The organism is Falsiphaeobacter marinintestinus (genome assembly GCF_007923355.1).
Classification (GTDB): Bacteria; Pseudomonadota; Alphaproteobacteria; order Rhodobacterales; family Rhodobacteraceae; genus Phaeobacter_A; species Phaeobacter_A marinintestinus.
The window spans coordinates 1-115343 of sequence record NZ_VOGO01000009.1 but is presented as its reverse complement, the minus strand read 5'-3'; the positions used below and the strand labels follow the sequence as shown (position 1 = coordinate 115343).

Here is a 115343-nt window from a genome sequence, read left to right as displayed (position 1 = left end):
CACCGCTACCGGGACCGGCACGAGCATCTGATTCAGCTGACTGGTCAAGCCGTACTCGTAACCAACATCCAACTGGATCGTCACGTCGCCTTCGTACCGGTTTTTGAACAAGGTCGTGAAAAGCGCAGTCAGATGCGCGTCCAGCGATCTTGTGTCTGGCGAACCCAGCAACCCGATATCAACGGGTTCCGATGAGGTGATCGTCGGATGCAGCGGGTTGCCGAAAGAGACCCGGGGCGTGGTGAAAACAAAGGGCTCGTTGATCGCCCCCCCGATATCTTCATTCCGCGTCAGATAGACCGAGGAAATTGCATCCTGACGCTCAAGTATCTGCATCTTGGGCAAGTCAACGGCGCGCGCACTGATGCTTTGCGCCTTGGCCCCCTGCAGGGGCTCGTCGTCGTCATTGGTGAAGTAATAGGCGTATATTCCTTCGTCATTTTTGGTCAGCTCAGCGATCTGGTTCGACGTGTAACCGTCAATCTTGAGTACCGGATCGGCAGCCATGCCGGTCGGCGGCCCCTCGGTCGATGTTATCGTTGCGACCCATGCGGTGATGCTGTCGCCACCGGCATGGAACGTCTGAGTTCCCTCTTCCACATAGAAAGAATAGCTTTCGCTACCGGTGGTTGACTGTTGGTCCTGCACCATACGCAGGCTGCTCGCTCCGGCCGCTTTCGCGATGGCCGCGGCCATGCTCAGGAACGCCCCAAGCGCCAGCGAAGCATTGTCGATTGCCGTCTGATCGGTGGTTTCGGCATTAACGGCCGGAACATATTTCGTCACCAGATTAATGATGGACGATTGCGACCGAATGAACTGTGCCAACTGGCCGAACGCGTCCACAAAACTGTCCAACGCCATGGTCACGTCTTCGCTGATGTTGTAGGTGACGGTGCCGTAAACGCGGTCCTGTTCGAAATGGAAATCCGTGCCATAGGTAAAGGCATAGGTCCAAAGCGTGATGTCGTTCAGATCGGTCGAACCGGGATCACTCTGGGTGCCGGTCTGCGTGCTCATCCGCGGTGTCATCGGGAAGCTGCGCAGCAACAGCGGGACATTGAATGACCCCAGGCTTTCCTGCAGCAATTCGGCATCTGACACGCGCACCGGCGACAGCCAGCTTGACGCCTTGTAACCGATGATTCCCGGCACCGAAGACACCTGATGTTCGATGGCTGTTCCGGTATAAGACAGATCAAGCGTGACTTGATCCACAACCTCTCCGTCGACCTTTAGTTTTTCGGGCGCCTCCAGCAGGAAGGTAATCGGCTGATCGGGACCCGTGGCCAGTGGCATCTTGGGCGACGTCAACGTGACCAGGCTTTGCACCTGGCTGGCGCCAAGGGGCGAAGTATCACCGCTGTTCTTCGTCCAGGTGAGGTTGCCATAAAGCTGCGGCGTGTCCTCGTCGTCCAACATCGGAATGTCGGCGGCCACAGTTGCACCGAAGGCAATGGCCGCGCGCGTGGTGTAAAGGTTGGACAACCGCACCAGCAGGTTCTGGCGGAAGGTTTCCTTGGCGCTTGCCAGATGTGTTGACGACTGACCCTGATAGATCGGTGCCAACAAGTCCGATGCAAGATGCGCCAGCGTTTCCTTCTGCTGGGCGAATGCGGTCAGATAGCTGTCGACATCCTCATATTTGACTTCGCCCTGGGCGTCATTCACCGGAATGCCCTTTGGCTTGTTGGTCGCCTTCTGGTCGATGACCAAAATTGACGAGGTGTATTCCGGCGACAGAAGCGAATCGTAGAATTCAAAGAACGCCCGCAGCCAGTCATCAGCCTCGACCCCCGAAAACAGCCTTTGTTCCGCCGGGGTGGTGAACTTGTTGGTCGCCGGGTCGTAATCTGTCAGCTGGGTGTAGGGATAGATGTCCGCCGGATTGCTCAGAAGCGTGTTCGACACCGGTTCGGGCGCAAAAAGCTCTGGCTTTTCAGGCGCATTGTCCCCGTCCGTATTGATCTTATAGGAAATCGCCTCTCCCGATCCCTGATCGCCCAGGCGCACCGCCCAGATCGCCGCCTGGGTGGACCCTGCAGCCGGCGCATAGCGGTTGGTGCCGGTGGCCACGGACAGAGTGTATTTGCCGGAAACCGACAGCGTGTCGGCGATATCGTTAGCAAAATCATCCAGCACGTTCTTTTTCGTTTTGGGATCTTGTAGGATGGTTTCCGGATTGGTCTTGGCAGCGATCTCGGTCGAGGATTTGCGCACCGAATCCACGGCCACAAACTCGCCTGCGGCGACGCCATGGGTCCGGGTGATAACCAGCGACAGTTTCAAAAGGTAAGTCTGGCTGTCGGTCACATCCGCTTTTGCCGCCTGCACCGACAGGGTAAAGCCCAGGGTGGTCGGGACCGGCCAATCGAGATCGCGATTGGTGCGGTGCTGAAGGAAGGTCTGAAGCGTGGTCAACCAACTGGTCAACGACGGATCCTGAGTGTGCTCGGGCGTCCAGATCTGGGCACTGGGGATGACTTTCGGCTTCGCCAGAAGGGTTGTGTCGATGCTCATCTCGATCCCGTTGGGGTCGTTCAACTGGTTCAGAACCGCCGTGATCGCCTGCAGCGACGCCTTCGCACGAGACTGCCAGCCGTCCTCGTCCTGTGGATTGTCCTGCGACGGGCTGAACGGTGTGGGATCGAAGGAAATCGTAATCTGCGCAAGGAAATCGCTGCCTGCGGGCGAAGTGTCCAAAACCGTCCAGCTTGACCCCATCGAGGGCCACTGCGCGATGTTCAAAAGCGCATCTGTGTAGCCGGTCAGGCTTGGCTCGCCATTCATTTTGCCCACCGTGGTGGTGCTTTCTTCGAGGTCGCTAACGATCTTGTTGCCGTAAAGGTCATTCCAACCATAGTTCAACTGCAACACCCGTCCGTTGGCGACGTAGGGGTTGCCGGGCAAAGCCGGACTATTGGCAAACTGAACGTAAGGAACCGAGGTCGAGTATGATAGTGGATCGCCTTCTTCGTTTTCCTTGACGAACAGAATCTTGCTGGGGGCGGTGTGTTCGACGGACTCCGCGCCGGTGTCGCCCTTGGTCTCCGGCCCCATGGGCAATCCCAGATTCGAACCGCCGAAATCGGCATTGGGCAGAACTTGGAACGCCAGAAGTGTACAGTCGTTCAAAAGGAAGTTCTTCGCATAGTCTGAATCAAAGGGGTCATCGGGTACTTCCGGCAATCCGTCACGACTGATATCCACCGGCTGAACCCCTGCGGCCTGGGTGCCATGCTGGTCGAGCGGTCCGCACATCATGCTGAGTGTCTGATCCGCCTCAACCAGCGGTGTGACCGTCGCGTTGGCGCCTGCAAGAATCGTCGCCGAAGTGCCATAGAACGCGGCATAGGATTGCAGGGTGGTTCCGCCCGGCGATGTGCCGACAACTCGGTCGACCGATGGTAGCCGGATCGCGGCGCCAGGTGCCAGTGGGGTGCTCCAATCCGTGATCCCCGGATTTACGTCCTCGATATCCTTGGCGTCCATCGCAAAATAGGTCGCGATGTCGTTCAGGACTCCGCCAGGTGAGGACCCATCCAGCGGCACACGATAAAGCGGGTTTGACAGGGTCAACGCCGCGTCGGGCGCCAGCGCAATATCCGTTGTCGTTTCACGCAGAATCGATACGACGTTGCTGTAATACCTGCTGGCAATACCACGCAGCGTGTCGCCCTCAACAACCTTGTGCGTAACCAGCTCAGACACCGCAGTGGCCGCAACCGCCGAATTCGACATATCCACCGCGTCACCGGTCGCAATCGCGTTCATGTAGGGCTGCAACCGTGGTTGTTTCTGGTACATGATCACCAGCGTGACCTGTGCCTCGCCCTTGTCGTTAAACGCGGAATCCGGCAGTCCGCCGTTGGCGTCGGCGTCAAAGTAATACAGGAAAAATCCGCCCGATCGGGTAATTGCCGCCTCCCAAAGCAGGCGCACGAAATCGGTCGGCGAGTTCAGCAGATTGGTCTTATCCGAGTCGTCCTCTTTCGATACCGCCATGGCACCAAAGCCGCCGGTGGGCGGACGGGTCACGGTAGACAAATTGACCTGCGAGATACCAAAAGACACCTTGCTGCCGACCTGCGCGTTCAGCACCAGACCGCCGCCTCCGGTTTCGGTTTCATAGCCAACAGCAAACGAGGCAAAATCGGCATCGTTGCGCGCGTATTGCACGATGCGCTCCAAAATCACCGTGTCATCGGCATCTGCGCCGGTAATTTCATAGGTGGTTTTGTACGTCTCTGATGCGTTGGGGTCTTCAGGCAGCTTCTTGATCGTGAAATTGATGGTCGAACCCCAACCGAACTTCGTCATGTTCTGATGCGTCGGACGACCGGTTGCCTCGTCCGTCTGAAGGATCTGTGGAGCGAAATTCGGGCTTGTCTGTGTCAGCAGGCCGGACTGATCCAGCCCACCGCGCGCCGACAGGGCAACCATGGATGCCGGCAGCGGGAAAACCCGTGGCTGATCGCCTGCGGCCGCCCCGCCCGTGGGGAAGCTGACCGGAGAGGCGCATTGCCAGGTTATGGCCTGAGACAGCGGGAACTGCGCGGGGCGATCGACCAAGACCGGCGCTGCTACGATTTTGCTGGGTCCTGCGGGCAGGATGGTGTTCTGGCCATAGGTGAACAACGCTTTGAGCCGCTGCCAGTCAGGGCTGGCGGGCTGTTCATCGACTGGCGGACCCACGGTGAAGGGTTCGGTTGCGCTTGCGTCGAAAGCCATCCACGCGGAAGCACCAGGTGTCATGGTGATGGTGTAATCTTCGGTCGGCAGCGCGGTCACCGGCAGTTGCTGTCCGGTCAGCGCGAATAGACCTGCATCGCCAGGAAGCCCGTATGGGCTTTCGCTTCCGGTCACCCACATACCTTTTTCCTTGGGTGTGATCTTTGGGGTGGGAATGCGCAGCCCGTGGAAATAGTAGCGCGATGCCATTCCCGACAAGTGATTGATCGCCTTGGACCGTTGCGCTTCGGCAATCAAAGAGCCGACCTGGTACTGCGCAAGATAGACAACATCGACATTTTCGTCGCTGGCTGGATCGAACAGATTGACCACGTCGCCATTGGCGGTGCCAATGGGGTTGGTGTGGCCGGTATCGGGGTTTACACCGCTCAGATCCTGCACAGTGATGCCGTGGTCGGCGGCCACCTTGAACAGGGTTTCATCGGTCACAGTGGTGTAGGTATAGGGCGGCAACGTCAGAACCGACCCGGACTTCAGCGAGTTTTCAAGGGTCAGAATATCCGAGTTCTGCAGCAGCTCCGCCAACGTGACACCAGCGTTGTTGTTGATGCGTCCGGCAAGCGTGATCAGCGATTCCGCCCCCGAAACCACATAACCAACACTGGCATAGGTAACGGTGATACCGGGGGTCAGAATACCCGACGTGCCAGCATTGTTCGTGGCCAGGTCCGTTGCATCGAATGCCTCGCCCCAAGCTGCTTTTCCCGCCACCGAAGCAAAGGTGTCACCACCCTGCACGGTGTACGGCACATAAGGCAGCTTGATCGGTTTGCCACTGCTCAGCACATGCTTTTCATTCGCCTTGAACAGATCATACAGGGTGACAGGCTTGCCAATTTCGGTGAGCTTGCCGGTGGTGTTGATCGTGTTGACGATATGGTTGCTGTCCTGGGTGGCGTCCAGCGGGTATTTGAAATCGCGCAGGCCATCACGCATCGCCTGAACCATCTGCCGCATGATCAGCACGAAGTAATCACTGAAGATGAAGGAGCCAACGGAGAGCGGCTCGTTTTCATAAATCAAGACCGCGTCTTCGATACCGTCGTCGTTGCCGGCTTCCTGCTCCACCTGTACGGCAAGCTGGTTGAAGTACTCCCGCATCCAGGTGACAAAGTCGCTGGCGACCTCGTTGTAGGCACCATAAGTGTATGCAAGCGCGGGATATTCTCCCAATGCCGAGGCAGACACATGCATGTCCGGCGCAACGGGGAAATACGCGCCGACAATGGCGCCTTCGGTTGTCGGCTTGCTGACTGTCATCTTGAACTGACCGGTCAGGAACGTGTTGACCTGATCCGCGTCCAAGGGCATCGGCACGTCTTCGGCAGCGCTCAGATAATCGATAAGGCCCGTCAGCGTATCTTCGTTCACCACCAGGGTGTCGACGGTTTCAGGGCTGATCGGGTCTGGCTGAACTGCAGCGATGGCCCAACGGGCCACCATCTTGGCCAATAGATCGAATGAGGTGTCGGGTACCATCCCTGCGGCACGGTCTTGCGGGGCATTGTCGTCCTGCTGGGAAATGCCGGGGGCATCGATGAACAGGTTTGCGACATAGCAGGGAAATTGTTTGGCCAGATCCGGCGGGGCCGTGGCAACCGCGTCATCGCCAGCAACGGTCAGGCCGTAACCCAGATAGCCGGTCAGCGGCACTTTGGTGTCCGATGCGCTCAGATAATCCCACTTCGGTGTTGGGATTAAATCGCGGGCGCGGAATGCCATCATCTCGGCCATTGCCATCGGGCGCAGGTTCAGCCGGTCATGCGGATGCGCCAGCAACCGCCCGCAATCCTTGTTGCCTGTTACTTTCCAGGGGGCGTCGTTGGGGTTTTGCAGGGACCCGAGGGTGAAGGTTTCGGTCACATGCAGCTTGAAGCTGAAATGCAGGGTGATCTTGAAAAAGCCAAGATTGATTTTCAGGCTGGCCGTTGCCGTCACCTGAACCGACACGGTGATCGGGATCGGTTCATAAGAGGCCAGAGTGATCTGAGCGAACGCCTTGATCTCGACATCGATTGAGGCCTTGATCACGACAAAGTCGACCGAGCCATAAAGCTTGCCGATGATGCCGAACGTCCCCTGCAGCCAGAAGAAATACTGGCCTTGCAGATCGCTGCTGCCACCCGGTCCGACCTCTGATGCGCAGTAGGGATTCCACTTCGACAGAACCCCCTCGATGATACCAAAGACTGTCAGGCTGAACCCAGCCTTCAGAATGCCGGCGTCGAAGGATTTTCCAAGACCCAGCTGAGCCCCGAATCCGAAAACGATATTGGGGTTGAAAAAGCCGTTGTCGGCATTGGGCAATTGTTTCACGGCCACCGGAGGCAGCTTGCCGAAATAAAATCCACCCGAGCCCAGAACAGGAATGCCCGGCGGGATAATCGCCTCGACCGAAAACGAGCGCGAGAAATCCTGTTCCCACGGAAAGCCGATATCGAACTTGAAATCGCCGTTGGTCCAGATATCGACCCCAAAGGTCGGTAATGTCAGGGTATATGCGCCCACCGTGAACCGGCGCATGATCGTGGGCAGAGTGATTATTGCCGAAAACAGGCCCAGATCGCCCTGCTTCTGGTACATGACCTGAAAATCCAGACCGGCAAAGATCTTGGCGGCGCCGCCTTCGAGCGCGATGCGCAGAGCATAAAGAGTCGGGTCGGTAAAGACGATCTGGAGCGTGAAGGTGTATGTTGCACCGCCATCCTCGTCGGTCATAAGCGCGCGGGATGTATCGCCGCCGTCGCCCTTGCCGTCACCCTTTTCGTCGGTGACCTTCAGCACGCCAAAATCAGTCGCAAAAAGCCAGTTGTTTCCCGCGTCGAACCCGATCGCGGGAACTGTGGGCGACTTCGGATCTGGAACCGGTAAATCGCGAAGAACCTCTATGGCCTCCTGGACCGACTTCAGATCTTGCAGCCCCTCAACCCGCACATGTTGCCCCGCCGCCAGCAGGCGCAGATCAAGGTACTTGTTGCCACCGCCATCGGGCGCGGGCGTCTCCGAGGGCTCTGCCGCGTTCCACTTGAGAGGTTTGCTGACATCGCCCACCTGCCAGAAAAAGCTGCCCTCCAGTTCGACATGAACACCCTTCTTTTCGTCATCCTTGTCTTCGGGCTGATAGACGACAGAAATCTTTTCTATCTTCGCAAAAATCAGGTCGATCGGACCCAGATTGATATTGAACTTGACCGTGTTGTCTTCGAAATTCCATTCCAGCGAAAAATCGGACAGTTTTATCGAGTCGAGCGCGTTCCACGGCGCACCAAGGCCAAACTTGGTTCCCGTCAGCCATGAGATGAAGGTTTCGATCATCGCGCCAAGCGATGTATCTTCGGTGAACTCCAGCTTCGCGGTATTGGTCGAGTTGTTGATGGTCGCCTGCAGCGGCCCCCAAAAGAAACCATAAGTGCTTTTGCTGGGGTCTTCCTCGTAATTGTAGAAAACCGTCAGGTCGATGTTGTTCCAGATTATCTCTGCAGTCACATGGCCATAGCTGACGATCTCGGTGCCATCGCCATCGAACAGCGCCAAGGGCGCTGCCATGGGCACAATGTTACCGCGATGATCAAGCACCGGAACCTCGGCCTTGCCGGCCATCTGCGCCATGGCGGCTGCATGATCCGACTTGGGTCGCCGACCGAACTCTCCTGTGATGATCGTCTGGAAATCGTCGCCCAACGGCGTGTCCCAGACTGTGATCGTGCCGCCCACCATGTATTGCCGGGCAATTTTATCATCGTCCCCTTTGGGCGGGCTTTCGATGGAAAAGGCCAGATCCGAAATGTCGAGGTTCGGCAACCCGTCGATCCACCAGCCCTCACCCAAATACGTCTGGATGATCTGCTTGACATGGATGTCATTGTCACCTTGCACACCAGCAAAGGACCATGCGCCAGAGGTGACATTGTACATCGCTGTCAGATTCATTGTGACGGCGATATAAGGATGGTCGGAAAACAGAACCGTCGTGGCTTTCAGCGTGCCGGTCACTTCGGTCTTGCCGTCGCTATCGTCGTCTCCGGCCGCTACAATTGCGGTGGGGTCGCCACCGCCGTCACCCTTTTCTTTCTTTGTGTGCCGGACGCCTTCGACGTTGACCGAAATCTGGGTCAGGCTGAACTGAACGCCCAAAAGCTCCAGATTCCAGTCGATCAGGTCAATACCCGCACTGACTGAGAAGGTCGTTTCGGCGTCCTTGCCGCCCGGCGTGACATTCATACTGAAATTGGCAAGATTGGCGCTCAGGTTGATGGTATAATCGTCCGGCAAGAAGAACGTGACCAGATCGCCGACGGGGATCGGCGGCCCATCCTCGTCCAGGCTCGCGCTGACGGTCAGGTTGGGATACGTCACCGATACGTTGATCGACCCGGGATCATCGTTGTCTTCGCTCTTGATCTGCACCTGGCTCTTGGCGGTCCAGACGATCTTACGGTCTGCCGTCTCGGTACCCGCCGGATTGGTCATCGAAAGATTGAACTTCAGATTCTTCAGCACCAGCTTGCCGAACAGCGGCCAAGGCGAATTATTCGCCAGCTGCAACTCAAACGTCTCGACCTGCTTTTCCTTGTAAGCATAGCCGAATTTCAGCTTGTCCAGCTGGATCTTCTTGGCGCTTGAAAACGGGGCTGGCAGAGCGCTGAACGTATTGACGAAATTCATCCCGCCCAGCAGTTGGAACAGGTCAGACAGCTGGGGCGGGTTTTCATTCAGATCGGCGTCGATCACGATCTTGCCGTCGCCGGATGTGGGAAAATCCATCTCGAACGAAATCGGCTTGTCGCCCACCTGGATCACGGTCGATACCTTGCCGGTCAGGCGGTCATCGTTTCCCGGTATCGTCGCATCAATGCTCAACTTGGTCAGTTCAAACCAATCGACGCCGGAAAACGCGACCGTGCCCAAACAAAGCGTGACGGCCGTGTCGATATCCGTACCGTTCTTATTCATCGAAAAGACAAGCGTGACCGTCAGCGTGGTTCTCAGGAAGTTGTTGGTCTGGCCAACAACCTTCATGCCGTCCGGCCCGGGCGGGGTGATGGTGACGCTGGACGTTTTGTTCCCGATGGTAAAGTCGTTGCCCTTGGTGATGAACAAGATGAACTTGCCAATAATGCTGTCCGCCGGAAACACAGCCGGGACCAGTCGCAGGATGCCATCGATAGTTGCAGCTTCGATCTTGGCATACAGCTGGTCCAGCGGGTTTTCCCCGTCCGCGACGGCGGCCATGCACATGGCCTGGATTTCGTCGCGAGGGTCCGGTGATTTCAGCTGGTAGGTGTTGACCAGAAAGCCGAGCCCCTGCATCAGTTTGTCGTTGGCATCCGCAGCATAAAAGCTTTGCAGCGCGGCAAAATAATCCGAATAGGGATTTGAGCCGTCATTGCCGTACATCTGGTCGCTCAGGAATTCAGCCAGCGTCAAGGGCGGCATCTGCTTTTGGAAGCCGTTCTTGAATTCATAGGTGCCAAGTTGGACAAGATTCAGCGACGCGCCAAAAAGCTCTGTCGTGACAACCGTCGTTGTGGCTGCATTCAGGTAATTGTCATTATCCGCATCTGGCAGAGATGGGTTGCCCAAATCCGACGGATAGGGGTTCATGCCTGGGCTTGAGAGTTTGAAGAATGGCTTACCCAGATTAAGCGCCAGATTGGCCGTAGACAGGCCCTGATAGACGGCTGGCAGGGATGCGAGACTGGTCAGATAAGACGCTCCGTCCGGTGCCAGATGGGGAAGGCCAATGACAACCACATCCTTCGCGGTGAGTTCGCCCAGAAGCGCGTCCAGCGTCGCAGGCTTGTAGTCTGTCTTGGTGACATCGACGAAATGGATGTTGCCGGTCACGTTTTTGGGATTAGCAAACAGTTGCTGCGAGGCAGACCAGCGCTTGGCAAAATAGGCGATCTTGGCTGCGTCCTGCATCAGAGAGATGTCTTGGTTCTCCAGGTTCTCACCAACGGACGGAAAGTATCCCTTCAGCTGATCCCACGCGGCGGCGGTCAGCCCGTCCATCAGGCAAACGACAATCGGAGCCTTGGACACCGGGTTGTTTCTTTGCGCAAGAGCGGCAGCAGCGATCATTTCGAACGCAATTCCGATGGCGGTGCCGACGACCGGGTTTTCCTCCATCGGATCGTCGAACAGACCCTGCACCGGCATAAGTGATGCCTTGTTCCCGCTGGCGGCATCGGCCAGAATTTCAGCTGAATCAACGACTTTCGGGTCGGTGCTCGGCACGCTTTTCAGGGTCGTCCAATCAGGCTCTGCCGGGGCGGGCTGCACATAGGCACGATACGCAAAAGTATCGTTCTGAAGGCTGGGTTGCGCCGCAAGATCGACCGCGCTCGTCGCATCCTTCTGCCAGATCAGGCTAACGAGTTTCAATTCCGGGCTGTCGACCCCCAGCATATACGGCTGCAGTTGGACGTAAAAATCCGCCTTCAATTCGTCGGCCAGGTTCTTCCCAGCCAGATCGTCAGGCAGCAAACCGCCATTCAGACACAGCGGTACATCTGACAGGCCTTCTCCACCTGCCTTGTACTCCTGAAAAGTGATCGTGACGGGACCAAGCTTATAGGGTTCGGTGGGGTCCATCCCTGGCAGAAGAACGGCAAGCTGACCAAGGACTGCGGGGGAGTAGACAAGCTCGACGTCGTTTGGAAACCCAAGCGACACCAATCTCTTGATCATGCCCACGACGTTCTGTTGGGCCAGTTCCACCGCACCGCTATAGGCGAAGTAACGCAAATTGTGACCGTCAGTCAGCGCCTTAAGGCGCGTGATGGTCTGCTGTGTCAGATCGGTGTTTGTGTTCTGTGCCGAGGTGGAAAACGAGTCGAGCAACGTCGAAAGATCAGGTTCCTCGCCCTGTTTCGCTTGGAAATCAGCCGCGGTGAAGAAAGGGAACTGGTCATTCATGGCGTATATCTCCCATCCGGCAAGCGGATTGTTGGGCGTCCTAGGACTTCTTCTTGTTGTATGCGGCATACCAGGCAAGGCCGGTGTTCTTTGACGCATCGGCACCATCGGCATCGCCGAACAGGTAAAAGGCCGTGCTGCCGTTTGGCGGTATTTTCAGCATCCCCAGGAACTTGATCGCGATCTCGTTCATGACCAGCATGAACTGTTTGCCCGGGTCGCCGTCCTTCGTCGCAGCAATGGCGGCACCGTGCAGCGGTCGCAGGGTGGTCGGGTGCAGAACCTCCGCGCCCGGTTTGTCGGAATAAAGCAACTGGATCGTTCCATAGGACAGCGACAAAACGTTCTGCAGGCTGATCAGCGGCGCCCCGTTCGACGTGCCTGGCATGTGCAGCCCGGTGACAGACCGGTATCGCCTTATACTGTCGGGCGACCAGGCCAGCAGCAGATAGGCATTCAGCCCCACCTTGCCGCCCAGATCCCCCACTGTCCCCAGGTTGAGCTTGAATTTAAGTCCATTCCATGTGTCAGACACACCGTTTTGGCGAACGTTTGTCACGATATCCAGATAGCCAAGGCTTTTTGGGGTGACGGTGCTGCTGTCAGACGAAATCAGCGCCTGAAGATCCAGTGACAGGGCATCGAACAGGCTGCCGGGGCGTATGGTGCTGGCCGGGATGTTGAAGCTGATCGCGCTTGAATCGAACAGGATCTTACGCGTTTTTGCCGGGTTCTGGGTCGCAAACGTCATATTGAGCCCAAGATTGCCGTAGTTCAATCCTATGCGGTTCTGACTTTCCTGGCCGGCGACACGACCAAAAGAATAAAGGTCTATGGGCGGGCCGTCGACGTCGCCCGCGCTTTCCAGGACATGGAAATCCATGAAACCGGTCAACCCGAACCGCACGACCGTATCGCCTTGCATCTCGGTGCTGACGGTATTCATTTCTGCCGAGACGACCTCCACCTCACTCAGCACATTGTTTCCAAACTTGAAACGGTAGTCCTGAACGGTCTTCATGCCATAGGTGGGCTTGTTGTTGTTGTCCTGGAACGTGCCCGCCATGACGATGGAATTGTACTGGTTCCCACCTTCGGCCATGCCGGTCACGGGGCTTCCGAAAATCGTATTCAGGGCCAGTTGGGTATAGGACGAGAAACTCTTGACCGAGGTGTTTTCAAAAAGAACCTTCAGCGTAAGCGTAATAAAATCGTAATCCGCCCCGTATTGCGGCACCACCGGACTGCCGGGTTCGAACGTGTCATATTGGTCGTCGACATAATAGATCAGGCCATAGACCGAGCTTTGGTCGCCGATCGAAATGCCGGACCCGTCCGGATCGCTTTTGATCTGGCTGATTTCGACGGCCAGGTGGTGGGCATAGAATTTTTCCGGGTCGCGTACGCCCGCCGTGATGCCCGCCAGATCTGCGGGCGGTGCTGCGATCTTGGCCCGCAGAATGATGATCCCGGTCCAGTCATGCGATCTGGCAATCGTGTTGAACGCGGAAAAGAACTCTGGATCCTGGTTCAGCGCGTCCTCGAAATATTCCTGCAACCATTTCGAAAGATTGACCATCTGGTTGGGATCGGGTGCCGCATCGCTGTCCTGAAACGTTGGCGATGCAAATTTATCGGCCTGGGTCCACTTGTCCGGATTGGCGACCAGGTTTTCCTTTGGATCGCCATCGGGGTCGAAAAGAGGCCCGGGCACTCCCTTGACGATCATGATATTTGTGTAATCGCCGTAGGCCAGCGACTGTCCGACATCGGCCTGAATCGACCAGCCGCCGATATTCATGATGTTGTCAAATACGCCATCCGTGCGCACGAAGTTTTCGGCATTCGCGGCAACCATGAAAAGCTGGTTGGTATTGAACGCCTGTTGCAGCAACGCGCTGGGCTTCGCGAATTGAAGCTTTGTCTCCACCGGCTGTTTGATCTGACCCAGCAGGATATTCGACCACGCGGCAGGGCCGTCCGTCGTATCGACTGACGCGATCAAGCCCGCGGGTGTGGCAAAATTCGACTTGTTCGTTTCGTCACTCGAAAGCGAAAGCCGTTGCAGGTGGTCGCTGTCGCCCGACACCTCGGCACGCACCGACAGAACCGAAAACTCTGACCGATCGCCGATTTTCGCGCGCCTGGTCGGCCCGATGATGCGCTCCTCGAAACGGCGGCTTTGGTCCTGACTGAAGCTGTTTGCCCCGGCATCAAGCTGAAATCCGGAATAGGGCACCATCGGAAACGCATCCGTGCCACCCTGTGGCAGCGTCGCACCTGGGTCCACATGCCCCAGCATGCTGTGGTGCTTTTCCCAGACATAGGGATCATAGCCATAAAGTGCTGCCCCGTTGGGCTGAGCGGCATAGGTATTTGTCTTAGTGCCCGGCGCCAGAAAGACCGCCCAGGACGTCAGGTAAGTGTCGGTCAGCAGCGCCGCGCTATTCGACGGGGGACCCGTCGGAGACGATACCGGTGGCGGAAAAATCGGCGCAAAGGCGGGGTGTTGCGTCAAAAACCGGACCCGCGAGCCGCTGTCGAGATCGGTTCCAGGTGTAATCGTCACAAATTCCGCCCCCGCCAACCCGCACAGCATATCCGCGGTCTTGCCGGTCGGGCCGGGGTCCACATCGATCAGGAAATCGCCAAACGGGCTGGCATGAAAATCCCACTTGCCGGCCTGCATGGTCTTGCCCAATGCAAAGGCAAACCCGGCGGGCTGTACATCATCGCCAGTGGTCCCTTCGGGCACCGGCCACAAGGTCGCTTGCTGGCCCATCACGGTTCGGAATTGAGAGAGGACGCTCGTTTTCTGGTTGTCGATGTTCTTGCCGGTAAAAACCAGTCCAGAGCGATTGGTGCCCGGCGTCACGTTGAGAGTTTCCAGCGTGTTGAGCGGATTGGCGGGATCAATGGCCGCGACAAATCCGATCATATCATTGGCGCCTTCGGTGACTGACCCGAATGGCAACCATTCCGATTGCTTGGTATTCGGATCGTCTTGCTCTGCGAACAGAAACTGAAATCCCCAGTTCCAATCCGACTGCAATGACAGGCGTTGAATAAACGGTTTGAACACCACGCAGCCACGGCTGGGACCGTAAAAAGGCAAGGTTCCAAACACCGGCGGCTGCATCTCCGGAGCAGAACTTCCGGTGAACGAGACCGGCTGTCCGATCAGGTTCAGGGTAGTGCCGTCCAGTTCGATCTGCGTACCCGCAAGCACGCTTAATTGCATCGATGGCAGCACATTGGCATCGTTCATGCCTGCGCTAACCGTTGACCCATCGTCCGAAAGACCCAGAAACGGCACCGTGCTGCTGCCGGTAAAAGAGGCGGGAAGCGGTATCCAATAGACACCCCGACGGCCGGGATTATTGCCGGCCTGCACCCAGATCGCATCGACAAAATCTTGCTGCAGCTTTTCGGGACTCTCAGAACTGTCAAAACCAAGCGCTGTCGGCGCAAAAACAAACTGCCCCAGAAGACTGTCGTCGTTCAGAGCCTGGGACAGACTGATGTCGTCAGAGGGTGGCGCGATGTCCTTGTTCCCAAGAACGAAAGCCACGGCGCCGCCATTCGGAGGCGCGGTACTGGCAAGATACAGCGACTTGACCAAGGTGCCTTTGTTGCTGAAGAACGCTTCGGCCATCAGAGCCATCCCCCCAAGGAAATCGCGCGTCGGGCCGTTACGCCCTAGCTGGTCCAAGGGGCAATTACCCCTTGGAGTTTTGTTTTGGATAGCGCGGCCAAATGGCCAGACTTAAATCACGAAGCTATGTGTGGCAGCCATCGCGGTCCGGGTCAGCTTTGACGGATCCGCCGAATAGCCGGTGGCAAACAGCGCAATTGTATAAAGCGTTCCGCGTGTCGGCAGAATGTTGTTGAACGCAATTGTTGTGCCGTTCGCCGACGCGCTGCTGCTGGGCGCAACCCATTTTGGTGGCATTGCCGGTCCATAAAAGGCGCTTCCGCCCTCCCATATGGCAGCATAGGTGCCTGATCCCACAGGATTGTACCCCGTCGGCAAATTAATCGCTGCAATCAGCGAGGTCGCCCCGATTGATGTGACCGCGATGCTCGGATTGGTGACATAAGAGCCCGCTTTGGCCTCTTCGACATTGCCCGCCGCAGGAATTGTCGCTGTCGCCACAACATTTGCATAATTTGACCACCCGGCAGAGGGAGTCGTTGGCCCAACCGAATACCCTACCAGATATTCGCTGACACCAATTGAAAGCCCGTCGAAAGCGACCGACCCGCTTGGAGTATTTGTTGGAATCGCCTGTTGTTTCAGGGCATCCATCTGCCACTGCCCACCCGGAGTGGACTGCCAAAGAAACACCATGTTCCCATTGTCATTCGGATTGTTTCCGCCCGGCGTATGAAAGTCCAGATTGATGGCGTTTGCCGAAATGTCCATGATCTGAAAAACGACAGACTGGTCTGGCGGTGCTGACAAAAGCATTTCTCTTGCTTTTTCGGTTGAAGTCATTTCGCATTCTCCCCTTATTATTTTGATTTTGAGTCAATATTCGGCCGCAAGGCAGCCCACTTTTGAAACCCACTAAAACTAGTAAAAAGAATACCCTTCATTCGCGTGGCAATCAAAACCGATTCCCGTGTAAGGCGAGTATGCGGGAAGCCTGAAAAAAATCAATAAGAAAACCCGAAAACGCATTTCAGGGGGTAAAGACAACTTGTTCTGATGCGCGTAAGTTCAACCGCTGAATACGGAAAACGCCGCCAGCCGCTTCAGATCCAGCGAAGCCGGATCATCTGAATACCCGGTCGGATAAAGCCCGATGGTATATTTTTGTCCCCGCTCAAAGTTCAGCCCGTTCAACCCGGACACGCCCTGGCTGCTCTCGATCTGGATTTTGGCGTGCCATTTCGGAGGCACGGCATAAGACACCGCAGACCCCTCCCAGACACCGGCCCATGCACCTGAACGTGCTGCGAAAAAGCCGGTCAGAAACTCAAACTGGTAGGACAGTGAATTGGTCCCGACAAACAGTGGTTTGACCAAGCAACGTGCGGTCTCCTGAAGTGTCAGAGATTTGGACGTCCCGGCAATATAGGCCGACGCGACAACATTGCCGAATTCGGTCCAGTAGGTACCGGTATTGTCTGCGGTCTTGGGGGTGTCAGGCCCCACGGCATACCCCAGGATATAGGCGTCCGTACCCAGCGCGATATTCGTTAGGTTCTGATCACCGCGCGGCTGGTTAAGTAAAATGCCATCCTGTGCAACCGACGGGCTGGTCCACGGGATCTGATTGGCGCTGACGGGCCACAGATAGACCCCGTTCTGGAACTCCGAGGGCTGGTTGCCCGCCGGGGTCCGATAGCCAAAATTGATTAGCGTGCCGGTAACCAAATTGTGCTGCACGCTGACCGCGCCCGCCGTGTGCAGGTCAGGAGATCGCAGCGCCTGGCCTGCGGCGATCGCATTGTCGTCGGCAAACTCGCGACCAAATGTGCTCTGGGGCGCAAGCAAGGCAAGCCCGGCCACCGACGCCGTCTGGCATAGAACCAGGCGTCGGGTCGGACAGATCAGGCTGTTTTCAGGCGGTGCTCCCAATTCGCGCGCTCCCGAAATCCAACTTCCCCCTCTAAGCTATGATCAGCGCTGCACAAATGACAAATCTCCAAACGTCCATGATTTCTCCAAGGGTCTTGCATTCCCGCATCACCGATGACTGACCCGAATTTCTTGGGGGCGGATTTCTTGAGTCGGAGTGATCCAAAGACAGGCACTCACACCGACGATGGCGCGCCCGTTCTTTTTTTCGCTCACTGTGGTCAAGGATTTCTTCGGGCAAGAAGTTGCATCGCAAGGCTTTTGTCGCGTTGCCCGTCGTTCGGTTTCTCGTATTTGGCATTGACACGCGGTCGATCAAAATGGCGTCGTTCTGGACTTCTCCCGCCCAGGAAAGCCAACAGAATGAACCATGTCACGCACTGGTTCATGAGCCTTGACGACGCTAGGTCAAAGATGCCTCTCGGTGATTGCTGGCAATGACCTGCCGGTGACAGAGGAGTGACGGAGAGACTACAACGAATTCGCCCACACAGCGCCATCGGTAACAACCCACCGATCACGCTGATGAATGGCTCAGAGGCGCGGAAAACCTCCTGAGCCCATCCCCCGGAAAATCTCCAGCCGGGTGGTCCGAACAAGGGTAAAAGGTCAAATCCTCCGTTTCCTAACTATAGGGACGGACCACTTCAGTGGGGAGGATCAACGCTACGAGACTCAGGATCTATGCATCACGTATGATACGGCCAAGTTTTTGGGAATATGGTGGAAACAAAAAAACAGATACATCACTAAAGCTTTGATTTTGTGACCTGTTTATTTACATTTGGTGCGGGCGGTGGGACTCGAACCCACACGGGCACAAGGCCCAACAGATTTTAAGTCTGGTATGTCTACCATTCCATCACGCCCGCACAGGACCTCGAAGTTCGATCCGACTGTAGGTTTATAACTGTGACGCCATAAGAACAACGTCGTTTCCAAACCTGCCACACAGAAAGTTGCACGGCCCTCGGGGCCCTGAAACGCGCGCGTGCCCAGTGGTGCCGATGTTGGGACCGGATACAGTCAACCTGAGTGGCGGTGAAAACAACGACCACGTGCACGGCGGCAGCGACAATGGTTGGCTTTTGGACGCTGGCGGCAGCAAGCATCTGATCGGGGGATACGGTGACGACACATTGATCGGTGGGGCTGGGATCGGTGGGGCTGGAGACAACGCTCGGAATGGCGGCTTCTACAACCTGGACTTCGAAGCCGGAGAAGCAATCGAGTTCAAACACTCGAGAGTTTCAGGCGATGTCTGTCTGGGCTTTCTCGATATCCAGCAAACCGATGACGACGTCACGATCGACACCGGGCGCCAGACGATTCCGGTTTTGGATACGACACTTTCAGACGTGACCGACGCGCTGGTCATCGCCTAAGTCAGATGTCTTTCCCAACAGGGGCCAGTGGGCCACCCGGCCCGGCCAGGCCGCGCTCGGGCAGCCAGGGGTTCAACTCCAATGCGCGCGCCATCGCAAGACGGGCTTCATCGGTGCGCTGCAGCGCCAGCAGGGACAAGGCTTTGCCGCTGATGGCCGCGACATGGTTGGGCGACAAGGCAATGGCGCGGTCCAGATCGACCAGCGCGGTTGCAAAATCCTGCCTCAGATAATTCACGAACGCGCGCTGATTATAGCCTTCGGCATAATCCGGGCAGTAGTCGATCAGCCGGTCAAAATCAGTCAGCGCCCCGGCAAAATCATATCCCGACCGCCGCGACATGCCACGATCCAGAATCGCTTGCGCGACTTCGTCCGGGGCATCTGCCCAAAGCTCCCACATCTGGTTCGAGATTTCGCGGGCAGTCGCCTCATCGCGGGTGTCCTGAACCTGCGAGATCAAACCGCTCAGGCGATCAGAATGATCCGGAGCGTCCGGGCAGACCTCGGCAGAGGCACCTCCGGTGAGCGCTGAGAAAAGGACAGTGAATACAATATATCGCATGGCCTATTATGCTGGTGCACCGCGCTTTGCGGTCAAATCACGATTTCGCGCGTGACACAGCACCGTAATCCCACAGTGGCCCTCAAACACCGCATTGACGCCGGATCGGTTTCGGACCAGCCTGCCGTCATGTTTCCTATTCGCGACCACAACCCGTCAGGGCGCACGCCCTATGTCGTCTACAGCCTGATGGCCGCCAACATATTGGTCTATCTCGGGTATTTCATGCTGGACAATGCGGCTGTGAACCAGCTGTTTTATGACTGGGCGATCTTTCCAGTGCGCATTACGAACGGCCAGGGGTTCGAGACCCTTGTGTCGTCAATGTTTCTGCATGCCGGGTTTATGCATCTGGGCGGCAACATGCTGTTCCTCTGGATCTTCGGCGACAATCTGGAAGATGAGATGGGGCATATCCCGTTCCTGCTGTTCTACCTGCTGACGGGTATTGCCGCGGGTCTGATCCATGTGGCGTCGGCCCCCTATTCACAGGTCCCCACGGTGGGTGCCTCGGGCGCAATTGCCGGGGTGATGGGCGGATACCTGTTGCTGTTCCCCAAGGCAAAGGTCGATATCCTGTTGATCCTGATCATCTTTTTCCGCGTCTTTGCGATTCCGGCATGGGTCATGCTGGGCGTCTGGCTGGGCCTGCAGTTCATCGGCGGAATCGGCGCGAACCCCGAAACCGGCGGCGTTGCCTATTGGGCCCATTCGGGCGGCTTCTTTGCCGGGCTGATCCTGGCGGTGCCATTGTGGTTGCGACGCGGCGGTCCTGCGTTCTGGAGCCGCACCCATGGCCATCCGCCACATCCTGACGCCGAATATGATTACACCTCAAGCCGCATTCCAAAGGTCCGCCGCCGATGACCAACACGCCGGACATCCGCCGGGCCAGTTGCCACTGCGGCACCGTGGTGATCGAGGCTTATCTGCCCGATGGCATGGCAAGTGCGTCGCGCTGTGATTGTTCCATCTGTCGGCGGCGCGGCCCCGGGGCCGTGACGGCCGTTGCCGCGCAGGTCAAAGTGCTTCAGGGGCAGGACAATCTGGGTCTTTACACATGGAACACCCACGTGGCGAAACACTATTTCTGCAAGACCTGTGGGATCTACACGCATCACCAACGCCGATCAAACCCCGCAGAATGCGGCATCAACATTGGCTGTATCGAAGGGATTGATCCGCGCGACTACGCGGACCTGCCATGGGTGGATGGCATCCATCACCCATGTGATCAGAGTTAAGTCTTAGCCCCGGATGATCTTGGAAAACTGGTCAAAAATCGGCTCGTTCGAGCAGATGACTTCGCCATCTTCCAGCACGTTGCCACCGCGCGTGATGGGTTCGACAAACCCGCCAGCTTCCTTGACGATAACGATTCCAGCCGCCAGATCCCACTGGTTCAAACGGCGCTCCCAAAAACCATCGTACCGGCCTGCGGCCACATAGGCCATGTCCAGCGACGCCGCGCCCCACCGCCGAACACCGGCACAGGCGGGCATCAGCCGCGCCAGATCCTGCAGAGTCAGCGGCAGGTCCGAGCGACCGGCAAACGGCAGGCCCGTGGCAAAAATCGATTCGATCATCCGGTTGCGGCCAGACACACGCAGACGCGTGTCATTCATCCATGATCCCGCACCTTTTTCGGCGAAAAACATCTCGTCCTTCGCGGCGTCAAACACGACGCCCGCAACAACCTGGCCCTTATGCTCCAGTGCAACCGACACGGCCCAATGCGGCAAGCCATGCAAGAAGTTCGTGGTGCCATCCAGCGGATCGACAATCCAGCGCCGGGTCGGATCTTTGCCGTCCTCGCCACCGGTTTCCTCGCCCAGCCAGCCATAGGTCGGCCGCGCGCCCATCAACTCGTCTTTCAGGATCTTCTCAGCCGCCAGATCGGCCCGGCTGACAAAGTCGCCCGCGCCCTTCACAGACACCTGAAGGTTCTCGACCTCGCGGAAATCCTTGACAAGCGACCGCCCCGCTTTGCGCGCGGCTTTGATCATGATGTTAAGATTTGCGCTGCCTATCATGGCTCTGGCTCCTGTCCGGTCAAGCCGCGCGTATACGCCGCCCGACCGCCCTTGCCAAGGGCGCAAACAAGCCGGTTTAATCGTGACGTCATGTGCATCGGCTCTTGCCAACACCGACACCCCCCGGCACCGTTGCCCCGAACCGCGATCGAGGAGACGCCAGATGACTGAACAGATGTACCGGGTGGCCCTGGCCAGCCGCCCGACCGGAGCCCCCGGACCCGAGAATTTCAGCTATGAAGCTGCCGAGATGCCACCCCCCGGTGACGACGAAGTGCTGGTGCGCGTGCACTACATGTCGCTCGACCCCTACATGCGCGGCCGCATGGATGATGGCGCGTCTTACGCCGCCCCGGTCCCGGTCGGCGGCACCATGGAAGGCGGCGCCGTAGGCCAGGTCATCGCGTCAAACAGCCCGCATTTCAAACCCGGTGATTTCGCCTTTGGCATGTTCGGCTGGGCCACACACGCCGTGCAACCGGCAAACATGATGCGCAAACTCGACCCGGCGCAGGCCCCGATCACAACCGCCCTGGGCGTGCTCGGCATGCCCGGCTTCACCGGCTGGTACGGGCTGACCGCGCTTGGCAAACCCAAAGCCGGCGAAACCCTCGTGGTCGCCGCCGCAACCGGCCCGGTTGGCTCAATGGTGGGACAGGTCGCAAAACAAGCCGGTCTGCGCGTCGTCGGCATCGCGGGTGGTCCCGACAAATGCAAACTCGCGGTCGAAAAATTCGGCTTTGACGCCTGCCTTGACCACCGCGCCTATGACACCGCCAAAGCCCTGCGTCAGGATCTGTCAACAGCTTGCCCCGATGGCATCGACATCTATTTCGAAAATGTCGGCGGCAAAGTTCTCGAAGCCGTCATGCCGCTGATGAACAATTTCGGACGTATCCCGATCTGCGGCATGATCAGCTGGTACAACGCCGGAGGTCTGGGTGCCGGTGCCAGCGGCGAAGGCCTGACCGCCCCTGCGATCTGGCGGACCATTCTGGTGAAATTCCTGTCGGTCAACGGGTTCATCATCTCGAACCATTTTGACCAATACCCGGCCTTCCTGAACCAGGTCGCGCCCAAGCTGGCCAGCGGTGACATTGCCTATCTCGAAGACATCGCCGAAGGCTTGGAAAACGCGCCAGCTGCCTTCATGTCGATGCTCACAGGTGGCAATACCGGCAAGCAGATCGTCAAGGTAATCTGAGGGCACACCGCGAGGAAGGGGCGCACCCTGCCCCTTCTTCTCTTTGAAAATACTCAAAACTCCGACACAAGCCGCAGGTTATTGCGCCTGCAGTTTCTGCGCCTCTTTCCCGGCCAGCTGGATCAGTTCCTGCATGAACGGCTTTTCCAGATCACCGTCCCGCACCGCCGCATACAGCCGCCGGGTGATCCCGTGCTCGGTCAAAGGACGCGTCACATAATCCGAGCTGTATTTGACCTCGCGCACCACCCAGTCGGGCAATACCGAAACCCCCCGGTTCGATGCGACCAACAGCAGAATCACCGCTGTAAGCTCAACCTGCCGGATTGCAGCGGGTTCCACTTTGGCCGGGATCAGCAACTGGCTGAACACATCCAGCCGGGACCGCTCAACCGGATAGGTGATCAACGTCTGGCCCCGAAAATCCTTGGCCTCGATAAACGGTTTTGCCGCCAGCGGATGCTGCGCCGAGGCCACAAAGACCGGCGCATAGTCAAACAACTCAACGAAGGTAATCCCGGGCATGTCTTCGGGGTCCGATGACACAACCAGATCCACCTCTTCCTTTTGCAGCGCAGGCAGCGCGTCAAAGGCCAGACCCGGTTTGATGTCGACATCCACATCGGGCCAGTTTTTCCGGAACGCTTCCAGCACCGGAAACAACCACTCAAAACAGGCGTGGCATTCTATCGCGATGTGCAATCGCCCCGTCCGTCCCTCGCGCAATGACGAAAACTCGGCCTGCGCCGCCTCAAGTTGGGGCAGCACCTGTTCGGCCAATCTCAGCAACCGCATCCCCGCCGCCGACAGCTTCATCGGTTTTGAGCGACGCACAAACAGCTCGACCCCGGTCTGATCTTCCAACCCCTTGATTTGATGACTCAAAGCGCTTTGCGTGATGTTCAACTGGTCCGCCGCACGGGCCAGTCCGCCGCAATCGTGAATGGCCTTGATCGTCCGAAGATGTCGGAATTCGATATGCAAACCACAGCTCCACTCATGTTGTTCTTGAGGATAATGAGTTTGTTTCACATTCGCGAACGTGCAACAAGGGACGAAATCACGAGGATGCCAGCCGATGACCGCCCCAATTGTTTCGTTCGAATTCTTTCCGCCCCAGTCGTTGGAGGCGTCGTTTCGACTGTGGGACACCGTGCAGTCGCTGGCCCCGCTCGACCCGCGTTTTGTCTCGGTCACCTATGGTGCCGGTGGAACCACCCGCGATCTGACGCGCGACGCGGTGGCAACGCTGCACAAATCCTCTGGCCTGAACGTGGCCGCGCACCTGACCTGCGTCGATGCAACCCGCGATGAAACCCTGTCGATTGCCAAAAGCTTTGCCGAGGCCGGCGTGAACGAAATTGTCGCCCTGCGCGGCGACCCGCCAAAAGGCGCAGGCCAGTTCACCCAGCACCCCGACGGGTTTGCCAACTCGGTCGAACTGATCGAAGCCCTGTCCACGGCCGGCGATTTCACCATCCGGGTCGGCGCCTATCCCGACATTCATCCCGAAGCCAAAACCGCTCAGGCCGATATCGACTGGCTCAAGCGCAAGCTGGATGCCGGGGCCGACGAAGCGCTGACCCAGTTCTTCTTCGAGGCCGAAACCTTCTTCCGGTTCCGCGATGCCTGTGAAAAGGCCGGAATTGACGGCTCCAAGATCACACCCGGCATTCTACCGATTGAAAACTGGAAAGGTGCCCGCAACTTTGCACGGCGTTGTGGCACCACGATCCCGAAGTGGATCGAAGACGCCTTCGACAAGGCCATCCGCGACGGTCGCGAAGATCTGCTGGCCACCGCGATCTGCACTGAACTGTGCAGCGATCTGATCGACGGTGGCGTCGACAAGCTGCATTTCTATACGCTGAACCGGCCCGAACTGACCCGCGACGTCTGCCACGCACTTGGCGTGACACCCCGGGTTGAACTGGAAAACGTGGCGTAAGGCTTGCTCACACGCGGACGGGTTCCTAGCCTGATGTGAAATCAGGGGGGGAACCCGCACCATGTTCTATGCAACCGATCACAACGAACTGCTGAAAACCGACCAGATTCTGGAATTGTCCGGGCTGGAATTCATGCAAGGCATCCTTGACGGCCGCCTGCCCGCACCCCCCATTGCCCGCACCACAGGCTACCGCCTGCACAGCGTGGATGAGGGCCGCGTGGTGTTTCGCGGCGCGCCGGCGTTCGATGTGACCAACCCGATGGGCACCGTGCATGGCGGGTGGTACGGCACGCTTCTGGACAGCGCCATGGCCTGCGCCATCATGACCCGCGTGCCGAAAGGGTCGATTTACACGACACTGGAATACAAGATTAACATCCTGCGCAGCATTCCGCTGGGCATGGACATCGATAGCATAGGCGAGATTGATCATGTCGGTCGATCCACCGGCGTGGCCCATGGTGAAATCCGCGGCGTCGCAGATGGCAAGCTGTATGCCACCGGGACGACCACCTGCATCGTGATGCAGATGCCGGGCACCTAAAGTTCGGGCAATTCCTCCAACTGCATCAGCCCACCCTGCCCTTTGAAAACATGCGGATAGTCTTCGACCCGAACACTGGGATGCAACCGCTCTGACCGGTCCGCCCCCACCATCCGTGCCCGACGCAGCCAGAATATCTTGCCCCAGCCCCGCCAGGTGCTGACCGAAGGCGCGGCTGGGTCCGTGAAAAACCGCAACCGCCAGTTATCGGGCAATGGCAGCCCGCAGATCTCGGCATGATCCAGCATCCAGACCAGCGGAATGTTGGCCAGCGGTCGCGCGGCTTCAAACCCGCTCAACTGGCCGCCAATGTCGCCGTGGGTCCCGCGAAACCAGACCTGTTCGACACGCCCCTCCCACCCCGGCGGGCAATCCCACATCACCGGGGCATAGACCTGACGCCGTTCATCAAGCGCCAGCGCGTGAAAGCCGTTTCTGACGCTGTCACCCAACTTATGCGTATGAAACGAATGCTGCGGCTCACTGATCTTCCAAAGATACGGCAGCCGCAATCCCAGTGCCTTCACCGTGTCCCAGACGCCGACCATGTCGATAGGAACCTCTGCGTGGCACGTCCGTTTCGCAAAGGCTCGGGCCAGCGGGCTGGTCGGTTCGGCCTGATAATGGCGATACGCGGTGCGGATGTTACGCACCGTGGCGCACTCGGCCCGCAAAAGCCCGACCATGTCAATCACACCCGCCAACGACCGGACCGCAAAGGCCCCCCGCGAATACCCCATCAGAAAGATCCGGTCCCCCGGACGATACCGCGACGCGAGGTACCCATAAGCACGGCGGATCTGCCGGTTGATGCCACGCCCCATCAGAACATCGGGGGTCGTGCGCCAGTTGTCCCACTGCACACCAGCCTCGTAATAGACCGACACCTGCGCGCCCATTTCGCAGCACAACCGATAGGTTACGCCTGCATGGGTCTCAAACCCCGGCTCCAGCGACGACATGGTACCGTCCAGAATGATGACATGAGTCCGTGGGCCGCGGTGCGGCGCTTCGGCAGAATGGCTCGACGTCCAGGAACGTCCGAACCATTCTAAGATCCGTTTACTCAGCCGCGACAGGGACATCCCTTAACATTTCCCAGACACGCAACGGTGTAAATGGCATATCGGCCTGACGCACACCCTGATCCCACAGCGCATCCTGCACCGCATTGGCGACAGCCGCCATCGAACCCACCGTTCCGGCCTCGCCGCAGCCCTTCATGCCCATCAGGTTCGCGGTTGAGGGCACCGGTTCAGATGTGAACGAGAACATCGGCATGTCATCGGCGCGCGGCATGGCGTAATCCATGAACGTCGCGGTCAAAAGCTGACCTTCGTCGTCATGAACGACATGCTCGACCAAGGCCTGCCCCGCCCCTTGTGCAATGCCCCCATGCACCTGCCCTTCGGCCAGCACCGGGCTGATCAGGTTGCCGAAATCGTCAACCACGGTATAGCGGTCAAGCTTCACGACACCGGTTTCCGGGTCGATGACAATCTCGGCCACATGCGCGCCGTTGGGAAAACTGCGGCCCGGAAGGGTCGTGCGCGCCTCGTGTACCAGCAGATCACTGCGACCGTCGGCGCGCGCCATCTCAGCGGCTTCGATCATCGTCGGCGTCAGATTCGATCCCGGCGCGCGGAAGGTTTCATCGTCAAACGTCACATCCTCGGGCGCGACGCCCATCTTGTCGGCCAGATAGGGCGTGAACGCCTCGACCACCTTGTCGACCGTCGCAAGCGTGGCTGTGCTTTGCGTCGTCACCGACCGCGATCCCCCCGTGCCGCCGCCCTGCTTGATCAGATCGCTGTCGCCCTGGATGACATGAATGCAATCTGCCGGAATGCCGGTCTGATCCGACAGGAACTGAGCATAAACGGTTTCATGCCCCTGCCCGTTCGATTGCGTTCCGACATACAGGTTCACGCTGCCATCGTCGTTAAACTCAACCTTGGCGCTTTCAGACGGATCCCCCAGAATGCTTTCAATGTAGTAACACAATCCCTGCCCGCGCAGCAGGCCCCTGTCAGCATCCGCCGCCTTGCGGGCCTGATACCCGGCCATATCGGCCTCGACCTGAACCCGGCTCAGAACTTTGTCGAAATCCCCCACATCATAGGTTTCACCCGTCGCGGACTTGTAGGGAAACTGATGTGGCTTGATGAAATTAAGCCGCCGTAACTCCAGCGGATCAACACCCAACTCGCGCGCGGCGCGGTCCATCAGACGTTCCAGCACATAAATCGCCTCGGGCCGACCGGCACCGCGATAGGCGTCGACCTGGGTGGTGTTGGTGTAAATGCCCTCGACGTGCAGCCAGGTGGTCTGCACATCATAAACGCCCATCAACACGCGGCTGAACAGCATCGTCTGGATCGGCTGCCCGAACTGCGAATTATAGGCCCCCAGGTTACAACGGGTGCGCACCCGATAGGCGGTCATCTTATTGTCCGCATCAAACGCCAACTCGGCCAAAGACGTCAGATCGCGCCCGCCATTGTCGGTCAGCATCGCTTCGGTGCGATCCGACATCCAGCGCACCGGACGGCCCAGCGCGCGCGCCGCTTGCGAGACGGCGAAGTATTCGGGGTAAGCCATCGACTTCATACCGAACCCACCGCCAACATCCGGGTTAGTGACCCGCACCTGGTCCGGATCCAAGCCGAATTTCTCGGCCAGTTGCGCCTTCATCGGCCAGACGCCCTGCCCGCCAAACGCCAGATGCAGACGCCCGTTGTCCCACTCGGCATAACAGCCGCGCGGCTCCATCGAGTTCACGATGATCCGGTTGTCGCCAATATCCAGGCTGACGGTTTTGGCGGCCTCGGCAAAGGCCGCTTCGGTCGCATCTTCGTCGCCCAACCCCCAGTCAAAAGCCAGATTGTCCGGGGCTTCGTCGTGCAGGGTCGGACCGCCGGGTGCGATGTCCAGCTTGGCAGGCAGATCGTCGGTGTCCATAAAGATCATCTCGGCCGCGTCCCGCGCCTGATCCAGCGTGTCGGCCACGATCATCGCAACCGGTTCGCCCACAAAGCGCACCTTGCCCCGCGCCAGCATCGGGCGCTCGGGCTGCGCGCCCATCGACCCGTCCCGGTTTTTCACCGGCGCGCCGTTGATCCCCGGTGTGATGCCAGCGGCCTCCAGATCCTCAAGTGTCAGAACCGCGCGAACGCCCTCCGCCTGTCGGGCCTCCTCCAGATCCAGCGAGGTGATCCGGCCATGCGCCACAGGGCTGCGAAAGAACACCGCGTACAGCGCATTGCCCGGCACAATGTCATCGACAAACCGGCCATGCCCGGTCAGCAACCGAACATCTTCGAACCGCTTGACGGGTTGGCTTTTTCCGAACTTGTCCATGGCATGATCCCTCTGCTTCGGGTGCGACATTAGACTGAGCGAAAGTAATGTCCAGTGACCCATGGGGGACGGGGCCGGCCAACAGATCGAATCCTGTTCCTGACCGGCACAATGTCTATACTGGCCCCATGCCTGACTGGTCTGCCGATCGCGTTTTCCCTTTCACTGCCCCGCTCAGCACCGGGCAATCCGCAACCCATGACATTCACGTCAAGGGCGATGGCCCCCCGATTATCCTGGTGCAGGAACTGCCCGGCATCGGAGAAGAAACCCTGGCGTTAGTCAACCGCCTGTGCGCGTCAGGTTTCCGGGTCTACCTTGTGCATTTCCTCGGCCCGTTCGGACGCAAAACCATGGTCCGCAACACGCTGCGCATGCTGTGCGTGCGGCGCGAGATCAACATGTTCCTGCGCAACCGGCAAAGCCCGTTTGCCGACTGGCTGCGCGCGCTGGCCCGCCACGTTCGCGATCAGGAAAATGCCAAAGGTGTCGGTGTGATCGGCATGTGCCTGACCGGCCATTTCGCCCTGACACTGATGGCAGACGAAGCCGTGCTGGGCAGTGTTGCCAGCCAACCCGCCTTGCCGGTCCGCTCAAAAGGTGACCTGCAGATGAGCGAACAGGACATCGCGCAAGCCCGCGCTGGCATGGCCGATAAGGGCCCGGCGCTCGCGATGCGTTTTACAGATGACAAACTGGTCCCGGATGCGCTTTTCTCTGCCCTGAAACGGGCCTTTGGCGAGCACCTTGAAACGCTTGAAATCGATGGATCGGATCATTCGCTGTTGACCATCGACTTTCGCCAACCGGCCTATGACCGGGTCGAAGCTTATTTTCATGAGCGATTTGCGTTGAGCTAAGCGTCTTGCCAAATCGCGCGCGCTAAGGCGCGCATTTCTTTGATTTGGCGCCTCCGGCGCGTTTTGGGTATTTCAAAACAAGAAAGAAGCAAAAGCGAAGCGCCCTGATCTCGGGCCGTCCATCCACAAGGGACACTCATGCGCGAGACAGGGCAGCTTCTTCCTTGTGCGGTCATCGGCTCCCCAGCCTGTACCGCTCAAACAATGTCGCCCATGATAGTTAAGAAAACCTTGCCGCTTCTTTCTTGTTTTCAAATACCCAATCGCTGCGGTCTGCCAAACGCGCAACGCAAGAAAAGTTTCTCCCTCCCCACGCTTCCCCTTGCCCCCGCCTTTCGATAGAGAAACGCGCGACCGGAAAAGGACCTGACCGATGGCTATGGAAAAGACTTTCAACGCGGCCGAGGCCGAGAATCGTTTGTACCAGGCTTGGGAAGAGGCCGGGTGTTTCAAGGCTGGCGCGAATGCCAAGCCTGGCGCCTCGGCGTATTGCATCATGATCCCGCCGCCCAATGTGACCGGCGTTCTGCACATCGGCCACGCGTTCAATAACACATTGCAGGACATCCTGATCCGATGGAAACGGATGCAAGGCTTTGACACGCTCTGGCAACCGGGTCAGGACCACGCGGGCATTGCCACCCAGATGGTGGTTGAGCGCAAACTGGCGGAAGACCAGCAGCCGTCCCGCACAGAGCTGGGCCGCGAGAAATTCCTTGAAAAGGTCTGGGAATGGAAAGGCCAGTCCGGCGGCACCATCATTGACCAGCTCAAGCGCCTTGGTGCCACCTGTGACTGGTCGCGCAATGCGTTCACGATGGCCGGCGCACCGGGCGACCCGCGCACAGGACACGAAAACAGCCCCGACTTTCATGCCGCCGTGATCAAGGTCTTTGTCGACATGTACGACAAGGGTCTGATCTATCGTGGCAAGCGGCTGGTGAACTGGGACCCGCATTTCGAAACTGCAATTTCCGACCTTGAGGTCGAGAATGTCGAAGTCGCGGGTCATATGTGGCACTTCAAGTACCCGTTGGCGAACGGCGCGACCTATACCTATGTCGAGAAAGACGAAGACGGGACTGTCACGCTGGAAGAGACGCGCGACTATATTTCCATCGCGACCACCCGCCCCGAGACCATGCTGGGCGATGGCGCAGTAGCGGTTCATCCGTCAGATGAACGCTATTCCTCAATCGTTGGAAAGCTCTGCGAGATTCCGGTTGGGCCGAAGGAACATCGCCGTCTGATCCCGATCATCACCGATGACTACCCCGATCCCGATTTCGGGTCAGGTGCCGTGAAAATCACCGGCGCGCATGACTTCAACGACTATCAGGTCGCCAAGCGCGGTGGCATACCGATGTATCGCCTGATGGACACCAAGGGCCAGATGCGCGCTGATGGGGCCGATTATGCCACCTGCGCGACCCGGGCGCAGGAGATCGCCAATGGCGCCGACTTCACCGAAGCCGAAGTCGATACGCTGAACCTGATCCCTGACGATCTGCGCGGGCTGGACCGGTTCGAAGCCCGTACGCGGGTGGTCGATCAGATCACCGGTGAGGGACTCGCCGTGATGGTTGAGGATGATCAAGGCGAGACCATAGCCTTTGTGGAAAACAAGCCGATCATGCAGCCTTTTGGCGACCGCTCCAAAGTCGTGATCGAACCTATGCTGACCGATCAGTGGTTCGTGGACGCCGAAAAAGTGGTTGGCCCGGCGCTTGATAACGTGCGCGATGGCACCGTCAGGATTCTGCCGGAAAGCGGCGAGAAAACCTATTATCACTGGCTGGAAAACATCGAGCCATGGTGTATTTCCCGCCAGTTGTGGTGGGGGCATCAGATTCCGGTCTGGTACGGTCTGAACCTGACCGGCGACGACTACGTCGATGACGAAAACAACAACGCGCTCGATCTTGTTGAAATGGGGCGCCTTTTGCAGCAACAGCACCTGATGCCCGGCGACGATCGTCACCATTGCGCGGCGGACTTCGATGCCGTGAAGGCCCAATTTGCCGACGTCGAAGCCGGGCTACCATCGCCGCTGAACCATGCGACCGTGATCGAAGTCGAAGACCGGGCCGCGGCCATTCATGCTTTGGCGGTCAGCCTGGCGGAATACGAAGTGACGCAGGATCCGACCAAGCTGGTCTACCCGGTGTGGCGCGACCCCGACGTGCTTGATACCTGGTTCTCCTCTGGTCTCTGGCCGATTGGCACATTGGGATGGCCCGATAAGACCCCGGAAATGGAGAAATACTTCCCGACCTCGACGCTGGTCACCGGTCAGGACATCCTGTTCTTCTGGGTTGCGCGGATGATGATGATGCAGCTCGCCGTGGTCGATCAGATCCCGTTCGACACCGTGTACCTGCATGGCCTTGTCCGCGACGCCAAGGGCAAGAAGATGAGCAAATCCACCGGCAACGTCATCGACCCGCTGGAGATCATCGACGAATACGGCGCCGATGCGCTGCGGTTCAGCTCGGCGGCCATGGCCGCACTGGGCGGTGTGTTGAAGCTCGACATGCAACGCATTGCTGGCTATCGGAATTTCGGCACCAAGCTGTGGAACGCCATGCGGTATGCCGAGATGAACGAGGTGTTCACGACACCTGCCGTCGATGGCATCCCGCAGCCTGACCAGACGCTCAACAAATGGATCATTGGCGAGGTCGCCAAGGTTCGGGTCGAGGTTGACGAGGCTCTGGATAACTTCCGCTTCAATGACGCAGCAAGTGCGCTTTACGCCTTTGTCTGGGGAAAAGTCTGCGACTGGTATGTCGAATTCTCCAAGCCGCTGATGCAGGGCGACGACGCCGCAGCCGCGCTTGAGACCAGGCAAACCATGAAATGGGTGCTGGATCAGTGCATGATCTTGCTGCACCCGATCATGCCCTTCATCACGGAAGAACTGTGGGGGCTCAGCGGTGACCGGCCCAAGATGCTGATCCACACCGATTGGCCGACCTATGGCACCGATCTGGTTGATGCCGCGTCGGATCACGAGATGAACTGGGTCATCGGTCTGATCGAATCCATTCGCTCGGCCCGCGCGCAGATGCATGTACCGGTCGGGCTCTATATCCCGATGGTCACGACCCAGCTTGATGATCGCGGGCGCGCGGCTTGGGCACGCAATGAAACGCTGATCAAGCGGCTGGCCCGGATCGAAGATCTGAGCGATGTGACCGAGATGCCCAAGGGCACCATCACGATCTCGGCCGAAGGCGCGAACTTTGGTCTGCCGCTGGCGGGTGTCATTGACATCGACGAAGAAAAAGCGCGGCTTGAGAAAAACCTGGGCAAGCTGGCCAAGGAACTGGGCGGATTGCGCGGGCGCCTGAAGAACCCGAAATTCGTTGAGTCCGCCCCTGCCGAAGTCGTCGAAGAAACCCGCGCCAATCTTGTGGCCCGGGAAGAAGAAGAGACGACATTGAAGGACGCTCTGGCGCGTCTTGCCGAACTGGGGTGATCCGGCTCAATTGAAAAACGACCGCGCCCGCCGGTGACCACCGGCGGGCGCTTTGTTGTTCAGTTCGGCTTGCGCCAGCGACCTTAACGTCACGCGACAAGCCGCAGCAGTCTCACCCGAAGTTGGGTTTACGCCCCTGCATGTTGGCCATCACCTGCTCCATCTGCTCGGGCGTGCCGATCAGCTTGGCCTGCTCAGCGGACTCCGCCAGGAGCACATCGGCGCGCGACGCGCTTTCCGCGACGTCGATCAGGCGCTTGGCCCCGCGAATGGCACTGGGGCTCTTGCCCGCGATTTCTTCGGCCAGATCCAATGCAGCCGCCAGCGGATCGGGCGACAGCGACGTGACCAGCCCCCAGGACTCGGCCTGATGCGCCAGCACGGGTCGGGCGGTATAGGTCATCTGGCGCAACACGTCCGAGCGGATCAGATGCGTCAGCAAAGGCATCCCGCCCATGTCCGGCACCAGCCCCCACTTCATTTCCATCAGCGACAGTTTCGTATCCGGAGACGCGATGCGGATGTCAGCGCCCAGCGCCAGTTGCAGCCCACCACCATAGACGGCCCCATGCAGCGCCGCGATCACCGGGATCGGAACCGACCGCCACACCATCGCCACCTGCTGGAAAAAGTTGGATTCGCCGTGCGTGCGCGGCATCAGGAACTCCTTTGGGTCCTTGGTGCCCATCGCGGCAAAACTTGCCATGTCCAGCCCGGCGCAAAAGCTTTTGCCTTCGCCCGACAACACGGCAACGCGCGCGTCCGAGGCCGCAACCTCTTCGCCCGCCGCGATGATCGACGTCATCATCGCCTCATCCAGCGCATTCATCTTGTCGCCCCGGGTCAGCGTCACCCTGGCAATATGCCCTTCGTATTCCACCGATACGCGTGCCATCTGCACCTCCACTTGCATTTGCGCACAGAATGCCCTGTCCGACCCGCTCTGACCAGCGGGACGTGGGGGCACGGTCGGGTCTTGCCCGATGGCCCCCGCACGGGGTACCCAAGGGGCATGAAAACACCACGCTACACCCCGCTTGCCGCCGCCCTGCCCGCCACCGTGCCATTTGTCGGCCCCGAAACGCAGGAACGTCAGCGCGGTGCGCCTTTCACCGCCCGGTTGGGGGCAAACGAAAACGTCTTTGGCCCGTCGCCACGTGCCATCGCGGCGATGCAGGCTGCGGCCGCCGACATCTGGATGTACGGCGACCCGGAAAGCTTTGATTTGCGCCAGGCTCTGGCACAGCATCATGGCGTCTCCCCCGCCAACATCATCGTGGGCGAAGGCATCGACTGCCTGCTGGGATACCTGGTAAGGCTGCTCGTCGGCCCCGGCGATGCGGTGGTCACGTCTGACGGGGCCTATCCGACCTTCAATTACCACGTCGCAGGGTTTGGCGGCGTTCTGCACAAAGTCCCTTATGTGGACGACCACGAAGACCCGGCCTCCCTGTTTGCCAAAGCCGCCGAGGTCGATGCCAAACTGGTGTACCTCGCCAATCCCGACAACCCGATGGGCAGCTGGCACACAGGGGCCGATATCATCGCTGCCCTTGATACGTTGCCCGATGGCTGCCTGCTGGTGCTGGACGAGGCTTATATCGAATGCGCCCCCAAGGGCACCGCAGCCCCGGTCGACATCAACGATCCGCGCGTGATCCGGATGCGGACGTTCTCGAAAATCTACGGCATGGCCGGGGCCCGCGTCGGCTATGGCATGGGCGCCCAAGACCTGATCACCGCCTTCAACAAGGTGCGCAACCATTTTGGCATGAACCGCACCGCCCAAGCCGGGGCGCTGGCGGCTCTGGCAGACAATGACTGGCTGGTCCACGTACAGACCGAAATCGCCAACGCCCGCACCCGCATTGCAGACATCGCAGCCGCCAATGGCCTGTCCGCCCTGCCCTCGGCGACGAACTTTGTCACCATCGATTGCGGACGCGACGCCACCTTTGCCAAGGCCGTTCTGGACGGGTTGATCGCAGAAGGCATTTTTGTGCGAATGCCGTTTGTTGCCCCACAGAACCGCTGCATCCGGATCAGCTGTGGACGGCCACAGGATCTGGACGCTTTTGCCGACGCCCTGCCCAAAGCCCTGCACGCGGCTGGCTCATAGGCACGGTTCCGCCCGCCTGCGACATTTTGACCTGACATGGCCGGTTAGCGTGCTACTCTGATCCCGAGATACAGATCAGGAGGCCCCGATGAGCAATCGCCAAATCACCGCCGCGCCGGATTACACCCTGCCAGCCCTTGTGATGATGGGCGTCAATCTGACGTGGGTGTTCTTCGTGATCTGGGCCATGTGGGGCCTGCTGCCGGTCATCGTGATGGGCCTGATCCTGAACCACGCCATCACCCGATTGGAAGACCGACGCCGCCGCTAAGCCCCCGCGCGCCTATTTCCCCGCAATCACCGACGTGGCAGCTTCAAGCCCGCCTTTGCCATGCGGGATATCCAGCGCTTTCAACCCGGCTTCGATCCCGCCAAGCATCCCCAGAATCATCTGGCCGTTCACATGCCCCATATGACCAAGGCGAAAGAACCCGTGCCACGCCGGATCACCCGGAGGGGCCATGCCCAGCCCGATGCCCAGCGTCAGTCCAAGATGCGATGACACCCAATCGCGCAGCGCGGTCCCGTGTGGCGACCCGATGCGCAGCGACGTCACAGCACGCGACCGAAACGCAGGGTCGGCAACGTTCAGCGCCAAAGGCCCCTCCTGCCCCCAGGCGTCACAGGCCGCCCAGATTGCGCGGGCCAAACGGTCATGGCGGGCCCAGACGTGGTCCATCCCCTCGGCATGGATCATATCCAAAGCGGTGCGCAGCCCATACAGGTGGTGCGTTGGGGCCGTGCCGCCAAAATGCTGATAATACTCTTCCGGGTTGGCGCGCGGCACCCAGTCCCAATACCGGCTGACGCGCGGCATCCCGTCCCGCACAGCCGCCGCCTTGTCGTTGAAGAACACAAAGCTCATGCCCGGCGGCACCATCAGACCTTTCTGGCAGCCGGTGACCATCACATCGACGCCCCAGTCGTCCATCTCGAACCGGTCACAGCCCAGCGAGGCGATGCAATCGGCCATCAAAAGCGCAGGATGCCCGACTTCGTCCATCACCCGGCGTAAGGCCGGGATATCATTCAGGACTGAACTGGACGTATCCACATGCACGGCCAGAACCGCCTTGATCTGATGCGCGACGTCCGCCTTCAGCGCGTCTGCGATCTGATCAAGATCCCAAGGCTCGGACTTGCCGAAATCGATGATCTGCGCCGTTGCACCAATGCCTTCGGCCATATCCGCCCAGCCATGCCCGAACCGCCCCGTCGCGGGCACCAGCACCGTGTCGCCGGGTGCGATGACGTTGGACAAGGCCGCTTCCCACGCGCCATGGCCGTTGCTGATATAGATCGCCGCGTTATGGCGCGTCCGCGCCACCCGGCGCAGGTCGGGGATCACGCTATGGGTCAGATCGACCAGTTCGCCGGCATAGATGTTGGGCGCAGCCCGGTGCATCGCCTGCAACACGGCATCCGGAATCACCGACGGGCCGGGAATGGCCAGATAGTCGCGCCCTTGCGACAGGGTAAGGTCGTTTTTCATCCGCTAGGTCCGCCTTCTGAATCGGGGCCACAGTATCCGCGCGCGCGGGGCCGTCAATCGGATTACGCTTTGTCTGCCGCGACACGTTCCGCCAGGATGCACAGCATCTCAAACATGATCGACGCACCCAGATAAGCCGTACCACCCGAGGCATCAAATGGCGGCGACACCTCGACCAGATCAGCCCCCACGATGTTCATCCCCCGCAGTTCCCGCACCACTTGCAACGCCTGATACGAATTCGGCCCGCCGACCTCGGGCGTGCCCGTTCCGGGCGCAAAGGCCGGGTCGATAAAATCGATATCATAGGTCAGATAGCTTGGCCCCGCCCCTGCGATGGCGCGCACCTCGGCCATCACATCGGGAATTCCGCGATCAAACACCTCTTCGATCGGAATGATGCGGATGCCCACACTTGCGGCAAAATCACGATCTTCAGTGTCATACGCGGTGCCACGAATACCCACCTGAACGCTGCGCCTGGGGTCCAGCAAGCCTTCCTCAACCGCGCGGCGGAACGGCGTGCCATGTGTGTACCGTGTGCCGCCGAAGTAACTGTCGAACAGGTCTGTATGACTGTCGAAATGGATCAGGCCGACAGGCGCCTCCGCTGCCACGGCGCGCAGAACCGGCAGGCTGCACAAATGATCGCCCCCGGCCACCAGCGGCACCACGCCCGCCGCCAGAACCTGAGCAATGGCGTCCGTGATCCGCCCCATGCTCATCTGCAGATCCGCCGGGTTGGGCGGCACATCGCCCAGATCGGCGCAATTGACCAGCTCGAACGGCCGGGTGCCGGTCACCGCGTGCTGCGCCCGGATCATGGTCGACATATCGCGCAGCTGGCGCGGGCCATGGCGCGGACCGGGCCGGTTGGTTGTGCCGCTGTCCCACGGCACCCCGATCAGCCCGATGTCGACCTGAGGCAACCGGTCATCATCCATCGCGATATGCGGCAGCCGCATGAACGTCGGCACCCCGGCAAAGCGCGGCAGATCAAACCCCGACACAGGCTGAAACAAAGTATTGGTCATGCGGGCGCCCCCCTTGGACATCTGTTTGCGCGCAGTTTGGCCACCCCATGCGGATCGTCAAGGCGGGCAGGACCAAACGTCAGCGTCCCTTGCGCCGACGCGGGCACCTGCTTAAATGGCGCGCACATGACACATCACCCATCACAGCCCGATTGCGGGACCCGACCGGTATGAACAGCACACCGCATTATTCCTCGCGCGAGCTTTTGGGCTGGCTGTGGAAGGATTACCTGCACCAGCGTATCGGCCTGCTGCTGGTCGCGTTCTTCTTCATGCTGCTCGAAGGCTCGATGGTCGGTGCCGTCAGCTATATGATGGAACCGATGTTTGACGAGGTGTTTGTCAAAGGCAACACCGGTGCGCTCGGGTGGGTCAGCATCGCGTTTCTGGTCATCTTTTCGGTGCGCGGCATCGCCGGGGTCGTGCAAAAGGTCTTGCTGGCCCGGATCTCGCAATCGACATCCGCGCATTTGCGGGTGGATCTGCTCAGCCGGATGATCAAGCAGGACACGTCCTTTCACCAGACACACCCGCCGGGCTTTCTGATCCAGCGGATTCAGTCAGATGTCGGGGCCGTCAATCAGGTCTGGCAGATGATCATCACCGGCGCGGGCCGCGATCTGGTCTCTCTGGTTGTCTTGCTGGGCGTTGCCGTCAATGTTGACTGGGCCTGGACGGCCGTCATGCTGTTCGGCGTTCCCCTGATGCTGGCCCCCATCGCGATGGCCCAGAAATATGTCCGCCGCCGCGCCTCCGAGGCCCGCGATCTGGGCGCGACCCTTGCCACGCGACTTGACGAAATCTTTCACGGTATCGTGCCGGTCAAGCTGAACAGCCTGGAAGAATATCAGGTCAAACGCTTCGACGGGCATATGAACAGCTTCGTGCGCTCTGAAATCCGCGCAATCTTTGGTACCGCCTCGATCACCGGACTGATCGATATCATGGCCGGGCTCGGGTTTATGGGCGTCCTGCTGTATGGCGGCTCTGAAATCATTTCGGGCGAAAAAACCGTCGGCCAGTTCATGAGCTTCTTCACTGCGATCGGCCTCGCGTTTGACCCGATGCGTCGTCTCGCGTCGATCAGCGGCAGCTGGCAGGCCGCCGCAGCCGCGCTGGAACGTCTGAAAGATCTGATGGACGCGCCGATCAAACTGGTCAGCCCGGAAAATCCGGTTGCGCCCCCCACCGGTCTGCCCACGGTCGCGCTGGACAACGTCAACCTCAGCTATGGTGATGCGCAGATCCTGCATGGTCTGACGCTCACCGCCCAAGCCGGTAAAACCACCGCCCTCGTCGGCGCGTCCGGCGCCGGGAAATCGACCGTGTTCAACCTGCTGACGCGCCTTGTCGATCCGCAAGACGGCAGTGTCACTGTCGGTGACATCCAGGTCGGCGATATGGATCTGAACGCCCTGCGCGATATGTTCTCGGTGGTCAGTCAGGAAGCGCTGCTGTTTGACGAAACCCTGCGCGAAAACATTCTGTTGGGCCGCACAGATGTCAGCGACGAAGACCTGCAACCGGTGCTTGAGGCGTCGCATGTCGCCGATTTCCTGCCCAAACTGACAGACGGGCTGGACACATTGGTTGGCCCGCGCGGCTCGGCCCTGTCCGGCGGTCAGCGCCAGCGCGTCGTGATTGCCCGCGCCCTGTTGCGCGACACGCCGATCCTGTTGCTGGACGAAGCCACCAGCGCGCTGGACGCACAGTCCGAAAAGGTTGTGCAGGAAGCTCTGGACAGGCTCTCAGGAGGCCGCACAACCATCGTGATCGCCCACCGCCTGTCCACCATCCGCAACGCCGACAGTATCGTCGTGATGGACCGTGGCGTTGCCGTCGATCACGGCACCCACGAAGAGCTTCTCGCCCGCGGCGGGATCTATGCAGATCTTTATCACCTGCAATTCCGGGACGGCAAAACCGTCATCGACCCTGCAGGGGCAGCGGCACTTCTTCCGCATGATCCGCAAACAGCTGAACGTCAGCCGTCGTGGTTCCGGCGCAACGTGCTGGGCCTGTTCGGCCTCTGATCAGCGGCGATAGGCCTGTGCTAGGTCCTTGGGATCGGTCCCGGCGAAATAACGCGCCAGCGTCCACAAATTGTGTGCGCCCCGCCGCAACCAGCCCGATTTCTGATACCGTTCCGGCGATGTCACGGCCCGCACCGGCAGCGGTGTCAGCGGCTTTTTCAACGCCCTGACCAGCGCCACGTCCTCCATCAGCGGCTGATCGGGATACCCGCCTGCCTTGTGATAATCGGTCGTGCGCAGCAGCAATCCCTGATCGCCATAGGGCAACCCGAACACCCGGGCGCGCAGATTGGCCCAGCCCGCCACCCAGGCTGGCATCAGCCCGGTGGCCCTAAACGACAACTGAAAGAAGGCCGGGCCGGCATCGGGCATGTCCAGATGGCCCCCGACCACCTGAGACCATCCCGGATCCAGCACCGTATCGGCGTGCAGCACCATCAGCCACTGCCCCCGCGCCGCCGCCGCGCCGCGTCGCAACTGTCCGCCGCGTGACGCCGGACCTGTCACGACATCGGCACCGGTGGCATCGGCGATCTTGCGGGTTGCATCGGTTGACCCGCCGTCGCTGACAATCACTTCGCGGATCAATCCGGCCGGAAGCCCCTCGATCAGGGCCGTCAGGCATTGCGGCAGGTTCCCCTCCGCATTCAGCGTGGGGATGATAATACTGATCTTGGCCGTCACCGCGCGCGTTCCTCTGTTCTTTTCGGGGCATATCCCTATATCACAGGACAAAGAATGCAAGGAATCCCTCATGACTGCGCGCCGAATTCTGCGTCTGACCGGCTCGGACACCGATACTTTTCTGCAAGGTCTGGTGACAAACGACATTGCCCGACTGGACGACGGACTGGTCTATGCCGCCCTCTTGACGCCACAGGGCAAATACATCGCGGACTTCTTTCTGAAGCGCGACGGCGATGGCATCCTGCTGGACGTGACTGACTCTCTGGGGGATGATCTGACCCGCCGCCTTGGCATGTACAAGCTGCGCGCCGATGTACAAATCGCCCCGTCCGGGCTGAACCTGCAACGCGGCACCGGCCCTGCCCCCGATGGCGCCCTGCCCGACCCGCGTCACCCGGACATGGGCTGGCGGACCTATACACAGGCGGACGAAGCCGATGATGGCACCGACTGGGATGCCATTCGCGTACGTTACTGCATCCCCGAAACCGGGATCGAACTGACCCCGGACACCTATATCCTTGAAGCCGGGTACGAAGCTTTGAACGGCGTCGACTTCCGCAAAGGCTGCTATGTCGGGCAAGAGGTCACCGCCCGGATGAAACACAAAACCGATCTGCGCAAAGGCCTGCGGACAGTTAAAATCGACGGCAGTGCCCCTGTCGGGACCGAAATTACATCCGGCGGCAAACCCGCAGGCGTTCTATTCACGCAATCCAAGGACCGCGCCATTGCCTATCTGCGGTTTGACCGGGCCAAGGGCGACATGCAGGCCGGATCAGCCACCCTGCGTTTGGACTGATCAAAACATCTGGAAAACTGTCTCAGTCATGGCATGATGGCAAAACATCGTGGCCATGGGGGACGTCGTGTTCCGATTTCTATGTACTTGCTTGCTGTTGACACTGACTGCGCCCGCCCTGGCGGCGGACGATACGGTCGAATTTCCCGGTCGGATCGAAGCGCTCAATCAGTCGGAAGTGTCCAACGCCGTGGCCGCCACGGTCACAGCTATTCATTTTTCTCCCGGAGAATACGTCACGCCGGGGGATCTGCTGTTTACCCTGGACAAAGCCGGGTTCGAACTGGCTGTCGAAACCGAAGTCGCCTTTCTTCTGCGCGCCGAAGCCACCCTGAAATCCGCAGCCCGCGACTTCGAGCGGATGCAAAGACTGCAAAGCCGGGGCTCGGCCACCGGTGTGCAGGTCCTGAAAGCCGAAGTCGCCCAGGCCATGGCCGACGCCGTACGGGCCGAAACCCGCGCCCGGGTCAAAGCGGCGCAGATGGATCTGGCCCGCACCGATATCCGGGCTCCGATCTCGGGCGTGATCAGCGCACCGTCCGTCAAAGTCGGATCTTACGTCAAGGTCGGTAATGGCCCGCTGGCGACGATCATGCAGCTCGACCCCGTCCGCCTGTCCTACGAAGTGCCCTACATCGACCGGGTCGAATCCCTTGGCCTTACCGAGTTGCCGTTCCCCGAAAGCCTTCTGTCCAGCGTCACCCTGACCGTGAAAATCACCGAGAGCTGGACGCACCCCCACAGAACCCGTCCAAGCAATGTCGACGCTGTCGTCAACCCGGTGACCGGAACCCTCACAATCTGGGCCGAACTGCCAAATCCCGACGGCCAACTGCGCCCCGGCATGCGGGTCCGCGTGCTGTCCGACCTGGTGCCTGCCCCCGATTAAGCGGTTGAGTTAGCCGCCTTTCCACGCCACCATCCCGCGGATTTCGTCACCCTGCGAGGAAGTATCGTGCTGGAACTCTATGCCGCCATCTGGCGGGTCAGTGGTCGCCGACAGATCGTCCTGATCGTGCTGTCCGTCTGCATCGCGGCATTGGCCGCCGCCCCGCTGGGGTTTCACAAGGAAATCATCAACCTTCTGACCAAAGGCGACATCGATCAAACCCGGCTCTTCATGCTGGGTGCCGGCATGATGGGGGTCATCCTGCTCAGCCTCGCGCTGAAATGGGTGATGGGATACCGATCCGGCATTCTGGGCGAAGACGTGATCCGCCTGCTCCGCGCCCGCCTGATCACCGCAACCGCCTCGGGCGATGCACAGGTCCCGGTCGGAACCCTCTCGACAGCCGTCTCCGCCGAGGCCGAAGATGTCGGCAAATTCGCAGGCGGCGCGTTTTCGGATCCCGTTGTGCAGATCGGCACGCTGATCAGCGTGATCGGGTTCATCGCCTCGACCCAACCCGGCCTCGGCACGATTGCCGTCGCGCTGATCATCCCGCAAGTCGTCATCGTTCTGGTGTCCCAACGCAAGGTCAACACTCTGGTCGCCGAGCGCGTGCGCATCCTGCGCCGCTCGACCGATACGATGACAGCCAAAAGCATCTCCGACGCCGAGCGCGAGATTCTGGAGGCCTTCGATCACATCTATGACACCCGCCGCACGATGTTTATCTGGAAACTGTCCAGCAAGTTTTTGTTAAGCGTTATCAATGGCATTGGAACAGTATTGGTGCTGATGCTCGGCGGCTGGCTGGTGCTGAAAGGGCGCACCGATGTCGGCACGGTGGTGGCCGCCACTATGGGCCTCACCCGCATTCAGGGGCCAACCGCCTTCCTGATCGCATACTACCGCCAGGTCAGCGCAAACCGCGTCAAATTCGAACTCCTGCGCGGCCTGTTTCCAACCGGATAGGCAATCAGCGCCGGAACAAATACAGCCGTGTCGGCCCTATCAATCCTAACGACTTCCCCTCCCTGAAAGACGAGACACTGAACGGCGGCTCCGAGCCCAATGTGGCCACACTATTGCACGATTTTGAGTTCAGCATGTAGACGAAGGAGTGCCGCAAATGAGAAAATACGTCGTCTACTATTTTTTGCTGCTTCCGCTGGGAGTTGCGATTTCTGTAGGTCTTTCCAGCTTGATACATGCCTTACTAGATATGCCAAGGGGAGTTCCTCTGGCGCGGTTGGGTTGGATGGGCGTTGTTATGCAAGTATCCTTGGTAATTCTTCCGTTTTTCTTTGCTCCCATTTTCACGGCTATCGCATTCGTAGGTGGAAATAAATCTGCGCCGGAGACGCGCGAACTGATGCAGTTCGTTGCTACCATCTCTGGGATGGTGGCTTTCCTCTGGGTTCTTTTCATATTTGGCTCTGGGATGTGGTTCGGCATCCTCCAAGGTTCGATATGGTTCGTCTGCGCAGCAGTTCTGGCTCCCCCCATAGTCGCCATGGCTTCGTGTTGGTTTCTGTTCTCGGCCGTGATTTGGGCATTCGTTCACAGACGTACATAAAGCGCAGTTACTCCATGGTCCGCTTCGTCCCGCATACCGGACGCAAGGGCCGTCTTAGACTCATTTCAGCTTTCAAACCGAATTGAATGCGGTCAAAGCCGGAAATGTTTCAGATCGCTCTCGATCACTCCATCCGGATGACAATACTGTCTCGCTGCTCCTCCTCCACCCTCCGGTCGTGATCGGCTTCACGACGGATCTGCTCCCATTTCTCCAGCAACCGGGCGTGGTCCAGTCTGGCATCCAGGTCCCGTACCGCATCACCCTCGCGCAGCCTTGCGAGGTCGCTGGGCGGGGTCAGCACCGCCACCAGCCTCCCCCGTCGGGTGATCCGGATCCGCGCGCCATCAAACAGCACCGTGTCCAGCGCGTCGGCCAACTGGGTGCGCAGCGCGGCGACGCTCAGCTCAAGATCAGGATCAGGGTCGGGCATGGCGGTCTCCTGCGCGGTCGCGACACCCTGACGGAAACCGGTTAACAGCCCGAAACCCGGGCGAACGCCTGCGTAACTGAATTTGCCCTCGTACAAATCGTACGAAATCACCCCCGAATCCCGCGATATGTCACAGATGTACAATCCTCACCCGACCGTGCGCAGACCACGCACAAAGCGGCCAAATCCGTTGCGCCCGCGCGGCTATGTCCGCACGGGCGCAACGCCACGTTATCTGGTATGAAGTCCGAGGCCCGGATCAGGCGCGTTCGGAATATTCCATGGTTTCGGTGTTCACCACGATGTCTTCGTCCTGCCCGACAAAGGGCGGCACCATGACCTTGACGCCATTGTCCAGGATCGCCGGTTTGAACGAATTCGCGGCTGTCTGTCCTTTGACCACAGGCTCGGTCTCGACGATCTTGCAGGTCACTTTCTGCGGCACCGTCGCGTTCAGGGCCTCGGTGTCATAAAATTCGACATGAATTGTCATGCCGTCCTGCAAAAACGGGCGACGGTCGCCCAGGATCTCGGTCGGCAATTCCACCTGATCATAGGTTTCCGTGTCCATGAACACCAACATCCCGTCGGATTCGTACAGGAACTGCATGTCCTTCTGTTCCAGCCGGACGCGCTCAACTTTGTCCGCACTGCGGAAGCGTTCGTTCAGTTTCGATCCGTTGCGCAGGTTGCGCAACTCGACCTGAGCAAAGGCGCCGCCCTTGCCCGGTTTGACGTGATCGACCTTCACGGCGGCCCACAGACCGTCATTATGTTCCAGAACATTGCCGGGGCGGATTTCGTTACCGTTGATCTTGGGCATGTTACAAATCTCTCACGGATGGTTGATGCGCAGCTTTGGAACCCTATATCTGGCAGGCTCCACCCTGGCAAGACAACGATATCTCGTATGCGCAAACCTTGAGCTATGCAAAATTTGCAACAAAGGTATGCAATATTAGTGTATCCGAATCGATGGCAATGCGCCATAAGGACCGTCACGCCGGAAAACGCAAGAGCAAGAACAATAAGGGAAGCGAGATGAGAGATTTCGTTGACGGAACGGCCTTTAACAACGAACAAGGTAACCGTGCGCGTAAACTGTTTGCGGCCGTTGTGCTGGCCGCGCTGGATGATGCCATCGCCGATGACAAGAAATACGGCAATGGTCCTGAACAAATCGCCCGCTGGGCGCGCTCTCGTGATGGGCGTGAGGTTTTGACCTGCGCCGGGATCGACCCGAACGAGCGCGTTGTGTCGGGCCTGATGGATTTTGTTGGCCGCGGTGTGCGCACCTCGGTAGCGCTGTCACGCGAAGAAAGTGAGCGCCGCAACGCCGCTCAGCAGGCTGAAGCCGCCTGATCCTGTCTTAGGACAATTGCAAAGACGCGCCCGATTCAGGGCGCGTTTTTCTTGGCCTCACGCGAGGGGCGTACATGGTCCGTGCTATCATGGTTCAAGGCACCGGCAGCAATGTCGGAAAGTCTTTGCTGGTTGCCGGTCTGGCCCGTGCGTTTACCCGCCGTGGCCTTCGCGTCGCGCCGTTCAAGCCGCAGAACATGTCGAACAATGCCGCCGTCACAGAGGATGGTGGAGAAATCGGACGTGCGCAGGCGCTTCAGGCGCGGGCTGCCGGGCGTGTGCCGATCAGCGATATGAACCCGGTCCTGCTGAAGCCGGAAAGCGAAACCGGTGCGCAGCTAATCGTTCAGGGGCGTCGTGTCGCCACGCAAGAAGCCGGACGATATCAGCGCAAAAAGGGGTCGTTGCTTAAGCCTGTGCTGGAAAGCTTTGCACGGCTGTGTGCGGATGCCGATCTTGTTGTGATCGAAGGGGCGGGCAGCCCGGCCGAAACCAACTTGCGCCGCGGTGACATCGCCAACATGGGCTTTGCTTGCGCCGCAGGGGTGCCTGTCGTGCTGGTTGGGGACATCGACCGGGGCGGTGTGATTGCGCAGATCGTGGGCACAAAGGCGGTTTTGGAACCGGTTGACCTGTCGTGCATTGCCGGATTTGCGATTAACCGGTTTCGGGGCGATCTAAGCCTGTTTGACGAAGGTCGCGACGACATCGCGCGACGGACAGGATGGCCTTGCCTGGGTGTGATCCCATGGTTCTCCGACGCCTGGAAACTGCCTGCCGAAGACATGATGGACATCGCATCGCGCAACGGCGGGGCCTGCAAGGTCGCCGTTCCTCATTTGCCACGCATGGCAAACTTCGATGACCTCGATCCGCTGGCCGCAGAACCCGCTGTGACATTGGATATTGTGGCCCCGGGGCGCACATTGCCCGGCGACGCAGATCTGGTGCTGATCCCCGGCAGCAAATCCACACGGGCTGATCTGGCATTTTTGCGATCCCAGGGGTGGGACATTGATCTTCAGGCGCATGTGCGCCGGGGTGGGCATGTCATGGGACTGTGCGGCGGATACCAGATGCTGGGGCGCAGGATCGAAGACCCGTATGGGGTTGATGGCGCCGCCGGGTCTGACATGGCGTTGGGGCTGCTGGATGTAACGACCGTGATGTCGGCGGACAAGCAGGTGATTCAGCGTGCAGCGACCGCGCTGCCCGGGGGCGAACCGGTGTCTGGCTATGAGATCCACATGGGGCGGACCACAGGCCCGGATTGCGCGCGGGGATGGTTGTCGGTTGACGGTGCCGTTGAAGGTGCAGCCTCTGCCAGTGGGCGGGTCAGAGGCAGCTACCTGCACGGTCTGTTCGCATCAGACGACTTCAGGGCCAGCTATCTGGCCGGGTTGGGCCACGGATCGGACTTGGCCTATGAGGCCAGCGTCGACACCACGCTAGACGCGCTGGCCGATCATCTGGAACGACATCTGGATCTGGAGCAGCTGTTGGCGCTTGCCGCTGTCCCGGCCTTACCGGATCAGTCGAGCTCCTGAGCCGTCAGGGCCCGGTGTATTTCACGCCGGACCAGCTTGCGTACATTGCGGGTGATGCGTTCGCCCAAAGCGCCCTGCAGTTCTTCGCGCACGATGTCAGACACCAGTTCACGCAACATTTCTTCGTCCAGAACGGCCTCATCCGCGGCAATGACATCCACATTTTCGGCGTCTGGCTCTATTGCATCAACGTTGGGCTCGGCAGCGCTGTGATCGCTCCAAGGCATTGCACGGGCAGTGGGCGCTTCAAAGTTTTCGGAGTCATCGGTCCCGTCCGATTCCCACTGGTCGTGCGAGCGGCCGATTGCAGATTCCAATGCCTTGATTTTATCGCTGAGCGCGGCCACACGTTCAGAATGCGAGGTGTCCTGCAAAGGCGCGTCCTGAGGCATTTCGCCGACTTGCTCTTCCAGGTCGTCTTGGACTTCAAGGTCATCGTGTTCTTCAAATTCGTCGTGGTCTTCATACTCATCAATGTCTTCATCGTCATATTCGACGACGTCAGCATGTTCGATGATGTCATTTTCCGGGGCGTCGTCGTTTAGATATTCGAGGCTTTCGGGCGCAGATTGTTCGTCCGCGAACTCAACCTCTTCAACTTCAACCTCATCAACCTCAACGTCGGCATCAATGTCTTCTTCGTCATCAGACAACGCCGCCTGATCGTCCACGATCATGTCCTGAAGCGTATAAACATGCGCGGTTGAAGCATCTTCGCTTGGATCCCAGTCGTCCAGCGAAAGGTTTTCATCAAGCGTCACTTCTTCTTCGGAAGACTCGTCAGCATATGATTCGTCTTCGGTCGTGACACTGGCGGCGTCATAGAGGGTTGCATCAGGATCGCGCCACGGCGCTTCGTTCAGATCATCCTCTGCAAGCGCGTAGCCATCGCCAGCTTCAGTGTCGTCGACCTCGGCATTCTGTTCAGGAACCCGTTGAGCCGGTGTCAGTACAAGTTTTGCAGGCTTTTTCGCTTCGGTTTCCGGCGCAGGACCACGGTCAAAACGTGTATCTTCGCTGACCAACCGACGGATTGAAGACAGAACATCTTCAATCTCAATATTCGTTACAGGATCTGACATACGTGACTTTCGCTCTGACCTCGCCGCCAAGGCTAGCCGGTTTCAGTGCTTTTCTCAACCGATACAGAGAATGATCACTGCTTTCCCAGTGCTTTAAGGACACGGTCCAGATCGCGCCCCCGTTTACTGGTATAGGTCGGCGCGGTCTTGACCAGGTTGTAATAGAGCGTCGGGTCATAGATCTGAACCGCCAGCCCCAGGCGTTCGGCCGTTAGCAAGCCTTGTGCCGACACAAGCTGATACGCGGCGGTCGATTCCTCGGCCTTGGCAGAAATCTGCGAGGTCAGAGCATCAAGCAAATCCTGCTCGGCCGTCAAAACATCCAGCGTTGTCCGGGCGCCCAGTGTCGCCTCTTCCCGAATGCCGTCAAACGCCACTTGCGCCGCGCGGACCTGTTCTGCGGTTGCGACAAGGCTGGCCCGGGCCGTTTCAAACCGGACGAATGCATTGGCGACAGCCTGGTCAACATCCCGCTGCACCGTCAGGAGATTGGCGCGGATCGAATCGCGGGTCGCAATGGATTTACGATAGACGGCCGACAACCCGCCCCCCTGGTAAATCGTCTGCGAGAAATTGAGCGATATACCCGTGCCGCGCCCGTAGGCATTCGAGCCTGAAAACTCGGTCAGGTCCGCATCTGCGCTAAGAGTGGCGCTGGGGCCAAAGCTACGCTTGGCTGCCATGACACCAAGTTCTGCGGCGCTGACCTGATGCTGGCCGGCCAGAATAGACGGATGCGTGCGTGCTGCGATGGCCTGTGCTTCCGCGATGGACGCGGGGCGTGCCGGCAACGGAGGTGCCCCTGCAAGCGTACCTGGCGCGTGCCCGACAGCGTTGGTGTATTCGGCCTGCCCCGATACCAGAAGACCGCGTGCCTCAGCCAGACTGCTGCGGGCCGCTGCCAGACGGGATTCGGCCAGCGCAACATCGGTGCGGGTCACTTCGCCGACTTCGAACCGATCTTGCGAAGCCCGCAATTCTTCCTGCAGCACACGCACGTTGTTTTCGCGCAGCGAGACGTTTTCGGTAAACAGCAGCACATTCATATAGGCGGCAACGGCACGAAACAGGATCTGTTGTTCGATCGCAATCAGCGTCTGGCGGGTGGCCAGAACAGTTTCCTGAGCCGCCTGCTTGTTCAACTTCGACACTCCGCCGTCATAGACCAACCAGTCAGCGGAAAGAAGGTTGAAGAAGTATGTTGATCCGGTGGTCGATACCGTCAGGCCCGATGTCCGGGTCAGATCCCGGGCAATGCTGCCTGTCCAGGTCACAACCGGACGTAGCCGGGCCAGTGCAATGGCAACATCTTCGTCGGCAGCACGCAGCAACGCCCGGTTCTGCTCTAAAAGGCCTGATGTATTGTAGGCCCCGATCAAAGCATCGGCCAGATTGTCGGCCTCGGCCTTTTGGGCACCGCCTGCAGAGATGGCCAGCGCCACCGCAACAAGGGCAGGTTTGAAAAACCCGGCTTTCAGCATTCTGCGCATCCTTACATCTCCGGCGCCCAGACGGCGCATGAAAGGTTAACTCATGGCTCCGCCTGCCCGGACACGGACAGTTCGGGACAGATCAAAGGGCGAAGGCGGCCTGCTTTTCGAACCCCGGTAGAACCGGCGCCGCCGCATTGAAGGCAAAGCGCCATGTCAGAGAGTCCCCCGATTTGCGCGCCATCCGAACTTCACCCAAAGCACCGTCCATGAAAATACATGCCATCCGGCCGCCATCTTTCAACTGATTTTTCAGTTTTTCCGGCAGTTCCCCTACGCCACCCTGCACCAGGATGACATCATATGGGCCATGTTCGGCGGCACCGCCGGTCAAAGGTCCCTGATGCAACACCGCATTATCGGCCCCCGCATCCGCCAAAAGCGATTGCGCGTCCGCCGCCATGGCCTCGTCTTCCTCGACCGCGATCACCGCCTGAGCCATCTGCGCCGCGATAGCCGAGGAATACCCCAGCCCACAGCCGACATCGAGCACCAGTTCGTCATCCTGAATGTTCAGCGCATCCAGAATCTTGGCCAATGTGCGCGGCTCCAGCATTACGCGACCACTGCCCAGATCCAGATCCTCGCCGGCATAGGCCGCTTCGCGCTGCGCATCCGGCACGAATGTCTCGCGCGGTACGCTCAGGAAAGCATCGATGATCGGGTATTTAGTAACGTCGGACGGTCGGATCTGGGTGTCGACCATAATACGGCGCCGGGCTGCGAAATCAGTCATGCCTAAACTCACTTGTTCAGTCTGTTCCTGCGCTTTTGCCACATCCCATCGGCCCCGGCAACGTCCACCGGCGCGAAATCGTCGCTTGCGGCCCTTGCAGCGGTGCGACAGATCGGCTAGAGCCTCAATCGCACCATCTGGCGGCGAGTTGGCGGAGTGGTGACGCAGCGGATTGCAAATCCGTGTACACCGGTTCGATTCCGGTACTCGCCTCCACTTTGGAACCTTCCGGGCCTGCGGCCGAAGATTTTCCTCAAGTAAAAACAGACAGATGACGCAATCAAGGGTTGACGTGCGCCGTCAATCCCGCAACATTTTCCGCAACACATCCCGCAACATGTGCGCAATTTCTGAATTCAAACTGATGTGCTGGGTGCGGGATTGCACCGTGATTGGAGAACTTAGACTAAGTGATATTTGAAAGAGCAGCATGGGCGTGATTTTAGATCGGGGGCGGTTTTATTGGGTCAAGCGGGTTCCGAAACGATTCCAAGGATTGGTTCGCGGTCAAGACGGTCAACCGGTTTCTCAGGTTCGGCAAGCCCTTCGCACCGATTGAGCCTCCCCCTTTGAAGTGGTCCGCCCCTATGATTAGGAAAGGGAGGATCAGAGATGGCCCAGACGTGGTTTGGTTGCGTGAGCCTCATTCGGATGTTTGAACTGTCCTTGTGATAGAAATGCCCAGCTTAGCCAATGTTTGACGCGCTGACAGATGCGATCCTTCGATCAGCCGGATGATCTCCAACTTCTCTGATGCGGAATATCTCATTCTTGGGCGTCCCCATCGTCGATTATGCTTTTTTGAGAAGGCGCATTTCCAGCGTTTGCTCCGCCACAACCTCCTTCAGATCACGGGCCTCACTGCGCAGGTTCTTGACTTCGTCCATCGTCGCTGCACGTGCGGTGTCCCCCGCCAACCGCTTCTTTCCGGCTTCCATGAAGTCCTTTGACCATTTGTAGTAAACGCCTTGGGAAATTCCCTCACCCCTCTCGGGATCATGCATGGCATGACCCTGTCGGGCAGCGGGCGGCACAATTCGGCATTCGACCATTGTCCTCGGACCAATGGCCGACAAGGTCTCATTGTCCTCGCCACGCAAGCCATCCAGATCAATCCGGAACTTCTCTTCAGCTGAATACTGTTTGCGCCCCTCTCATTGATACTGCGTATCAACTGTCGGGCAGTGGTGCGCCCGCTTAATGTCTTGGACGATCTTCTTGCCGGGGCTCTTCGTTGTCGTTCTCATCGTCCACTCCTCGGTGGCTACGATGAGCAACAGACCCTTTGTTATCAAATCGACCTATTTGGATCCATAAGCGCTGACGTCAGACAGGTGTAATGCGCCACCATCACCGGGCTTTGGCCCGTACCGGCTGCAACCAGATCATCACCACAGCCTGCCTCGACCTGCTCGCAGGCCGCGTTGGTCACACCCTGACGCAAATGGGGCGGCCCAATCGGGCAGCCCCAAAGATTATCAGCCTGCAAAGCCGATGCTCAGATTGCGACCGATACATTGTTTTTCAAACCATAGGCCAACCGGATGTACCCGGCGCCTTCGCCAATCAGCGAGACACCTACCATGACACCCACCAGAACAACGCTGACTTCGGGATAGAGCGTCATCAGATAGAGCGAGACCAGAACTGAAAGCCCTCCGCCGAAAATGACCCATCCGGACCCCGGCTCAGGGCGTGCCATGACACCGACCGCGATCCGTATCAAACCGCTGACGAAAACGGCGACGATCATGACCAAGGTCAGCGCCATCAGGCCTTCCAGCGGGCGAAACAGCAGCATCACGCCAGCAACCGTGTTGAAAAGCCCAAGGATCAAATAGGTCACCCGGGCGTTCCAGCCGTCATTGGTTGTGAAAACCTGAATCAACATCACAACGCCGCCAATCGCAAAGAACGCGCCGACAATCACTTCGACTACCAAAGAAACCATGAATGGTGCAATGAAAGCACCGAGCCCCCCGATTATCATCAAGATCCCGACCCCAAGAAACCAACCCCACCGGTTCTGCACATCTCCGTTAACACCCACCATGTTCATTCCTCTTTCAATCGCCGGATATCCGACAATCACGTTGTTTCAAATACGGTTGCCGGCGGCGGCCAGCTGACCAGTTTTGCATATTTATTCCTGCACAGGCTTGCGCCGAAACCAAGGCGGCGCAAGTGTGTGTTACATCAGCCTCCGGCGACTTGGGATCAGGTCAAGGCGTCTTTGGCCATCGCCATTGATGCATCGAGCTTGGCCTTGCGGTCCTTGTAGTCCGCCTGGATTTCAGCCTTTCGCTTTTCGAACTTTTCCTTGGTTTGTGCGGCTGCTGTCGTGATCTGTTCGTCAATGGCGGCAAGCCGCGCATTCGTTTCACGATCCAGTTCGTCCATCCGGGCTTTGATCTTGTCCCGGTTCTCGGCGACTTTTGCTTTCGCGGCCTCGATCTTGCCGTGGATTGCGGCTTTGGTTTCGTCCGAAGATTGTTTCAACTCTTCTTTGAGTTCAGCAATCTCCCGATCAAATTCGGCCATATCGGCCTCGTATTGCTCGTCTATGGCATCTACCCGCAGTTTACGGAAAACCATACCACCGGCATCGGTCATCTTCGTATCAAGCGGAGTCGTCCAGACTTCGTCGACAGATGCGACAAGACAGGATTTACCGGGAAGAAGTTCCAGGCTGACTTGATCCAGCATGTCCGAGTCGATGCCGGCAACCCAGAGATCGCGAACCATACCGAGCGAGCCTCCGGTCAGAGAGCCCGCCGCCATGCCAGTCGCAGCGACCGATGCGGCAGCCGCCGATCCGGCGAGGGCAGCCCCCGAGGCGACAGCGATTGGTCCGGCAAGAACGCCGACTATGCCGCCCAAAATTAGACCAAATGCGGTGCCGATAGGGCCTTCGTCATCGAATTTTTTGACGTCGACCTTTCCATCCTGATCTTTACCAATCACAGCGGCGGCATAGACTGCCAGTTCGCCATTCCGATGCAGATCTCGTAACGCGGTTTCGCCTTTGTAGGCGGCGTCTTCGGAATCGAATACGACTGCAATGAACTTTTCCATAGTTTCTCCATTTCAGATTGACGCAAGCGCTCAGTTTTTGGCGCAGCGAAAACGTGGCAGGCTTTTCAGGTTGCCCTTGGTCGCATTCGGCAGCACCAGATCACCGTCGGCGCTGATCTCGAACGCTGCGACAGGCAGGGCAATCAGCTTTTCGCCGATGTTGATGACCCCTGCGACATTGACGATCACAAAGGTTGCGTCGCCGTTCGGCAGGGCAGTTGCATCATGGACGTACCCGACAAAATCAAAGCTTCAAGGACGGACTCTCGGCAACCAAGCACATTGGTTGCCGAGAGGCCAAAGCGCGGGATCAGCCTGCGGAGAGGGCTGCACGCAGCTCTTTTTCATCGCTAACCGACAACGACGTCTCTATGACTTCGCCTTTCATGCCTTCCAGTTCACCCAGCAGCTTTGTCGGCCGGTTGGTCCAGCCAATCATCGCCAAGGCAGAACTGTCTTGCGTCAGCTTGGCCCCAAGTCTTGCTGCCAGGGCGTCTTCTTCGTCGGCCTGGTCCAGTGCACCGGCCAGCGTCCCCATTCCGGACCCGGCAGCGGCACCGATCAAAAGGCCGGCAGCAGGGTTGCCGACCAGCGCACCGATCATCATGCCGGTCAGAGATCCCAACGACGCACCGCCAACCATTCCGGTCGCGGCCAGCGCGTCGGAGTTCTTGACGCGAATTTCTCCGTCAGAATCCCGGGTGACAACGATAAAGTCATTGATATCGGCTTCCCAGTCGGCATCCATTTTAGCGACGCGTAGCAGTGCCTCATCAGCAGTATGACGGCCTTCGAACAATATGATTACGAGATTGGACATCTAAGGTTTTCCTTGGTTGGATTTCGAAGATCAAAAGGTGGCAGCGCCGCGATTTTCACAAACTCGGCACTGCTTTTTTGCACGGGTCTAAGGCCCTGAGTTACTTGCTGCCGTTGTTCGCCGTCATCAGCTCCATCACCTGATCGATCGAGAAGCTGGCCGGCTTCTGCCGAGGTGGGAATTCCTGGAAGGTTGACAGGAACTGGGCCACGTATTTCTGGGCGGGCACCAGGAAGTAAATCCGGTCGATCATCCAGTCATAGTAAGTGTTGGATGTCAGGTGGGCCTGTTCGAACGGGTCGCGCCGCAGGTTGGTGATCAAAGGAACCCGCAGTGGGGTCCAGGGTTCGATCCACGCCCGCAGTGTGGAAACGGCTTTCTGCTCAAGGAAGATAAGCTTCCAGTCGTCATAGCGCAGCGCCGTCAGTTCGCCGGTATCTGCGAAATAGAAGATTTCATGACGGGGGCCTTCTTCGGCTTCACCCAGCAAATGTGGCAGGAAGTTATAGCCATCAAGATGGACCTTGTATTCGCGGCCAATGGCCTGAACACCGCCTGCTTTCAGCTGTTCCTTGATGTTATCGTTGCCAGCAGCAGCCAGGAATGTCGGCAGCCAGTCCATGTGATGCATGATTTCGTTCGAAACACTGTCGGCTTCGATTTTGCCGGGCCAACGAACCAGCGATGGCACACGCCAGCCGCCTTCCCAGTTTGTGTTCTTTTCACTGTAGAATGGGTTGGTGCCAGCATCGGGCCACGTATTCTTGTGCGGGCCGTTGTCGGTTGAATAATGCACGAGGGTATTATCCGCGATGCCCAACTCATCCAGCAAATCCAGAAGCTGCCCGACATGCATGTCATGTTCGACCATGCCGTCGCCATATTCATCCTGACCAGAGATACCGGTGAGCGAGTCCTTCACATGCGTGCGGAAATGCATGCGCGTTCCGTTCCACCAGACATAGAACGGCTTGTCCTGTTCATCGGCGCGTTTGATGAAGTCGATGGCGGCCGCGATGGTCTCATCGTCAACGGTCTCCATTCGTTTCTTGGTCAGCGGGCCGGTGTCTTCAACGCTTCCGTCAGCCGAAGACTTGATCACACCGCGCGGCCCAAAGGCTTCACGAAACGTTTGCCCGTCCGCCAAAACAGCGTCGCCGGGATAGTCGCGGTTTTCAGGCTCTTCTTCTGCGTTCAGGTGATAAAGGTTGCCGAAAAACTCATCGAACCCGTGGTTCGTGGGCAACATGCTGTCCTGATCGCCAAGGTGGTTTTTCCCGAACTGTCCAGTGGCATAGCCTTCGGCCTTCAGAAGGCCTGCAATCGTCGGATCCTCGACTTTCATGCCAAGATCAGCACCGGGAAGGCCAACTTTGGACAGGCCTGACCGATACACTGACTGCCCCATGATGTACGACGAACGGCCAGCAGTGCAGGACTGTTCGCCGTAATAGTCCGTGAACATCAGACCTTCATCGGCAATCCGGTCGATGTTGGGCGTTTCGTACCCCATCAGACCCCTTGTGTAAGCCGAGATGTTGGACTGGCCGATGTCATCACCCCAGATCACCAGGATGTTCGGTTTGTCTTGGGCGAAGGAAAGGCTAGGTGCGGCCAAAGAGACGACGAACGCCCCCACGGCAAACGACAGCCTTTTCAACAATCTAGGTCTATTCAATTTGTATCTCCCAGCAGTTAGCATACTCAGTTCGTTGTTTTCGTTGGTCTTCGATGATAAAAAGACGCACCTTGAGTCACATGGAACCGGGCGCGTGACAGCCAACGCTAGAATGCCGGAGTGAGTCATTTGTCGGAAAACACGCAAGGCGAACATTTTTTTCCGACCCCGGACCCGGGTTCTGGCATCAAGGCCGCCCTGATGAGAGCTCCGCTGGAACTTTTGTTGCTGGACCAGCCACGCAATTCACGCAAAATCCGAAAGGACTTGATTGGTTCCGCACATCTACGGAATCCAGAGTTTCTGTTGGATCGCGATTATTATCTTGAGTGCTTTGACAGGATGAAGGCCATGGCATCCGGCTCTGACCTGTTCCTTCGCGCAGGGCTGAGTCCTGAACTGGCGCCGACCGGGTTATTCGGAAAGGCCGTGATTCATTGTGAAACGCTGTGGGATGCGTTGACCACCTCGAAAGATTTGCTGAGCTTCCTGATGCCCGGCGACACGGTCTCGTATCGGCTGACCAAGGGGCGTTTTCAGATCAGATATGTTAGCCCCTTTAAAGGTCGCCCGGGAACAACATCGCACATGCAACACTACATCGCGTTGTTCCTGTATCTCTTGCGTCTTGCAAGTTGGCAAAAGGATGCCAACCTTGCTGTCTGTTTTCCTGGCGCTCACGACAGCTATCGGGCTCTTATACCCGAGGCTGCCAAGCTGCAGAGTGGACCAATTGGGTTAATCGAGTTCGACGACAGTCTTCTGCGCAGCCCGATGAAAAACGCCGATCCATTGTTCTCGTCGATCACCTTGGGAGTCATCGACAAGATCAACGCCCAAGACCTGAATGTCGATGATCCGGCCAAGATCGTCGCGGAATTGCAGTTTCAGTCCGTGACGGCCGGATCCAGCCAGTTCCGGTTGGCCGATGCCGCTTTTCTCCTGGGTCTGCCTGTCCGTACGCTGCAAGCCCAGTTGAATGCTTCGAACACCAGCTTTGCACAGATCCGCGGGACTGTCCTTCACAAGATTGCGCGGCAAGACCTGTTGGCAGGGCAGTCTCTTTCGGAAACCTCAGAAAAACTGGGGTTTACGCACAGGCAAAGCTTTTCCGAGGCATTTACCAAATGGGAAGGCGAAAACCCGTCGGTCTTTGCGTCGCGCAGGCATAGCGCACCCAGACATTTCACCATGTGAGATCGGCGTTTCAACCAACTGAAGGCCGCGTTTACCAAAATTCAAACCAGTGCCGTGACCACGATCATGCGGTCGGCGGAATACCAGGTTGGCTGGTGCGCTGCCGGGGCCAAACGGTGGTACTGCACCGGAACAATCTTGCAGACTGGCCCATTGTGCTGTCAGTTGAGTGGAACAGGTGGCCAATGGAAATCCTTGCGGAACCAGCGAAACCGGACACTTGAGAAATTGAAGAAAGGGACTTTGATGGACACAAAGATTGTTGTTCTGGCGTTCGTGGCTCTGGAAATAGTCGCCCTCTGGTTTGCCTGGCGCGCGATTTCATCTGCCCGGACCTCGCAGGGCGCTGTTGGATGGGTCGTGTTCCTGATCACCGCGCCCTACCTTGGTGTTCCGATGTATCTTTTCCTGGGGCATCACAAATTCAAACACTATCTTATCGCGCGCCGCGATAGCGAAGAGATCATCGAGGGCGTGAAGACATTCAAAGAAGCAAATGCGCCCACCAGCGCCCCCGTTTTTCCCGTTCAGGCCTTTGAAAAGATATCCGAACTGCCCGCTGCGCGCGGCAACAACATGACCTTGCTTGTCGACGGGAAAGATACATTCGACGCGATATTTACCGCGATTGATGCGGCCGAAACCTATGTCCTTGTTCAGTTTTACATCCTTCGTGATGACGGGTTGGGGTGCAGCCTGCAGGATCGCCTGATTGCCGCTGCTGCGCGAGGCGTCACGGTTCGGTTGATGTTTGACGCCGTGGGGAGCGCCAAGCTGTCACACGCCTATCAAGAGCGTCTTCGCGAGGCCGGTGTGCAGGTCGTTGACCCCAAATCGGTCCGGGGTCCCAAAAACCGGTTCCAAATCAACCTGCGCAATCATCGAAAGACCGTTGTCATCGATGGCAAGGTCGGGTTCACAGGCGGTTTCAACGTCGGCGACGAATACTTGGGCCTCGATCCGGAATTCGGCGACTGGCGCGATACTCATGCCTTGCTTGAGGGACCGATTGTTTCTCAATTGCAGCTGATTTTTGCTGAGGACTGGCACTGGGCCACCAACGAAGTGCTCATTGACGATCTGGACTGGGAAGCCCCCCATGCGCCCGAAGACATGACGGCCATGATCGTTCCGACAGGCCCCGGGGACGAGATGGAAACCGGTGCGCTGTTCTTCTTCTCGGCCATCAGTGCCGCCAAGCATCGGGTTTGGATCGCCTCACCCTATTTCGTGCCTGACACCGATGTTCTGACGGCCCTGAAGCATGCTGCACTGCGCGGAGTCGATGTCCGCATTCTGGTGCCCGAAGTGATAGATCACAAAATCCCTTGGCTTGCAGCGTTTGCCTATTTCGACGAAATCCGGGCGGCCGGCGTTCAGGTCTGGCGCTACAAACCCGGTTTCATGCATCAGAAAGTGGTTCTGGTGGACGACGATTTTGCCGCCATCGGCACAACAAACCTAGACAACCGCTCGTTCCGGTTGAACTTTGAGGCTATGGCCGCGTTCTTTGACGCGCGCCCCGCCGCTGCGACGGCAGCCATGCTGGAAAAGGACTTTGATCGCGCATGGATGCTTGACAGAACCCTCGCTGAACAGCCCCGGCACATTCGTATCGGTGCCCCGATTGCCCGTCTGTTCGCACCGGTATTGTAACCTCGATCACTGGCTTGGGTTTTGGCTTATTGACCCATGTACGACCGGTCGGATTGGGGAAATTCTGCTGCAATGCCGCGAAACTGTCGCGGTCCGATTTCCACGGGCTGGGGACATGCCACTTTCCATTTTAACCCCAAGCAGCCTTTGAACCGATAGAAACAGTGACCGTTTGGGGTCTTTCTGCCGCAAGCCTTTTGGGGACGTGCTTCACCTCATTGTCTGAGGAAACGCCGCTTCGGGTGTATAGGTCTTGAAGCTGGACAAGGTCTGGCTGTTGCATTCGGCCTGCCAGCGCGAACCCTGCACCACGGCAGACACGCAAGGATAGGACCTGCGATATTCGTTAGTGCGCTCGTTTTCTTCGATGGCCACGGCAACCATGCCCGCGACTGTCCCTTCCTGGCGCTCAACCAGACGAATTGCCCCGTCCATCGTTCCGCCGGTCTCAACCCACTGGTCCACCAGCAACACACGCGTGCCGGGGGCAAAGGCGGGTTTGCGCATTTCCATGTCCTGAGTCCGGCCTGAGTAGTTGCCGAAAGACACTTTGTCTGTATCCACGCAAAGCTTACCAGCCTTGCGAATGGGCAGAAAGCCAACGCCAAGGCGCGAAGCCAAAGCTGCGCCAAGCACGAACCCCATAGCGTCCAGACCGGCAACCACATCGCATTCGACGTTTCTTTCTTTCAGATCGGCCAGCAAATCATCCTGCAGATCGTTGAAGGCCTGCGCGTTGATATAGATCGACGTCGGATCAAGCCATGCGAACTTATCCCCTTTGGTATTGGGGGCCATGATGTTGAGATACCAGCGGCCGTCGCGCGGACCTTTGTCTTGTGCGGTCATGTTGCAGATCCTTTGGAAAGAGTGCGTGTGATCGACATAAGGTCCGCCAAACGGCCCGGATCGATGTCATAAAAATTGCCCGGCTCATTGATGCCGGTTGCCACCATGAAGCAATCGACGTCAGCATAAGACATCGCGTTTTCAGGCGAGATCCCCGAGGCGAGCGCCATCGGGCGGTCCCCAATTGCAGCGCGGAAGGTTTCGATCTTGCCCAGGTCGGCTTCCTGCCCGGTCGCCACACCTGATGTGGTGATCACGTCCATGAACGGGCAGGCCTCGCGGGCGGCATCGCCATAGCGGCTGGGGTCGACTGCGCGCTGTTTCTTGAACGCCGTGCCGCCAAAATAAAGACCGTCCCAACCGCTGCTCTCGCGCACGGCTGCGATCTCTTTCGCCTCTGCGTTGGCACCATCTTCATCGATGCAAGCGTCGTCGGCCCAATAGGCATCCACCTGGCAGCCTTCGGACTGAAGCTGGCCAAGTATCGGAAAGGCGACCTTTCCTGTCACAGCAAGAAAGTTCACCGCCATCCACAGTGATGGGAAGGCTGCCCGCGTGTCGCGGATGATGGGCAGGAACTTTTCCGGCTCGAAGTCATGATTGATCAGGAAGCACCCCTGCGCGCCTGCCTCTAGCAGGACCTCGACATTCTTCAACGTGCGGGCGCTGTCCAAGACGTGGATGACGGGCAAAACCACCGGACCTGGCGTCTTGAACAGTTTGTGGAAATCAGTTCGGTTCATGGGTGAAGATTACTTTAGATTTTCGAATAACAAAAATTTATACTGCTAATGAAGTTATATGAAATTGAAATGGATTGGGTTCATGCAGATCAACCTCCCAACCGAGCTACTCCGTACCTTCGTCACTGTGATCGAGGTCGAAAGCTATACCCATGCGGCAGCGCTGCTGGGCCGCACACAACCTGCCGTTAGCTTGCAGATGAAACGCCTGGAAGAGTTAGTTGGCCAGCCCTTGGTCCTACGTCAGGGGCGCAGTGTAGCCCTTACCGAACGCGGTCAGGCTTTGATCGACCACGCGCGCCAGATCCTTCGTCTCAACGATCTTGCCGTGAGCCAGTTTGATACCGCTTCGAATGACAATGCGCTTAGGGTCGGCCTGCCGGTAGATTATGGCGTGCGTATGCTGCAGTCGTGTTTGACGAGAATTATAAGGCAAAACCCTGACTTCCGCACAGAAATCCGCTGTGATTTGTCACGCAATCTGATCAACGCCCTGCGCCGGGATGAGTTGGATATCGCCGTCGGTCTGTACCCGGGTGGAGATCAACAATTCCTGCATCGAAACTGGGTTGAAAAACCGGTCTGGGTCGCCGCAAAGGGCAAGACCTTCTGCGACGTGGAAGAGTTGCCATTGATCGCGCATCCTCAGGGCTGCGTCTATCGGGACAGAATGACCGACGCACTCAAACAGGCCAAGCGTCGTTGGCGAATCGCGTTTTCCAGTCCCGGGATTACAAGTGTCCAGCAGGCCGTTTTGGACGGGATGGGCGTTTCGTGCCTGACCGGGCCGACCATGTTAGATGGGCTCGTCCGCCTGTCACCCGATATGGGTCTGCCAGATCTTGAACCGCTGCACATCGGGCTGTTTTACCGTCAGACACATTTGGCCCAGAACGGGCATCAGATCATCAACGAGATCGAAGTGACACTAAAAGAGGCAGTTGCATAAGGAAAATTTATGCACGCATACGCACGATAAATTTCCCAAAGGGCATCCCTTGCAATACCCTCCCAGTTAATCTGAACTGGGCGCAATGGTTCAGCAAAGCGAAGAGAGCTCTTCTGTGATGCAAGGGCCAACATCTGGGAGTAAAGAATGACCAAACCATCAAACAAAACATTCATGAGCGCACCAAGTCGTCGCCAATTGTTAAAAGCTGGCGGTGCAGCGGTTCTGACCACGCCCTTCGTTGGTCGCGCTTGGGCCGCCACAACCGAAATCAACATGCTGGCGTGGTACGGCCACGGTGAACCCGACGTGGTTGCAGAGTATGAGGCCGCCAACAACGTCAAGTTCGTGCCCAAGTACTATGCGGGCGGCGACAATATGCTGGCCCTGATCGCACAATCCCCGCCCGGTACCTATGACATCATCCTATCGGACGCCGAGTTTGTGCAGCAGCTGAATCTTGCTGGCTATATCGAGCCATTGGATGCCGCTGATTATCCGCTGGACGACATGCTGCATGAAGACTTCTCGCAGTTCCCTGGTCACTGGGCGGATGGCAAGCTTTATTCGATGATGGTCCGCGGCGGGCACCTCGGCGTGTCCTACAACCAGAATTCCGTCTCCGAGGAGGAGGCGCAAAGCTACTCCTGCTTCTGGAAGCCCGAGCTTGAAGGCAAGGTCGGCCATTTCGACTGGCACCTGCCGAACCTTGGCATGATGAGCCTGTATAATGGCAATGGTACCGCTCTGTGGGATCTTGATGACGCCAAATGGGACGCGGTGCAGGAAACCACCCTGGGTCTGCGCAAGCAGGTCGGCGGTTTCTTTGACTACGGCGGTACATTCAACGGGCTGAAGAACGGTGAGATGCAGGCCATGTGTGGCATCGGCGATTGGATCACCGGCGTTCTTCAAAAGGATGGCGCGCCAGTCGCGTCTGTCATTCCAAAAGAAGGCGGCATCCAATTCACCGAAAGCTATTCGATAGGCAAAGGAAGCCAGAAGGCTGATCTGACGCGGGATTTCATCAAATACATGCTCTCCCCTGCCGGTCAGGTGAAATCGGCACAAATGGCTGCCTATCCCGGTTTCTGTGTCACCAAGGCAGGCCGTGCCGCGCTGATAGAAGCCGACCCGGCTGAAGCAAAACGTTCACACCAGATGGACGGTGATCCGCAGGATCCGATCACGCTGATCAAAGAGGGGCGCATTCACTACCGCGACATCCCTCAGCAGCAAAGCCTGGAAGACTGGAACGACTTCTGGTCCGAGTACAAAAACGCCTGATCTTTGATCTGCACACTTAGAAACGGGCGATCAATTGATCGCCCCTTTTTCAAAAAGGTCCCGCGCAAAACATGTCCTCAAAATCCGGTCGAAGCATCAATATTTATGCCCTGACATGGCGCTTGCCGATCATCTTCTGGCAGTTCATTTTCTTTGTCGGTCCGGTCCTGTTCATGGTCGCGATGTCGTTCTTCCTTGTGAAGAACTATCGCATGACCGAGGCTTTCGAGTTCGTGAACTGGTCAAAGATGCTGTCGCGGGGCTATTTCTGGGACAGCTATTGGTACACGGTGTTCATCGCTTCCGTCTCGACCACCTGCGCGATGTGCCTTGCCTTTCCAGCGGCTTTCGCACTGGCCTTTCGCGCCAGTGAAAGCACGCGGCGTTGGGCGATATTCCTACTGATTATCCCGTTCTTCACCAGCTATCTGGTCCGCACGTTTTCGTGGTTTGTCATCCTGTCCGAAAGCGGCGTTGTGAATGCGATACTGGGCTATATTGGCCTTGGCCCCTACACGATGCTCAACACGAATTTCGGCACGCTGGTCGGATACATGACACTGACCCTGCCGCTGGTGGTGATTTTGCAAACCGTGACCATGGCCAACATCGACAAAACACTGGTCGAGGCCGCCCGCAACCTTGGATGCAGGCCCCTTGCCACGATCTGGCAAGTCATCCTTCCACTGTCCAAAACCGGCCTGATCATCGCGGCGATTTTCTGTTTCATCCTGTCGTTCGGAGATTTTGTCGCGCCCTTTTACTTGGGCGGTTCGCAAGAACCGACGCTACCAATCCTGATCCTGGATACCACCAAATCGGGACAGCAATGGCCCCGCGCCGCTGTTGTCGCGATCATGATGATGCTGACGCTCTTTGCCATCGCCTTTACCGGGATCGCGCTGGCGTACCGTAAACGGAAGGGCGCGAAATGAAGGCGAACCGCACCCTCAACGTGATCCTTGGCATCTATGTCGCGCTGATTTTTGTCTTTGTGTTCGCGCCGATCATTTTCAGCATGATCTTTTCCTTCAACTCTCAACGCTTTCCGACCATCCCCTTGGGTGAATTTTCAACTGAATGGTACGCAAAGATCCTCGCGGATCCCGATGTGTGGGAGGCCGCGTTGAACAGTCTCATTGTTTCAACTTCAACTGCCGTGATTGCGACGTTCCTTGGCTTTTGCACGGCCTATTCCGATTACCGTTACAACTTCCGCTTCAAAGGCCCGTACCTTGCCCTGATCCTTTTGCCGCCCACAATCCCGCTGATTATCATGGCGCTGGCAATGCTGGCTTGGTTCTCCAAGATCGGCATGTCGGGCCAGCTTTATTCGATTGTCATAGCCCATTCTGTTCTGACCGCGCCATTTGCGATGGCCGTAATCCGTTTGCGGCTGAACCAGATGGACCCTGATCTGGAAGCCGCGGCATGGAACCTTGGTGGGTCCGAATGGGCAACCATGCGCCACGTGATTATTCCGTTTTGTAAACCTGCGATCTTTTCGGGCCTGTTCCTGACGGCCGCAGTCTCATTTGATGAATTTGCCGTCTCCTGGTTTGTCTCGGGCCTCAACAAAACCCTGCCTGTGATCATTCTTGAAATCGTGCAGGGCAACATTGACCCGCAGGTGAATGCCATCGGCACCTTTGTTTTCCTCATCTCCATGACCCTCGTTGTGCTGGCGCAAGTCTTCTTTGCCAGCCGCCAACTGAAAAGCACCCGAACATGAGCGCACCTCTTGTCATCTTTGATAAAGTACAAAAGACCTTCGGCGATTTTGTTGCCGTCAAAGAGCTGGATTTTGAAATCCGCGAAGGTGAATTTCTTGCGATCATGGGCCCGTCCGGTTGCGGGAAGACGACGACTTTGCGCATGTTGGCAGGTTTGGAAGCCCCAAGCGTTGGTGAAATCCGTCTGAACGGCGAAATCATGAACGATGTCGCCCCGCATGAACGCGACACACCACTGGTCTGGCAATCATTGGCGTTGTTCCCCTTCCTGACCGCCCGCGAAAACGTGGAATTCGGCTTGAAGATGCGCGGCGTTGACAAGGCCGAGCGGAAGGAACGCGCGCTCAAATGGTTGGGCAAGATGGGCATTCTTGAATTTGCCGACCGCGATATCTCGACCCTCTCGGGTGGTCAGAAACAGCGCGTCGCGCTCGCCCGCTCCTTGGTGATGGAACCGCAAATCCTGCTGCTGGATGAGCCGCTATCGGCTCTCGACGCGCATTTGGTCATCCGGATGCAAGCCGTCCTGACCGACCTGCAACGCGAGTTGGGGATCACCTTCGTTTACGTCACCCACTCGCAATCCGAAGCCTTTGCCATGGCAGACCGGGTCGTGATCATGGGCAACGGCGAAATTGCCCAGATCGGTTCTCCCAAAGACATTTACCGGGCACCTGCAAACCAATTTGTTGCCGAATTTGTCGGTCGCAACAATATCCTGTCCGGCACGGTCACGAAGTTGACAGACGACACCGCACGCATCACCACGCCTTCGGGTGAATTCACGGTTCCCACAAATGACGTTCTCTTGATCGAAGGGCACACCGCAAGTTTCGTGATCTCGGCTGATCTCGTCCACATATCAATTGACAAGCCCGTTGGCGACAATGCCGCCAAGTGCAAGCTGATCTCGGAGGAGTTTGTGGGCTCTATGGTCACGTTGTTCCTGGAAGACGCGCAGGGCCATGAGTTCAAAGTCCAGATGCAGGAACGTGAATTGTCAAAGTTTGACCTGAACAGCGGCGATGAGATTTGGTTGTCATGGGATACCTCAAGCGCACACGTCTTAAACGAGGGCTGATAAATGATCCGCAATCCCATTCCCTGGCCCAACGACGCTAAATGTGCGGTTGCGATTACGTTCGACATGGATGCGGATAGCCTGATCCATATTGCCAAACCCGAAGACAGCCATGACCGGCTTTACCCTATATCAATGGGCCGCTATGGGCCAAAAATCGCCCTGCCCCGCATCCTTGATACGTACCGGCGAATGGGTCTCAAGCAGTCGTTCTTTATCCCCGGCTGGTGTCTAGAGACGTACCCCGACGTGGCCGAAGCGATCCTGAAAGACGGGCATGAGATCGGCCATCATGGCTATCTGCATGAAGACCCCATTGCGACTCGCGGCCAACAGCGCGAGTGGTTTGAACGCACGCTGGACGCGCACCAACGCATCTGCGGTCAAAAGCCCCGTGGGTACCGCGCGCCGGTCTACAACATCACGCAAGAGGTTGTAGACCTGATGATCGAACATGGACTGCGCTATGACAGTTCCATGATGGCCGATGACATTCCCTATCAGTTGCAGACAGCCAATGGGACGCTCTATGAAATGCCGGTACACTGGGGCACCGACGATTGGCCACCCTTCGCGCATTACGACGAAATCGGGTATATGATGCCGGTGCGCTCGCCCTCACTGGGCCTTGCTGGATTTTGGGAAGAATTCGACGCGCAATACGACGCGGGCGGGTTCTTTATGTTGATCATCCACCCTTTCCTGACAGGCCGCCTGGCGCGCTGGAAACAGGTAGAGGCGTGGATCGAAAGGACGCAGACCGACAAAAATGTCTGGTTTGCCACGCTGGACGAAATCGCAGATCATTTAGACTCGTTGCAACGGGCGCGCACTTGGACGCCCAGTGTTGAAACACTGCCCTACTACGATGGCCCCATTCTCAAATGACAGGACTAGACGACATGAATGCTGATGATACCCGTCTCCTGCGCATCGCCTATGACGAGGCGAAAGCCGGATTTGACGAGGGCGGCTGCCCAATAGGTTCGGTGCTTGCACGGGACGGTCAGGTTGTCGCCCAGGGGCGCAACCAACGTGTGCAGAAAGGTGACCCAATTGCGCATGGCGAGATGGATGCGCTGCGCAAGGCGGGACGTCAGAAAACCTATCGCGACACGACGCTTTATACCTCGCTCAGTCCCTGCATGATGTGCACTGGCACGATCATCCAATTCGGCATTCCACGCGTTGTTATTGGCGAAAACAAGAACTTTGGCGGCAACGAAGACTTCCTGCGATCCAAGGGGGTCGAGGTCATCGTGGCGGACGATCCCGACTGCATTGCGTTGATGCAGCGGTTCATCACCGAAAAGCCGGAACTCTGGGCAGAAGATATTGCCGAATAAGGGATTGGAATCCCCCCTTCAGGGACCAGAGGTGGTCCCTGAAGGGGCGTTCTTTTTCCCGGTTGAGGGGTTTGATAACCCCAGAGAGCTGGGCTTTCTTCTGCTTCCCAGGTTCACGCTCTTGGCGTTCAGCGCTGCCCTTGATCCCTTGCGCATCGCCAATCAGCTGGCCCAGAAACCTCTTTATCGGTGGACTGTGTTTTCCGAGACGGGCGATGCGGTCAGCTCATCGTCCGGGATGGACATCGGTGTGCATGGTAGCTTGGACGCGCTTCCGCAGAACCTGCGTTTGCTGGTCTGCTCGGGCAACCAGGGTTTGGAAGCTGCCAGCGACACCACTGTCGCCAAACTCCGCAAACACGTGCGGTTCGGCGGCAACGTCGGTGGGATATGCACCGGGGCAGCCACGCTCGCACGTGCAGGCCTTCTTCAGGATCGCACCTTTACACTGCACTGGGAAAACCAACCCGGCTTTATCGAAGCATTTCCCGATCTGGCACCCTCTCCCAAGCGGTTCGAGATTGACGGAGACCTTTGGACCTGCGGTGGTGGCGCGGCTGCAACCGAAATGATGTTGACGATCATTCAACGGGATCACGGGCGCGACTTTGCGATTGTCGTCTCCGACATGTGTTTGAATGGCGGACAAATCGATCCCGGAACGGCGCAACGCTCTTCTCTGGCCCGCGCGCTGAGCACGCGCAATCCCAAGCTCGTGCAGGTCGTGCAAGCCATGCACAGAAATATCGAAGACCCTTTGGCGCTGGATGACCTGAGCGCCATGACCGGGTTGTCCCGCCGCCAGATTGAGAGGCATTTCAGCCAATACTTGGGTGAATCGCCCACGATAACGTATCGCAACATCCGTCTGGACCGTGCGCGCGCATTAATCGTAGAGACCGACATGACCGTCGCGCAAATCGCGGTGGCCTGTGGGTTCAACTCTAACAGTGTGTTCTCGCGACACTACAGGGAACGTTTCGGCGCCTCCCCGTCTGCGCATCTTCACAAAAAGGGCAATTGAGGCTGGCCCGGGAATGACATGAGCGAACTCAAGTCGCTTATGTGAGTCTCTCCCTTTGAAGTGATCCGCCCCTGTAGTCGAAAAAACGGAAGATCACGGCAAAGGGGAGAACCTAGTCCCGCGTTGTCCCAGACACCGCAGCGCGGCCTGCCCCCCTTTATCGGGTCATTTCTTCAGCGTGAGGAACATGTCGAATATCTCGGGAACATTGCCATCCCCCATGCCCGCGTCCACGGCGGCCTGAAGGTTAGAAGACGTGCCCTCAGCGATCTGCGCACGGGTGCCCATGTCTTCGATCATTTGCACGAAGTAACCCAAATCCTTGTTGGCATTGGCGATAGAAAAGCCAAGGTCGCTGATACCGTCCACAGCGTATTTCTTGCTGAACTGCATGAAGGGTGAGTTGGATGGACCGGCTGACATGATGTCAAAAAGTTGCTGGCGGTCAATGCCTGCGCGATCGGCCACAGCGAAGGCTTGGCTCATCGTGCAAACTGTGGTCATACCCATGAAATTATTGATCAGCTTGGTCGTGTGACCGGCACCAAGTGCGCCAAGATAAAAGACGTTCTCGCCCTGAACGTCGAGGACCGGTTTTACCTTTTCAAAGGTATCCTTGTCGCCCGCCGCCATGATGTTCAAGAGGCCGTCCTTGGCATGCGCCGGAGTGCGCCCAAGCGGAGCATCGATCATGCCTGCGCCTTTCGCGGCAAGATCAGCACCAATCTTTTGTGTCGAAGCCGGAATAGAGGTTCCATAGTCAATCAGAACGGCGCCTTCTTTGATCCCGGCCAAAATGCCGTCATCGCCATATACCAGGCTTTCGACGACATCCGAGGTCGTCACGCAAAGCATCACAATATCGCTGGCTTCTGCAAGTTCCTTGGGCGAGGAAACTTCGGTAGCACCGCGTGCAACGGTGGCCGCGACAGCCTTTTTGTTGCGGCCCATGACGACAAGATCAAAGCCGTTCTTTTGCAGGCATTCGGCCATGTTGCCACCCATAAGGCCGAGGCCGATGAAACCGATGACGGGTTTTGTCATAACTGACTCCTGGAAGGTTTGTATTAGGATTGGATTTCTGAAAACGCCTGGACGCCGGCCTCTGCCACTTCAAGGTCCTGTGCGGGCGACCCGGAACTGACGCCGATACCACCCACGACCTCGCCGTCAGACAGCACTGGAAGGCCGCCTGCAACAACGACCATGCGCCCCCCCAGCGTGGACGAGATCCCATGCGCTGGCTTGCCAGGTTGATTGACTTCTCCCAGCACGTGGGTGCCCTTTTTTATGCCCGTTGCGGTAAAGCTTTTGTCGATGGCTAGATTGATACTGGTGATCTTGCTGCCATCCATCCGCTCAAATGCGATGAGGTTGCCGCTTTCGTCTGTGACGGCGATGCACATTGGCACGCCGATTTCCTGTGCCTTGGCCCGCGCACCAGCGATCAGCGAATACGCATCGCTTATATCCAGACGTCTGATGGTCAGCATTCGGTACTCCTAAGTCGTCTATTTGGGTCGCTAATTCAGAGCTGTAAGAGAGTGGATTGTATCGATAAGCCCTGCTTTGGATCGTGCGTTGCCTAACAGATGATTGGTGGTTCGGCAAAGGCATGTTGAAACATGCCGGAATTGCCCCCCGGCGCCGACCGCGGGCCATCTGTCAAAACGCGACGACAAATGGAAGAAACGTGATCAGCAAAATCAGCCCCCAAATCACAGGTGAAACCGGATGCAGAGAGGGCGTGGACACCTCCGCCAAGCGAAAAGCACGGTCCACTTGTTCAAACCTTTGAAGCCCCCGGATTGGAGTGTGTGCCCCATTTCGTACGCTAACAACACTAAACCCCCCCGCTTTTCACGCCTGTGACAGGGGTTTGCATGCTACCAAGGACCGATAAAGCGAAGGATCGTGGGCTATGACCAATGCAAGAACCCTTATTTCGAACGGAAATCCGATGGAGAAAATCGTCGGGTTCACTCGTGCCGTGCGTGTGGGCCCTTTCATCGCTGTGGGTGGCACCGCACCGGTTGATGCACAGTGAAAAACCGTGGGGGTCGGCGATGTTCGGGCGCAGACCAGGCAGTGTTTTGAAATTATCAAAGCCGCACTTGAACAGGCTGGCTCGGGCTTGCAAGACATCGTTCGGACGCGTGTCATCCTGACGAATATCGATGACTGGAAAGAGGCGATCGAGGCCCGCAAGGAATACTGTCAGGATGCGCGACCTGTCGACACGATCATGGCGATTGATCGGTTCGTGAATTCGGAATGGCTGGTCGAGATCGAAGTCGACGCGTATGTTGCAGACTGATTTCTGACTGTGCCCCGGGTGGCAAAATTGCCACCGGATGGGCTGTTGCTGATAATTCTGAACGGGGCCAAAGCAATGAAGATCTGGTATCAAAGCTACGTAGATTATGAAAACGGCGCGTCTTATTGGGACGTACTGAAGCCGCATCTGGATGAGGTTTCATCGGCCGGAACCACTGTCGATATTCGCGGCATCACGCCGTTTGACAGCTATGCGCATCCCTTGGTCGAATTCCGTTGTGCACGGGAAATGATCTGTAACGCGATACAGGCCGAGCGCGAGGGATACGACGCATTTGTGGTCGGGCATTTTCAGGATGCAGGCCTGTATGAAGCGCGCAGTGTTGTCGACATCCCCGTCATCGGGCTGGGCGAAGCGACAATGCTGTGGGCCTGCCAGATGGGTCAGCGGCTGGGTATCGTCACGATCAACACGCGGTTTATTCCTTGGTTTCACCATCAGATTGGGAAATACGGGCTGAAGGACCGGGTCACGGGCGTGCACGCAATGAGCTTTGAACCAGGGCAGATCCTGGCCGCCTATGGCGACGATGACAAAGCGGACGAGGTCAAGCGCCTGTTCGAAGAACAGGGCCGCCCACTGGTGGAAGACGGGATTGACGTGCTGATCCCCGGCGGCGGCATTCCGATGCTCCTGTTCTCAAAATTCTACGATCATCAGATCGACGGCGCCCCGGTGTTGAACGGGATCCCGATTGCCGTCAAAGCCGCCGAGATGGCCGTAGAGTTGAAGCGCCTGACCGGTCAGAGCGTCAGCCGTGTCGGGGATTACACCAAAGCCCCGGATCACGTGATCGAAGAGTTTCTGACCCACCCCAAGGGGTTGTGACGCTAGTTCCCAAGGCTGGGAAGCCAGAGCGCGATTTGCGGAAACAGGATCAGCAGGAACACCAGAAACACTGCGCAGGCCATGAAAGGAAGGGCGGCAACATAGATGTCGCGCATCGTCGTTCCGGGGGCCGAGACCCCTTTCATGACGAACAAAAGCAACCCGAAAGGCGGCGTGGTAAAGCTGATCTCAAGCGCCAGCAGGATGATCACGGCGAACCAGATCAGATCAAAGCCAAGTGTTTGCGCCAGCGGGAAGAAGATTGGCACCGTCAACAGCATCATCGACAACTGATCCATGAACATGCCCAGAACCAGCAGGATTAGGAACATCACCACCAGCATGGTGATCGGGCTAAGGTCAAATGCCGTGGCCCATTTGATCAACCCCGAGGACGCGCCGGAAAAGGCCAAAAGCGCGGAAAACGTGGCCGAGCCGAAGATGATCAGCAGCGCCATCGTGGTAACCTTGAGCGCGCCGGTCACCGATTTCACGATGCCATCCCATGTCAGAGATCTGTACAGCGCGGCCAGAACCACGACACCAAGGCACCCGAAGGCGGCGCTTTCGGACGGGGTGGCAATGCCATTCATGATCACCAGAATGACAAGGACCACGATGGACACCATCGGGATGATATCGACAAAGATCAGGCGCAGTTTTTCGGTGAAGGTCGAGCTTTCGACGTCATATGCCGGGGCAGCGGTCGGGTCGACCAATGCCATCCCAAGGATGATCACGACATAAAAGCAGGCCAGCAACAGCCCCGGCATGACCCCTGCGATCAGCAGATCCCCGATGTCGAGTTCGGCCAGTGTGCCCAAAAGCACGGCCAAAGCCGACGGCGGGATCAGCATAGCCAGACCGCCAGTGCCAAGGATCGGCCCGATGGACATATGCTTTTTATAGCCACGTTTCTGCATCTCGGGCACCATCAGCGAACCCAGCAGCGCCGTGGACCCCATGGACGAGCCCGACAAGGTGGCAAAGGCGGTGCCACCCGCCACGGTCACGAAAGACAGCCGCGCAGGAAGTTTGCCCATCAGTCGGTCGACGGCCGTGAACATACGGTTGGCAAGGCCTGTGAAAAAGAAGATCTCGCCCATAAGCAGGAACATCGGCACCGGCATCAGGTTGAAACTGGTGATCGTGGGGATCGCGTTGTTGGCCAATTGCCCGATCCCACGCGCCATCTGCACCTCAAGCGGACCACGCCCGCCCATGAAATAGACGGCTCCGATCACGTTGGCCGCCAGAAACGCCAGCGCCACGGGAATACCCAGAAACATGAAGAACAGGATCATGCCAAGCAGAAAGAAAAGTGCCTCGAACCATTCCATAGGTGCAGTCCCTTTGCGGTCTTATTCGTGAACGCCGGCCTGGCCGGTATGGAAGGTTTCCGGCCCGAACACGAACCGGAGGAACTGTATGCCCATCAGACCAAAGCCAATCGGCATCGCGCCCAAAAGCAGGTATTTCGGCATATCAAGACTGCGCATTTCAGCATCGCCATAATTATAGGCCTTCACCGTCGCGCCCCACGTGTACCAGACCAGCACGGCGCAGATGATCACGCATAGAAGTGAAACAAAGCGGCTGAACCAGGCCTGATACGGCGCTGGAATAATGGCTGTCAGCAATTCGATGAACACATGCCCGCGATGGCGCACCAACCATGGCGAGGCCGCCATCACGATGTAAAGCAGGCCGAACTCGGCAAACGTAAAGATATGCGAGGTCCAGGACCCGGATACATTGAAAGTGCGTGCAAGGGCGCTGATCACGATCCCCAGCATGATGCCAACCAAGTAAACCCCGGCAAATGCTGCGAGAATATCGCAGACACGGTCGACCACACGCATTCGTACACCCCTGTCTCGCTGGTCCCGCTTGTCACGCGGGTTGAAAATGGCACCACCCCGTGAGGGATGGCGCCATGGTTCGATTACATCGCGCCGGCGTAGTGCTTGCGCAGGGCGTTGTACATTTCGGCACCGGCACCGCCGCCATCAATACGTTCGTACATCCGCGCCCAAGCCGCGTCGTCAGCCATGTTCTGATAAACTTCGCCAGCTTCTTTGGAGTGCGCGACAAAGGTCATGCCGCCATCGGACAGAACCTTGGCATCGGCTGCGATCTCAGCCTGACGATCCGCGTAAGATTTGCCTTCCCATTCGATCACGACTTCTTCGATCAGCTTCTGGGATTCAGGCGACAGCGACGCCCAGGCGTCTTTGTTGAAGATCACACCGATGTCGGTGTTGTAGAAGGTCGGATCCACACGGTACTTCAGGAATTCGTTCCACTTCAGCTGCGGAATACCAATCTCTGTCCAGGCCGCAGCGTCCACGACGCCTTTTTCCAGTGCCGCATAGACTTCAGTTGCCGGCATCGACGAGGTTGTCGCATTCAGCGATTCAAAGAACGCGTGATAGATTGGGTTGTCGCGCAGCTTGACGCCGGTCAGATCCAGCACGCCATCATCGCGGAATTTAGGCTCTGAATTCATATAGATGTGGAACTTGATACCGCCATCGATCCAGCCCAGATGCCGGACATTGAACCGGTCCTGATGCGCTTGATCCATCAACGCCGCGCCACCGTTTTCGCGCGCTTCCATCGGGGTCACGCGTGAGGCAACCATTGCATCAATCTCGGGCACGTTGGCGCCATAAAAGCTGCCCGGTGTGTGCACCATGTCGACCACACCATCGCGCACGGCAGCGGGTTGCTGGAACATGCCGATGGCTTCGGGGCCACCGCGGACTTCGATCTGAACGATGCCTTTGCCGCGTTCATTGATGTCATCGACCATCGCCAGAAAAGTCTTTGTATACACCAGAAAGGCCGGAAAGGCGTGCACGGCACTTACCTTGTCTTCGGCCCAGGCTGCGACCGGAGACATCAGGGATGCGACGGTCAGCGCTGCGATACTGGTTTTGGCTTTTTTCGAAAGCCCTTCGAAATATGTCATGTTCTACACTCCCAGGGTCGTTTGATTTTTTGTTTTTCTAGTCCGTAAATTGATACATGCTGCGGGCAACCGTTCAAGAGTTAAGAAATCCACGCGCGCAACCAGAGGGGCATTTGATGGACATAGCTGTATTAGGCGGCGGCAACGGATCGGTGGCCGCGGCAGTCGATCTGAGCGATCAGGGTCATTCGGTGCGGTTCTGGCGGCGTAACGCAGACGGTGTTGCGCAGTTGCGCGCTGCTAACAACACACTGACGCTGAGAGATTTTCAGGGCGAACGCCCGGTGCGCATCGATACGGTGACATCCGATATTGGAGAGGCCGTGACGGGCGCACAGCTGATCGTTTGTCCCACCCCGGCCACGGCACAGGCCGATATCGCCGCCGCGCTGGCGCCGCACTTGGTTGATGATCAGGTCGTTTTTCTGCCTCCGGGCAGTTTTGGCAGCTGGATGATGTCGGACATCGTGCGCAAGGCAGGCAATACCGCAGACATCAGCTGGGCCGAAGCCGGCACCCTGCCCTATCTGACCCGGTTGCACGGCACAGACACAGTCGCGATTACGACCCGCGCGACGCGGCTGCCCAGCGGCGTGTACCCCTATCGCAACGCGGACCACGCATTTGCGGTGATCGCACAGGCCTATCCGTCGGTTGAACCTGCCGGCGACGGGCTGTCGGGGGCACTGATGAATGCCGGACCAATTATTCACCCGCCGCTGATCACGATGAATGCCGGTCCGATCGAGCATTTTGATCACTGGGATATCCATAACGAGGGCACGCAGCCCAGCGTCCGGCGTGTGACGACGCGGCTAGACGGCGAACGGATGGCCGTGCGCGAGGCGTTGGGATACGGCGCGCCGCATTTCCCGCTGGCCGATCACTATGACAATGACGCTGACGAATGGATGTATGGCAACATGGCCCATGACAGGCTGGTCGACAGTGGCGACTGGCGCGAGCGGCTGATTTTGACCGAACATCGGTACATGCGCGAAGACATTGCCGTTGGGTTGGCCTTTCTGGTGTCGGTCGCCGAATGGGCCGGGGTGCCTGCCCCGACGGCCACCGGGTTGCTGGCGATAGGATCGGCAATTTGCGACGATGATTTCCGCCAGACAGGCCGGACGCTGGAAAACCTTGGTCTGGCGCGCATGACCCGGGACGAGATACAGACGATGCTGCGGGACGGTGCCTGAGGTGCCGCGCGAGGTGATCGCCGCCGTTGGCGCAGGTCGGATGGGGCGCGGCATGGCCATCGCCTTTGCGTTTGCCGGTCACGATGTACGGTTGATCGATGTGAAACAGCGCGACCCCGACGCATTTGAGGCGTTGAGCACCATCGCACTGGACGAAATCCGCACGACGTTGACCATGATGTCGGGGTTCGGGATGCTGACCGGGGATGAGATCGACCCGGTTTTGTCGCGAATCCGGGTTTTTCCGGTCTCGGACGCTGCGGCGGCCCTGGCGGGTGTACCAGTGATCTTTGAAGGCGTGCCTGAAACGATGGAGGCAAAGATCCCCGCCTTAGCCCTGATCTCGGAACATGCCGACCCTGACGCGATCATCGCCTCGACAACGTCCACCATTCTGTCGAACGATTTGCAGCCCCATGTTTCATACCCTGAAAGGTTCCTGAATGCGCACTGGTTGAACCCGGCCTATCTGGTGCCGCTGGTCGAACTCTCCCCCGGTGATCAAACCGATCCGGACGTCACAGACGCGTTGAAGGCCTTGCTTGAACGTATCGGCAAAGTGCCTGTCGTCTGCGCTGCCAGCCCCGGATATATCGTTCCGCGCATTCAGGCGCTTGCGATGAACGAAGCCGCGCGGCTGGTCGAAGAAGGCGTGGCCAGTGCCGAGGATATCGACAAGGCAACGAAATACGGGTTTGGGTTTCGCTTTGCCGTATTGGGCCTGTTGGAATTCATTGACTGGGGCGGCGGCGACATCTTGTTTCACGCCAGCCGGTATATGGCAGGCGCGACGGGCGAAGATCGCTTTGCCGCGCCCCGGATCATCGAAGATAACATGGCCCAGGGCCGCACCGGGCTGCGCGACCGGAAGGGGTTTCTGGACTATGACGGCATGGATGTGCCCGCTTATAAGAACGAACGGCTGGCCGGATTTGTCGCCATGCTGCGCCATCTCGACAAATTGCCGCCCAAGGGCTAGCGCGCATCCAGAAACGCCCGGATCCCAGTAAGCAACAAGTCGTTGTGGTCTGGCAGGGACAGGCTGAACCGCATGAAAGGTTCAAGCCCGGCTTCGCGCGTGCGGTTGACGATGATCCCGCAGGTGTCAAACAGATGTTCAACAAGCGCTTCGGTGTCATCCGGGGTGGCCTCTACCAGCTTCACCAACAGGAAATTTGACTGGCTTGGCACCACGGTCATGCCCATCTGGCGCAACACGCCCGCCACCCGGTCGCGTTCGCTGACGATTTCGGCCACGCGGGCCTGAATGACATCCATTTCACCTAACGCCGCCCCGCCTGCGGCTTGCGCCATGCCGTTGACGCTGCCCATGCCGCGTGCGGCATAGAAACCAGGCAGCATCCAGTCGGGTGCATGGGCCCAGCCGACCCGCACACCCGCCATGCCGAAGGCTTTGGAGAACGTGCGCAGAACGATGACATTGTTTTGCCGCTCGACGATCCGGTGCATGGCCTGACAATACGCCTCTCCCGCGAATTCGCCATACGCCAGATCCAGCACAAGAACCACGTTTTCTGGCATGTCGCTGGCCAATTGCACCACATCCTCGGCGGGCAACATCGTACCCGTCGGGTTGTTCGGATTGGCAAGGAATACGATCTTGGTGTGCGGCCCTGTCGCGGCCAGCAGGGCCTGCGGGTCTGTCGTATAATCAACCTCGGGTGCCTTTTTCAGGGTCGCGCCGATGCGGTGCGCGGTCATTTCGAACTGAATATATCCGAACTGAGAGATCAGCATCTCATCGCCGGGACGCAGAAAGTTGCGGGCGATGACATCGATCAATTCTTCCGACCCGTTGCCGCAAATGATGTGCTCCGGGTCAAGGCCATGAACCTCGCCCAGTTTCGCCCTCAGCAGATCACATCCCGGGCTGCCGTAGGATCCCAGCTTTTGCGCCCTTTCGGCCAGCGCCTGCGCCACGCCCGGGCTGGGCGGATACGGCAGTTCGTTGAACCCCAAGTTCAGGATCGGCAGGCCAAGGGGTTGAGCCCGCGCGATGCGCCCACGAACGTTTAATGGTTCAAGATAGGATTGGGGTCGTGTCACACCTGATCTCCCTGCCTGTTGGGGCCACCCCATCACGGCAATACCTGCGCGTCAATAATCGGTGGCTTGCCCGGCCCTGTAGCCAAGAACAACCGCACTCAGCAGCCCGTTTCCTGACAGATAGCCGCTGTCGCCCGATCCGGAGACACCACAGGCCGCGCCGCCGCCTGCATAAAGGTTGTCAAATGGCTGGCCGTCGGTGTGCAACACCCGGCCGTGCCCGTCGGTCTGCATCCCCCCTTGGGTGTGAAACAACGCCCCCGTCACGCGCACAGCGCAGTACGGCGGTTTCAGTTGCGCCTCAAACCGTCGGCCAAACTGATCCGGGCCATCCTGCGGAATGGCTTGCAACGTTTCGACCAGCGCATCGGCTGGCAGATCGAGCTGCGTGGCCAGATCCTGAACAGACCCGGCGCGGATCACGGCACCCTGCGCCTCGGCCAACTGGAAATCGGCAAACTGGCGGGCAATGCCAGCGATCCGGTCATCAAAAATCGCGTAAGCTGTGCCATTGGGTTGCGCGAGCACGGCACGGGCGGCTTCGGAGTATCCCTGGCTTTCATCCCAGAACCGTTCGCCGTTCAGGTTCACCTGCACGCCGCCTTCGGTGATCACAGCCCAGGTGATCAGGATGCCATGGGGATGGGCGACATTGCCGTGGCCCTGATAGGCGCCCAGATGTTTCAGATCTGCGCCCAGCGCGCGGCCCCAATCGACCGCCTCGCCCTTGTTGCCGTCATGGCCGAACCAGACCGCGTCGCGGATATCAGGCATGAGGTCGCTAACCATCTGTCGATTGCCACCAAAGCCGTTGCAGGCAAGGATCAGCTTGGCGCATCCGATGGTTTCGACCGTCCCATCCGGACGACGCGCGGCCAGACCGGATACGCGGCGACCTTCTGCGAACAGCGTTTCGGCCCGAAGGTTGCTGACGATCTCAACGCCCTGCTGCTCACACGCCGCGCGCAAGGCATCCACCAGTTCCGCACCGGATCGTGTCGGCAAACCGTGCATGCGACGTTTGCTGTGGCCAGGATAGTCAAAATCGGTAACGACCGAGAACGGCAGATTGTGTGTGGTCGTCAGCCAGTCAATGACCGGTGCCGCACCTTCGGCCATTGCGTATTCCAGCGCCGGGTCGTTTTCGCCGTGGGCTTTTCGATGTATGTCAGCGGCAAAGATCTCTGGCGTATCGTCTATCCCGGCAGCCGCTTGCAGCGTTGTTCCGGCGGCCGGGATCAGACCGGCGCTGAGAGCGGTAGATCCGCTGGCCACAGCGTCGGCCTCGATCACTAAAACCTCTTGCCCCGCCTCTTTCGAGGACAATGCGGCCACCATCCCACAGGCCCCCCCGCCCACGATCAGAGTCTCGACCGAGATCGGAAAGCCATCCGCAGGGGGCGGTCGGACGTCAGCCATCGAAATCCTCAAAGCGTTTGCCCTTGGCCAGCATTTCGGGCGTGCCAAGTTCGCTGTTCAGCCCGTCGAAATCGAACATCCGGTCGGCAAAGGGGGCGGTCGAGCCGTTGGTTTTCAGACTTGCGTAATAATCCTGCATCGTTCGGCCAAGGGCCCGGACGATCCCGCCGGGGAAGATCGCGATGGAAAAGCCAAGGGTTTGCAGATCTGCCGCGCCGGTGACCGGGGTCATGCCACCTTCGACCATGTTGGCCAAAAGCGGCACGCGTGCCCCGAAGGTGTCTGTTATCGACTGCATGTCATCGCGGGTTTGCGGGGCTTCGATGAACAGCACGTCCGCCCCGGCCTCAAGATACTGCCCGGCCCGGTCTAGGGCGGCCTGAAACCCTTCAACCGCGATGGCGTCGGTGCGGGCGATGATCAGGGTTTCATCCGATTTACGCGCCTCGGCCATGGCGTTGATTTTGCCAGCCATTTCGCCTGACGGGATCAGGGTCTTGTCCTTCAAGTGCCCGCAGCGTTTGGGAAAAGTCTGATCCTCAACCTGCAAAGCGGCGGCCCCGGCCCTTTCATAGGCCCGCATCGTGCGTTGCGCGTTCAGGGCGTTGCCGAAGCCTGTATCGGCGTCGATGATTACCGGGATGTTCACGCGATCGGCGATCAGCGCCATGGTATCTGCCATCTCGCTGGCCGTGGTCAGGCCGATATCAGGCCGCCCAAGCCGGGTATAGGCGACGGCAGCGCCGCTCAGATACAGCGCTTCGAACCCAGCCGCCTCAGCCATTGCCGCAGTCAGGCCGTCATAGACGCCGGGGGCAACGACGATATCAGGTTGGGACAGACGGGCGCGCAGAGTCATGAGGTTTCCACCATCTTCAGCGCCTCACCGCAGCTCATCTGATGCGTGACGGTGCCCAGCGACAGCAGCGTTGCGTCATGCACGTCATCCCGAAACGCCGCGCACCCATCGGTCAGCATGATCGTTTCGATGTTGCGCAAATGCGCATCGCGCAGGGTTGAGGCAACGCCGCCATTTGTGACGATGCCGCCGACAATCAGAACATCGATACCCGCAGCGCGCATCACGTATTCCAGCCGGGTCTGATAAAATGCGGAATAAGCAACCTTTTCAATGACATAATCTGCCGGAGCCAGTTCATCGACCAATGAATGGCCGAACCCACCGGGCGCGAAATCTCCTTTCGCAAGGAAAGGGCGCAGCTGTTTCAGATGCGAAGCGATCAATGGCTCTCCACCCCGACCGGGCACCAGCGTGAACTGAGCCGAGATATACGTCCCGCCCTTTGCCAGCAGTAAATCGCGTAAAGGTTTGGTCCTTGCAGGCAACGCAGAAATGGCCTCCGCCCCCTGCCCGGCCCGGCCATAAGCGCCTTCGGGGTGCAGGAAGTCGTTCTGCAAATCAATGGTCAGAAGGGCTGTGCGTTGGGGATCAATCTTGTCCAAATGGCTCATACCTCGCCCTCCGCCGGTTCGATGATGGTGTTTCCATATGCATCGACGCGTCCCGACAACCCGGGTTCGATCAGCACGGTGGTGTCGAGTTGTTCCAGAATGGCCGGACCTTTGATTACGGTTCCAACCGGCAGGCTAAGACGGTCATAAATCGCCGTGTCACGCCACTCGCTACCGAAATGTACAGGTCGGACGTTTTTGGGGGCAATCCGTACGGTTCCTGATGGCGCCAACGTCGACAGATCGAACTTCGGCCGTTTGCCGGTGACTGCCGAACGCAGATTCAGGATCCGCCTCATCCCCTTGTCCAGGAGCCGCCCATAAATACCGTGATAGGCGGTGTCGAACGCCGCTATAACGTCGGCACGGGTCGGGGCCTGAACCTTGCCTTCAGTAAGACTGACGGTCAGCGGCACGGGAACTGTGTGCGTCTGCCCGACATAGGCCATGTCCAGTTCAAACGTCACTTCGCGTGCCTGAAACCGGGTACGGGCGGCATCCAGCATCTCCATGCCGGTATCTGTGTGATCCTGCATGAACCGGGCCAGAGCGGCTTCGTCCAGATGATCGACCAGCGTGTTGATGGTTTGCACGAAATCCTGCCGCATATCGGCGATAACGCAACCCATGGCCGATGTGACGCCGGGATAGCGCGGGACAATTGCGCGGGCGATGCCGACCTCGGCCATCATGGCGCCTGCGTGCAAGGCTCCGCCGCCACCAAATGGCATAAAGGCAAACTGTTTGGGGTCAAATCCGCGTTCGATACTGACCAGCCGGATCGCCCCGGCCATGCGCGAATTGGCGACCCGCAGGATCGCCTCGGCGGCCTGTTCGGTATCAAGGTCAAGGGGCTGGCCGACATGGGTGTCAATGGCGATACGCGCGGCCTCGACGTCCAGCCGTTTCAGCTTTCCGCCGATGGGGCTGTCGGGGTCGATCCGGCCCAACACGACATTTGCGTCGGTGACCGTGGGTCGGTCATTGCCCAGACCATAGGCCACTGGCCCCGGGTCGGATCCCGCACTTTCCGGGCCGATGTTCAGCAGCCCGCCCTTGTCGACCCACGAGATCGAGCCACCGCCTGCACCAATTGTCGTGATCTCGATCATCGGGGTGCGCACGACCATGCCGAAATCTATCGAAGTCTCCGGGCTGAGCACGGTTTTTCCGCCCGAGATCAACGAGACATCAAAGCTGGTTCCGCCCATGTCGCCGGTGATCACATCCGGGAAACCGGCGGTTTGTGCGATGTACCCGGCAGCGATCACGCCAGCGGCGGGGCCGGACAAAGCGGTGCGAACCGGAAAACGGCATGCCGTATCGACCGCCATCACGCCGCCATTGGACTGCACGATCATGAATTCGCCATCAAAGCCGCCCGATTGCAACGCGGCTTGCAACCGGTCCAGATAACCTGAGATCTCTGGTTGCAGATAGGCGTTGAGAGCCGTGGTCGAAAACCGTTCGAATTCACGAATTTCGGGCAGGATTTCATGGCTGGCTGAAACATGCGGGTTGGGCCAGAAGGCGCGAACCGTTTCGACGGCGGCAGCCTCATTTTCCGGGTTGGCGTAGGCGTTGGCAAACAGGATCGACACGGCCTCGCAGCCCTGTTCCAGCAAGGCGTGCGCTGCATCGCGCACCGCCTGCAGATCGACGGCAGTACGGATCGATCCATCGGCCAGCGTGCGCTCGGGCACTTCAAGTCGCAACTCACGCGGAACCACCGGTTCAAAATCGCCGCGCAGGCCCCATGTGCGGGGGCGGTCGCGGCGGCGCATTTCCAGAACGTCACGCAACCCTTGCGTGGTGATGACACCCGCCTTGGCGCCTTTGCGTTCCAGCAGGGCGTTTGTCCCCGCCGTGGTGCCGTGGACCACGACCGAAAGCTGGGACAGATCATCCACCTGCGCGGCCATCCCGGCCAGAAACCCACCTGACTGGTCGGGGCGGGTTGTGGGCACTTTGCCGACGCTGGCGGTGCCGTCGTCTTCGTTCAGCACGAAGATATCGGTAAAGGTTCCGCCAACATCGACGCCGATCATGCGACCGCTCATTGATCGACCTCCTGCCATGCAGGGCCATACAGAGTGTCCGCCCGATCCGGGCTGACCAACCCCCGCGCCACATCGCGCGCGATGGCGGCCGGGTCGCGATCAGACGCCACCCCATAGCCCCCACCACCAGGGGTTTCCAATCGCACCGCTTGCCCCTGACGCAGCTTGATACCGCGCATTTTTGAGATCAGCGGCGGGTTCAGCCAGCCGTTGTCCTGTTCATAAGAAAACACGTTCATCGCGCCGGTTCCGCCACCGGCAACGCCCTGGGGCGCAAAGCGACCGCGTTCGCCAAACAGGAACGCCTCGGCCCCGTTTTCTTCCAACACTTCGATTTCATAAACCGCCCCCATGCCACCGCGATGCGCGCCTGCGCCACCACTGTCGGGGCGCAGCGCCCATTGGCGGAACATCACGGGATAAGCCGCTTCCAGAATTTCCATTGGTGGAATTGTGGCCGTTGAAATCGGCGCGTTGCCGTGGTTCAAACCATCGCTTTCGACCGAGCCGCCGTGGCCGCCGCCATAAAAGCTGAACATCACCCAAGGTGCCCCGTTGGCGCGTTTGCCGGCAATCGACAGCGCATTGATCGTACCATAGGCATTGGCCACGACACGCTCAGGCGCGGCTTGCGAGGCTGCGGAAAAAATCACGTCGATCATTCGCAGGATGGTTTCGGTATACCCACCGACCGGGGCCGGGAATTCAGCCGACAACAGCGAGCCTTCGGGCACCTTTACGTCAACCGGGCGCATGACTCCGGCATTGGCGGGAAGCGACGGAAAAATATGCTTGATCGCGACATACGCCGTTGCAACCGCAGTAGGGAGCGCAATGTTCACCGGCCCGGCACACCGCGGCGCGGTGCCTTCGAAATCCAGCACCATCCGGTCGCCCTTGATCTCGAGGGACACGCAGATCGGCAGGGCCGCGTCGCTGATACCGTCGTTGTCAAGGAAGTCCTCAGCGCTCCATCGTCCGTCGGGCAAGGCGGTCAGTTCGGCGCGCATCAGGGCCTCGGCCCGGTTGCCCATCGCGTCCAGCGCGGCGCTGACTGTATCTGTGCCGTATTCGGACAGCAGTTCGTCCATACGTTTGACGCCAAGATCCAACGCGCCAAGCTGGCCGTTCAAGTCGCCCTCGGCTGATTGCGGCAAGCGGGTGTTGCGCAACAGGATGTCGATAATATCCTGACTGATCTGACCTGCGCGGGCGAGTTTGACCGGGGGCAGAACGAACGCTTCCTGAAACGCGTCTGTGGCTGCAGGATTGTAGTTGCCCGGAACAGCGCCGCCGACGTCGTGCCAATGGCCGACCGAAGCGAGATAGCAGAACAACTCACCCTTATAGAAATAGGGCCGCACAAGGCGCATATCGCTAAGATGTGTGCCGCCGATATGCGCGTCATTGAAAATATAGATGTCACCATCGGCCAGATCGCCATCGGCCGCTGCCTTGTCGATCACGGCCTTAACGGCGAAAGACATCACGCCGACGAAAATCGGCAACCCGCTTTTACCCTGCACCAGCGTATCGCCTGATGCGGCATGATACAGTCCGTGGCTGGCATCGTGCGCTTCGGCGATGATCGGGTTGAAGGCGGCGCGAAACAGGGTTGCGTCCATTTCATCCGCGATCTGCTCCATCCGCCCGGCAAGAACGGCCAGCGTGATCGGATCGATATCGCGGCTCATGATTGCGCCTGCACTTCGGCGATGTCGTTCCAGACGTCCTGCCGTGTGATTTTGCCGCCCGTGACTTCGAACCGATCAATGAACCGAATGCCGTCGAACAGTGTGCCATCGGGCCATTCGCCAAACAGCGTGCCGCGACAATAAACAAACGCCGCCGCGCCCGCGCTTTGCATTTCGTCATAGCCCTCATAGGTTTTCTTCACGAAGGCATAGCGCGGCTTGGACCAGGCAATCAGTTCTTCCAGCGTTGTCATCGGATCGGTTCCGGGAAAGATCATCTGAAACCCGTCGCCCAGGTACCCCTTGGCGCGATCCAGGTCGCGCGCCTCCATCGCCGCCAGATAATCCTGCACGACTTGCGACGGCGAAGGTTGCGCCGGGGCCGGTGTTTTTGCCGTGCGCCCGCGCATATAGCTGGCCGCGTCCATTTCGTGGATCATCACGGTGACCGCTTCGGGTGGGGCGGGCACGACAAGACGCACGGCGTCGGTCATGGCGGCACACAGGCGTTGCCTGTCTTCGCCCGAGTACCCTTCGATCAGATGCAGTTCGACAACCGGCATGTGCCACTTTCCCCATATCGTGATGCGCCCATTCGCACGGAAAGATCCCGCGATGTCAAATGCCCAGCAGGATTTGGCACAATTCCTTGCCAAGCCACAGCGCACCTGTAGAGTTTCGAGAACGTCACCGGGCATCAAGCCCCAGTTAGGAGCGTTTGGTTTGCCCCGGCCCACCACCTTGCTTGATAAATTGTGGTCCGCCCACGAGATCCTGCGCCGCGATGATGGGTCGTCGCTTTTGTGGGTCGACCGGCACCTGGTGCATGAAGGGTCGCATCACGGGTTTGCCAAGATCGCCGCGCGCGGGCTGGCGGTGGCCGAGCCCAGCCTGACCATTGCCGTCGTCGATCATTACGCCCCCACACATGACCGCGACCATATCGAGAACGCGCAGATCGCGGGCATGATCGACACGCTTGAGCGGAATGCCAAAGCGCATGACATCCGGATTTTCGGGCTGAACAGCCCCTATCAGGGCATCGTGCACGTGCTGGGGCCGGAGCAGGGGCTGACCCTGCCGGGGCTGCTGATCAATTGCGGCGACAGCCACACCTCCACACATGGCGCGTTCGGCGCTCTGGCCTTCGGGATCGGCGCAACCGAGGTGGCGCATGTACTGGCGACCCAGACGATCTGGCAGAAACGGCCCAAGTCGATGCGAATCACGGTGGACGGCAGGCTTGCACCGGGCGTCGGGGCCAAGGACATCGCGCTGAACTGGATTGCCAAGCTGGGTACGGACGGGGCACGGGGCCATGCGGTGGAATATGCCGGGCAAGCGATCCGCGATCTGTCAATGGAAGGGCGGATGACCCTGTGCAATCTATCGATCGAAGGCGGTGCACGGCTGGGCATGGTGGCGCCGGATCAGGTGACGTTCGACTATGTCCGTGGCCGCCCGTTTGCGCCTGCAGGAGCCGCGTGGGACGCCGCACTGGGTGATTGGGCGCAGCTTGTCACCGACAACGATGCTGCGTTCGACCGCGAAACATCATTCGATGCTTCCGAGATCGAACCCATCGTGACATGGGGCACCAGCCCGGAACAGGCTCTGCCCATCGGGGCAGTTCTGCCCGATCCCGCGCGGTTGGGAGAGTCGCAGGCCGACATGGCCCGCGCGGCGTTGGAGTATATGGGGTTGTCAGCGGGCCGCCCTTTGATCGGCATTCCGGTCGATCAGGTGTTTATCGGATCCTGCACCAATGCGCGGATCGAAGATCTGCGCGCTGCGGCGGCTGTAATGAAGGGGCGTCGGGCGCAGGTGCCCGGGATGGTATCGCCGGGATCCACCCCGATCCGGGTGCAGGCCGAGGCCGAAGGGCTTGACCAGATCTTTCGCGATGCCGGGCTGGACTGGGTGGCGTCGGGGTGTTCGATGTGTGTCGGCATGAACGGCGATCTGGTTGCCCCGGGAAAACGCTGCGCATCAACCACCAATCGCAATTTTAGGGGCCGACAGGGCCCAGGGTCGCGAACCCATCTGATGTCGCCCGTGATGGTTGCGGCAGCCGCCGTGACCGGCAAGCTGACCGATGCGCGGCCTTTGCTGGCAGGAAGGATCTGATGCCGGGCTGGACTTCACATGAGGGCCGCATGGTCGCCCTGCCGATCGAGAATATCGACACGGATCAGCTGATCCCGGCGCGGTTCATGTCGACGCCACGCAGCCAAGGGTACGGTCGGTTTCTGCTGCATGACATGGCTCGCGATGCGGACGGCTCCCTGCGCCCCGACTTTGCGCTGGCTGCCGTACCCGATGCATCCATCCTGATCGCACGCCGCAATTTCGGCTGCGGATCGTCGCGAGAAGCTGCCGTTTATGCGCTGGTGGATTCCGGGTTCCGGGCCGTTATCGCACCAAGTTTCGGCGATATCTTTGCGTCCAATGCGGTGAACAATGGGCTGTTGCCCGCCAAGGTGTCAGAAGCAGAGGCCGAAGCGCTGATGAAAGAGGTCGATCACAGCGCCTGCATCGACCTTGAGCGGCTTGAGATCGTGACCGGCGACTTGAGGATCAAGTTCGATCTGGACCCGGTCTGGCGCACCAAGCTGATGAACGGGTGGGATGACATTGATCTGACCCGCGACAGGGCGGATCAGATCGCTGAGTTCAGAGACCGGCGCAAAGCAGGTGCGGCCTGGGCCTGGGTCTGAAACCCAGACTGACGTCACAAGATGTTCGAGCTTCGGATCATCTCGCACACAGCATCCGTCACCTCCTGCGTGCTGGCCGTGCCGCCGATATCGGGCGTCATGACTCTGGCTTCGCAAGTTTTTTCGACCGCCAGCATCAATCGCGCGGCGGCGTCGCCTTCGCCAATATGTTCCAACATTTGCGCGGCCGTCCAGAAGGTTGCCACCGGGTTGGCGATGCCTTGTCCGGCGATATCAAAGGCCGAGCCGTGGATCGGTTCGAACATTGACGGAAACCGTCGCCCGGGGTCGATATTGGCGGTGGGTGCAACCCCAAGGCTGCCTGCCAGCGCACCGGCAAGATCCGACAGGATATCGGCATGCAGGTTGGTGGCCACGATGGTGTCCAGGCTTTGCGGGTCTTTGACCATCCGCGCGGTCATCGCATCAACCAGCATCTTGTCCCATGTCACATTCGGGAATTCGTGTGAGACCTCATCCGCGATCTCATCCCACATGACCATGCCGTGGCGCTGCGCGTTCGATTTGGTCACCACGGTCAGAAACTTGCGGGGACGCAGCTGGGCCAGCTTGAACGCATAGCGCATGATGCGTGTGACGCCGGTGCGGGTGAAAATCGCGACTTCGGTCCCGACCTCTTCGGGCAGGCCGCGATGGGCGCGCCCCCCCATGCCAGCATATTCCCCTTCCGAGTTTTCGCGCACGATCACCCAATCCAGATCGCCCGGGCCAACATCGGCCAAAGGCGCCTTGATCCCCGGCAGGATCCTGGTGGGGCGGACGTTGGCGTATTGATCAAAGCCCTGGCAGATCGGCAGGCGAAGCCCCCAAAGCGACACGTGGTCAGGCACATCCGGCGCGCCGACCGCCCCGAAAAAGATCGCATCAAAAGCCTTCAGCTGTTCGATGCCGTCATCGGGCATCAGCGCCCCGGTCCGCTTGTATCGATCAGACCCCCAATCGAAATCGGTGACATCCAGTTCGAACCCGCCATCGCGCACGGCAAGAGCGTTCAGCGCCTGCAGTCCGGCGGCGATGACTTCGGGTCCGATACCGTCTGCGGGGATAGAGGCGATTTTATAGCGTTTCATGATTTGGTCCAACTTGGTCCCTGCGCGGGTCGCAGGGAAGACTAACATATCTTGCGGCAGCATTTCGGTGGAAAAGCTGAGGGGTTATGGCACTATGGCTTAAGATACGCGAACGTAAATCAAGCAAAGGTCACAAATGCAGATCATGTGTTTGAACGGTTGGGGTGGAAAGCTGCATTCGGCTTTGTTGCCTTACCTGTCTGCGTCCACCCCCGATGTTTTATGCCTGCAGGAAGTCGTGCACAGCCCGGCGACCGAAAAAGACTGGCTGACCTATCGCGATGGCGATCACATCCTGCCGCAACGGGCGAATTTCTTCCGTGACGTCTGCACGGCGCTGCCGGATCACGTCGCCACCTTTTGCCCGGCAGCGCAGGGCGTGTTGTGGGATGGGGAAGAACAGGTTCCATCGCAATGGGGGCTGGCGACGTTCGTGCACAAATCCTTTCCCGTCATCGGGCAGGTTCAGGGCTTTGTGCACAAAGGGTTTTCGCCGCTGGGGTATGGCGATCATCCCCGCTCACGCAGTGCGCATGGGGTGCGGATATATGACTATGCCGCTGATCGACCTGTCAGCATCACCCATATGCATGGGCTGCGTGATCTGAAGGGCAAGATGGGCACGCCCGAGCGTACCGCACAGGCGCTTCGGTTGCTGGATCTGTCCAGACAGATCTCGCAACCCGGCGACGTGTCGGTGATCTGTGGAGATTTCAATGTTGAGCCGCAGAGCGAGACGCTGAAGGTTCTTGGGCAGGCGGGCTTTACGGATCTGGTGACCGGCCGCGGCTTCACCAGCACACGTACGGCGCATTACCACAAACCGGGCAAGTTCGCGGATTACATGTTGGTCAACCAAGAGGACTCCGTCCGCGACTTTCAGGTGATCCGGGACCCAGAAGTGTCTGACCATTGCCCGTTGGTTCTGGAGCTATAAGGTTAGTGCGCCCGGGGTGCCAAACTGCCCGGGCGCGCCGTTGATTACGTCTGTTTCGTGTCGTCGACGATATCCATCGTCGCCAGTCCGCTGTTGCCAAGCTCGATCGAGGCAAAAGGCCCGCCGTGGCACATCTGGGCCGGGTCACTGACATCGGCAGGATCTGCCTCGGACAGGATTGTTTCGGCAAACTGTTCGGCGTTGTCCTTGGGACGATAGCCCAGAAAGCTGGCCTTGCTGTTATCCACCGGGGTCCGGTCGTTGTTCGACACGCCGTACACCACGCTGAAGCCGGTGGTCGGCGTATCGATGCCGCGGATGACAAGCTGGATCAGGTCCTCATAGCTCAGCCATGTGCCCAGCGCGCGGGTGCTGGTGACCTGTGCCGCTGACAGAATACGCAGGCACACGGATTCCAATCCGCGCTTGTCCCAGTAAAGACTGCCCAGATCTTCGGCAAAACACTTGGCGAGACCATAGAACGTATCGGGGCGATGGCGGGCATCAGTCCCGATGAAATCCTGTCTGGGATGCATGCCCACGGCGTGGATCGAACTGGCATAGACCACGCGGCGCAGCTTGTGCTGATAGGCGGCCTCCCACACGTTGTAAGCGCCGACTATGTTGGGGCCGAGGATGGTTTCGAACGGGGCTTCGTCGCCGATGGCCCCGAAATGGACAACCATGTCGGCCCCGTCCAGCAGGGCGTGAATGTCATCATACTTGGCCAAATCGGCCTTCTGATAGCGCTCGCCGGGATACAGGGTACCGATATCATCTGCGATATCAGAGGACACCAGTTCATCGGCAAGCTTTGAAAGTGGTTCGCGAAGGTAAGAGCCAAGCCGTCCGGCGGCTCCGGTCAGGACAAGCTTTTTCAATTTGTGGCCTTTCCATTGAGGGCGGTTTCGGATGCCGTGGCGATCCGGTTCATTGCGGTTGTCAGGGTGTCGTCAGCGCAGGCTGTCGAGATGCGAAAATGTCCCGGCATGTCGTAAACGCTGCCCGGAACGGCGGCGATTTTGGCGTGGGTCAGAAGGTGCTCAACGACCTGAACATCGTTTTGCAGCCCGCTTGCCGGGCCGATCAGATCACTGCAGTCGATCAGCGCATAGAACGCGCCTTTGGGGCGGATCAGGCTCAGGCCCGGAGTGGTGGCAATCGCGTCAACGACAAGGTTCCGGCGGCGTTCAAAGGCGGTTCGAAAGGTCATCACGCAATCCTGCGGGCCGGTCAGCGCCTCGGTCGCGGCGGCCTGTGCGACGGAACAGGCGCCAGACGAGATCTGCGATTGCACGGTTGTCATGGCGTCGATCAGGCCCTTGGGCCCCGCACCATACCCGATGCGCCAACCGGTCATGGCGTAAGCCTTGGAGACACCGTTCACCGTGAGAATGCGGTCGGCCAGATCCGGGCACGCGGCGGCGAATGCAACATGGGTATGCCCGTCGAACAGGATATGTTCATAGATCTCGTCCGACAGGATCAGCACCTGCGGGTGACGGGCCAGAACCTGCCCCAAAGCCTGTAAATCCGCGTGCGAATAACTTGCGCCCGCCGGGTTCGAAGGCGCGTTCAGGATCAGCCAGCGGGTTTTATCGGTGATCGCGGCCTCCAGATCCTCGGGGCGCAGCAGAAACTGGTCGTCGGGGTGGGTCTGGACGACCCGGCGCACGCCCCCCAAAAGGCTGATGATATTGCGGTAGCTGTCAAAATAGGGCGCGGCGAGGATAACCTCGTCCCCCGGCTCCAAGGTCGCCATCAGGGCGTCGAAGATGACCTGTTTGGCGCCGTTCGACACGATGATTTGGTCTGCGGCAAAGATCAGACCGTTATCATGCTGAAACTTGGCCTGAATGGCTTGTTTCAGGGCCGAGGTTCCGGACGTGGGCGGATAGCGGGTCTGACCGCCTTGCGCAGCGCGGTGCGCGGCCTCGACGATATGGGGCGGCGTGTCAAAGTCGGGTTCGCCCAGCCCAAGGTCGATCACGTCCTCGCCCGCTGCGCGCATGGCCCTGGCCTTTTGACTGATCGCAGCCGAGGCCGAGGGCTGTACCTTTGACAGCTGGGACGCGGTGTAGACGGGCATTCAGCCCGCCCTCATCTTGGCGAGCAGCGCATCGCTGCCGCGCGCCAGCAGGCCGGCATCAGATCCACAGGCGACAAAGGTGAACCCTTCGCCCAGCAGGCGTTTGGCAAAGGCCGGGTCCATGACCAGCGTGCCAACAGGAATGCCCTTGGCGATCAGCCTGTGTGCCGCCGGAAGGATTTTGGCCCAGACGTCTTCGTGCATGGGCTGGCCAAGAAACCCCATGTCGGCAGCGATATCAGCGGGGCCGAAGAACACGCCGTCGACCCCATCGGTGTCGGCCATGTCCTCAACCTGCGCCACAGCGGACAGGGTTTCGGCCTGGATCAAAACGGCGATTTCGTCTTCGATGCGGGTGAAATAGTTCTGAATGCGACCAAAGGCATTGGCACGGGTGGTGCCCGCGACACCCCGGATACCGCGCGGCGGATACCGGGTCGCCGCGACGGCTGCCTGCGCCTCAGCCACGGATTGTACCATCGGGAACAACAGGCCCGGCGCGCCGATATCCAACAGGCGTTTGACCTTGACCGGGTCGTTCCAGTCGGGCCGCACGATGGGTGTTGTGGAATGGGCCGCAAACACCTGAAGCTGGGCCATGACAGACTTCAGATCGTTGGGCGAATGCTCCATATCGATCAGCACCCAGTCATAGCCTGCACTGGCCACGGCCTCGGCGGCGAAGGGGTCGGACAGGGTCACCCACAGGCCGATCTGGGGCTGACCTGCGCGGATCGCGGCAAGGAACGGGTTGTCGGGCAGGTTCATATGACGGCCTTTTCGATGATGGGTTGCCCTTTCACGATCCGCTCATAGGCAAACAGCGACAAATCAAGACTGCGGTATTCGCCATAGGTCAGCCATTCAGCAATACCGCGCCCCATGGCTGGCGATTGCTGCAGCCCGTGGCCCGAAAACCCGTTCTGGAAGATGAAATTCTCGACCTCGTGATGCGGGCCGAGGATCGCGTTCTGATCAAAGGTGTTGAACGCGTAATGACCGGCCCATTCGTTGACGACCTTGATCGCCTCGAATTGCGGGATGCGCGTGGCGATGATCGGCCAGACATGGTCCTGCCAGATGCCGTGATCCATGTTGAAATCGTCGAAATCGACAGCCGGATCAGGGTTCGCGGGGCAGCCAGCCAGATAGGTTTTTGGCCCGTCCTGACGGAAATGCACCCCGGACGGGTCAATGGTCAGTGGCAAATCGCGATCCAGCGGCTGTTCGGCGGAAAAGATCCATGTGAACCGTTTGCGCGGTTCAACCGGCACATCGATACCGGCCATTTTTGCCGTACGCGCGGCGCGGGGGCCAGAGGCGTTGACGATCTGGCCGCAGGACACGACCTCGCCCGATTTCAGGGTCACGCTTTGCACCCGGGTGCCATCCGCGTTTTTGGTCATCGCGACAACTTCGTTCGACACGTATTCGACGCCCCGTTCGCGGGCCGAGCGACGGAACCAGTCAAAGACGGCTCCGCCGTCCCAATATCCTTCGTCCTTGGTGTTGATCGAGCCCAGAACGATGTCTTCGATGTTGTAGAACGGGTAATCGGCAGCGATCTGGTCGGGTGTCAGCAGCCGGGTTTCGGCCCCAGCAGCCAACTGGACCTTCTGATTGTCGCGCAAGACGTCGGCAAAGCTGTTATTGTCGGCCAGATAGAGATACCCATAATTCTGGATGTCCAGTTCTGGAACGCGTTCGTCGCCACCCATGTAGCCGCGCAGGTTCTTCACGAAATCGGCGGCAAATTGCGATATCCGCACATTCAGTTCGGTTGAAAACTGCTGGCGCATGCAGGAATTCGTGTGCGCGGTCGAACTGTTTTCATAGGACGCGTCGCGCTCGACCACCAGAACCGATCCGGTGAAATCGGGGTTGTCCGACAGGAACCATGCGGTCGACGAGCCCATAATGGCCCCGCCGATGATGATCACGTCATAGGATGACTTTGTCGGTGTTGTTGCATATCCGCTGGCAGCCATCAGACGGCCTCCCCTTGTTTGGCGCGGGTCAGAACCGCGTCGATGTCGACCTGGTTCAACCCATAATGTTGTTTTGCCGTATCCGGCGTGATGTAGCCCAGCGCAAGATCGCGTTTCACGAGGTCCATGTCGCGATCGGCCGGCGCGCCGTAACCTGCCCCACCGGGGAAGGCCATGCAGACCCGGGTTCCGTGCGGCACGAACTGCTTGCCCTTGCCCTGCATGGGGGTGCCGTCGTCGCGGGCGATGATCGTCGCCGCGCCCGGTTGACCGCCCCTTCGGCCCAGTGCGGGGTGATCGACGCGATCGAACATGGCCTGAATGTCGAATTCGTGGCCCTCACGCGCACCGACCTCCATGAACTGACCCAGACCGCCGCGATATTGGCCTGCTCCACCGCTGTCCGGGCGCAGTTCTTTGCGCCAGATGATCACCGGGCCAACCTGTTCGGTGGCCTCGACGGGCATCGTCATAACGCCGGATGGAAATGCCGTAGCGCTCATCCCGTCCAGAGTTGGGCGCGCCCCCGATCCGCCCGAGTTGAAGGTCAGCACCTCGGCCCGGACAGCATCACTCGGCGCAGGCGCGTCGGTGCGCGGGCGCAGAGAGACCTGGAAGTTGCACAGGCATCCGGCCCCTTCGGCGGGAACGACGCCGGGCAGCAGTTTATCAAGAGCGTCATAGACCGTGTCGGGCACCATGTGCCCGATGATGTGGCGCAGCGCGACCGGTGCAGGGTGAACCGCGTTAACGATGCTATCCTTGGGCGCCGTGATTTCGAACGGCGCAAGCGAGGCGGCATTGTTGGGGATCTCGGGCGCGATGGCGCATTTCAGAGCGTAACAGGCATAGGCCTTGGTGTAGACCAACGGCACGTTGATGCCTTTCTTGTCCAGCCCGCTGGTACCCGCCCAATCGCTGATGATGCGGTCTTTTTCGATGGTGACCCGAACGTGCAAATCAATCGGGTTCGAATAGCCATCGATGCGCATGTGACCTTGCGCAGTGCCGGGTGTCAGCGCGTTGATCTTGTCCAGCGTGGCTTTGCGCGAATTGGTCAGGATGAAGTCTGAAATGCCGGTAAGATCGGGCAGATCGAATTCTTCGATCATCTCGATCAGGCGGCGGTGGCCGATCTCGTTACAGGTGGCCAGCGCATAGATGTCGCCGACAAGCTGATCTGGTTCGCGCACGTTGCCGCGAATGATGGCCAGAAGCGTCTGATCAACCTCACCCGCCGCAGCGAATTTCATGATCGGGATATAAAGCCCCTCTTCATGCACATCATTGGCATCCGCACCAAATCCGCGCCCGCCGACATCGGTGACATGCGCCGTACAGGCGAAAAACCCGATCAGCTGACCGTTGTGGAACGACGGGGTGACAACGGTGATGTCATGCTTGTGGCCGGTGCCTTCCCACGGATCGTTGGTGATATAGACATCGCCCTGCACCATGTTCTGGTGCCCGATACGGCGGATGAAATGACCGACGGCATCAGCCATGGCGTTGACGTGACCCGGCGTGCCGGTAACGGCTTGGGCCAGCATTTGCCCGTCTGCGTTATAGACACCGGCAGACAGATCGCCAGCTTCGCGGACCGACGTGGAAAAGGCGGTGCGAACAAGGGCCTGCGCCTGTTCTTCAACGACCGAGATCAGGCGGTTCCACATCACCTGATAGGCAACTTGAGACATCTTATGCACGGGCTTTCTCCTGCTTGCCGGACACTGCCGCATCGGGTTTGACAAACACATCCAGCGTGCCGTCGGAATGGGTGGTCACATCGCGGCTGGACGGCACGATTACGGTCGTCTCATCCTCGGTGATCACGGCCGGTCCCTGTGCGGTTCCGCCGGGGGTCAGGTTGGCGCGGGGGACAACGGCGGCAGAAACAGTTGCCCCGGTCCCGGGGTCGAACAGGGCACGGCTGTCTGTAACGTCGGCAGTGAACTGTGCACCGGGTCCAGTGAGCGGCGTGGTCGGGGCTTGAGCGGTAAAGGCGTTGACAGACCAGACGGTGATTTCGACCTCCATGCCATCGACGGTGCGGCCAAAGAGGTTGGCGTAATCCTGTTCGAACAACGACAGAAGAGTCGCCGCATCAGGGGCCGCGGCCTGTTGCGCGGTCAGGCTGACGGGGATCTCCCAACCCTGCCCCGAATAGCGCATGTAGACGCGGTGATGGGCCTCGATCGGGGCGATCGCGTCGCAAGAGCGGACAAAGCCGGTGGCCTCGGCCTCCATCTCGGCAAACAGGGATTTGACCGTGTGGGGGTCAAAGTCTGACAATCGCATAAAGACTGATCGGTTGGCTTCAAAGCTGAACGGCGCGCGCAGGAAACCGATGGCCGAGCCGACGCCCGCGCCCTGCGGTACAAGGCAACGATCCACGCCCAGCTTTTCGCACAACCGTGCAGCATGCAGCGGGGCTGCGCCACCGAAGGCGATCATGGTATAATCGCTCAGGTCTTCTCCGTTTTCCACCGCATGAACGCGGGCGGCATTGGCCATGTTTTCGTCGACGACTTCGGCCAGCCCCCAGGCGGCCTCGGTCGCGTCCATATTCAGCTTGGATCCAATTTCGGCCTCCAGCGCTGTGGCCGAACTCTTGGGGTTCAGAGGGATAGAACCGCCCGCGAAATTCTCAGGATCCAGCTTGCCCAACACCAGATCGGCATCGGTTACGGCAGGGCGCTTACCGCCACGGCCATAGCAGGCTGGTCCCGGTTCCGACCCCGCGCTTTCAGGACCGACCCTGATCTGGTTCATGCCATCAACATGCGCCAGCGATCCGCCGCCTGCCCCAATTTCGACCATGTCGATCACCGGAATCGAGATCGGCATGCCCGAGCCTTTTTTGAACCGATAAGTCCGGGCCACTTCGAACACGCGGGCGGTCTTGGGCGACTGGTCCTTGATCAGACAGATCTTGGCCGTGGTGCCGCCCATGTCAAAGCTGAGCACCTTGTCCAGCCCATGCCGCGCAGCGATGTCAGCGGCAAAAATCGCACCGCCCGCGGGCCCGGATTCGACCAGACGCACCGGAAACTCGGCGGCACTTTCCAGCGACATGATCCCGCCGCCGGAATGCATCAGGAAAATCGGGCAATCGGCCCCTTGTTCGGCCAGTTGGTCGCGCAACCGACCCAGATAGGACTTCATCAGCGGCTTGATGTAAGCGTTGGCGATGGTGGTGTTGAAGCGTTCGTATTCGCGCATCTGCGGCGACACTTCGGACGACAGCGACACCATCACGCCGGGTAGTTTTTCGGCCAGCACCTGCGCCACCATCCGTTCGTGAGCGTCGTTGGTGTAAGAATGCAGCAGGCCGACCGCGACGCTGTCATAGGCGGCCTGTTTCAATTCTTCTGCCAGTGCCTCGACCTCGGCCTGATCCAGCGGGATCAACACATTGCCGCGCGCATCCAGTCGTTCGGACACAACATAGCGGCGGTTCCGGGGCAACAGCGGATCGGGGAGTTTCAGGTTCAAATCGTACTGTTCGAACCGGCTTTCGGTCCGCATTTCGATAACGTCGCGAAAGCCTTTGGTGGTGATCAGCGCAGTTTTGGCACCGCGTCGTTCGATCAGCGCATTTGTCGCCAGCGTCGTGCCGTGGATGATCTGAGAGATCACGTCAGGCTTGACGCCGGCCTTGGCACAGACCTGATGCATGCCTTCGATGATTGCGTCCTCGGGCGCGGCATAGGTGGTCAGAACCTTGGTTGAAAACCACTGGTCCCCGCGCTCTAACACAACATCGGTAAAGGTCCCCCCGATATCGACACCCAACCTTGTCGCTGCATCCGCCATTGCCTGTCCTTCATCTGAGTCGAAGACAGCTTAGCGCGGAGCGATTGATCCGATCCAATTATTAGTTTCGATGAATAGGATAACAAAATTTTATCCTGCGGACAGATCTCCATCGGAAACCTGGCCGGCCAGGGCTGCTGCCTCGGCCACATAATGCGGCGACGCGTCAGCATCGTAGCGGGCCTGAAAGCTGAGCTCATCCGGGCACCACAGGTATCTCAGTGGGACCAGATCACCAGCCACAATTTCTTTGCGAACCATGACTTCGGGCAGGCAGGCAACGCCCAGCCCCTCGACGGTCATCTGGATGCATGCTGACATGTTGGTCGACGGCACCAGCCGGACAGAGACGTCCGGCGCGGCTGCGATATGGTCTTTCAGTTGTTCAAACGGCAACGTGCCCCGGGCATGGGTCAGGATTGGATTGGCGGCCAGATCACGCAACGACAAGACCCGCTGGCCGATCCCCAGATCAGGCGCGCCAACCCAGATCATCGGGAAACTGCCCAGTTCGATCGCGCCCGAGGTCTGTCTGCTGAACGGCCCGCTTTGCAAGGCCAGATCGATGGAACGGCTGAACAAGGCGTCCGACAGATTGGCCGACACATCGACCGTCAGATCGATATCAATGTTCGGAAACCTGTCTTTCAGTCCAGACAGATAGGCCCCAAGCCAGGAATGCACGACCATCTCGGTCACGCCCAGCCGAAGCACACCTTCGAACAGCGCATCGTCCCCGGCTGCGACCAGAAACTCATCATGGGACCGGATCACCTGGCGGGCATAGGGCAACAACTCGGCCCCTTTGGGGGTCAGCCGGACGGACCCGGCATCCCGATCCATCAGCTTGACGCCCAACTGGGTTTCCAACCCGGAAATCCGGGTTGAGATGTTGGGTTGGGTGGTGTGCAGTTTTTCGGCAGCACGGCGAAAGCTGCCCAGATCTGCGACCTGAACAAACGCTTCAAGTTGTTTCAGATTGACCTGCGCCATACCCGCCTTGTTCCACGCCCCTGCCTAAGTGTGTCGCAAAGGTATGCACAGGCGCGGCGACAAAGGCCAGCCCGGCGGTTAGCCCAGAATGGCCCGGATTTTGTCCAGCGTCGCGACGTTGACCGGAACCCCATCGGTGGCTGCGGCCAGACGTTTTGCTTTTCTGCCATCCCCCGGCAGACGCGCGCCATCCTGATCGTGGATTGCGCCGACCAGATCCGCCATCCGGTCTGCAAACATCCCGCCCGAGGTCGCGCCCGGATCAATCGCGATAAAGAACTGGCCGGTTTTCGGGGGGCCACCTGCGGTCCCTGAGAAAGGTGAGGCATGGATCCCCAGTGTCGCGCCGGTCAGCGCTGCCGCCATCATTTCGGTCATTATCGAGATGCCGACGCCTTTGTAGCCACCCGACGGGGCCATCGACCCCTTCAATCCAACTGCCGGGTCGGTGGTCGGATTGCCGTCGCCGTCCAGCGCCCACCCCGTCGGGATCGGCTTGCCTTCGCGGGCGTGTTTCATGACTTCGGACTTTGCGATGGTGCTGGCGCTTTGGTCGATCAGCACTGCGGGCTGCCCATCCGGCCCCGGTGCGGCAATCGAAAACGGATTGGTGCCGACAACGGGTTTCGCCCCGCCCGATGGCGCGATTGAGGCCGGTGCGTTGGTAAAGCCAAGTCCAACCAGCCCCGCCTGTGCCAGACGATACGTGTGATACCCCAATACACCGCAATTATAGCTGTTGTTGATGGCCAAAGCGGCAATACCCTGCGTGCGGGCCATCGGGATCAACCGTTCGAACCCGGCCTCAATGGCTGCATGGGCGAAACCGGTTGCGGCATCAACGGTGACAACACCGGGGCGCGGGGTGTCGATGACCGGGGCCGCTTGCCCGTCGACCTTGCCGCAGCCGACGTGTTCGCAATAGATCGGGATATAGGCCAGACCGTGGCTTGCCACGCCGTCCGCCTCGGTCGCGGCGGTGGCTTGTGCCAGCGGGCGTGCGTTTGCTTCAGACGTACCTGCGGCGACAAGGGCGCGGAACGACAGATCTTCGATTTCCGCCAGAGACAGTGTTTGCATTTCGATCATAGGAACCTCGGGTCAGTCATTGTCGGAAAGCCCGGCACCTGCTCCGAGGCGGCGACTTTCTTCTGTTGCAGGGGCATAGGTGCGGTGGGCGAACCGTTCCAGGGTCGCCCAGGCATTCTGGTCAGGTGTTACGCGTGTTGCTGTTTGCAAGGGGGTATCCATTTGGCCCCCCAAGCGAATGTCCACTGTTTTGGCTTGGATCGGAAAAGTTCCGGACAGGGCAAGCCCGGATCCGTCCGTGACAGCGACAACGCTGTTGCAGGTGAGGGTGACCGGATGACCTAACTGCCGCGCCGCGGACCCGGCAAAGGCCAGAAGAAGCATCGGCTGCGAAAGGTCGATCAAGGTCAGCGGAGCATCGGTCAGATCCGCAGCCTTATCGCTGAGAGCGGTCCCCGCGATCAACGGGCAGGACGACGGATCGGGATCGTCCTCAAGTGTGGCGGCCAGAACGGAAACGCCATCCAAGCTGTGAGCACACAGCCAGCGGGTGGCTTTGCCAGCCTCTTCGGCGAGGCCCCACGCGTATCCGACCCCCCGGGTCGCGCGTTTGGCCATTGCGTCGACTTCGTTGAGAGAAAAGCTCATGCTGTGCCCTCGGGATAGACCCACAGGTCGGCATTCTCTGGCGTCAGGTCCTGAGGATAAGGCGCGCCGGAATACATGCAGATCCGCACCCAGCGATCTGAGCGCGGGTCGAAATGTGTGGCCCCGAAGAACGACAGTTTGGCGCGCAGCATGTCAATTGGCATGACGTCGGCGGAAATGGTGTTGTCGCGAATTTCGCCATAAGGCGCGATTTGCGAGATCTGCGCCCGGCGGATGGTGTGGCGATGCTGTGGGTGGGTAGCGAGGAACTCAGCAATCAGGGTGTCGGCGTTCCAATCCTTCAGCGCATCCAGAGCCAAAGCAGCGTCACGTGCGGGCGCCAGCGGTTGTTCATAGTCGGCAATCGGCTCATCGAACCGTTCGCCAAGACGCGGCTCAAGCTTTTCTTCTGAGACATACCAGGCGCGGGCGCAGTGTTCGGGGGCGACCCAGTCGAGATCGCTGGCCCAACCGAAACTGGCCATAAGAAGGTCGCGCATCTGACCTATGGACATCGCTCCGTCGATGACGAAGGCATCGCCATTGCTGTCGGCCATGCAGCTGCCCAATCCATCGACAAGATCGGGATAAGGTTCAAGGATCAGCGATGCGACCAGTTCCTGCCCCTCTTCGCTGAGCGTTCCTTCGGCCCATGTAACAAGTGCATCCCATGGCGACGGCCCCGTCAGATCGTTGGTTGCAAGGAAATCGGCCAGTGCGGCGCGGTCTTGGTTCAGGTCTTTCAGTTTGGCAATTTGAACCGGGTGTTCAGATTGCCACCGGTCGATGGAGCGGTTTGCGCGGGTCAGAACGGACACGAATTGCGCAATCTCTTCGGGTTTAGCCTTTGGCAGGCTGCGTACGCGGGCAATCGCCTCTTCCCGTGCGATGATCCAGTTGTTGAACAAGACCGGGTGGTTGACGATGAACGGGGCCATGCCAAGGCCGGTGGAATTGCCGATGCCCAGACGGCTGGCCAGCGCCGGATCAAGCGTGGTCGAGCGTACACCGCCCTGGATCTGCGCCATATGTTCAACCAGATCGCGCACGAACCAGCGGGTCAGGAAAACCGACAGCATCTCGGCCTGAAACGGGGCCTGCATTTCGGCGCGGTCGGCGATCTTTTCGCGATCAGCTGCACCGAACTTACCGGACCCGTAAACGGCAGTGGTGCGCATCAGGTATCCGACGGCTTCGATCTGCGCGGGGTCAGGCTGACGTCCTTTGGCAAGGTTTTCCACCACATGTGCCCACAGCCGAACCGAGCGATTGGCACGCGACAGGGACAGTTCGTTGTCACTGACACGACCTGCCTCTTGCTTTGGGACGTTCTGCGACAGCCGCGCTATGTCGGCCTTTGTCGGGATGCCGTCGAACAAGGCAAAGGTCGCGTCCCAAGCCTCGGCGATTACACGGTCGGACCGCATGTGATCGGGCAGATCGTGGGCAAAGGCGACGAGGGAATAGCTGTGATCACCCGCTGTTGCGGTATAGACCGCGTGCCCGACGCCGTTTGCATCGATATCGAACACCGGTCGGGTGAATTGCCAGGTCTCAGCCGCCATACGGCGGGTCAATTGCCGCATGAAACTGAGACGGCACTGGTGCAGCGACCCAAGGCGCGACAGCCGCATGACCGTTTCAGGGGCACGGCGGTCAACCATCAGCCCGCGTCCTTTGGGGTGAAATTCTCGGCAAAGAACCGGTACCAGTTGCCGCCCATGATCGCGGCAACGTCTGCATCGTTCATGCCTGTTGCGCGCAAGCCGGTTTCGATATTGCCAAAATCCCGGTTATCCTGAAACCAATTCGGCATTGGCGGGAACCCGGCGTTGCTGGCCGACCCTTCGCCGTAATCAATTTCCTTGGTCCAGCGTCCGACCCGCATCCATTCAACAACACTGTCAGGCTGATCCTGACACAGATCGGTCCCGATCCCGAGGTGATCGACACCGTATGTGTCCGCCGTTCTGGCAATCATTTCGCAGAAACTTTCCAACGTGCAGTCCGATTTGTCCTTGAGGTGATGAGGATAGATCGAAAAGCCCAGCATTCCGCCCTTTTCTGTCACGGCGCGGATTACGTCGTCGCGTTTGTTGCGCAAAGCCGGGGCCCAGTCATGCGGGTTGGCATGGGTGATCGCGATGGGGCGTACGGAAAACTCAGCAGCCTCGATGGTGGAGCGATCTCCGGAATGGCTCATGTCTATGACCAGACCAACCCGGTTCATTTCCTTGACCACCTGCCGCCCCATGCGGGTCAGACCGCTGTCTTCGGCCTCGTAACATCCCGTCGCAAGCAGCGACTGGTTGTTATAGGTCAGCTGCATGAACCGCGCGCCCAGCGTGTGCAGGATTTCGACAAGGCCGATATCATCCTCGATCGGTGACGGGTTCTGAAATCCGAAGAACACCGCCGTACGACCGGTTTCGCGGGCGATGTCGATGTCGCTGGCCCACTGCCCCTTCATGATCAGATCGGGGTATTGTTCGAACCAGCGGTTCCATTTTTCAAAGTTCAGAACGGTTTCGCGGAACGTCTCGTGATAGGCGATGGTAACGTGGATCGCATCCACGCCCCCTGCCCGCAGTTGGCGAAAGATCTTTTCCGACCAGTTGGCATATTGCAGGCCGTCGATGCGCATCAGTCGGGGCTCCCTGCCGCGATGTAGGCCGTTTTGACGGTCGTATAGAACTCGGCCGCGGCCTTGCCCTGTTCTCGCGGGCCATAAGAACTGTCGCCGCGTCCGCCGAATGGCACGTGGTAATCTGTGCCCGCGGTCGGCAGATTGATCGTGACAACGCCGGTGCGTGCGTTGCGCCGGAAATGCGTGGCGCGGGCCAGGCTGCGGGTCACAATGCCCGAGGTCAGGCCAAAACGGGTGTCGTTGACCACCGCCAGCGCCTCGTCATAGCTGGCGACCTTGATGACTGAGGTCAGCGGCGCAAACATTTCCTCGCGGTTGATGCGCATGTCGTTGGTCGAATTCAGGAACACGCCCGGCGACATGTAAAACCCGTCGTGCGGCATGTCGAGCCGGGTGCCGCCACAGGCCAGTTCAGCGCCTTCGGTCTTGCCCAGATCAACATAGGCAAGGTTTTCGTCCAATTGCTGCTGGCTGACAACCGGCCCCATCTGGGTGCCCTCTGCCAACGCGTGGCCCACTTTCATCGCTTTGGCCCCGGCCACCAGTTTGTCGACAAAGGCGTCGTGCACGGCCTGATGGACCACAAGGCGCGAAGACGCCGTGCATTTCTGGCCTGTGCCACCAAACGCCCCACCCAAAGCCAGCGTTACCGCAAGATCAAGATCAGCGTCGTCCATCACGGCCAGCGCGTTTTTGGAGCCCATTTCCATCTGCACTTTGGTCAGGTTCTGGATCGCCGACGCCGCGATGCCCTTGCCCACGGGCACCGACCCCGTAAAGGAAATCGCGTGGACCTTGGGGCTATCAACCAGTCGTTGGCCGATTGCACCGCCTGCCCCCATCACAAGGCTGAACAGCCCCTTGGGGATGTCTTGGCGGGCAATGATTTCACTGAGCGCAACAGCCGAGGCCGGGGTCATATTGGCAGGCTTCCACACGACCGCGTTGCCGTAGCAGAGCGCTGGCGCGATCTTCCAAGACGCCGTGGCGGTCGGAAAGTTCCAGGGCGAGATCACGGCCACGACCCCAACCGGTTCGCGCCGCACATCGACTTCGATCCCGTCACGCACGCTGTCGGCGTTTTCACCGATCTGGCGCAGGCATTCGGCGGCGTAGTACGTAAAGAACTGGCCAGCGCGATAGACTTCGCCCTTGCCTTCGGCCAGTGGCTTGCCTTCTTCCCGGCTGAGCAATGTACCCAATTCTTCGGCCCGGGCCATCATTTCGGTCCCGATGGCGTTCAGCACGGCCTGCTTGCGCTCAAGCCCATAGGCCGCCCATTCGCGCTGTGCGGCCTGCGCCTGATCCAGCGTTTGATCCAATTGATCCGGCGTCGCCTGTGCAAACAGACCGATCAGATCGCTCAGGTCAGACGGGTTGCGGTTTTCGGTATCGCTGTCGCCAGCCAGCCATTCGCCAGCAATCAGGTTCTTGTGAATCACGGTGCGCCTCATGTTCCGGAGTGATTGGCTATGGTGGACACTCCACCCCACATCAGTCAAATTCAAACTTCTGAACCCAATTACAGGAAAATTGAAGCGTGGCGATCAAGATTGAAATGTTGCGCAGCTTCTGTGCCGTGGCCAAGGCTGGCAATCTGTCGGATGCCGCCGATCACCTGGGCCGAACACAGTCTGCGGTGTCGATGACACTGAAACAGCTGGAAACCCATCTGGGCGGTCCGTTGTTTGAAAGTGAACGCAAAAACCGGCTGACGGCCCTGGGCGAACAGGTTTTCCGGCTTGGGCAGATTCAGTTGAAGCAGTTTGACAGCACGGTGCAGGCGATCGAACTGTCAGCCAGCGCACCGCAAGGGATGCTGCGGATTTCGGCCGTTCCATCGGTCGCAGCCCTTGTCTTTCCGCATGTGGTCCGGGACATCTCGCAGCGCTATCCCCGGCTTAAGATCGAACTCCGCGACGCGGATACACAGCAGGTTCTCGACTCGCTGGTGCAAGGCTGGGCCGATCTGGGAATTGCGTCGTCACATCACGTCCTGAAAGGCATCGCGTCATCTTTACTGTTCAGCGATCACTTCGGGCTGGTTTTGTCGGACAGCCACCGCCTTGCGGACCAAAGCCAGCCGATCACAATCGATGATGTGTTTTCCGTGCCTTTTCTGCGCAACGCGCTGTGCGACCAGATCCAGACCCCCCGGTTCAAGGCGCATCTGGCCGAGGTTGATGTCACGGTACACAACACACAATCCCTGTTGGCCATGCTACGACAGGACGATTGGGTCACGGTGTTGCCGCAGTCGGTCCTGGGACTTGCCCCGAAAGGTCTGGTGTTTCGCCCGATCCGCGATCTGCCGGACATGCGGCAGGTCTATCTATACCGGCGCGAACACCCAGCTTCGCCCGAGGTCGTCTCGGATGTGCACGACCTTATCGCGTCTCGGCAATGGGCGTTGCCAAGCGCGTCCGCGAGTCCGTTAACAGACCGCGATATGTGATCCTACATGACTTGGCATTCTATCGAAAACTCGCACAACATCGCTGCTTTCGCCTCTTGCCACGGTCTTGGTTCACCGCAGAATTTACCGCCTCGATTTCTTCGATCCTGTGTCAGATCGTTCAACCTTCTTTGAAGACAATCATGGGTGCTTCCGCGAAAACGCGGTGCTGTGCCATTTGTTCAAGAACACTGTTGGGCGATGCATTTCGGACGGGTTGGCGGGCGGACAGCGCTAACCCGCTGCCCGAAAACGCGACCAATGCAAAGGGAGAGGATCACTTTCGGCTATGACTCCGCTGCATGCCCTTTGCGCCAGACTGCGCAGCTGACGGTAAAGATCAAGTTGGGCAGAACCATCAAGGCCATGAAGCCGAGCACAGCGGCCGACAGCAGGTCATCACCGCAACACCCGTCAACCAGCACATAGACCAGACCCACATTGCGCAGATTTGTTGACACTGCAAGGACTTGACGACCATCGATGTCAGGCCCCCCAAAAAACCAGCCGACAACCATTAATCCCAGGATGAAGACCAAAATCGCTGCCGTCGAAGACGCGCCAAACTGAGCCAGGCCGTCTTGTCGAACCGCAGTGCTGAGAATAACCGACGCGATGAAAGACAGGACAGAAATCAGCGTGGCGGGTTTGTTTATCTTAGCACCCAGTTCAGGCGCAGACCGCCTGATGGCCATGCCAGCGGCAGCGGGCAAGGCAATCAATAGCATGGCGCGTAAGGCGATCTCGCCTGCGGGAATTGAAATGGCGGCGTCCGAAGGCAGCAAGAAAACCGCCGCAAACGGTGCCGTCACCAAAGAGACCGCAGACAGCAAAAATAGCAAAGCGCCCGCTGACGCGATTTGGCCGGGCACTTTTGTCGAGAACTGAACCGCATTGATCCCGCCCGGTGCGAAGGCAAGCAACAACAGCACGGTTTGCACGGCAGGTTCCACTGGGAACACGGCTATTATGACACCTGCCAAAACCGGAGGGATCAGGATATTCGCAGCCAAAGCACGCTGAACCACCTGCTTGTCTTTCAAGACGGCTGTCACGTTCGCGAAAGTCGTCGAAAGCCCAATACAAAGAGACGCCAAGCCGATGAACACTGAAATGAGCACCTCGACCGTTGTGTCAAAAGGGACTGACGTCTCCATCTAATGCATCTCTACTTTAGACAGTACGTTCGCCAAGGCAAAAAACGCGACGAACAACAGCACGCAGCTTGATAGCAACGAGACTGAAAACGGAAACGGGGTTTTCGTGGCCTTCGCCAGCCTGCGAAAGTAGGCCACGTGTTGAATGATGGCCGTCACCAGCATGAAAACCGCAAGGATCAGCATGAACAGACCAACAAATCTGGCCCGCTCAATCGGAAAATCCTGAAGACCAGGTACACCGGTTATGACCTGAAACAGCATTGGAATGGAAAATCCGAAACCGATCAGCGAAATTGACGTGCGCATAAAGCCCATGGTTGTTCGATCCATAGCCATCTTTGAGCGCTCGAACGCCAGGTCTGTACGTTCTTCGGCCATTTCATTTGTGGATCGAGGTTGATTGTCGAAATCTTCACCCATGGCAATCACCCTTTCAGCGCGGTACTGGCCGCAGGTTTCTTGGCGCTTTCTTCCCGCATCTCAAGAACCAGGAAATAGTTGAGGAACGTGCGGATCACGGCAATTGCAGCCAGCTTTAACAACTCTTCCATGGAAGGGTTGGTTGCCGTTGCGATGATGTCAGCGGCCAATTGCAATTCAAGCGCGACAATCAAAAACCGCGCCAAAGCCTGTCGCGGTTTGTTCGCCTGTCCGGAAAAACGTTGGGAAAAGACAGCATAGCCAAATGCGATGCCACCCGCAGCCACCACGAGGATGCTGGCCGCTTCAAAAAGCATCTGCGTTAAGTTGGCAAGTTCAATGACTACCGTTTCCAGTCCATGCATGTCTAAGCGCTCGTCATTTTACCGGCCGGCGCGGCTTCAGCGACTGGCGCCTGCTCTGCCAGGCATTGGTTGAACAGCGATGTCAGATGATCCCCATCCAAGGATGACCCATGCGCGATGGCAACAAGCCGTGTTTGCGGTTTGTCGTCCCCCCATGCGCGGTCACGCACAAGTTCAATGCGCCGTCCCACGACCTGCAGGATGTAACGGTGGTCTGGGTCGTCATTCAACCTGACGAACCCTTTGCAGCGATAGACGTTGCCGGGCAATTCGCGTTTGATCATCCGCTCCAGCGCGCGGCGGGAAAATGGAGCATCCCACGTGTTGTTCCAGGTTTTGAAAATGGCACCGTGCGAATGGTCGTGGTCGTGGTCGTGCGCATGATCATGTTCATCAGTCTGCACAACGCGGCTTACGTCGAACCGGCCGACGGACAGGAGGATTTCCAACGGTACTTCGCACTTGATGGCAGGCACAATCCGGACTCGTGAGAAAAACCCATCAATCCAGCGTTTTACTTTGGCAGCGTTTTCAGCGCCGGCCAGATCGACTTTGTTCATGATCACCAAATCCGCAAAACCGATTTGCTGCAGCTTCAGTTTACCAAGATCGGGGTCATCGTCCGCAAAGACCTGATCCGTGTCGACAACGCAGGTGACACTGTCGAGTCGGATCATGTCGCGATAGGCAGAGTCCACAAATGTCATGTAAATGCTTGCCGGGTCCGCCACACCACTGGCTTCAAGGATGATGTACTCGATCGGATCATCCCGCTCCAGAAGCTGTGCAACGGACTCGATCAGATCATCGCGGATCTGACAGCAGACACACCCATTGGCGAGGCTGATCATACCGTCCTCGACATCGACAACCAGTTCTGCGTCGACGTTGATGGACCCAAAATCGTTCACAAGGATGCCCACCTTCAACCCGTGATTGCCGGTGAGGATATGGTTCAGAAGGGTCGTCTTTCCTGCGCCCAGAAACCCGGTCAGGATTGTGATTGGTACGGGCGTAGCAGCTTTTTCAGACATCGCTCAACTCTTTCGGAAATTGGATGTGACACCGCCACGCCAACAAGTGGCGCAGCGGCTGGTTTTCAAAAGGGTCTCAGCGGCCTTCGCGCGCGTCGATCAGCGCCTGAATGTCCATGCGGAACGTTTCCTCGTCGTAGTGCTGGTTCAGCGGTCGGGCGACGTCCGGTGGGTAATACAGCGTCGGGTCCAGTTCCCGATCCCGCAAATAGGCATCCTGCTGCTCTTCCCGCGGAAGGCGCGGTTTGGGCATCTGAATGTACTCCGGAAGCTTCCCATCCGGGAAATTCTCTACGGGAAGCGTTTTGGGGTTGGGTGGCTGCATCGCCGGCGTTTCCGGGCGCAGGGCCATACGTTCCCAAATCCGGTCCTTGGTCACGTTGATGACTTTGATGTCCGGGCCACCCCACAGGAACAACCCGTCCCAATGCGCGCGAATCTCAGATATACCTTCGCCTTCGGGTTCTTCGGTGTAGTGGCAAATCATGCCAACACGCGGCTGGATCTGGTTCATCAGATACCCTGCGGCGTAGTAAGGCGTGTGATAGGTGTCGAGCGTGAATTCGAGCACCTCTTTCGGCGTGCCGTACTTATAGTTCAATAGCTGCGGCAGGTCGGCCTGGCCTTCGGTCACGAAAACGTCGCAACCCTTGGCAAACTCAATGGTGCTTTCATCCGGGCGTCCATCGCCGGTCCAGACAAAGGACAATCCAGCCTCTTCCCAGTCAACGCGGTACGCGGAGGCACCGTTTTTGACGTGGCTACGGCCCCAGTGACGGACGGTCAGACCCTCTTCCTGCAAGCAGATGCCGTTGTCGTCTTTGTAATCAAACTCGACAACTTCGGTGTCATAGCCAGCGCCGATCGGGCAGTGATCAAAGTTTTCAAGGTGCCACGTCATCATCTCGTGCATCTTGTCGACCATGTACTGCGTGCCGGTTTCTGGCCGGTCACCGTTTGGCCCAAAAATACGCAACCCGTTGCGCCAACCGCCACCCCAGGCGCGGAATGGCATGAAGTAGGGCAGGTCAGCATAGTGGTCGACGTGCAGGTGGCTGATGAAAATATCGCGTACCATGGGCGGCAGAATGCCAAGCTGGATGATGTTTTTCACACAGCCATTGCCGAAATCGAAAAACAGGCGGCGCGGGAACGGTGTACCGTTTCCAAGCTCCAGTACGATGGACGTGCCCGACTGCTTCAGCGTTGGTGGCCATGGCGTGCTGCCGGTAAAGCAAATCCGCATTTCGCCCTTTGGCAAAGGCTCATTCGGGGGGAAAAAGTTGTTGCTGGTACAGCCGGGCGTGGGCCGGAAATACTCGGGAAGTGTGATCCCGCCTCCGGGGCGTTTACCATATGGGTTGCTAGCATTGCTCATAAAGCTCTCCTCTCTAAGATACGTATTGGTATGGTTTCCTCTGTGTCCCAGCTTCAGATCCAAAGCTGATCCGGTGGCGTTTTTCGATCATGATCGCTGGCACGCTTTCTGTGTCAGACGCCGAATCTCGGTTAAAAGTTCTTCTTTGGTTAATTCCCAATCCTGCTTGGATTTCGTTCCCGGAGCGCAACGCGTTAATTCTGCAAGCGCGAACCTGAGATCTTTCATGGCAGCCTGGACGGCAGGTAAGCTGGTCGCGTACTCAACATCTGAGTGCGCGAATTCCGGAAGAAGCGTGTGTAGCTGTTCAGCGTCCACTGCGTTGCCTTTAAAGTTGGGACCCCCATATTGTGCTAAGGTGACAGAACCGAGGGAGTGAGTCACCGTTAGTTTGGGGTGATTTGGACAACGCATGGAACAACATAAACGCCATCGCGTGCCACCCGTTGAAGACGTCCGGGCGGCGCTCCAACGTATTGTTGCCTCGCCAGGGTTTGTGAACTCGGCGAGATTGCAGGACTTTTTGACCTATATTGTAGAAGAAAAGATCAGCGGTCGCGGGAGTGCGATCAAGGGAAAGACAGTTGCAGTCGCCGTCTATGGCCGCGAGATTGATGAGGCGGGCAGCGCGCAAAACCTTGTTCGTGTCGAAGCCCGCCGCCTTCGGCGGGCGCTGGATGAGTACTATTCAACTGAAGGGCAATCGGAAAACCTTCGCATAACCGTCAAGGCTGGCAGCTACACGCCCAGCTTCGATACAGTTGCGCCGGGCAAGGCCGTTGAGCGCATTGTTGCACCGGAAGTTGTCGAAGCTGCTCATCCCGCCGCCCGCAAACCGCGCTTCGCCTTTCGCCCGGTGATGACTTTTGCAGTCGCCCTTGTGGCTGCACTTGTTATCGCAGCCGGAGCGGCACTCTTCCGTGATGCCCTTATCGCTTCCAAGGGCCCATCGGCACAGGAAAAAACACCGGAACTTGCGGCGCTGAAAGAGCGTTCGGTTACCAGCGTCCAGTCATTCAACATCGCGCAACAAGCACGTGGTTTGTTCTTTCCGCTTTTCGATTCAGAGCGTCAGAAAATTGCGCTCGCCTCGTTCCGCCATGCGATTAATCTGGATCCGCATTTGCCATCGGGGTACGCGGGCGCGGCTCAGGTTCTTGCGCTGCTGTCCTTTATGTCCCCTGACGCCGAGACGTCTTCCGATCTGCTTGCACAAGCACAGGACATGGCGGCCCGCGGTCTTGAACATGGCCCGACTGACGCTTGGGCGCAGGCGGCGCAAGCATGGACATTGGCAGTAGAAGGGAACGTGGGCGAGGCCATGAAGCGTGCACGCATCGCTTTGGAGTTATCGCCTGAAGACGGCCATGTTTTGGATTTGGCCGGCCTGACCGCGCTTCTGTCCGGCGACGCGCTATTGCTGTCCGAAGTATCTGACCCGTCTCGTTACCGAAGCGGTGTGGGCAGGTTCGGCGCGAACAGCATGTGGGGCACGTCACAACTTATGCTTCAAAACTATCCTGCCACGATCGAAGCCTTCTCTACCGCAGCACAGCGTGGCTTGCCGGTTAGTGCTCCTAGCCTGTTGCTCCTTGCGACGGCCTACGACGCCAATGGTGATGAGAACGTGGCGAAGAAAACCATTCAAGAAATGATGAAAACCTGGCCGGACTTCCCTGCCGAGTCTGTCGCATCGCGATTTTTCGCGCGCGACCAAGAGACCCTTGAAAGAGTGTTGCAAACGTTTCGCGCTTACGCGGATCAAGATTAAACAGAGACTTGGCAACAAACTTTGCACGGATCAGACAAACAAAGGAAACTCCAAGCCCGAGAACTTGGCAATGAGCATCAAAAACTGCTCAAAACGCAGGAAACTGGAACCACCCTCGCAGAAATGGCAACCCAAGGAAACCTGTGCTTGAACAGAAAACCTGATCGATGCCCCGCACAAGGGCAAGCCGATCAAGTCAGTCAGGTGTCATATCTATCGTCCACGACCATGACGTCTTATGGGGCGGTACGAGACCGCCTTCCATTGGCATGAGCTGTCAGACGACAGGCGGCATCGGGAACGCGTCCGGGACTTGCGCAGCCTTAAAGTCTGCAAACCAGGTCGCGTTGTTGCCGCGCGTATCGATATGGGTGAAGCTGTTGTACCGCCCAATACCGCCGACAAAAAGACCGTCTTTGTCGCGCAGCCATCGCAGTGCCATCGCGACTGCTGGTGCGGACATGGCACGAACCTTGAAGTCAAGCGCGTTGAATTGCATGTGCAGGCTGCTTGAGGCCCCATCGATGCAGGTGTTGTAGGCCGGTGCGCGATAGGCATTGGTAATAGCGATCGGCTGACCCAGTTTGACCCTGACTGCGTCGAGCGCACGCGCGGTGGCGGCAATATTTGGCCACAGCGCACGTGGGGGATAGGTATTCAGTCCGGCACAGTTCCCGCCCGGAGTGCTGTGCGCGCCGCCAAGCACCAAAAACTCATCGGTTCCGAAATGCTGAAGCCCGAGGCTCTTGATGAAGGCGTCGAAATCCGAATACTCCGACCAGTTCAGCGCGGCATCACCACTGCGCATTCGTACATGGCCCCGTTTGGCCTCGAATATCGCACGCACATCCTCATCAGACAGGCTGTCGGTCTCGTGGCCCTCGTTGGCTTCTTCGCGTGAAACGGCAGCTACTGCGTAGGCAGGTGATACGCTGCGCGCCTTCTTGTCAGGATTGATGCTGAAGGGGATGTCACCGATGAAGTTTGGCGCGCGATGCAACTTTTCGAACAACTGCGGCGTCTGGGTTCCGCGTCCGATCCGTGCATCTATGGCTGCCCGGAAGGCTCGGTAATCGCCCACAAACTGACCGTCGTTCCAGATCTCCAGCAAGGCTCCTGTGAACGCGCCGTGGTCCGGGCCGTCGGTTGCGAATTGTGAGTCTTTGCAGGCTCCGAGGCTGAGGACAGACGCCTTAACCGGGCTTGTCAGCGGCGCCATCATCACGCTTTCCTTGATCGCGCTATAGGAACGCGACGCATCGCGATAGGCGTCGCGATTCTGCATCCAGACCCGTTCTTCGACGGCCAGCGGCATTGCGCGAACGGCTCCTTGGTCCTTCGGCTCAATCGGCTGGCCGAAAAGTGATGTCGGCATCGCGGGTCCGGCCCGCACCATCGAACCCGAATGGCAGGTATCGGCGACCATCAGCACTCGGACACCGGCGCGAAATTCGCCCCAGAGCATGTAAAGCTCGTCGTCCGCAAGCTGAAAATCGAACAGACACAGGGTCTCGTCCATCTTTTCATCGCCATCGTGATCTTCATCCTGATTGAAGTCCGGGATGCGACCGCCATGGCCGGACACGGTCAACAGGAACATACTTCCAGCCTCCAGTTCCCTGGCTGCGGCCTTGATTTCTGAGATGACTTTGGCCCGGGTTGCTGCCGAGGTGAGCAGTGACTTCGAGGCGAACCCATTGTCCTTCGCCAGCCGTTCCATCGCCTTGGCATCAGCTTCACAGGATTGAAGTTTGCCATCCCAACCGGCGTAATGCGCAGGATCGACGCTATCGAGCCCGATGTGCAGCGATCGCCCTTTACCCAAGCTGGTGGGACTACTCACCTTGGCATTGGCCTCTATGGTTTGGCGCAGTTCATCGGCATTTCCGAACGGACCGCTGCGCGCAATCGGCGGACCGCTACGAGTGTTGGCAATTTTTGCAATCTCGCGGGCAAAAAGCTGGGCCACACTGGCATAGCCTTCGTTCGTCGGATGCAGACCATCATGCCACCGGTGATCGCCAACCACTCCACGACAATCGATATAGCTTACATGTGGCATTGCCTTGCATGCACGACGCAGCCGGCGGTTGAACTGGTCCATCATGCAGGCGGCAATGGCCTTTTGCAGAGCCCGGTCCTTGATACCGCGCGATTCCATCGGCTTTCCAAGCCAGCGGTCCTTGTTGGGGACCGGGTAATCGTATCCGTGGCACAGCACCTTCACATGCGGTGTGTCGCGGCGGACCAGTTCGAACATGCGCGTATATTGCACAAGTGCGTTGTCCAATAGCGCCTGAAAAGACGGCAGCAAGTAGTCCGCGGGCTGGAGATTGGCATCAAACTCTTCAAGATGCAGCGCCAGCGCGCCGCCGGCCACAAGATCGTTCCCTCCACCAGACAGCAGCAAAATCTCGGCACCCTTGTCCCGGATCGCCCCGATGAATTCGTTTTTGTCTGCCATGTTCTGTAACAGGTCGCCCGCCGCGCCAAGCGAGAATATCGCATAGTCATCGGACAAGTGGTCGATCGTATCACGCAGCAGGATCGGATACTGAAACCAGCTATCTCCCTCTGAAACGATAATCGGACCCTGATACCCATTGCGAAGCCGCTTGTAGAACTGACCCTGCCGATGCATCCGTGCAAACCAGTTCGCACCATTCATCGCGGCAGCTGACCGCGCTGCGGCATCGGCACCTTTGGGGATACTTACCGTCTGCGGATTGAGGGTGAATTGAGGTGCGAATGGGCGAGACGCGTCTTCATCTATCAAGAAGTATTGCGAGAGGTCCGACTGATCAGTGTCCAGATCGGCCATCTTGGCCATCAGCTCATCTATGGAAATCTTCTTGGGCATGGATAATCTCCTTCAGGGATGTGACTTCGGGTCGCTTAGTGCCTTTATGCTTTGGACAATTTCGGCGAAGAATTTCGGGTCATTTGCCAGTACAGTTTGCGGGACAGATATGCGTTCGAATTGCGGGTCAGAAACCTCGGCAAGCCTGACGATCGTCTTCTCGTCAAAGAGGCCTGCGTTATCGGGCCCGTCCGCCATCCCAAGGAAGTTGCGTGGCTTGCCCACAGTAGACGAGGCCCGGTTCATAGCGGTGCCGTTAGCGGGCATCCGATCTTCGAACGCCCTGCTGACAAGGTGGAGAATTGATTTTCCGTAAGCGCCAAAGCACACCCGGCTTTCCAATTCTGCATTGGGCACATAGACATGCGCGCGATTTTCCGCTCCGTTGTTCATTGCGGCAATCAAGGGAAGAATCCGGTCGCGGGCGCGCGGCAAGCCGATGGCAGGCAGAACAAGGTGCAAGGAAGTTATCAAATCTTGCGGTAGACCGGCCGTACCTTCGGTGCCAGCAGTATGACGACGTTTAGCTGCCAGGTACATCAACGCTTCGTGCAGGATCAGAACGCCGGCGCCCTCGGTGACAATGTGCAATTCGGTCTTGGACGATTCAACAAGTTCTAACAATTCGTCGAAGAAATCAGCTATGGGTCCGAGCGCTTCTTCACCTTCATAGATTTCACGAACACTTTCGATGGGCAATTCGCGCGACCCGGTGATTGCACGTTTTGCCGCCATCTCCATGTCGCGCCAGATCGCCCGTCCGACGCCACGAACCTCGTTCTCGATCAGCGCGTCGAGATGTTCGGCATTGGAGCCTGCCTGCTCTTCGCAGCTTTTGAAAAGCCCCTGTAGCACCTCGATCGACTTTTCTGCGAAACCGTTGCACCAGAAAAGCGAGTATGGATAAAGACCCATACCCTTGATCTGATCCTTACGTTGCACGGCAGCGCCGAAGGCCTGCTTTATACCTTCGAAACTGCCTGGTATCCACACCAGCACACCTTTGTAGCGCGGCTTGTCACTGATCAGATCGGCATAGTGTCTGGCCTTGAAAGTATCACACAGATAGCTGTGCGTCTTGGACCAGCCGTCGTCGAACGAAGGATAAGAACCTGTGCTCACGTGCGTCCCGTCATCGAGATGCATGTAGTGGCCGATAAGCTCAAGACAGGGCGGCGAGCCAGAGGCGATCTTACCGATAAGACCTTTGGTACCTTTTTCGCCGATCGCCGCGCCAAAAGCATTGGGCGCATGCACACCCAGCCGCAGCACCCAGCCATCAATGATATTGTGCGCCCAGTCTGCATAGGACCAAAGCCCAATCCCAGCTTGGCCCTTGTAGCCGCCCCACTGTTCACCCCATGAATTCAGGACGTGGAAGCCGTCTTTGTCATACCCTACGATCACAAAAGCATGGCTGCCAGTGCGGCAATTGGCCGGTGACCATTTGATCTTACCGTCGTTGCGATAGCCTTCTGGAGCACTCCAGCCGTCATGGGTCTTGGCTGAGACAAGTATCGCTTCTGCGTCGTTGAGAGCGGCGTGATAATGGTTGAGAACTGATGCCAGCCGGTAATAAGCGCCCAGACCAATATGTTTGGCCCGTTTCGCTTGCGCAACGCTAGGGAAATTCCGCTTTGCGTCTGAACCATCTGCGAAATAGCATTCGCTTTGCCATCGAAAATCCTCACCACAGACACTCGGCTGCGGCCAGTCAAGGCAAACGCCGTGGTGATAAAAACCCTTGATCGCGGATCGTAGTGAATAAATCCCCTCTGTCTGGCTCTCGGCGAATTCTTCGTCGCGCGGATAGAGGTCATGAAACCGCGCCATACGATAGAGCATATCTGCACTGACGACCTCGGGATCATCGGTGTTTAACCCGTTCTCGCCGTCAATGCCGGTCGGTCTATCTTGCCGCAAGACTTGCATGCTACGCTGCAAATCGATGGCATTGGCCAGAGAATGCCCCACACAACGCCCGCTTTGACCCTGATTTCGGACACCAAAGATGGGGCGACGCATGTTTGTTTCAGGCACGTTGTGCATGAGTCTGTGGTCTATTAGAAATTCCTGCCGCAGCACTGCGAGATTCGGGGTGTAGGGCTGATCCCTCAGATCGACCAAATCTTCGCGCATCCCCTGTTGGAGCCAAAACCCAGGCGTGTCATTGGACATGCGTCATTTTCCAGTAGTCACTAAAGATGCCAAAATCAAAAAAAGAGTATGTTGCAGAATTAGATGTATTGATCGGCCCAGAAGCCAAAGACGAAAATTCAAAAATAATGACCAATATTAGCACACTGCCGGAGTTTGCGCAATTGAAGTCAACGGCGACCTGTTTCCCGGCGACCGGTGCAGAGCAAAATCGACCACTTTGGCACAAGTGATCCTCCCCCGCTGAATTGATCCGGCCTTATAGTTAGGCTCAGGACCCATTGATTTCCGACTGGCAGCGTGATTCACGGTTCGAAAAACGAGCGGTGAACATGTCTGATCTTTTTTGGTTGAGCGACGCGCAGATGGCGCG

96 protein-coding genes, 2 tRNA genes and 1 pseudogene (1 of these 99 running past the window's edge) are annotated in these 115343 nt (G+C 58.6%); 39 read left to right on the top strand and 60 right to left on the bottom strand.

The annotated features are described in order from the left end of the window. The 5 genes from FOY56_RS17965 to FOY56_RS17945 all read right to left on the bottom strand — a co-directional run. Positions 1-11673, bottom strand: partial view of a LysM peptidoglycan-binding domain-containing protein gene (locus FOY56_RS17965; RefSeq protein ID WP_146347297.1) — the 5' portion only. It extends 249 nt beyond the left edge of the window; the window shows 11673 of its 11922 coding nt (coding positions 1-11673); it begins with the start codon at positions 11671-11673; the stop codon falls past the left edge of the window. Between the two features lie 40 nt (positions 11674-11713). Then, positions 11714-15328, bottom strand: coding sequence for a hypothetical protein (locus FOY56_RS17960; protein ID WP_146347296.1), 3615 nt, complete (start codon positions 15326-15328; stop codon positions 11714-11716). Positions 15329-15439: 111 nt separating this feature from the next. Further along, the gene (locus FOY56_RS17955; RefSeq protein ID WP_146347294.1) at positions 15440-16171 is read right to left on the bottom strand and encodes a hypothetical protein; all 732 of its coding nucleotides are present in this window, start codon (positions 16169-16171) and stop codon (positions 15440-15442) included. Positions 16172-16396: 225 nt separating this feature from the next. Further along, positions 16397-17260, bottom strand: a complete 864-nt coding sequence (locus tag FOY56_RS17950; protein WP_146347292.1) for a hypothetical protein — start codon at positions 17258-17260, stop codon at positions 16397-16399. 785 nt (positions 17261-18045) lie between these two features. Then, a tRNA-Leu gene (locus FOY56_RS17945) sits at positions 18046-18132 on the bottom strand. A 135-nt stretch (positions 18133-18267) separates the two neighbouring features. Here FOY56_RS17945 and FOY56_RS17940 point away from each other — a divergent pair. After that, the gene (locus tag FOY56_RS17940; protein ID WP_146347290.1) at positions 18268-18645 is read left to right on the top strand and encodes a hypothetical protein; all 378 of its coding nucleotides are present in this window, start codon (positions 18268-18270) and stop codon (positions 18643-18645) included. 1 nt (position 18646) lies between these two features. On the opposite strand, the gene FOY56_RS17935 is transcribed toward FOY56_RS17940, so the two are convergent. Beyond that, positions 18647-19210, bottom strand: a complete 564-nt coding sequence (locus FOY56_RS17935; RefSeq protein WP_146347288.1) for a tetratricopeptide repeat protein — start codon at positions 19208-19210, stop codon at positions 18647-18649. A gap of 129 nt (positions 19211-19339) precedes the next feature. Between FOY56_RS17935 and FOY56_RS17930 the strand changes: the two genes are divergently transcribed. Beyond that, on the top strand, positions 19340-20077 hold the full coding sequence (locus FOY56_RS17930) for a rhomboid family intramembrane serine protease (protein WP_146347419.1): 738 nt from the start codon (positions 19340-19342) through the stop codon (positions 20075-20077). Continuing rightward, complete coding sequence (locus FOY56_RS17925) at positions 20074-20454, top strand: GFA family protein (protein ID WP_146347286.1); 381 nt, start codon at positions 20074-20076, stop codon at positions 20452-20454. The genes FOY56_RS17930 and FOY56_RS17925 overlap by 4 nt, the downstream gene beginning before the upstream one ends. Before the next feature lie 3 nt (positions 20455-20457). Here FOY56_RS17925 and FOY56_RS17920 read toward each other — a convergent pair whose 3' ends face one another. Continuing rightward, positions 20458-21243 carry an inositol monophosphatase family protein gene (locus FOY56_RS17920; RefSeq protein WP_146347284.1) on the bottom strand — a complete coding sequence of 262 codons (786 nt, stop codon included), beginning with the start codon at positions 21241-21243 and terminating at the stop codon, positions 20458-20460. Positions 21244-21406: 163 nt separating this feature from the next. On the opposite strand from FOY56_RS17920, the gene curA reads away from it, so the two are divergent. Continuing rightward, positions 21407-22447 carry an NADPH-dependent curcumin/dihydrocurcumin reductase gene (curA, locus tag FOY56_RS17915; RefSeq protein WP_146347282.1) on the top strand — a complete coding sequence of 347 codons (1041 nt, stop codon included), beginning with the start codon at positions 21407-21409 and terminating at the stop codon, positions 22445-22447. A gap of 78 nt (positions 22448-22525) precedes the next feature. Here the strand turns inward: curA and FOY56_RS17910 are convergent, their stop codons facing one another. Beyond that, complete coding sequence (locus tag FOY56_RS17910; protein WP_146347280.1) at positions 22526-23431, bottom strand: LysR family transcriptional regulator; 906 nt, start codon at positions 23429-23431, stop codon at positions 22526-22528. Positions 23432-23525: 94 nt separating this feature from the next. On the opposite strand from FOY56_RS17910, the gene metF reads away from it, so the two are divergent. Beyond that, positions 23526-24395, top strand: coding sequence for a methylenetetrahydrofolate reductase [NAD(P)H] (gene metF, locus FOY56_RS17905; RefSeq protein ID WP_146347279.1), 870 nt, complete (start codon positions 23526-23528; stop codon positions 24393-24395). A 61-nt stretch (positions 24396-24456) separates the two neighbouring features. Then, entirely contained in the window at positions 24457-24942 is a 486-nt protein-coding gene (locus FOY56_RS17900) for a PaaI family thioesterase (RefSeq protein WP_146347278.1), read from the top strand. Here FOY56_RS17900 and FOY56_RS17895 read toward each other — a convergent pair. Together FOY56_RS17895 and FOY56_RS17890 are read right to left on the bottom strand one after the other, a co-directional pair. After that, positions 24939-26027 carry a T6SS phospholipase effector Tle1-like catalytic domain-containing protein gene (locus tag FOY56_RS17895; RefSeq protein WP_146347276.1) on the bottom strand — a complete coding sequence of 363 codons (1089 nt, stop codon included), beginning with the start codon at positions 26025-26027 and terminating at the stop codon, positions 24939-24941. The two genes, FOY56_RS17900 and FOY56_RS17895, sit on opposite strands and share 4 nt — an antisense overlap. Next, positions 26005-28302 (bottom strand): xanthine dehydrogenase family protein molybdopterin-binding subunit, encoded by a 2298-nt coding sequence (locus FOY56_RS17890; protein WP_146347274.1) that lies wholly within the window; start codon positions 28300-28302, stop codon positions 26005-26007. Before FOY56_RS17890 ends, FOY56_RS17895 begins: the two co-directional genes overlap by 23 nt. Before the next feature lie 128 nt (positions 28303-28430). Here FOY56_RS17890 and FOY56_RS17885 point away from each other — a divergent pair, with 128 nt between their 5' ends. Both FOY56_RS17885 and FOY56_RS17880 read left to right on the top strand, forming a co-directional pair. Then, entirely contained in the window at positions 28431-29162 is a 732-nt protein-coding gene (locus FOY56_RS17885; RefSeq protein ID WP_186766384.1) for a dienelactone hydrolase family protein, read from the top strand. 373 nt (positions 29163-29535) lie between these two features. Then, complete coding sequence (locus tag FOY56_RS17880) at positions 29536-32643, top strand: valine--tRNA ligase (protein WP_146347271.1); 3108 nt, start codon at positions 29536-29538, stop codon at positions 32641-32643. A gap of 112 nt (positions 32644-32755) precedes the next feature. On the opposite strand, the gene FOY56_RS17875 is transcribed toward FOY56_RS17880, so the two are convergent. Further along, complete coding sequence (locus FOY56_RS17875; RefSeq protein ID WP_186766383.1) at positions 32756-33538, bottom strand: crotonase/enoyl-CoA hydratase family protein; 783 nt, start codon at positions 33536-33538, stop codon at positions 32756-32758. 117 nt (positions 33539-33655) lie between these two features. Here FOY56_RS17875 and FOY56_RS17870 point away from each other — a divergent pair, with 117 nt between their 5' ends. Then, positions 33656-34762, top strand: coding sequence for a pyridoxal phosphate-dependent aminotransferase (locus FOY56_RS17870; RefSeq protein ID WP_146347269.1), 1107 nt, complete (start codon positions 33656-33658; stop codon positions 34760-34762). Between the two features lie 88 nt (positions 34763-34850). After that, the gene (locus FOY56_RS17865) at positions 34851-35033 is read left to right on the top strand and encodes a hypothetical protein (protein WP_146347267.1); all 183 of its coding nucleotides are present in this window, start codon (positions 34851-34853) and stop codon (positions 35031-35033) included. A 12-nt stretch (positions 35034-35045) separates the two neighbouring features. Here the strand turns inward: FOY56_RS17865 and FOY56_RS17860 are convergent, their stop codons facing one another. Both FOY56_RS17860 and speB read right to left on the bottom strand, forming a co-directional pair. Next, a complete protein-coding gene (locus FOY56_RS17860; protein ID WP_146347265.1) occupies positions 35046-36254 on the bottom strand; it encodes a pyridoxal-phosphate-dependent aminotransferase family protein in 1209 nt (402 codons plus the stop codon). A gap of 62 nt (positions 36255-36316) precedes the next feature. Continuing rightward, positions 36317-37288: an agmatinase gene (gene speB / locus FOY56_RS17855; RefSeq protein ID WP_146347263.1), complete on the bottom strand. Its 972-nt coding sequence runs from the start codon at positions 37286-37288 to the stop codon at positions 36317-36319. Positions 37289-37458: 170 nt separating this feature from the next. Here speB and FOY56_RS17850 point away from each other — a divergent pair, with 170 nt between their 5' ends. After that, complete coding sequence (locus FOY56_RS17850; RefSeq protein WP_146347261.1) at positions 37459-39321, top strand: ABC transporter ATP-binding protein; 1863 nt, start codon at positions 37459-37461, stop codon at positions 39319-39321. Here the strand turns inward: FOY56_RS17850 and FOY56_RS17845 are convergent, their stop codons facing one another. Then, positions 39322-40005 (bottom strand): TIGR04283 family arsenosugar biosynthesis glycosyltransferase, encoded by a 684-nt coding sequence (locus FOY56_RS17845; protein WP_146347259.1) that lies wholly within the window; start codon positions 40003-40005, stop codon positions 39322-39324. Between the two features lie 70 nt (positions 40006-40075). Between FOY56_RS17845 and ygfZ the strand changes: the two genes are divergently transcribed. The 4 genes from ygfZ (at position 40076) to FOY56_RS17825 (ending at position 43272) form a co-directional block, all read left to right on the top strand. Continuing rightward, positions 40076-40810: a CAF17-like 4Fe-4S cluster assembly/insertion protein YgfZ gene (gene ygfZ / locus FOY56_RS17840; RefSeq protein WP_146347258.1), complete on the top strand. Its 735-nt coding sequence runs from the start codon at positions 40076-40078 to the stop codon at positions 40808-40810. Between the two features lie 67 nt (positions 40811-40877). Continuing rightward, complete coding sequence (locus FOY56_RS17835) at positions 40878-41699, top strand: efflux RND transporter periplasmic adaptor subunit (protein WP_222435008.1); 822 nt, start codon at positions 40878-40880, stop codon at positions 41697-41699. Positions 41700-41765: 66 nt separating this feature from the next. Further along, positions 41766-42668: an ABC transporter transmembrane domain-containing protein gene (locus FOY56_RS17830; protein WP_146347254.1), complete on the top strand. Its 903-nt coding sequence runs from the start codon at positions 41766-41768 to the stop codon at positions 42666-42668. A 157-nt stretch (positions 42669-42825) separates the two neighbouring features. Continuing rightward, on the top strand, positions 42826-43272 hold the full coding sequence (locus tag FOY56_RS17825; RefSeq protein ID WP_146347253.1) for a hypothetical protein: 447 nt from the start codon (positions 42826-42828) through the stop codon (positions 43270-43272). Between the two features lie 124 nt (positions 43273-43396). Here FOY56_RS17825 and FOY56_RS17820 read toward each other — a convergent pair whose 3' ends face one another. Both FOY56_RS17820 and efp read right to left on the bottom strand, forming a co-directional pair. Continuing rightward, a complete protein-coding gene (locus tag FOY56_RS17820) occupies positions 43397-43705 on the bottom strand; it encodes a type II toxin-antitoxin system prevent-host-death family antitoxin (RefSeq protein WP_146347251.1) in 309 nt (102 codons plus the stop codon). Positions 43706-43964: 259 nt separating this feature from the next. Then, positions 43965-44528, bottom strand: a complete 564-nt coding sequence (gene efp, locus FOY56_RS17815; protein ID WP_146347249.1) for an elongation factor P — start codon at positions 44526-44528, stop codon at positions 43965-43967. A 218-nt stretch (positions 44529-44746) separates the two neighbouring features. Between efp and FOY56_RS17810 the strand changes: the two genes are divergently transcribed. Continuing rightward, positions 44747-45067, top strand: coding sequence for a DUF6280 family protein (locus FOY56_RS17810; protein ID WP_146347248.1), 321 nt, complete (start codon positions 44747-44749; stop codon positions 45065-45067). Positions 45068-45141: 74 nt separating this feature from the next. Beyond that, positions 45142-46614, top strand: coding sequence for a cobyric acid synthase (locus tag FOY56_RS17805; RefSeq protein WP_146347246.1), 1473 nt, complete (start codon positions 45142-45144; stop codon positions 46612-46614). Here the strand turns inward: FOY56_RS17805 and FOY56_RS17800 are convergent. From FOY56_RS17800 to FOY56_RS17790, 3 genes are all read right to left on the bottom strand, one after another. Then, a complete protein-coding gene (locus FOY56_RS17800) occupies positions 46599-47696 on the bottom strand; it encodes a hypothetical protein (RefSeq protein WP_146347244.1) in 1098 nt (365 codons plus the stop codon). The genes FOY56_RS17805 and FOY56_RS17800 overlap by 16 nt on opposite strands. 74 nt (positions 47697-47770) lie before the next feature. After that, positions 47771-49186 carry a TolC family outer membrane protein gene (locus tag FOY56_RS17795; RefSeq protein WP_146347242.1) on the bottom strand — a complete coding sequence of 472 codons (1416 nt, stop codon included), beginning with the start codon at positions 49184-49186 and terminating at the stop codon, positions 47771-47773. Positions 49187-49268: 82 nt separating this feature from the next. Further along, a complete protein-coding gene (locus FOY56_RS17790) occupies positions 49269-49922 on the bottom strand; it encodes a protein-L-isoaspartate O-methyltransferase family protein (protein WP_146347240.1) in 654 nt (217 codons plus the stop codon). 142 nt (positions 49923-50064) lie between these two features. On the opposite strand from FOY56_RS17790, the gene FOY56_RS17785 reads away from it, so the two are divergent. After that, positions 50065-50138, top strand: a tRNA-Cys gene (locus FOY56_RS17785). A gap of 460 nt (positions 50139-50598) precedes the next feature. Here FOY56_RS17785 and FOY56_RS24140 read toward each other — a convergent pair. From FOY56_RS24140 to FOY56_RS17755, 7 genes and pseudogenes are all read right to left on the bottom strand, one after another. Then, positions 50599-50911: pseudogene (locus FOY56_RS24140) on the bottom strand (IS3 family transposase); the annotation flags it as partial. Positions 50912-51213: 302 nt separating this feature from the next. Next, positions 51214-51411 (bottom strand): hypothetical protein, encoded by a 198-nt coding sequence (locus FOY56_RS17775; RefSeq protein ID WP_146347236.1) that lies wholly within the window; start codon positions 51409-51411, stop codon positions 51214-51216. Between the two features lie 9 nt (positions 51412-51420). Beyond that, positions 51421-51912, bottom strand: a complete 492-nt coding sequence (locus FOY56_RS17770) for an HdeD family acid-resistance protein (protein WP_281288843.1) — start codon at positions 51910-51912, stop codon at positions 51421-51423. 227 nt (positions 51913-52139) lie between these two features. Continuing rightward, positions 52140-52997 carry a DUF1269 domain-containing protein gene (locus tag FOY56_RS17765; protein ID WP_146347233.1) on the bottom strand — a complete coding sequence of 286 codons (858 nt, stop codon included), beginning with the start codon at positions 52995-52997 and terminating at the stop codon, positions 52140-52142. A gap of 30 nt (positions 52998-53027) precedes the next feature. Beyond that, positions 53028-53186 (bottom strand): hypothetical protein, encoded by a 159-nt coding sequence (locus tag FOY56_RS23645; protein ID WP_186766380.1) that lies wholly within the window; start codon positions 53184-53186, stop codon positions 53028-53030. A gap of 121 nt (positions 53187-53307) precedes the next feature. Beyond that, the gene (locus FOY56_RS17760) at positions 53308-53817 is read right to left on the bottom strand and encodes a DUF1269 domain-containing protein (RefSeq protein WP_146347231.1); all 510 of its coding nucleotides are present in this window, start codon (positions 53815-53817) and stop codon (positions 53308-53310) included. 100 nt (positions 53818-53917) lie between these two features. Beyond that, positions 53918-55456, bottom strand: coding sequence for an arylsulfatase (locus FOY56_RS17755; RefSeq protein WP_246139526.1), 1539 nt, complete (start codon positions 55454-55456; stop codon positions 53918-53920). Between the two features lie 390 nt (positions 55457-55846). Between FOY56_RS17755 and FOY56_RS17750 the strand changes: the two genes are divergently transcribed. Further along, entirely contained in the window at positions 55847-56692 is an 846-nt protein-coding gene (locus tag FOY56_RS17750; RefSeq protein ID WP_186766379.1) for a helix-turn-helix domain-containing protein, read from the top strand. Between the two features lie 246 nt (positions 56693-56938). Further along, positions 56939-58348, top strand: coding sequence for a cardiolipin synthase (gene cls / locus FOY56_RS17745; protein ID WP_146347225.1), 1410 nt, complete (start codon positions 56939-56941; stop codon positions 58346-58348). Positions 58349-58558: 210 nt separating this feature from the next. Here the strand turns inward: cls and FOY56_RS17740 are convergent, their stop codons facing one another. Beyond that, positions 58559-59197: a phosphoribosyltransferase family protein gene (locus FOY56_RS17740; RefSeq protein ID WP_146347223.1), complete on the bottom strand. Its 639-nt coding sequence runs from the start codon at positions 59195-59197 to the stop codon at positions 58559-58561. After that, a complete protein-coding gene (locus tag FOY56_RS17735) occupies positions 59194-59940 on the bottom strand; it encodes a BtpA/SgcQ family protein (protein WP_146347221.1) in 747 nt (248 codons plus the stop codon). Before FOY56_RS17735 ends, FOY56_RS17740 begins: the two co-directional genes overlap by 4 nt. Before the next feature lie 82 nt (positions 59941-60022). Here FOY56_RS17735 and FOY56_RS17730 point away from each other — a divergent pair, with 82 nt between their 5' ends. From FOY56_RS17730 to FOY56_RS17695, 8 genes are all read left to right on the top strand, one after another. Next, positions 60023-60889: a LysR substrate-binding domain-containing protein gene (locus FOY56_RS17730; RefSeq protein WP_146347220.1), complete on the top strand. Its 867-nt coding sequence runs from the start codon at positions 60023-60025 to the stop codon at positions 60887-60889. A gap of 147 nt (positions 60890-61036) precedes the next feature. After that, the gene (locus FOY56_RS17725; RefSeq protein WP_186766378.1) at positions 61037-62176 is read left to right on the top strand and encodes a polyamine ABC transporter substrate-binding protein; all 1140 of its coding nucleotides are present in this window, start codon (positions 61037-61039) and stop codon (positions 62174-62176) included. Positions 62177-62247: 71 nt separating this feature from the next. Beyond that, entirely contained in the window at positions 62248-63111 is an 864-nt protein-coding gene (locus FOY56_RS17720; RefSeq protein WP_146347218.1) for an ABC transporter permease, read from the top strand. Beyond that, complete coding sequence (locus FOY56_RS17715) at positions 63108-63908, top strand: ABC transporter permease (RefSeq protein ID WP_146347216.1); 801 nt, start codon at positions 63108-63110, stop codon at positions 63906-63908. The genes FOY56_RS17720 and FOY56_RS17715 overlap by 4 nt, the downstream gene beginning before the upstream one ends. After that, the gene (locus tag FOY56_RS17710; protein ID WP_146347214.1) at positions 63905-64990 is read left to right on the top strand and encodes an ABC transporter ATP-binding protein; all 1086 of its coding nucleotides are present in this window, start codon (positions 63905-63907) and stop codon (positions 64988-64990) included. The genes FOY56_RS17715 and FOY56_RS17710 overlap by 4 nt, the downstream gene beginning before the upstream one ends. A gap of 3 nt (positions 64991-64993) precedes the next feature. Beyond that, a complete protein-coding gene (locus FOY56_RS17705; protein WP_146347213.1) occupies positions 64994-65878 on the top strand; it encodes a polysaccharide deacetylase family protein in 885 nt (294 codons plus the stop codon). A 14-nt stretch (positions 65879-65892) separates the two neighbouring features. Continuing rightward, complete coding sequence (locus FOY56_RS17700; protein ID WP_146347211.1) at positions 65893-66336, top strand: nucleoside deaminase; 444 nt, start codon at positions 65893-65895, stop codon at positions 66334-66336. 121 nt (positions 66337-66457) lie between these two features. Beyond that, positions 66458-67360: a GlxA family transcriptional regulator gene (locus tag FOY56_RS17695; protein WP_246139521.1), complete on the top strand. Its 903-nt coding sequence runs from the start codon at positions 66458-66460 to the stop codon at positions 67358-67360. A gap of 165 nt (positions 67361-67525) precedes the next feature. Here FOY56_RS17695 and FOY56_RS17690 read toward each other — a convergent pair whose 3' ends face one another. Further along, positions 67526-68404, bottom strand: coding sequence for an NAD(P)-dependent oxidoreductase (locus FOY56_RS17690; protein ID WP_146347208.1), 879 nt, complete (start codon positions 68402-68404; stop codon positions 67526-67528). A gap of 23 nt (positions 68405-68427) precedes the next feature. Next, a complete protein-coding gene (locus FOY56_RS17685) occupies positions 68428-68853 on the bottom strand; it encodes a GlcG/HbpS family heme-binding protein (RefSeq protein WP_146347206.1) in 426 nt (141 codons plus the stop codon). A 428-nt stretch (positions 68854-69281) separates the two neighbouring features. Between FOY56_RS17685 and FOY56_RS24075 the strand changes: the two genes are divergently transcribed. The 3 genes from FOY56_RS24075 to FOY56_RS17675 are packed head-to-tail and all read left to right on the top strand — an operon-like array spanning position 69282 to position 70526. Beyond that, on the top strand, positions 69282-69407 hold the full coding sequence (locus tag FOY56_RS24075; RefSeq protein WP_281288838.1) for a RidA family protein: 126 nt from the start codon (positions 69282-69284) through the stop codon (positions 69405-69407). A 6-nt stretch (positions 69408-69413) separates the two neighbouring features. Then, a complete protein-coding gene (locus tag FOY56_RS17680; RefSeq protein WP_246139520.1) occupies positions 69414-69677 on the top strand; it encodes a Rid family hydrolase in 264 nt (87 codons plus the stop codon). Positions 69678-69722: 45 nt separating this feature from the next. Beyond that, positions 69723-70526 carry an aspartate/glutamate racemase family protein gene (locus tag FOY56_RS17675; protein ID WP_246139519.1) on the top strand — a complete coding sequence of 268 codons (804 nt, stop codon included), beginning with the start codon at positions 69723-69725 and terminating at the stop codon, positions 70524-70526. A 2-nt stretch (positions 70527-70528) separates the two neighbouring features. On the opposite strand, the gene FOY56_RS17670 is transcribed toward FOY56_RS17675, so the two are convergent. From FOY56_RS17670 to dctP, 3 genes are all read right to left on the bottom strand, one after another. Beyond that, a complete protein-coding gene (locus FOY56_RS17670) occupies positions 70529-71866 on the bottom strand; it encodes a TRAP transporter large permease (RefSeq protein ID WP_146347205.1) in 1338 nt (445 codons plus the stop codon). A gap of 21 nt (positions 71867-71887) precedes the next feature. After that, positions 71888-72388 (bottom strand): TRAP transporter small permease, encoded by a 501-nt coding sequence (locus FOY56_RS17665; RefSeq protein WP_146347204.1) that lies wholly within the window; start codon positions 72386-72388, stop codon positions 71888-71890. Between the two features lie 83 nt (positions 72389-72471). Then, the gene (gene dctP / locus FOY56_RS17660; RefSeq protein ID WP_146347203.1) at positions 72472-73500 is read right to left on the bottom strand and encodes a TRAP transporter substrate-binding protein DctP; all 1029 of its coding nucleotides are present in this window, start codon (positions 73498-73500) and stop codon (positions 72472-72474) included. Positions 73501-73616: 116 nt separating this feature from the next. Between dctP and FOY56_RS17655 the strand changes: the two genes are divergently transcribed. Both FOY56_RS17655 and FOY56_RS17650 read left to right on the top strand, forming a co-directional pair. Then, positions 73617-74702, top strand: a complete 1086-nt coding sequence (locus FOY56_RS17655; protein WP_146347202.1) for an NAD/NADP-dependent octopine/nopaline dehydrogenase family protein — start codon at positions 73617-73619, stop codon at positions 74700-74702. Next, complete coding sequence (locus tag FOY56_RS17650) at positions 74695-75681, top strand: 3-hydroxybutyryl-CoA dehydrogenase (RefSeq protein WP_246139518.1); 987 nt, start codon at positions 74695-74697, stop codon at positions 75679-75681. Before FOY56_RS17655 ends, FOY56_RS17650 begins: the two co-directional genes overlap by 8 nt. On the opposite strand, the gene FOY56_RS17645 is transcribed toward FOY56_RS17650, so the two are convergent. The 7 genes from FOY56_RS17645 to FOY56_RS17615 are packed head-to-tail and all read right to left on the bottom strand — an operon-like array spanning position 75678 to position 83978. After that, complete coding sequence (locus tag FOY56_RS17645) at positions 75678-76769, bottom strand: pyridoxal phosphate-dependent aminotransferase (RefSeq protein ID WP_186766377.1); 1092 nt, start codon at positions 76767-76769, stop codon at positions 75678-75680. The genes FOY56_RS17650 and FOY56_RS17645 overlap by 4 nt on opposite strands. A 51-nt stretch (positions 76770-76820) precedes the next feature. Then, positions 76821-78188: an FAD-dependent oxidoreductase gene (locus tag FOY56_RS17640; RefSeq protein ID WP_186766376.1), complete on the bottom strand. Its 1368-nt coding sequence runs from the start codon at positions 78186-78188 to the stop codon at positions 76821-76823. Further along, positions 78181-79047 (bottom strand): isocitrate lyase/PEP mutase family protein, encoded by an 867-nt coding sequence (locus tag FOY56_RS17635; RefSeq protein WP_146347200.1) that lies wholly within the window; start codon positions 79045-79047, stop codon positions 78181-78183. The genes FOY56_RS17640 and FOY56_RS17635 overlap by 8 nt, the downstream gene beginning before the upstream one ends. After that, on the bottom strand, positions 79044-79661 hold the full coding sequence (locus tag FOY56_RS17630) for a cysteine hydrolase family protein (protein WP_186766375.1): 618 nt from the start codon (positions 79659-79661) through the stop codon (positions 79044-79046). Before FOY56_RS17630 ends, FOY56_RS17635 begins: the two co-directional genes overlap by 4 nt. Beyond that, positions 79658-81721, bottom strand: a complete 2064-nt coding sequence (locus FOY56_RS17625; protein ID WP_146347199.1) for a hydantoinase/oxoprolinase family protein — start codon at positions 81719-81721, stop codon at positions 79658-79660. Before FOY56_RS17625 ends, FOY56_RS17630 begins: the two co-directional genes overlap by 4 nt. Then, on the bottom strand, positions 81718-83415 hold the full coding sequence (locus tag FOY56_RS17620) for a hydantoinase B/oxoprolinase family protein (RefSeq protein WP_146347198.1): 1698 nt from the start codon (positions 83413-83415) through the stop codon (positions 81718-81720). The genes FOY56_RS17625 and FOY56_RS17620 overlap by 4 nt, the downstream gene beginning before the upstream one ends. Beyond that, positions 83412-83978, bottom strand: a complete 567-nt coding sequence (locus FOY56_RS17615) for a tautomerase family protein (RefSeq protein ID WP_146347197.1) — start codon at positions 83976-83978, stop codon at positions 83412-83414. The genes FOY56_RS17620 and FOY56_RS17615 overlap by 4 nt, the downstream gene beginning before the upstream one ends. A 160-nt stretch (positions 83979-84138) precedes the next feature. On the opposite strand from FOY56_RS17615, the gene leuC reads away from it, so the two are divergent. Further along, positions 84139-85542: a 3-isopropylmalate dehydratase large subunit gene (leuC, locus tag FOY56_RS17610; protein ID WP_222435007.1), complete on the top strand. Its 1404-nt coding sequence runs from the start codon at positions 84139-84141 to the stop codon at positions 85540-85542. Further along, positions 85542-86132, top strand: coding sequence for a 3-isopropylmalate dehydratase small subunit (gene leuD / locus FOY56_RS17605; RefSeq protein WP_146347195.1), 591 nt, complete (start codon positions 85542-85544; stop codon positions 86130-86132). The genes leuC and leuD overlap by 1 nt, the downstream gene beginning before the upstream one ends. A gap of 14 nt (positions 86133-86146) precedes the next feature. Here leuD and FOY56_RS17600 read toward each other — a convergent pair whose 3' ends face one another. Then, positions 86147-87223: a tartrate dehydrogenase gene (locus tag FOY56_RS17600; protein WP_146347194.1), complete on the bottom strand. Its 1077-nt coding sequence runs from the start codon at positions 87221-87223 to the stop codon at positions 86147-86149. A 136-nt stretch (positions 87224-87359) separates the two neighbouring features. Between FOY56_RS17600 and FOY56_RS17595 the strand changes: the two genes are divergently transcribed. Next, positions 87360-88160 (top strand): endonuclease/exonuclease/phosphatase family protein, encoded by an 801-nt coding sequence (locus tag FOY56_RS17595; RefSeq protein WP_146347193.1) that lies wholly within the window; start codon positions 87360-87362, stop codon positions 88158-88160. A 44-nt stretch (positions 88161-88204) separates the two neighbouring features. Here the strand turns inward: FOY56_RS17595 and FOY56_RS17590 are convergent, their stop codons facing one another. The 12 genes from FOY56_RS17590 to FOY56_RS17535 all read right to left on the bottom strand — a co-directional run bounded on the left by FOY56_RS17590 (position 88205) and on the right by FOY56_RS17535 (position 102824). After that, positions 88205-89041, bottom strand: coding sequence for an NAD-dependent epimerase/dehydratase family protein (locus FOY56_RS17590; protein WP_146347192.1), 837 nt, complete (start codon positions 89039-89041; stop codon positions 88205-88207). After that, complete coding sequence (locus tag FOY56_RS17585) at positions 89038-90249, bottom strand: pyridoxal phosphate-dependent aminotransferase (protein WP_146347191.1); 1212 nt, start codon at positions 90247-90249, stop codon at positions 89038-89040. The genes FOY56_RS17590 and FOY56_RS17585 overlap by 4 nt, the downstream gene beginning before the upstream one ends. Next, positions 90250-91017 (bottom strand): HpcH/HpaI aldolase family protein, encoded by a 768-nt coding sequence (locus tag FOY56_RS17580; protein ID WP_146347190.1) that lies wholly within the window; start codon positions 91015-91017, stop codon positions 90250-90252. Next, positions 91014-92237: an NAD(P)/FAD-dependent oxidoreductase gene (locus tag FOY56_RS17575; protein WP_146347189.1), complete on the bottom strand. Its 1224-nt coding sequence runs from the start codon at positions 92235-92237 to the stop codon at positions 91014-91016. Before FOY56_RS17575 ends, FOY56_RS17580 begins: the two co-directional genes overlap by 4 nt. Beyond that, entirely contained in the window at positions 92237-93934 is a 1698-nt protein-coding gene (locus FOY56_RS17570; protein WP_146347406.1) for a hydantoinase B/oxoprolinase family protein, read from the bottom strand. The genes FOY56_RS17575 and FOY56_RS17570 overlap by 1 nt, the downstream gene beginning before the upstream one ends. A gap of 1 nt (position 93935) precedes the next feature. Then, entirely contained in the window at positions 93936-96053 is a 2118-nt protein-coding gene (locus FOY56_RS17565; protein ID WP_146347188.1) for a hydantoinase/oxoprolinase family protein, read from the bottom strand. Between the two features lie 90 nt (positions 96054-96143). Further along, a complete protein-coding gene (locus FOY56_RS17560) occupies positions 96144-97046 on the bottom strand; it encodes a LysR family transcriptional regulator (RefSeq protein WP_146347187.1) in 903 nt (300 codons plus the stop codon). A 78-nt stretch (positions 97047-97124) separates the two neighbouring features. Beyond that, positions 97125-98135 (bottom strand): Ldh family oxidoreductase, encoded by a 1011-nt coding sequence (locus FOY56_RS17555; protein WP_146347186.1) that lies wholly within the window; start codon positions 98133-98135, stop codon positions 97125-97127. A 12-nt stretch (positions 98136-98147) separates the two neighbouring features. Continuing rightward, the gene (locus FOY56_RS17550) at positions 98148-98723 is read right to left on the bottom strand and encodes a DUF3726 domain-containing protein (RefSeq protein WP_146347185.1); all 576 of its coding nucleotides are present in this window, start codon (positions 98721-98723) and stop codon (positions 98148-98150) included. Further along, complete coding sequence (locus FOY56_RS17545; protein WP_146347184.1) at positions 98720-100387, bottom strand: hypothetical protein; 1668 nt, start codon at positions 100385-100387, stop codon at positions 98720-98722. Before FOY56_RS17545 ends, FOY56_RS17550 begins: the two co-directional genes overlap by 4 nt. Beyond that, the gene (locus FOY56_RS17540; RefSeq protein WP_146347183.1) at positions 100387-101367 is read right to left on the bottom strand and encodes a membrane dipeptidase; all 981 of its coding nucleotides are present in this window, start codon (positions 101365-101367) and stop codon (positions 100387-100389) included. The genes FOY56_RS17545 and FOY56_RS17540 overlap by 1 nt, the downstream gene beginning before the upstream one ends. Next, positions 101367-102824 (bottom strand): aldehyde dehydrogenase family protein, encoded by a 1458-nt coding sequence (locus FOY56_RS17535; RefSeq protein WP_146347182.1) that lies wholly within the window; start codon positions 102822-102824, stop codon positions 101367-101369. Before FOY56_RS17535 ends, FOY56_RS17540 begins: the two co-directional genes overlap by 1 nt. Positions 102825-102910: 86 nt before the next feature. Here FOY56_RS17535 and FOY56_RS17530 point away from each other — a divergent pair, with 86 nt between their 5' ends. Beyond that, a complete protein-coding gene (locus FOY56_RS17530) occupies positions 102911-103825 on the top strand; it encodes a LysR family transcriptional regulator (protein WP_146347181.1) in 915 nt (304 codons plus the stop codon). 287 nt (positions 103826-104112) lie between these two features. On the opposite strand, the gene FOY56_RS17525 is transcribed toward FOY56_RS17530, so the two are convergent. The 5 genes from FOY56_RS17525 to gntH all read right to left on the bottom strand — a co-directional run bounded on the left by FOY56_RS17525 (position 104113) and on the right by gntH (position 108182). After that, positions 104113-104982 carry a bile acid:sodium symporter family protein gene (locus FOY56_RS17525; protein WP_146347180.1) on the bottom strand — a complete coding sequence of 290 codons (870 nt, stop codon included), beginning with the start codon at positions 104980-104982 and terminating at the stop codon, positions 104113-104115. Continuing rightward, entirely contained in the window at positions 104983-105405 is a 423-nt protein-coding gene (locus FOY56_RS17520; protein WP_146347179.1) for a YidH family protein, read from the bottom strand. Between the two features lie 5 nt (positions 105406-105410). Next, positions 105411-105770 carry a DUF1622 domain-containing protein gene (locus FOY56_RS17515; RefSeq protein ID WP_146347178.1) on the bottom strand — a complete coding sequence of 120 codons (360 nt, stop codon included), beginning with the start codon at positions 105768-105770 and terminating at the stop codon, positions 105411-105413. Between the two features lie 2 nt (positions 105771-105772). Next, entirely contained in the window at positions 105773-106804 is a 1032-nt protein-coding gene (locus FOY56_RS17510) for a CobW family GTP-binding protein (protein WP_146347177.1), read from the bottom strand. Between the two features lie 76 nt (positions 106805-106880). Beyond that, on the bottom strand, positions 106881-108182 hold the full coding sequence (gntH, locus tag FOY56_RS17505) for a guanitoxin biosynthesis MBL fold metallo-hydrolase GntH (RefSeq protein ID WP_146347176.1): 1302 nt from the start codon (positions 108180-108182) through the stop codon (positions 106881-106883). A 412-nt stretch (positions 108183-108594) separates the two neighbouring features. Here gntH and FOY56_RS17500 point away from each other — a divergent pair, with 412 nt between their 5' ends. Beyond that, positions 108595-109953 (top strand): tetratricopeptide repeat protein, encoded by a 1359-nt coding sequence (locus FOY56_RS17500; RefSeq protein ID WP_146347175.1) that lies wholly within the window; start codon positions 108595-108597, stop codon positions 109951-109953. Between the two features lie 277 nt (positions 109954-110230). On the opposite strand, the gene FOY56_RS17495 is transcribed toward FOY56_RS17500, so the two are convergent. Both FOY56_RS17495 and FOY56_RS17490 read right to left on the bottom strand, forming a co-directional pair. Continuing rightward, on the bottom strand, positions 110231-112813 hold the full coding sequence (locus FOY56_RS17495; protein ID WP_146347174.1) for a D-Ala-D-Ala carboxypeptidase family metallohydrolase: 2583 nt from the start codon (positions 112811-112813) through the stop codon (positions 110231-110233). Positions 112814-112825: 12 nt separating this feature from the next. Then, on the bottom strand, positions 112826-114991 hold the full coding sequence (locus tag FOY56_RS17490; protein ID WP_146347173.1) for a C1 family peptidase: 2166 nt from the start codon (positions 114989-114991) through the stop codon (positions 112826-112828). 26 nt (positions 114992-115017) lie between these two features. Here FOY56_RS17490 and FOY56_RS17485 point away from each other — a divergent pair, with 26 nt between their 5' ends. Further along, entirely contained in the window at positions 115018-115203 is a 186-nt protein-coding gene (locus FOY56_RS17485; protein ID WP_146347172.1) for a hypothetical protein, read from the top strand. The last annotated feature ends 140 nt before the right edge of the window (positions 115204-115343 follow it).

What these genes read in the sequence shown, in the direction of transcription:
- FOY56_RS17960 (WP_146347296.1), bottom strand. Translation starts at nt 15,328, where the DNA reads ATGGCCGAAGCGTTCTTCAGCAACAAAGGCACCTTGGTCAAGTCGCTG.
- FOY56_RS17955 (WP_146347294.1), bottom strand. Translation starts at nt 16,171, where the DNA reads ATGACTTCAACCGAAAAAGCAAGAGAAATGCTTTTGTCAGCACCGCCA.
- FOY56_RS17940 (WP_146347290.1), top strand. Translation starts at nt 18,268, where the DNA reads ATGTTGGGACCGGATACAGTCAACCTGAGTGGCGGTGAAAACAACGAC.
- FOY56_RS17935 (WP_146347288.1), bottom strand. Translation starts at nt 19,210, where the DNA reads ATGCGATATATTGTATTCACTGTCCTTTTCTCAGCGCTCACCGGAGGT.
- FOY56_RS17930 (WP_146347419.1), top strand. Translation starts at nt 19,340, where the DNA reads ATGTTTCCTATTCGCGACCACAACCCGTCAGGGCGCACGCCCTATGTC.
- FOY56_RS17925 (WP_146347286.1), top strand. Translation starts at nt 20,074, where the DNA reads ATGACCAACACGCCGGACATCCGCCGGGCCAGTTGCCACTGCGGCACC.
- FOY56_RS17920 (WP_146347284.1), bottom strand. Translation starts at nt 21,243, where the DNA reads ATGATAGGCAGCGCAAATCTTAACATCATGATCAAAGCCGCGCGCAAA.
- curA (WP_146347282.1), top strand. Translation starts at nt 21,407, where the DNA reads ATGACTGAACAGATGTACCGGGTGGCCCTGGCCAGCCGCCCGACCGGA.
- metF (WP_146347279.1), top strand. Translation starts at nt 23,526, where the DNA reads ATGACCGCCCCAATTGTTTCGTTCGAATTCTTTCCGCCCCAGTCGTTG.
- FOY56_RS17900 (WP_146347278.1), top strand. Translation starts at nt 24,457, where the DNA reads ATGTTCTATGCAACCGATCACAACGAACTGCTGAAAACCGACCAGATT.
- FOY56_RS17895 (WP_146347276.1), bottom strand. Translation starts at nt 26,027, where the DNA reads ATGTCCCTGTCGCGGCTGAGTAAACGGATCTTAGAATGGTTCGGACGT.
- FOY56_RS17890 (WP_146347274.1), bottom strand. Translation starts at nt 28,302, where the DNA reads ATGGACAAGTTCGGAAAAAGCCAACCCGTCAAGCGGTTCGAAGATGTT.
- FOY56_RS17885 (WP_186766384.1), top strand. Translation starts at nt 28,431, where the DNA reads ATGCCTGACTGGTCTGCCGATCGCGTTTTCCCTTTCACTGCCCCGCTC.
- FOY56_RS17880 (WP_146347271.1), top strand. Translation starts at nt 29,536, where the DNA reads ATGGCTATGGAAAAGACTTTCAACGCGGCCGAGGCCGAGAATCGTTTG.
- FOY56_RS17875 (WP_186766383.1), bottom strand. Translation starts at nt 33,538, where the DNA reads ATGGCACGCGTATCGGTGGAATACGAAGGGCATATTGCCAGGGTGACG.
- FOY56_RS17870 (WP_146347269.1), top strand. Translation starts at nt 33,656, where the DNA reads ATGAAAACACCACGCTACACCCCGCTTGCCGCCGCCCTGCCCGCCACC.
- FOY56_RS17865 (WP_146347267.1), top strand. Translation starts at nt 34,851, where the DNA reads ATGAGCAATCGCCAAATCACCGCCGCGCCGGATTACACCCTGCCAGCC.
- FOY56_RS17860 (WP_146347265.1), bottom strand. Translation starts at nt 36,254, where the DNA reads ATGAAAAACGACCTTACCCTGTCGCAAGGGCGCGACTATCTGGCCATT.
- speB (WP_146347263.1), bottom strand. Translation starts at nt 37,288, where the DNA reads ATGACCAATACTTTGTTTCAGCCTGTGTCGGGGTTTGATCTGCCGCGC.
- FOY56_RS17850 (WP_146347261.1), top strand. Translation starts at nt 37,459, where the DNA reads ATGAACAGCACACCGCATTATTCCTCGCGCGAGCTTTTGGGCTGGCTG.
- ygfZ (WP_146347258.1), top strand. Translation starts at nt 40,076, where the DNA reads ATGACTGCGCGCCGAATTCTGCGTCTGACCGGCTCGGACACCGATACT.
- FOY56_RS17825 (WP_146347253.1), top strand. Translation starts at nt 42,826, where the DNA reads ATGAGAAAATACGTCGTCTACTATTTTTTGCTGCTTCCGCTGGGAGTT.
- FOY56_RS17820 (WP_146347251.1), bottom strand. Translation starts at nt 43,705, where the DNA reads ATGCCCGACCCTGATCCTGATCTTGAGCTGAGCGTCGCCGCGCTGCGC.
- efp (WP_146347249.1), bottom strand. Translation starts at nt 44,528, where the DNA reads ATGCCCAAGATCAACGGTAACGAAATCCGCCCCGGCAATGTTCTGGAA.
- FOY56_RS17810 (WP_146347248.1), top strand. Translation starts at nt 44,747, where the DNA reads ATGAGAGATTTCGTTGACGGAACGGCCTTTAACAACGAACAAGGTAAC.
- FOY56_RS17805 (WP_146347246.1), top strand. Translation starts at nt 45,142, where the DNA reads ATGGTCCGTGCTATCATGGTTCAAGGCACCGGCAGCAATGTCGGAAAG.
- FOY56_RS17800 (WP_146347244.1), bottom strand. Translation starts at nt 47,696, where the DNA reads ATGTCAGATCCTGTAACGAATATTGAGATTGAAGATGTTCTGTCTTCA.
- FOY56_RS17795 (WP_146347242.1), bottom strand. Translation starts at nt 49,186, where the DNA reads ATGCGCAGAATGCTGAAAGCCGGGTTTTTCAAACCTGCCCTTGTTGCG.
- FOY56_RS17790 (WP_146347240.1), bottom strand. Translation starts at nt 49,922, where the DNA reads ATGACTGATTTCGCAGCCCGGCGCCGTATTATGGTCGACACCCAGATC.
- FOY56_RS17770 (WP_281288843.1), bottom strand. Translation starts at nt 51,912, where the DNA reads ATGATAATCGGGGGGCTCGGTGCTTTCATTGCACCATTCATGGTTTCT.
- FOY56_RS17765 (WP_146347233.1), bottom strand. Translation starts at nt 52,997, where the DNA reads ATGGAAAAGTTCATTGCAGTCGTATTCGATTCCGAAGACGCCGCCTAC.
- FOY56_RS17760 (WP_146347231.1), bottom strand. Translation starts at nt 53,817, where the DNA reads ATGTCCAATCTCGTAATCATATTGTTCGAAGGCCGTCATACTGCTGAT.
- FOY56_RS17750 (WP_186766379.1), top strand. Translation starts at nt 55,847, where the DNA reads ATGGCATCCGGCTCTGACCTGTTCCTTCGCGCAGGGCTGAGTCCTGAA.
- cls (WP_146347225.1), top strand. Translation starts at nt 56,939, where the DNA reads ATGGACACAAAGATTGTTGTTCTGGCGTTCGTGGCTCTGGAAATAGTC.
- FOY56_RS17740 (WP_146347223.1), bottom strand. Translation starts at nt 59,197, where the DNA reads ATGACCGCACAAGACAAAGGTCCGCGCGACGGCCGCTGGTATCTCAAC.
- FOY56_RS17735 (WP_146347221.1), bottom strand. Translation starts at nt 59,940, where the DNA reads ATGAACCGAACTGATTTCCACAAACTGTTCAAGACGCCAGGTCCGGTG.
- FOY56_RS17730 (WP_146347220.1), top strand. Translation starts at nt 60,023, where the DNA reads ATGCAGATCAACCTCCCAACCGAGCTACTCCGTACCTTCGTCACTGTG.
- FOY56_RS17725 (WP_186766378.1), top strand. Translation starts at nt 61,037, where the DNA reads ATGACCAAACCATCAAACAAAACATTCATGAGCGCACCAAGTCGTCGC.
- FOY56_RS17720 (WP_146347218.1), top strand. Translation starts at nt 62,248, where the DNA reads ATGTCCTCAAAATCCGGTCGAAGCATCAATATTTATGCCCTGACATGG.
- FOY56_RS17715 (WP_146347216.1), top strand. Translation starts at nt 63,108, where the DNA reads ATGAAGGCGAACCGCACCCTCAACGTGATCCTTGGCATCTATGTCGCG.
- FOY56_RS17710 (WP_146347214.1), top strand. Translation starts at nt 63,905, where the DNA reads ATGAGCGCACCTCTTGTCATCTTTGATAAAGTACAAAAGACCTTCGGC.
- FOY56_RS17705 (WP_146347213.1), top strand. Translation starts at nt 64,994, where the DNA reads ATGATCCGCAATCCCATTCCCTGGCCCAACGACGCTAAATGTGCGGTT.
- FOY56_RS17700 (WP_146347211.1), top strand. Translation starts at nt 65,893, where the DNA reads ATGAATGCTGATGATACCCGTCTCCTGCGCATCGCCTATGACGAGGCG.
- FOY56_RS17690 (WP_146347208.1), bottom strand. Translation starts at nt 68,404, where the DNA reads ATGACAAAACCCGTCATCGGTTTCATCGGCCTCGGCCTTATGGGTGGC.
- FOY56_RS17685 (WP_146347206.1), bottom strand. Translation starts at nt 68,853, where the DNA reads ATGCTGACCATCAGACGTCTGGATATAAGCGATGCGTATTCGCTGATC.
- FOY56_RS24075 (WP_281288838.1), top strand. Translation starts at nt 69,282, where the DNA reads ATGACCAATGCAAGAACCCTTATTTCGAACGGAAATCCGATGGAGAAA.
- FOY56_RS17670 (WP_146347205.1), bottom strand. Translation starts at nt 71,866, where the DNA reads ATGGAATGGTTCGAGGCACTTTTCTTTCTGCTTGGCATGATCCTGTTC.
- FOY56_RS17665 (WP_146347204.1), bottom strand. Translation starts at nt 72,388, where the DNA reads ATGCGTGTGGTCGACCGTGTCTGCGATATTCTCGCAGCATTTGCCGGG.
- dctP (WP_146347203.1), bottom strand. Translation starts at nt 73,500, where the DNA reads ATGACATATTTCGAAGGGCTTTCGAAAAAAGCCAAAACCAGTATCGCA.
- FOY56_RS17655 (WP_146347202.1), top strand. Translation starts at nt 73,617, where the DNA reads ATGGACATAGCTGTATTAGGCGGCGGCAACGGATCGGTGGCCGCGGCA.
- FOY56_RS17640 (WP_186766376.1), bottom strand. Translation starts at nt 78,188, where the DNA reads ATGGCTGACGTCCGACCGCCCCCTGCGGATGGCTTTCCGATCTCGGTC.
- FOY56_RS17635 (WP_146347200.1), bottom strand. Translation starts at nt 79,047, where the DNA reads ATGACTCTGCGCGCCCGTCTGTCCCAACCTGATATCGTCGTTGCCCCC.
- FOY56_RS17630 (WP_186766375.1), bottom strand. Translation starts at nt 79,661, where the DNA reads ATGAGCCATTTGGACAAGATTGATCCCCAACGCACAGCCCTTCTGACC.
- FOY56_RS17625 (WP_146347199.1), bottom strand. Translation starts at nt 81,721, where the DNA reads ATGAGCGGTCGCATGATCGGCGTCGATGTTGGCGGAACCTTTACCGAT.
- FOY56_RS17620 (WP_146347198.1), bottom strand. Translation starts at nt 83,415, where the DNA reads ATGAGCCGCGATATCGATCCGATCACGCTGGCCGTTCTTGCCGGGCGG.
- FOY56_RS17615 (WP_146347197.1), bottom strand. Translation starts at nt 83,978, where the DNA reads ATGCCGGTTGTCGAACTGCATCTGATCGAAGGGTACTCGGGCGAAGAC.
- leuD (WP_146347195.1), top strand. Translation starts at nt 85,542, where the DNA reads ATGCCGGGCTGGACTTCACATGAGGGCCGCATGGTCGCCCTGCCGATC.
- FOY56_RS17600 (WP_146347194.1), bottom strand. Translation starts at nt 87,223, where the DNA reads ATGAAACGCTATAAAATCGCCTCTATCCCCGCAGACGGTATCGGACCC.
- FOY56_RS17595 (WP_146347193.1), top strand. Translation starts at nt 87,360, where the DNA reads ATGCAGATCATGTGTTTGAACGGTTGGGGTGGAAAGCTGCATTCGGCT.
- FOY56_RS17585 (WP_146347191.1), bottom strand. Translation starts at nt 90,249, where the DNA reads ATGCCCGTCTACACCGCGTCCCAGCTGTCAAAGGTACAGCCCTCGGCC.
- FOY56_RS17580 (WP_146347190.1), bottom strand. Translation starts at nt 91,017, where the DNA reads ATGAACCTGCCCGACAACCCGTTCCTTGCCGCGATCCGCGCAGGTCAG.
- FOY56_RS17575 (WP_146347189.1), bottom strand. Translation starts at nt 92,237, where the DNA reads ATGGCTGCCAGCGGATATGCAACAACACCGACAAAGTCATCCTATGAC.
- FOY56_RS17570 (WP_146347406.1), bottom strand. Translation starts at nt 93,934, where the DNA reads ATGTCTCAAGTTGCCTATCAGGTGATGTGGAACCGCCTGATCTCGGTC.
- FOY56_RS17565 (WP_146347188.1), bottom strand. Translation starts at nt 96,053, where the DNA reads ATGGCGGATGCAGCGACAAGGTTGGGTGTCGATATCGGGGGGACCTTT.
- FOY56_RS17560 (WP_146347187.1), bottom strand. Translation starts at nt 97,046, where the DNA reads ATGGCGCAGGTCAATCTGAAACAACTTGAAGCGTTTGTTCAGGTCGCA.
- FOY56_RS17555 (WP_146347186.1), bottom strand. Translation starts at nt 98,135, where the DNA reads ATGATCGAAATGCAAACACTGTCTCTGGCGGAAATCGAAGATCTGTCG.
- FOY56_RS17550 (WP_146347185.1), bottom strand. Translation starts at nt 98,723, where the DNA reads ATGAGCTTTTCTCTCAACGAAGTCGACGCAATGGCCAAACGCGCGACC.
- FOY56_RS17545 (WP_146347184.1), bottom strand. Translation starts at nt 100,387, where the DNA reads ATGGTTGACCGCCGTGCCCCTGAAACGGTCATGCGGCTGTCGCGCCTT.
- FOY56_RS17540 (WP_146347183.1), bottom strand. Translation starts at nt 101,367, where the DNA reads ATGCGCATCGACGGCCTGCAATATGCCAACTGGTCGGAAAAGATCTTT.
- FOY56_RS17535 (WP_146347182.1), bottom strand. Translation starts at nt 102,824, where the DNA reads ATGAGGCGCACCGTGATTCACAAGAACCTGATTGCTGGCGAATGGCTG.
- FOY56_RS17525 (WP_146347180.1), bottom strand. Translation starts at nt 104,982, where the DNA reads ATGGAGACGTCAGTCCCTTTTGACACAACGGTCGAGGTGCTCATTTCA.
- FOY56_RS17520 (WP_146347179.1), bottom strand. Translation starts at nt 105,405, where the DNA reads ATGGGTGAAGATTTCGACAATCAACCTCGATCCACAAATGAAATGGCC.
- FOY56_RS17515 (WP_146347178.1), bottom strand. Translation starts at nt 105,770, where the DNA reads ATGCATGGACTGGAAACGGTAGTCATTGAACTTGCCAACTTAACGCAG.
- FOY56_RS17510 (WP_146347177.1), bottom strand. Translation starts at nt 106,804, where the DNA reads ATGTCTGAAAAAGCTGCTACGCCCGTACCAATCACAATCCTGACCGGG.
- gntH (WP_146347176.1), bottom strand. Translation starts at nt 108,182, where the DNA reads ATGAGCAATGCTAGCAACCCATATGGTAAACGCCCCGGAGGCGGGATC.
- FOY56_RS17500 (WP_146347175.1), top strand. Translation starts at nt 108,595, where the DNA reads ATGGAACAACATAAACGCCATCGCGTGCCACCCGTTGAAGACGTCCGG.
- FOY56_RS17495 (WP_146347174.1), bottom strand. Translation starts at nt 112,813, where the DNA reads ATGCCCAAGAAGATTTCCATAGATGAGCTGATGGCCAAGATGGCCGAT.
- FOY56_RS17490 (WP_146347173.1), bottom strand. Translation starts at nt 114,991, where the DNA reads ATGTCCAATGACACGCCTGGGTTTTGGCTCCAACAGGGGATGCGCGAA.
- FOY56_RS17485 (WP_146347172.1), top strand. Translation starts at nt 115,018, where the DNA reads ATGCCAAAATCAAAAAAAGAGTATGTTGCAGAATTAGATGTATTGATC.